Origin of the sequence: Aestuariivivens sediminicola, from assembly GCF_022662015.1 — a bacterium.
In the GTDB taxonomy this organism is placed as follows: domain Bacteria; phylum Bacteroidota; class Bacteroidia; order Flavobacteriales; family Flavobacteriaceae; genus Aestuariivivens; species Aestuariivivens sediminicola.
In genome coordinates, this window is the sequence record NZ_JAKMCM010000007.1 from 1 (window position 1) to 115,343 (window position 115,343).

The 115,343-nt window shown below is 39.0% G+C and carries 100 protein-coding genes, 5 tRNA genes and 1 rRNA gene; 54 read left to right on the plus strand and 52 right to left on the minus strand.

Annotated elements, in window-relative coordinates; all coding sequences use genetic code 11:
- The first annotated feature begins 168 nt into the window (after window positions 1–168).
- A 5S ribosomal RNA gene (gene rrf / locus MR041_RS13765) occupies window positions 169–276 on the plus strand.
- A gap of 163 nt (window positions 277–439) precedes the next feature.
- On the opposite strand, the gene MR041_RS13770 is transcribed toward rrf, so the two are convergent.
- From MR041_RS13770 to MR041_RS13810, 9 genes are all read right to left on the minus strand, one after another.
- Entirely contained in the window at window positions 440–1,657 is a 1,218-nt protein-coding gene (locus MR041_RS13770; protein ID WP_242094836.1) for an aminotransferase class V-fold PLP-dependent enzyme, read from the minus strand.
- Window positions 1,658–1,673: 16 nt separating this feature from the next.
- On the minus strand, window positions 1,674–2,156 hold the full coding sequence (locus MR041_RS13775; protein ID WP_242094837.1) for a RidA family protein: 483 nt from the start codon (window positions 2,154–2,156) through the stop codon (window positions 1,674–1,676).
- Window positions 2,157–2,216: 60 nt separating this feature from the next.
- A complete protein-coding gene (locus tag MR041_RS13780; RefSeq protein ID WP_242094838.1) occupies window positions 2,217–3,137 on the minus strand; it encodes an RraA family protein in 921 nt (306 codons plus the stop codon).
- A gap of 16 nt (window positions 3,138–3,153) precedes the next feature.
- Window positions 3,154–4,239 carry a bile acid:sodium symporter family protein gene (locus tag MR041_RS13785; protein ID WP_242094839.1) on the minus strand — a complete coding sequence of 362 codons (1,086 nt, stop codon included), beginning with the start codon at window positions 4,237–4,239 and terminating at the stop codon, window positions 3,154–3,156.
- Window positions 4,240–4,290: 51 nt separating this feature from the next.
- The gene (locus MR041_RS13790) at window positions 4,291–5,541 is read right to left on the minus strand and encodes an amidohydrolase/deacetylase family metallohydrolase (protein ID WP_242094840.1); all 1,251 of its coding nucleotides are present in this window, start codon (window positions 5,539–5,541) and stop codon (window positions 4,291–4,293) included.
- 63 nt (window positions 5,542–5,604) lie between these two features.
- Complete coding sequence (locus MR041_RS13795; RefSeq protein ID WP_242094841.1) at window positions 5,605–7,362, minus strand: PQQ-dependent sugar dehydrogenase; 1,758 nt, start codon at window positions 7,360–7,362, stop codon at window positions 5,605–5,607.
- 348 nt (window positions 7,363–7,710) lie between these two features.
- Window positions 7,711–8,643: a hypothetical protein gene (locus tag MR041_RS13800; protein WP_242094842.1), complete on the minus strand. Its 933-nt coding sequence runs from the start codon at window positions 8,641–8,643 to the stop codon at window positions 7,711–7,713.
- Window positions 8,644–9,018: 375 nt separating this feature from the next.
- Window positions 9,019–10,521 carry an FG-GAP repeat domain-containing protein gene (locus MR041_RS13805; protein WP_242094843.1) on the minus strand — a complete coding sequence of 501 codons (1,503 nt, stop codon included), beginning with the start codon at window positions 10,519–10,521 and terminating at the stop codon, window positions 9,019–9,021.
- A gap of 550 nt (window positions 10,522–11,071) precedes the next feature.
- Window positions 11,072–12,214 (minus strand): acyl-CoA dehydrogenase, encoded by a 1,143-nt coding sequence (locus MR041_RS13810; RefSeq protein WP_242094844.1) that lies wholly within the window; start codon window positions 12,212–12,214, stop codon window positions 11,072–11,074.
- A gap of 92 nt (window positions 12,215–12,306) precedes the next feature.
- On the opposite strand from MR041_RS13810, the gene MR041_RS13815 reads away from it, so the two are divergent.
- The 9 genes from MR041_RS13815 to MR041_RS13855 all read left to right on the plus strand — a co-directional run bounded on the left by MR041_RS13815 (window position 12,307) and on the right by MR041_RS13855 (window position 19,799).
- The gene (locus MR041_RS13815; protein WP_242094845.1) at window positions 12,307–13,371 is read left to right on the plus strand and encodes an anhydro-N-acetylmuramic acid kinase; all 1,065 of its coding nucleotides are present in this window, start codon (window positions 12,307–12,309) and stop codon (window positions 13,369–13,371) included.
- Between the two features lie 161 nt (window positions 13,372–13,532).
- Window positions 13,533–14,759, plus strand: a complete 1,227-nt coding sequence (locus tag MR041_RS13820; protein WP_242094846.1) for a Glu/Leu/Phe/Val dehydrogenase dimerization domain-containing protein — start codon at window positions 13,533–13,535, stop codon at window positions 14,757–14,759.
- 7 nt (window positions 14,760–14,766) lie between these two features.
- Window positions 14,767–16,158 carry a sodium:proton antiporter NhaD gene (gene nhaD, locus MR041_RS13825; RefSeq protein ID WP_242094847.1) on the plus strand — a complete coding sequence of 464 codons (1,392 nt, stop codon included), beginning with the start codon at window positions 14,767–14,769 and terminating at the stop codon, window positions 16,156–16,158.
- A 150-nt stretch (window positions 16,159–16,308) separates the two neighbouring features.
- The gene (locus tag MR041_RS13830) at window positions 16,309–17,007 is read left to right on the plus strand and encodes a MotA/TolQ/ExbB proton channel family protein (protein WP_242094848.1); all 699 of its coding nucleotides are present in this window, start codon (window positions 16,309–16,311) and stop codon (window positions 17,005–17,007) included.
- A gap of 1 nt (window position 17,008) precedes the next feature.
- On the plus strand, window positions 17,009–17,401 hold the full coding sequence (locus tag MR041_RS13835; RefSeq protein ID WP_242094849.1) for an ExbD/TolR family protein: 393 nt from the start codon (window positions 17,009–17,011) through the stop codon (window positions 17,399–17,401).
- The gene (locus MR041_RS13840; protein ID WP_242094850.1) at window positions 17,401–18,249 is read left to right on the plus strand and encodes an energy transducer TonB; all 849 of its coding nucleotides are present in this window, start codon (window positions 17,401–17,403) and stop codon (window positions 18,247–18,249) included. The genes MR041_RS13835 and MR041_RS13840 overlap by 1 nt, the downstream gene beginning before the upstream one ends.
- 6 nt (window positions 18,250–18,255) lie before the next feature.
- Window positions 18,256–19,473 carry a bifunctional folylpolyglutamate synthase/dihydrofolate synthase gene (locus tag MR041_RS13845; protein ID WP_242094851.1) on the plus strand — a complete coding sequence of 406 codons (1,218 nt, stop codon included), beginning with the start codon at window positions 18,256–18,258 and terminating at the stop codon, window positions 19,471–19,473.
- Between the two features lie 63 nt (window positions 19,474–19,536).
- Window positions 19,537–19,611 (plus strand) — tRNA-Val (locus MR041_RS13850).
- A 113-nt stretch (window positions 19,612–19,724) separates the two neighbouring features.
- Window positions 19,725–19,799: transfer RNA gene (locus MR041_RS13855), tRNA-Val, on the plus strand.
- Window positions 19,800–19,947: 148 nt separating this feature from the next.
- Here the strand turns inward: MR041_RS13855 and MR041_RS13860 are convergent.
- Window positions 19,948–20,226: a hypothetical protein gene (locus tag MR041_RS13860; RefSeq protein ID WP_242094852.1), complete on the minus strand. Its 279-nt coding sequence runs from the start codon at window positions 20,224–20,226 to the stop codon at window positions 19,948–19,950.
- Window positions 20,227–20,349: 123 nt separating this feature from the next.
- Here MR041_RS13860 and MR041_RS13865 point away from each other — a divergent pair, with 123 nt between their 5' ends.
- Both MR041_RS13865 and MR041_RS13870 read left to right on the plus strand, forming a co-directional pair.
- Window positions 20,350–20,673, plus strand: coding sequence for a helix-turn-helix domain-containing protein (locus MR041_RS13865; RefSeq protein WP_242094853.1), 324 nt, complete (start codon window positions 20,350–20,352; stop codon window positions 20,671–20,673).
- A gap of 194 nt (window positions 20,674–20,867) precedes the next feature.
- Window positions 20,868–21,638, plus strand: coding sequence for a LuxR C-terminal-related transcriptional regulator (locus MR041_RS13870; RefSeq protein WP_242094854.1), 771 nt, complete (start codon window positions 20,868–20,870; stop codon window positions 21,636–21,638).
- Between the two features lie 427 nt (window positions 21,639–22,065).
- Here the strand turns inward: MR041_RS13870 and MR041_RS13875 are convergent, their stop codons facing one another.
- Together MR041_RS13875 and gldJ are read right to left on the minus strand one after the other, a co-directional pair.
- Window positions 22,066–23,346, minus strand: a complete 1,281-nt coding sequence (locus MR041_RS13875; protein WP_242094855.1) for a UDP-N-acetylmuramoyl-tripeptide--D-alanyl-D-alanine ligase — start codon at window positions 23,344–23,346, stop codon at window positions 22,066–22,068.
- A gap of 116 nt (window positions 23,347–23,462) precedes the next feature.
- On the minus strand, window positions 23,463–25,151 hold the full coding sequence (gene gldJ, locus MR041_RS13880; RefSeq protein WP_242094856.1) for a gliding motility lipoprotein GldJ: 1,689 nt from the start codon (window positions 25,149–25,151) through the stop codon (window positions 23,463–23,465).
- A gap of 262 nt (window positions 25,152–25,413) precedes the next feature.
- Between gldJ and porU the strand changes: the two genes are divergently transcribed.
- The 5 genes from porU (at window position 25,414) to MR041_RS13905 (ending at window position 34,112) form a co-directional block, all read left to right on the plus strand.
- Window positions 25,414–29,292, plus strand: a complete 3,879-nt coding sequence (gene porU, locus MR041_RS13885) for a type IX secretion system sortase PorU (RefSeq protein ID WP_242094857.1) — start codon at window positions 25,414–25,416, stop codon at window positions 29,290–29,292.
- A gap of 96 nt (window positions 29,293–29,388) precedes the next feature.
- Window positions 29,389–30,612: a type IX secretion system outer membrane channel protein PorV gene (gene porV / locus MR041_RS13890; protein ID WP_242094858.1), complete on the plus strand. Its 1,224-nt coding sequence runs from the start codon at window positions 29,389–29,391 to the stop codon at window positions 30,610–30,612.
- Between the two features lie 87 nt (window positions 30,613–30,699).
- Complete coding sequence (gene cdd, locus MR041_RS13895) at window positions 30,700–31,182, plus strand: cytidine deaminase (protein ID WP_242094859.1); 483 nt, start codon at window positions 30,700–30,702, stop codon at window positions 31,180–31,182.
- A 275-nt stretch (window positions 31,183–31,457) separates the two neighbouring features.
- A complete protein-coding gene (pdhA, locus tag MR041_RS13900) occupies window positions 31,458–32,456 on the plus strand; it encodes a pyruvate dehydrogenase (acetyl-transferring) E1 component subunit alpha (protein ID WP_242094860.1) in 999 nt (332 codons plus the stop codon).
- Between the two features lie 3 nt (window positions 32,457–32,459).
- Entirely contained in the window at window positions 32,460–34,112 is a 1,653-nt protein-coding gene (locus MR041_RS13905; protein ID WP_242094861.1) for a pyruvate dehydrogenase complex dihydrolipoamide acetyltransferase, read from the plus strand.
- 76 nt (window positions 34,113–34,188) lie between these two features.
- On the opposite strand, the gene MR041_RS13910 is transcribed toward MR041_RS13905, so the two are convergent.
- A complete protein-coding gene (locus MR041_RS13910; protein ID WP_242094862.1) occupies window positions 34,189–34,584 on the minus strand; it encodes a DUF4242 domain-containing protein in 396 nt (131 codons plus the stop codon).
- 153 nt (window positions 34,585–34,737) lie between these two features.
- Window positions 34,738–35,844 (minus strand): nickel-binding protein, encoded by a 1,107-nt coding sequence (locus MR041_RS13915; protein ID WP_242094863.1) that lies wholly within the window; start codon window positions 35,842–35,844, stop codon window positions 34,738–34,740.
- A 146-nt stretch (window positions 35,845–35,990) separates the two neighbouring features.
- On the opposite strand from MR041_RS13915, the gene MR041_RS13920 reads away from it, so the two are divergent.
- Both MR041_RS13920 and MR041_RS13925 read left to right on the plus strand, forming a co-directional pair.
- The gene (locus MR041_RS13920; protein WP_242094864.1) at window positions 35,991–36,926 is read left to right on the plus strand and encodes a M28 family metallopeptidase; all 936 of its coding nucleotides are present in this window, start codon (window positions 35,991–35,993) and stop codon (window positions 36,924–36,926) included.
- Window positions 36,919–37,602 carry an SDR family NAD(P)-dependent oxidoreductase gene (locus MR041_RS13925; RefSeq protein ID WP_242094865.1) on the plus strand — a complete coding sequence of 228 codons (684 nt, stop codon included), beginning with the start codon at window positions 36,919–36,921 and terminating at the stop codon, window positions 37,600–37,602. Before MR041_RS13920 ends, MR041_RS13925 begins: the two co-directional genes overlap by 8 nt.
- A 53-nt stretch (window positions 37,603–37,655) precedes the next feature.
- Here MR041_RS13925 and MR041_RS13930 read toward each other — a convergent pair whose 3' ends face one another.
- Window positions 37,656–38,423 carry a DUF6090 family protein gene (locus MR041_RS13930; RefSeq protein ID WP_242094866.1) on the minus strand — a complete coding sequence of 256 codons (768 nt, stop codon included), beginning with the start codon at window positions 38,421–38,423 and terminating at the stop codon, window positions 37,656–37,658.
- Between the two features lie 330 nt (window positions 38,424–38,753).
- On the opposite strand from MR041_RS13930, the gene MR041_RS13935 reads away from it, so the two are divergent.
- The 3 genes from MR041_RS13935 (at window position 38,754) to MR041_RS13945 (ending at window position 42,001) form a co-directional block, all read left to right on the plus strand.
- Window positions 38,754–39,350: a SprT-like domain-containing protein gene (locus tag MR041_RS13935; RefSeq protein ID WP_242094867.1), complete on the plus strand. Its 597-nt coding sequence runs from the start codon at window positions 38,754–38,756 to the stop codon at window positions 39,348–39,350.
- 105 nt (window positions 39,351–39,455) lie between these two features.
- On the plus strand, window positions 39,456–40,535 hold the full coding sequence (locus MR041_RS13940; protein WP_242094868.1) for a mannose-1-phosphate guanylyltransferase: 1,080 nt from the start codon (window positions 39,456–39,458) through the stop codon (window positions 40,533–40,535).
- A 2-nt stretch (window positions 40,536–40,537) separates the two neighbouring features.
- On the plus strand, window positions 40,538–42,001 hold the full coding sequence (locus MR041_RS13945; protein WP_242094869.1) for a DUF389 domain-containing protein: 1,464 nt from the start codon (window positions 40,538–40,540) through the stop codon (window positions 41,999–42,001).
- A gap of 17 nt (window positions 42,002–42,018) precedes the next feature.
- Here MR041_RS13945 and MR041_RS13950 read toward each other — a convergent pair whose 3' ends face one another.
- Both MR041_RS13950 and MR041_RS13955 read right to left on the minus strand, forming a co-directional pair.
- Entirely contained in the window at window positions 42,019–42,786 is a 768-nt protein-coding gene (locus tag MR041_RS13950) for an ABC transporter ATP-binding protein (protein ID WP_242094870.1), read from the minus strand.
- Window positions 42,786–43,523 carry an MlaE family ABC transporter permease gene (locus MR041_RS13955; RefSeq protein ID WP_242094871.1) on the minus strand — a complete coding sequence of 246 codons (738 nt, stop codon included), beginning with the start codon at window positions 43,521–43,523 and terminating at the stop codon, window positions 42,786–42,788. The genes MR041_RS13950 and MR041_RS13955 overlap by 1 nt, the downstream gene beginning before the upstream one ends.
- Window positions 43,524–43,630: 107 nt before the next feature.
- On the opposite strand from MR041_RS13955, the gene pafA reads away from it, so the two are divergent.
- Both pafA and MR041_RS13965 read left to right on the plus strand, forming a co-directional pair.
- Window positions 43,631–45,274 (plus strand): alkaline phosphatase PafA, encoded by a 1,644-nt coding sequence (gene pafA / locus MR041_RS13960; RefSeq protein WP_242094872.1) that lies wholly within the window; start codon window positions 43,631–43,633, stop codon window positions 45,272–45,274.
- 156 nt (window positions 45,275–45,430) lie between these two features.
- Entirely contained in the window at window positions 45,431–47,890 is a 2,460-nt protein-coding gene (locus MR041_RS13965) for a T9SS type A sorting domain-containing protein (protein WP_242094873.1), read from the plus strand.
- Between the two features lie 179 nt (window positions 47,891–48,069).
- On the opposite strand, the gene MR041_RS13970 is transcribed toward MR041_RS13965, so the two are convergent.
- The 4 genes from MR041_RS13970 to gcvP all read right to left on the minus strand — a co-directional run bounded on the left by MR041_RS13970 (window position 48,070) and on the right by gcvP (window position 53,457).
- Window positions 48,070–48,912: a glycosyltransferase family 2 protein gene (locus MR041_RS13970; RefSeq protein WP_242094874.1), complete on the minus strand. Its 843-nt coding sequence runs from the start codon at window positions 48,910–48,912 to the stop codon at window positions 48,070–48,072.
- A gap of 27 nt (window positions 48,913–48,939) precedes the next feature.
- Complete coding sequence (locus MR041_RS13975; protein ID WP_242094875.1) at window positions 48,940–49,461, minus strand: class I SAM-dependent methyltransferase; 522 nt, start codon at window positions 49,459–49,461, stop codon at window positions 48,940–48,942.
- 1 nt (window position 49,462) lies between these two features.
- Window positions 49,463–50,521, minus strand: a complete 1,059-nt coding sequence (locus MR041_RS13980; RefSeq protein ID WP_242094876.1) for a 3-oxoacyl-ACP synthase III family protein — start codon at window positions 50,519–50,521, stop codon at window positions 49,463–49,465.
- A gap of 83 nt (window positions 50,522–50,604) precedes the next feature.
- Entirely contained in the window at window positions 50,605–53,457 is a 2,853-nt protein-coding gene (gene gcvP, locus MR041_RS13985) for an aminomethyl-transferring glycine dehydrogenase (protein WP_242094877.1), read from the minus strand.
- A 122-nt stretch (window positions 53,458–53,579) separates the two neighbouring features.
- Here gcvP and MR041_RS13990 point away from each other — a divergent pair, with 122 nt between their 5' ends.
- On the plus strand, window positions 53,580–54,413 hold the full coding sequence (locus MR041_RS13990) for a UbiA prenyltransferase family protein (RefSeq protein ID WP_242094878.1): 834 nt from the start codon (window positions 53,580–53,582) through the stop codon (window positions 54,411–54,413).
- Here MR041_RS13990 and MR041_RS13995 read toward each other — a convergent pair.
- The 5 genes from MR041_RS13995 to MR041_RS14015 all read right to left on the minus strand — a co-directional run bounded on the left by MR041_RS13995 (window position 54,410) and on the right by MR041_RS14015 (window position 59,201).
- Window positions 54,410–54,670, minus strand: a complete 261-nt coding sequence (locus tag MR041_RS13995; protein WP_242094879.1) for a glycine dehydrogenase — start codon at window positions 54,668–54,670, stop codon at window positions 54,410–54,412. The genes MR041_RS13990 and MR041_RS13995 overlap by 4 nt on opposite strands.
- Window positions 54,671–54,672: 2 nt before the next feature.
- Complete coding sequence (locus MR041_RS14000) at window positions 54,673–55,224, minus strand: sigma-70 family RNA polymerase sigma factor (protein ID WP_242094880.1); 552 nt, start codon at window positions 55,222–55,224, stop codon at window positions 54,673–54,675.
- A gap of 53 nt (window positions 55,225–55,277) precedes the next feature.
- A complete protein-coding gene (locus tag MR041_RS14005) occupies window positions 55,278–57,317 on the minus strand; it encodes a M3 family metallopeptidase (protein ID WP_242094881.1) in 2,040 nt (679 codons plus the stop codon).
- Between the two features lie 138 nt (window positions 57,318–57,455).
- Window positions 57,456–57,938 (minus strand): 5-(carboxyamino)imidazole ribonucleotide mutase, encoded by a 483-nt coding sequence (purE, locus tag MR041_RS14010; protein WP_242094882.1) that lies wholly within the window; start codon window positions 57,936–57,938, stop codon window positions 57,456–57,458.
- Between the two features lie 108 nt (window positions 57,939–58,046).
- Window positions 58,047–59,201, minus strand: a complete 1,155-nt coding sequence (locus MR041_RS14015) for a 5-(carboxyamino)imidazole ribonucleotide synthase (RefSeq protein WP_242094883.1) — start codon at window positions 59,199–59,201, stop codon at window positions 58,047–58,049.
- Window positions 59,202–59,338: 137 nt separating this feature from the next.
- Between MR041_RS14015 and MR041_RS14020 the strand changes: the two genes are divergently transcribed.
- Both MR041_RS14020 and obgE read left to right on the plus strand, forming a co-directional pair.
- Complete coding sequence (locus MR041_RS14020; protein ID WP_242094884.1) at window positions 59,339–60,448, plus strand: adenylate kinase; 1,110 nt, start codon at window positions 59,339–59,341, stop codon at window positions 60,446–60,448.
- 26 nt (window positions 60,449–60,474) lie between these two features.
- On the plus strand, window positions 60,475–61,473 hold the full coding sequence (obgE, locus tag MR041_RS14025; RefSeq protein WP_242094885.1) for a GTPase ObgE: 999 nt from the start codon (window positions 60,475–60,477) through the stop codon (window positions 61,471–61,473).
- Here the strand turns inward: obgE and MR041_RS14030 are convergent.
- Window positions 61,470–62,153, minus strand: coding sequence for a cell division ATP-binding protein FtsE (locus MR041_RS14030; RefSeq protein ID WP_242094886.1), 684 nt, complete (start codon window positions 62,151–62,153; stop codon window positions 61,470–61,472). The two genes, obgE and MR041_RS14030, sit on opposite strands and share 4 nt — an antisense overlap.
- 199 nt (window positions 62,154–62,352) lie before the next feature.
- On the opposite strand from MR041_RS14030, the gene MR041_RS14035 reads away from it, so the two are divergent.
- On the plus strand, window positions 62,353–65,370 hold the full coding sequence (locus MR041_RS14035) for a tetratricopeptide repeat protein (protein WP_242094887.1): 3,018 nt from the start codon (window positions 62,353–62,355) through the stop codon (window positions 65,368–65,370).
- A 78-nt stretch (window positions 65,371–65,448) separates the two neighbouring features.
- Window positions 65,449–67,185, plus strand: coding sequence for a TonB-dependent receptor (locus tag MR041_RS14040; RefSeq protein WP_242094888.1), 1,737 nt, complete (start codon window positions 65,449–65,451; stop codon window positions 67,183–67,185).
- Window positions 67,186–67,332: 147 nt separating this feature from the next.
- Here MR041_RS14040 and MR041_RS14045 read toward each other — a convergent pair whose 3' ends face one another.
- The gene (locus tag MR041_RS14045) at window positions 67,333–68,040 is read right to left on the minus strand and encodes a class I SAM-dependent methyltransferase (RefSeq protein ID WP_242094889.1); all 708 of its coding nucleotides are present in this window, start codon (window positions 68,038–68,040) and stop codon (window positions 67,333–67,335) included.
- 98 nt (window positions 68,041–68,138) lie between these two features.
- Here MR041_RS14045 and MR041_RS14050 point away from each other — a divergent pair, with 98 nt between their 5' ends.
- The gene (locus MR041_RS14050; protein WP_242094890.1) at window positions 68,139–68,630 is read left to right on the plus strand and encodes a YkgJ family cysteine cluster protein; all 492 of its coding nucleotides are present in this window, start codon (window positions 68,139–68,141) and stop codon (window positions 68,628–68,630) included.
- A 27-nt stretch (window positions 68,631–68,657) separates the two neighbouring features.
- Window positions 68,658–69,500 carry a sterol desaturase family protein gene (locus tag MR041_RS14055; protein WP_242094891.1) on the plus strand — a complete coding sequence of 281 codons (843 nt, stop codon included), beginning with the start codon at window positions 68,658–68,660 and terminating at the stop codon, window positions 69,498–69,500.
- 3 nt (window positions 69,501–69,503) lie between these two features.
- Here MR041_RS14055 and MR041_RS14060 read toward each other — a convergent pair whose 3' ends face one another.
- Window positions 69,504–70,772, minus strand: coding sequence for an exo-beta-N-acetylmuramidase NamZ family protein (locus MR041_RS14060; protein ID WP_242094892.1), 1,269 nt, complete (start codon window positions 70,770–70,772; stop codon window positions 69,504–69,506).
- 18 nt (window positions 70,773–70,790) lie between these two features.
- Here MR041_RS14060 and MR041_RS14065 point away from each other — a divergent pair, with 18 nt between their 5' ends.
- Window positions 70,791–72,026 carry an ABC transporter permease gene (locus tag MR041_RS14065; RefSeq protein ID WP_242094893.1) on the plus strand — a complete coding sequence of 412 codons (1,236 nt, stop codon included), beginning with the start codon at window positions 70,791–70,793 and terminating at the stop codon, window positions 72,024–72,026.
- 678 nt (window positions 72,027–72,704) lie between these two features.
- Here the strand turns inward: MR041_RS14065 and trpA are convergent.
- The 7 genes from trpA to MR041_RS14100 form a co-directional block, all read right to left on the minus strand.
- Window positions 72,705–73,469, minus strand: coding sequence for a tryptophan synthase subunit alpha (gene trpA / locus MR041_RS14070; protein ID WP_242094894.1), 765 nt, complete (start codon window positions 73,467–73,469; stop codon window positions 72,705–72,707).
- Between the two features lie 57 nt (window positions 73,470–73,526).
- Window positions 73,527–74,708, minus strand: coding sequence for a tryptophan synthase subunit beta (gene trpB / locus MR041_RS14075; protein WP_242094895.1), 1,182 nt, complete (start codon window positions 74,706–74,708; stop codon window positions 73,527–73,529).
- 70 nt (window positions 74,709–74,778) lie between these two features.
- On the minus strand, window positions 74,779–75,408 hold the full coding sequence (locus MR041_RS14080) for a phosphoribosylanthranilate isomerase (RefSeq protein WP_242094896.1): 630 nt from the start codon (window positions 75,406–75,408) through the stop codon (window positions 74,779–74,781).
- Window positions 75,409–75,432: 24 nt separating this feature from the next.
- Window positions 75,433–76,218: an indole-3-glycerol phosphate synthase TrpC gene (gene trpC, locus MR041_RS14085; protein ID WP_242094897.1), complete on the minus strand. Its 786-nt coding sequence runs from the start codon at window positions 76,216–76,218 to the stop codon at window positions 75,433–75,435.
- A gap of 11 nt (window positions 76,219–76,229) precedes the next feature.
- Complete coding sequence (gene trpD, locus MR041_RS14090) at window positions 76,230–77,225, minus strand: anthranilate phosphoribosyltransferase (protein WP_242094898.1); 996 nt, start codon at window positions 77,223–77,225, stop codon at window positions 76,230–76,232.
- Between the two features lie 104 nt (window positions 77,226–77,329).
- Entirely contained in the window at window positions 77,330–77,896 is a 567-nt protein-coding gene (locus tag MR041_RS14095) for an anthranilate synthase component II (RefSeq protein ID WP_242094899.1), read from the minus strand.
- Between the two features lie 2 nt (window positions 77,897–77,898).
- The gene (locus tag MR041_RS14100; RefSeq protein ID WP_242094900.1) at window positions 77,899–79,302 is read right to left on the minus strand and encodes an anthranilate synthase component I family protein; all 1,404 of its coding nucleotides are present in this window, start codon (window positions 79,300–79,302) and stop codon (window positions 77,899–77,901) included.
- Between the two features lie 534 nt (window positions 79,303–79,836).
- On the opposite strand from MR041_RS14100, the gene MR041_RS14105 reads away from it, so the two are divergent.
- The 6 genes from MR041_RS14105 to MR041_RS14130 all read left to right on the plus strand — a co-directional run bounded on the left by MR041_RS14105 (window position 79,837) and on the right by MR041_RS14130 (window position 83,238).
- On the plus strand, window positions 79,837–80,382 hold the full coding sequence (locus tag MR041_RS14105; protein WP_242094901.1) for a TlpA family protein disulfide reductase: 546 nt from the start codon (window positions 79,837–79,839) through the stop codon (window positions 80,380–80,382).
- 4 nt (window positions 80,383–80,386) lie between these two features.
- On the plus strand, window positions 80,387–81,007 hold the full coding sequence (locus MR041_RS14110) for a thioredoxin family protein (protein WP_242094902.1): 621 nt from the start codon (window positions 80,387–80,389) through the stop codon (window positions 81,005–81,007).
- A 108-nt stretch (window positions 81,008–81,115) separates the two neighbouring features.
- Window positions 81,116–81,433, plus strand: a complete 318-nt coding sequence (locus MR041_RS14115; RefSeq protein WP_242094903.1) for a rhodanese-like domain-containing protein — start codon at window positions 81,116–81,118, stop codon at window positions 81,431–81,433.
- 13 nt (window positions 81,434–81,446) lie between these two features.
- Window positions 81,447–81,833 carry a rhodanese-like domain-containing protein gene (locus MR041_RS14120; RefSeq protein ID WP_242094904.1) on the plus strand — a complete coding sequence of 129 codons (387 nt, stop codon included), beginning with the start codon at window positions 81,447–81,449 and terminating at the stop codon, window positions 81,831–81,833.
- 195 nt (window positions 81,834–82,028) lie between these two features.
- Window positions 82,029–82,802: a hypothetical protein gene (locus MR041_RS14125; protein ID WP_242094905.1), complete on the plus strand. Its 774-nt coding sequence runs from the start codon at window positions 82,029–82,031 to the stop codon at window positions 82,800–82,802.
- Between the two features lie 151 nt (window positions 82,803–82,953).
- The gene (locus MR041_RS14130) at window positions 82,954–83,238 is read left to right on the plus strand and encodes a hypothetical protein (protein WP_242094906.1); all 285 of its coding nucleotides are present in this window, start codon (window positions 82,954–82,956) and stop codon (window positions 83,236–83,238) included.
- A gap of 117 nt (window positions 83,239–83,355) precedes the next feature.
- On the opposite strand, the gene MR041_RS14135 is transcribed toward MR041_RS14130, so the two are convergent.
- Window positions 83,356–86,607, minus strand: coding sequence for a WD40/YVTN/BNR-like repeat-containing protein (locus MR041_RS14135; RefSeq protein WP_242094907.1), 3,252 nt, complete (start codon window positions 86,605–86,607; stop codon window positions 83,356–83,358).
- 39 nt (window positions 86,608–86,646) lie between these two features.
- On the minus strand, window positions 86,647–87,303 hold the full coding sequence (locus MR041_RS14140; RefSeq protein WP_242094908.1) for a hypothetical protein: 657 nt from the start codon (window positions 87,301–87,303) through the stop codon (window positions 86,647–86,649).
- Window positions 87,304–87,336: 33 nt separating this feature from the next.
- Between MR041_RS14140 and MR041_RS14145 the strand changes: the two genes are divergently transcribed.
- Window positions 87,337–88,137, plus strand: coding sequence for a class I SAM-dependent methyltransferase (locus tag MR041_RS14145; RefSeq protein WP_242094909.1), 801 nt, complete (start codon window positions 87,337–87,339; stop codon window positions 88,135–88,137).
- Window positions 88,138–88,221: 84 nt separating this feature from the next.
- Here MR041_RS14145 and msrA read toward each other — a convergent pair whose 3' ends face one another.
- The 3 genes from msrA to MR041_RS14160 all read right to left on the minus strand — a co-directional run bounded on the left by msrA (window position 88,222) and on the right by MR041_RS14160 (window position 90,877).
- A complete protein-coding gene (gene msrA / locus MR041_RS14150; RefSeq protein WP_242094910.1) occupies window positions 88,222–88,875 on the minus strand; it encodes a peptide-methionine (S)-S-oxide reductase MsrA in 654 nt (217 codons plus the stop codon).
- Window positions 88,876–88,999: 124 nt separating this feature from the next.
- On the minus strand, window positions 89,000–89,779 hold the full coding sequence (locus tag MR041_RS14155; RefSeq protein WP_242094911.1) for a zinc ribbon domain-containing protein: 780 nt from the start codon (window positions 89,777–89,779) through the stop codon (window positions 89,000–89,002).
- A gap of 3 nt (window positions 89,780–89,782) precedes the next feature.
- Window positions 89,783–90,877 carry a Nif3-like dinuclear metal center hexameric protein gene (locus MR041_RS14160; RefSeq protein WP_242094912.1) on the minus strand — a complete coding sequence of 365 codons (1,095 nt, stop codon included), beginning with the start codon at window positions 90,875–90,877 and terminating at the stop codon, window positions 89,783–89,785.
- Between the two features lie 53 nt (window positions 90,878–90,930).
- Here MR041_RS14160 and lpxK point away from each other — a divergent pair, with 53 nt between their 5' ends.
- Window positions 90,931–91,938 (plus strand): tetraacyldisaccharide 4'-kinase, encoded by a 1,008-nt coding sequence (lpxK, locus tag MR041_RS14165; RefSeq protein ID WP_242094913.1) that lies wholly within the window; start codon window positions 90,931–90,933, stop codon window positions 91,936–91,938.
- Here the strand turns inward: lpxK and MR041_RS14170 are convergent.
- From MR041_RS14170 to MR041_RS14215, 9 genes are all read right to left on the minus strand, one after another.
- Window positions 91,935–94,166: an ATP-binding protein gene (locus tag MR041_RS14170; protein ID WP_242094914.1), complete on the minus strand. Its 2,232-nt coding sequence runs from the start codon at window positions 94,164–94,166 to the stop codon at window positions 91,935–91,937. The two genes, lpxK and MR041_RS14170, sit on opposite strands and share 4 nt — an antisense overlap.
- A 329-nt stretch (window positions 94,167–94,495) precedes the next feature.
- Window positions 94,496–95,377: a lipoyl synthase gene (gene lipA, locus MR041_RS14180; protein WP_242094915.1), complete on the minus strand. Its 882-nt coding sequence runs from the start codon at window positions 95,375–95,377 to the stop codon at window positions 94,496–94,498.
- A 64-nt stretch (window positions 95,378–95,441) separates the two neighbouring features.
- Entirely contained in the window at window positions 95,442–95,990 is a 549-nt protein-coding gene (locus MR041_RS14185; protein WP_242094916.1) for an RNA polymerase sigma factor, read from the minus strand.
- Window positions 95,981–97,093, minus strand: a complete 1,113-nt coding sequence (locus MR041_RS14190; RefSeq protein ID WP_242094917.1) for a glycosyltransferase — start codon at window positions 97,091–97,093, stop codon at window positions 95,981–95,983. The genes MR041_RS14185 and MR041_RS14190 overlap by 10 nt, the downstream gene beginning before the upstream one ends.
- Before the next feature lie 6 nt (window positions 97,094–97,099).
- Entirely contained in the window at window positions 97,100–97,303 is a 204-nt protein-coding gene (locus MR041_RS14195) for a membrane or secreted protein (RefSeq protein WP_242094918.1), read from the minus strand.
- A gap of 107 nt (window positions 97,304–97,410) precedes the next feature.
- Window positions 97,411–98,220, minus strand: a complete 810-nt coding sequence (locus MR041_RS14200; RefSeq protein ID WP_242094919.1) for an anti-sigma factor — start codon at window positions 98,218–98,220, stop codon at window positions 97,411–97,413.
- 7 nt (window positions 98,221–98,227) lie between these two features.
- Window positions 98,228–98,761, minus strand: a complete 534-nt coding sequence (locus MR041_RS14205) for an RNA polymerase sigma factor (protein WP_242094920.1) — start codon at window positions 98,759–98,761, stop codon at window positions 98,228–98,230.
- A gap of 69 nt (window positions 98,762–98,830) precedes the next feature.
- The gene (gene murB / locus MR041_RS14210; RefSeq protein ID WP_242094921.1) at window positions 98,831–99,844 is read right to left on the minus strand and encodes a UDP-N-acetylmuramate dehydrogenase; all 1,014 of its coding nucleotides are present in this window, start codon (window positions 99,842–99,844) and stop codon (window positions 98,831–98,833) included.
- A complete protein-coding gene (locus MR041_RS14215) occupies window positions 99,844–101,034 on the minus strand; it encodes a pyridoxal phosphate-dependent aminotransferase (protein WP_242094922.1) in 1,191 nt (396 codons plus the stop codon). The genes murB and MR041_RS14215 overlap by 1 nt, the downstream gene beginning before the upstream one ends.
- A gap of 126 nt (window positions 101,035–101,160) precedes the next feature.
- On the opposite strand from MR041_RS14215, the gene MR041_RS14220 reads away from it, so the two are divergent.
- Window positions 101,161–102,504, plus strand: a complete 1,344-nt coding sequence (locus MR041_RS14220) for an aspartyl protease family protein (RefSeq protein WP_277926372.1) — start codon at window positions 101,161–101,163, stop codon at window positions 102,502–102,504.
- A 121-nt stretch (window positions 102,505–102,625) separates the two neighbouring features.
- Here the strand turns inward: MR041_RS14220 and MR041_RS14225 are convergent, their stop codons facing one another.
- On the minus strand, window positions 102,626–103,042 hold the full coding sequence (locus MR041_RS14225; protein ID WP_242094924.1) for a DUF1573 domain-containing protein: 417 nt from the start codon (window positions 103,040–103,042) through the stop codon (window positions 102,626–102,628).
- A 273-nt stretch (window positions 103,043–103,315) separates the two neighbouring features.
- On the opposite strand from MR041_RS14225, the gene MR041_RS14230 reads away from it, so the two are divergent.
- Window positions 103,316–105,943: a valine--tRNA ligase gene (locus MR041_RS14230; RefSeq protein WP_242094925.1), complete on the plus strand. Its 2,628-nt coding sequence runs from the start codon at window positions 103,316–103,318 to the stop codon at window positions 105,941–105,943.
- Here MR041_RS14230 and MR041_RS14235 read toward each other — a convergent pair.
- Window positions 105,940–106,335 (minus strand): DUF2721 domain-containing protein, encoded by a 396-nt coding sequence (locus tag MR041_RS14235; protein ID WP_242094926.1) that lies wholly within the window; start codon window positions 106,333–106,335, stop codon window positions 105,940–105,942. The genes MR041_RS14230 and MR041_RS14235 overlap by 4 nt on opposite strands.
- Window positions 106,336–106,423: 88 nt before the next feature.
- Between MR041_RS14235 and MR041_RS14240 the strand changes: the two genes are divergently transcribed.
- The 12 genes from MR041_RS14240 to MR041_RS14295 all read left to right on the plus strand — a co-directional run bounded on the left by MR041_RS14240 (window position 106,424) and on the right by MR041_RS14295 (window position 115,229).
- The gene (locus tag MR041_RS14240; RefSeq protein ID WP_242094927.1) at window positions 106,424–107,692 is read left to right on the plus strand and encodes a DUF2851 family protein; all 1,269 of its coding nucleotides are present in this window, start codon (window positions 106,424–106,426) and stop codon (window positions 107,690–107,692) included.
- 163 nt (window positions 107,693–107,855) lie between these two features.
- On the plus strand, window positions 107,856–108,080 hold the full coding sequence (locus MR041_RS14245) for a PspC domain-containing protein (RefSeq protein WP_242094928.1): 225 nt from the start codon (window positions 107,856–107,858) through the stop codon (window positions 108,078–108,080).
- Between the two features lie 3 nt (window positions 108,081–108,083).
- A complete protein-coding gene (locus MR041_RS14250; protein ID WP_242094929.1) occupies window positions 108,084–109,106 on the plus strand; it encodes a potassium channel family protein in 1,023 nt (340 codons plus the stop codon).
- Between the two features lie 202 nt (window positions 109,107–109,308).
- The gene (locus MR041_RS14255; protein WP_242094930.1) at window positions 109,309–111,009 is read left to right on the plus strand and encodes an alanine/glycine:cation symporter family protein; all 1,701 of its coding nucleotides are present in this window, start codon (window positions 109,309–109,311) and stop codon (window positions 111,007–111,009) included.
- A 35-nt stretch (window positions 111,010–111,044) separates the two neighbouring features.
- Window positions 111,045–111,908 carry a ComEA family DNA-binding protein gene (locus MR041_RS14260; RefSeq protein ID WP_242094931.1) on the plus strand — a complete coding sequence of 288 codons (864 nt, stop codon included), beginning with the start codon at window positions 111,045–111,047 and terminating at the stop codon, window positions 111,906–111,908.
- A gap of 1 nt (window position 111,909) precedes the next feature.
- On the plus strand, window positions 111,910–113,067 hold the full coding sequence (locus MR041_RS14265; protein ID WP_242094932.1) for an acyl-CoA dehydrogenase family protein: 1,158 nt from the start codon (window positions 111,910–111,912) through the stop codon (window positions 113,065–113,067).
- Window positions 113,068–113,194: 127 nt separating this feature from the next.
- On the plus strand, window positions 113,195–113,389 hold the full coding sequence (rpsU, locus tag MR041_RS14270) for a 30S ribosomal protein S21 (protein WP_242094933.1): 195 nt from the start codon (window positions 113,195–113,197) through the stop codon (window positions 113,387–113,389).
- A 133-nt stretch (window positions 113,390–113,522) separates the two neighbouring features.
- A complete protein-coding gene (locus MR041_RS14275; RefSeq protein WP_242094934.1) occupies window positions 113,523–114,416 on the plus strand; it encodes a tyrosine-type recombinase/integrase in 894 nt (297 codons plus the stop codon).
- A gap of 34 nt (window positions 114,417–114,450) precedes the next feature.
- Window positions 114,451–114,753 (plus strand): ribosome hibernation-promoting factor, HPF/YfiA family, encoded by a 303-nt coding sequence (gene hpf, locus MR041_RS14280; protein ID WP_242094935.1) that lies wholly within the window; start codon window positions 114,451–114,453, stop codon window positions 114,751–114,753.
- Window positions 114,754–114,853: 100 nt separating this feature from the next.
- A tRNA-Thr gene (locus tag MR041_RS14285) sits at window positions 114,854–114,930 on the plus strand.
- 24 nt (window positions 114,931–114,954) lie between these two features.
- Window positions 114,955–115,036, plus strand: a tRNA-Tyr gene (locus tag MR041_RS14290).
- Window positions 115,037–115,156: 120 nt separating this feature from the next.
- Window positions 115,157–115,229: transfer RNA gene (locus MR041_RS14295), tRNA-Gly, on the plus strand.
- Window positions 115,230–115,343 lie beyond the last annotated feature (114 nt).

The following is a 115,343-nucleotide window of genomic DNA, read 5'->3' on the forward strand; positions in this document are numbered from 1 at the left end:
CTTATTGTACGGTTGTTTTTTTATAAGGAGTAAAGTGTTCATGTATGTGGCCCCTCAGGGTCCTTTTTTCAATATGTTAAGATATTAGCGCAACAGCGCAGTTAACGGTGGGGTACTCCCAAGGAGACACTCCAATGATGAGAATCATAAGACCGCTAACTTAAGATTTAAGGTGGTTATAGCGACGGGGCTCACCTCTTACCATTCCGAACAGAGAAGTTAAGCCCGTTAGCGCCGATGGTACTGCATTAGTGGGAGAGTAGGTCGTTGCCTTTCTTGAAGGCCCTTCATTCTAAATGAAGGGCCTTTTCTTTTTTAATTACTAATCTTTTGATTAAAGTACAGGAGTCGATAACCGTCCTGGAGGCATTAAATTAATGATCCAACCCTGTTTTTCGATGGAATAAAAGGATTAAAATGGGACTTCCATTTTTCACTGCTATACATTCGAAAGCACTTCTTTAAGGCGCAATGCCACCAGTCGCTCCTGTCCGGGTTCCATCATCCAGGTCGTAATACCAATTTCACTGTCATTTCCGACGGTTTCTATGGAAGGATGCCCATCTCTTAGCTTTTTCCTTGCTTCATTCGGGGTTATCTTTACTATGTTTTGATCCCATCTCACTTTTAACGATGGCACATGATTGGCATATTTAGGAATGTGTATTTCTGTGTTAACACCTTCAACAGATAGTGCACTATCGCTAATTAATTTAATTTGAGACTCCCACATTTGCCACTCTTTTTCATGATCCTTCTGTAAATACATTTCTAAAGCCACCAGCATACCTAAAACTTCTTCCTTATTGACTTTCATACCACGACCAATAGTATGCCCTCTGGGGGGTGTATGCTGCCGTGCGGCCATAATAAGTTCTTTGTTTCCTATCAATAAGCCTGCACTTTGCGGACCTCTTAAGCCTTTACCACCGGAAAAGGCAACCAGATCAAATCCCATTTTAGTAAACTTAAAAAGATTTTCAACCGGGGGCACATCTGCTGCACAGTCTATAAAGGTGGGGATACCATATGTTTTTCCTATCTGGACAAACTCTTTGTGCTTGATTAATCCCTCATCCGTGTTGGCATGCAAAAACCATAACATCGCTGTCTTTTTAGTAATGGCTTTTTTTAATTCTGCCGCTGTCTTTACGGTAATCAATTTTACGCCCACATTTTTTAGGGCATGGGTGTATACAATGTTATGAGATTCCTGAAGAATCACCTCATTTTTTAATCCCGTAGTATCCGGTAATTGCGCCACTTTGTCCTTATCCATACCCGAAATTACGCCGGCAAGTCCAATCGTCATGGCCCCAAAAGCCCCAGAGGTTACAGTGGCATAATCGCATTCCAACAATTGTGCTATGCGCGCGCCTACTTTATCATGTAATTCATCCAGATTGACATATTCTGAAGCGCCGTAGGTTATTGCCGCGGTCACTTCCTTTGGCATTAAAGAACCGGTCATAGAGGTATAGGTTCCTGCGGCATTAATAAATGTTCGGATACCTAATTCTTTAAAGAAGTTTCGCGAGCTTATTGTTTTGAGTATCTCCGTATGAGTGCTTTGACCATGTAACCATTCGGTGCCCAGTAAGCTACCGGCTATAGGAAGCATGGAAAGGGTTTTTAAAAGTTTTCTTCGCGTTACCATAGTTTGTTTTTTATACTTAGTCAACAGCAGCGATGCAATCTATTTCTACAAGTGATTTCCCTGGTACACCACCATATGTGGCAACTGTTGTTCTAACAGGTGGATTTTTACCGAAACGGCCGCGATACACTTCGTTCATTCCTTTATAGTCCTCCAAATCATGTAAATAGACATTCACTTTTAATACCTGTTCCATAGAGGACCCATTTCGTTCAAGTTCCTTTTGAAGTTCTTTTAGAACATGATCTGTATGGGCTTTGATGTCTCCGTCGAAATGCGCTCCCTTTCCTGCAATATATAATGTGTTACCATGTCTGACGGCTCCTGAAAATAACGGAATATCCTGATCGGTCTCTGGTAGATCCAAGACTTGCTTTTTTGGTTTTGGTTCTTTAGCTATAGCTTTGTTGCTCATGCCTAATCCCAGGGCGCCAATCATAACCATTCCTATTTTCTTTAATGATGATCTTCTACTGGTTGTATTATTTAAGTGATTCATAATTAATAATTTAGTGATTAATGTATCTTGTTTATTTTGCTGTTAGTATTTAAAAATGGGTTACCACATCCTCTTTTTCAACAATTCCTCAATCTGTTCCTTTGGTACCGGTAATTCATCAATATGATCTTTAAGCCATTTTGAAAAATCCGTTTCAATCTCATCTGACCATTTATTATCGATTTGACCCGGACTGTATTTGCCCTCTTTAAGTCTTGTAATCCCAAAGAGATCGCGCAGTCTTACAACTTCTGAAGTTACTACAATTTTTTCAGCCAAATGGGCGGGAATAAAAATAACACCTTCTTTTTTGGCCAATACGACATCACCGGGTAATACGGTGGCTGCTCCAATTCGAATGGGTGTATTTAAACTTAAAAGCATGACATCAGTAAGAAACGACGGATGCCAATCTCTTACGAAAGCATTAAATCCCTCAATTTTTGAAAGCCCTTCCAGGTCACGACTGGAGGCATTAAAGACAACACCTGTTTTAGATTTGGAGTAAATGGCATTACCAAGGTTATCCCCAATAAGGGTGCCATCAACAATTTTTCCAAAACAATCCGCCACATAAACATCGCCGGTCACCAGCATATCGATGGGCCAGGAATTCGTATTGCCTACACGGCCTTCTCGAATACCTTTATTTTTAATTTGTTCGGCAACATCAGGTCGTTCGGGCATATATTGCGCCGTCAAAGCACGACCCACAATGGTGACGTCATCATGTAACGGTTTCCACCCGCCTTCAAATTGATTGTGATAGCCTTCATTTCTAAGTACACCCCAGGCTTCCTCGATCGAAACATGCTTCATCCTTTCCAAGAGGTCATCGGCAACCTTGGGCCTGCCGTCTGAAAATCGTTCACCTTCCCATAACGGTGTTAGAAATAAGGTCTCTTCTTTGGAAATGGTTTGAGACACCATCGAATTATACCCAAACAGACTTATTGAAATAATTAATATTAGTTTTTTCATAATTGTTTTGTTTAACCTATGATTTAATTTTTTTATTTGGTTTTAACCTGTCTTTTTTCAATGCGTCTTTATCTCTCCACCAGGTAGCAAGGGAGGAACCTGAAATATTCATCCATGGACCGAATACGGCCGGAGCCAGTCCTATAGTTGATACTTTGCCCATTTCAAGTGCAATTCCAGAAGCCAGTCCACCGTTTTGCATACCCACCTCTAATGCTATGGTCCTACAGTCCTGTTCACTCATTTTTAAAGCCCGGCTCGCCCAGTATCCCAAAAAGTAACCCGCAATATTGTGAATAATGGCTGCCAGTATCAGGAATAGACCAATAGTGAGTAAACTGTCTCTTCCCGCTGCGGTAATGATGGTAATTATAAAGGCAATTCCTGCCATAGAAACTATTGGCATGGCCGTATCCAACCATTTGGCTTTTCCATGAAAAAAGTGATTAAAAATCAATCCGATGATTACGGGTAGTATCACAATTTTTATTATACTGAGCATCATGGACCAGAAATCAATCGGCACAAATTGCCCGGCAAATACTTTCATCAGTAGTGGTGTCATGAGCGGCGCAGCAACTGTCGATACCGCTGTTAGGGTTATTGATAAAGCCAGGTTTGCTTTGGCAAGATAGGCCATGACATTGGAAGCTAAACCACTTGGTGAGGATCCTATTAGAACGACACCGGCGGCAATTTCCGGGGCGAACCCAAAAAGATAAGCAATGCTGAAACCCAATACAGGCATGATGGTGAACTGACAACATAGACCGGCAATAACACCTTTGGGCATTTTTACCACACCGGCAAAATCTTTAATACTCATTGCAGTTCCCATGCCAAACATGATGATCTGAAGTAATGGAACAATTAATCTTTTTAAATCAAAATCGCCGATAGATGAAAAATAATAAGGATAGTACATCGCTACGGTAACCGCCGCAAATATGAGTATGGTAAAAGAAAATCCTTTGAATTTTTTAGTATAGCGTAAGGCCAGGGCTGTTAAAAAGAAAAACAGAGTGAGCGCTATACCCGCATCTGCTCCACTACCTGATATAATCATGATAAGTGTTATGAGTAAACATGCAAAAGCACTCAAAAAAAGTAGTTTTAAAATGGGTTTCATATATTAATGTATCACAAACAAATGTTATTCATTCCATAAAGGTGACGACAGGCCATTGAGATCCCAAACAATCTGTCCTTCCCGTAAGGTCAATTCACAATGTAATTTTTCCTTGCCTGTCATTTTCAGCCCTTTAGTATCAATAAATCCGAAGTTGCCCTCAGTTAATTTCAATAAGGAAACATCGGCAACAGCACCCACCGATAAATGCCCGAGGTCGGTTCTGTTTATATATTGAGCGGGACTCCAGGTTACACTTTTTATGACTTCATTCAGAGACATATTCATATTTAGAAACTTAGACATGATATTGGTAAGGTCCTTCATGCCTCCATTCATACTGCCGGTATGCAAATCCGTACTGATGGAATTTGGCCAAAATCCCTGATTCGTAGCGGGAACAGCTTGTTTAAATGAAAAACTGCCACCACCGTGACCCACATCGAAAATGATTCCTTTTTGTTGTGCATTAAAAACATAAGGTCTTACCTTGCTGTTCTCATCAACAAGAGGTGTTCGCCCTTTGACCTGTGCATAACAATGTGTAAAAATATCACCCGGTCGGAGCTTTTCAATTAATAAGGATTCCATACTTAATTCAGGATCGCTACCGCCAAAATCGATCATTACAGGAATATCTGCCATGTTACCGGCACTTAAAGTAAGATCTGTCGGCACCCATGAAGGTCCGGAGTAGTGAGCCAACTTAATACCAACTATAATTTCTGGATGCTGTTTGGCTTTATTAGCCGTAGCTTCAGGATCCATATCGGTAACGTTTTGCTCGATTGCGCCACCTTTCATTCCTGAACCTACAATGTTTAAAAAAGCCAATACACGTGTTTTGGACCGATCTATGGTTTGTTCTTTGAAGGTTTCAAAATTTTTCCACCCGGATCCTCCTGCATCAACAATAGTAGTTACGCCGCTTCTAAATGTAAATCCATCCGGTGGCAGACTGCCAAAGCTATTACTTAAATAGGCATTGGGCTGTGTTCCAAAAAAAAGATGTCCATGAATATCCAGAAGGCCGGGAGTCACGATGAGCCCCGAGGCATCAATGGTTTTAATAGCACTGTTAGCTGATATATCGGGACTAACACGGACTATTGTGCCCTCGTGAATAGCCACGTCCATCACACTGCTGATATTGTTTTTTGGGTCAATGACGAGCCCTCCCTTTATCAAAATATCGTAATCCTGCCCGAATGCCAACACCTGTGTTAAGAGAAATAAGCAGTTTATTAATGTAATGCGTTTATGTATTCCTATCATAGTTTATTGTTAAAAAAACATTTATTTATCGTTCTCGTTATTTATGATCAATGCGCCACTGTTTTATTCTGTTGATCTTCGTCTCACTTTAGCGACGTCGTCGGTCGTTATTGCCGAGGCCTCATTTCCAAAATTAGTTCTTATATAAGTTAAAATGGTAGCAATTTCATCATCCTTCAAAAAGTTGTGTTTTGGCATAATACCATTAAAAGATACGCCATTGACCTCAATTATACCTTCCATACCTCCCAATACAATCTCTATTAATCTCGATTTGTCACCAGTTACCCAATCTGTATCCACCAATGAGGGAAATCTTCCTCCTGCACCATGACCATCATCCTGGTGACACGAACTGCAGTAACGAAAATATAAAGTATGGCCTTCCGAGAGCTTGTCATCCTTCATTAAGTTATCATGAATTTCATGGGGTGTTCTGATATGAGATGCGTTTTTACGATCCAGCATGCCCGCCAGTTCCCGTTCTCCAAATGAGGTTCTATCGCCCGTATACATAACCCGCCACACTTTGCCGTGATTAGAATCACTGATGTAAATCGAACCATCAGGGCCCGTAGCCAATCCCATTGGGCGATGTGCAGCACGATACACACTTTTTATTGGGTCTAATTGGGCAAAGCCGTCCGCAAAAACTTCCCATTCACCTGTTGCTTTGCCATTTTTAAAAGGAACAAATCCTACAAAATAGCCTGCCTGAGGATAGGGCGCTCTGTTTGTTGAACCATGAAAGGCAACAAATGCACCATTTTTGTAGCGTTCCGGCAGTTGATTACCCGTGTAGAACATGAAATCGTTGGGTGCCCAATGTCCGGGAAATCCAATAACGGGATCATCGCAGGATTCGCAGCGACCAACTCGCGTTCCGTCCCCCCCGTATTCAGGAGCGAGAACTTTCTTGTTCTGTATTTGATCATAATAGCAATAAGGCCATCCAAAATCTGAACCTTCAGTCACTCTGATGAGCTCTTCAGCTGGTAACATCGCACTTTGCCAAGGCGAATATTTGTCAGGGAACAGCCTGAATAAATCATCTCTACCGTGCACCATGGCATATAGGGTTTCATCTATTGGATTCCAATCCATACCGACAACACTTCGAATACCCGTAGCAAATTTATAACCATCTTTTTGGGTCTGATTAATTTTGTTGGCATCGAAGCGCCAGATGCCGCCGTGGTCTTCTAATTGTGGGCAGGGATCTATTCCAGGTGAGCCGGGGGTCCGTTTTTCCATCTGACACGCATTTGAAGGTGCTCCGAATGGCACGTACATATAACCTTTATTATCGAATGCAATTGGTTTGCCAATGTGTTCATGTTGCCTGTGGGGATGATCATCACGCACGATGATTTCGGGTTCGCCTGGTAAGATTTCACCATTTTTATCGAGCTTATACCTGTAAACCACTAATTCGGTACTGAAATAAAGGTAGCCATTATGAATTTTCATCGCAGTGGAATAACTGCCTCTCGACCCTGATTCCCGCTTTTTAATGTCGCCATATAATTCTGTAATATCAGCCTTGCCATCAAAGGTGGTGTCTCTTAAAATTCCGATGACTTCTCCGTTGCTTGCGTATCTTAAATTAACAAATACGGTACCATTTTTATTTACAGCAAGATGCCTAGCTTTACCCGCTATACTATCCGAAACTACAAGGGCTTCAAAATTATCCGGAATAAAAAGGCCTCCTTTATCCGAATCTCCCGGAGGTATACTATAGGTTGGAATTTTGTTACATTGAATAAAACCAATTAAAATGAAGACAGCAAATAAGAAGTGTTTTTGTCGGTTATTCATAAATCATTATGTGGCTGTCCTAATTATTAAAGGATAAGACAAATTATTCAATTTAAAATGTGTTCAAAGACTCATGTGAAAATAGTGTGACCTTATTTTCGTATTATCCTTTAACATAGCATATTCAGGAATGCAAATGAATATACTAAAAAATAAAAGTATCCTTAAACTTTTTCTACCAATGCCAGAGCTAAAGTCCTATTCGGGATGAGAAAGCCGACGAACTACATTTTTCTTTCAATTACAGGTAATTACAGTTTCATAAAAAACAGAATCCCTGACAACTAAATGAATAATATGAGATATCCTCTTTCTTTAAATAAAATGCTTAAAGAATGTTTTCGTTTATCATTCCACCATAAAGGTTTTAAGCAGCCCTTTTGAACTCGCGCTTGGGACTTCGGAAATAAAGGCGTAATTGCCCGGATCAAGATGCACTTCGAAATAATGCGTGCTACCGGCAAGGCCATTGTTTACACCACCGAGAAATGTAACACCCGATGGGGCAGGTGATATGAGCCCTTTAGGATCCATCCAATTCATCCAGGCTTCCAATTCATCTAAACTCGCGGAGTCATCTAGCTTTACCAGATTGACATCATGGCCAATAAAATGTTCGTAAACCGATTGATCGACGTAGTGGACCGATATGATGTGATGTCCTTTTGTTAAATCGCCGGTATAATTTATGCCTTCCGCACTGGATACGGTAATTTGTATATCTGCCTCTGGTGGTTTATTTCCACTATCTTCTTCTAAGACATAAATTTCTTTTACCATACCCATAGAGACATGAAACACACCAGAAGCCATTTTTACATAGCATTCCATAATATGCGGCCCCGGTTCTAATTTAACGGTTACATTTGTTTCTTTTTTAGGTGAGATCAATCCCGTACCCCCTACGAATTTAACTTCCGGAAACCACGAAGGCAGTTCTCCAAACGCAGCCATGGCGGCATCCATATCGTTCTCCATGATAGACGCCATGCCTTTATCGAATGCCGGCATGACGCGGGCTTTAATGGTATCCAATGTTTTTCCATCCGGATAGTCGTCAATCAATATAAAATGGGGCTCATCGGACTTATTACTATATTTAAAGGTATTCCATCCGGATTTTATGGTGTCTACCGTTACAAAATCCATCAGGTTAGTAACCACTTCGATATAATCCTTTTTTTCCGTTTTACTTGAAGCATAGGTCTCTTGTTCTTTTTTTTCCGATTTACAGCAAAGCAGTAAAAATGGAACTAATAAGGTTAGCATCTTAGCTTTCATAATAATGTAGTATTAGTTGATTAATGGTTTCAAAAATGTTGACAAATAGTATGTAATGTTTTAACACGGTGGTGTCAGGTAGAAACTCAAGGGGGTGTAAATCAGGTTATCAGACGCCATTTCCCTAGAAAAGAAATTCGAGGTTTGCTCCGCATGCGTTATCTAATGTATAAAAAATCTTCGTCTTATTAAAGATATAAAAAAAATAAGGCAGATCAATTTAGTTGAAATGTAGTGATGAAGACGATTAATGAAAGAAAATATTATACCACACTTTGATCTCTCAAAATACATCAGGATATCACAATCCTTAGATTTTATCGATGCCTTGGTCAATTTATGTGTTGTGAATACACTATTCGACTCGTAGTAAATCTAGTTAGTTATGGAATTATTGGTTAGAACGAGTAAGTTGGGAAAATCAGCGGCTCCTTTTGCAACCTGTTTTACATATTCACCAAAAGTGTGAAAGTATGAACCGAGAAAGATATCAAGATCTCCATCGCGGTCATAATCTCCAACATCCATGGTCAACCATTTTCCCAATGAGGCCTCCGGAGTGGCGTATGCCGTAAAATCAAGGGATCCGGAGTTTAACAAGTAGATGAAGGAATGTTCAGGGTTATCGTCATTGTGGTAAAAGGCAGATGCTGCGATATCTAAATCGCCATCATTGTCAAAATCCCTCGCTATGGCCTTACTCGCGCCATACAAGGGGTAAAAAAAGGTGTTTTCGAAATTATCTCGGCCATCATTTAAATATATTCGTATGCCATGATAATTTTTTCTAATCACGGAATAATCCCAGTTATCACCATTCGTAAGAAGAATATCCATATATCCGTCATTGTTAAAATCGACCAGTTCAAAATAACTGACACCATATACCGGAGGAAATCTTAAAACAACTTTTTCTTCAAATTTGTTCTGACCTTTATTATAAAAAATTGAAATTTGTTCTCTGGCCTGAGCCATTAAAACCATAAGATCGGGTTTGTTATCGTTATTAAAATCATTAATTTCAACCATCCTGGACCCTGGTTCGTTTTTTAAAATAGACGCTTTACCCGGATCAAAATTATCATACAACAGCAATTTACCTCTATTATGTCCAAATCCACAGATCACCACATCTTCCTTATCATCTCCATTTAAATCGCCACTTGAAAAAGAGACAGGTCGGGGAAGATCCGGTAATCTGATGTTCTGATTACTGCTTCCACGTTGAATTGAATTTAATTCACCTAAATTTTGGTCGGATGGATCAAATTTACCAATGGTTAATAGTTTTATCGCGCCATCCGCTTTAAATTCAATATCAACTGCAGGACTAATCAGTCTTCGGGTGGATTTCAATTGCATTTTATCATCGAGGACGTGTATTAAATTATTGGCCTCTCCGAGATAAAGTGTCGCGTTAAACCTATTAAATTCCAATAATGATGTCTGCGGAAACCCCTTGTTATTAATAAAAACTTTATCAACATTGAAGTGAACGAGATTAGTTATGGGTGCCTCAGAATTTATTTTGATGGGTTCTTCAGGGGCTTCTTTCTTATAATATTCAATAATTTTATTCCAGTCAGCATCAGAAATTATAGGTGCTTCGGGGTATACTCCTAATGATTTTACAATTTCCAAATCTTCTTGGGGTGTACCGGCAAAGGGATCAACACCAGGAATTTTCACCCCCATTCTGAGACCCATATTGGGAAGGACGCTATTGATCCACGTGTCTCTATCCAAAAGCCTGGGTTCGGGATATTCATGACACATTTTACAATAGAGGTTAGCGAGTTGTTCTCCTGAAAGTAAAGTATCTAAGCGCGTTTCAGTATGTATTTCATCGTATGTTCTGTACCCCGTGTCATTTTTCATTAAAGTAGGACTCAAACAGACAAGCAGGAGTAGATAGAAGATAAGATGTATTGGTTTTAAAATTGGCATTCAGACAGGTCTATTTACATAACTAAATTAGTTATTCGTAATAAAAAATCTAATTAAAAAACGATTTATTTGTATCTGCGTATTCTTGAAATTCAAAAGGAGGTTTACAACAAGCGTTCCATGCAAAATGTTTAAGAGAAAGTAAGGCGTTCTTTAATCCGTCAGATATAACTAAAATCTCTCAAATATAGGTCTCGAGATTACAATGAAAGCTATTTCAATCTCTCAAATATAGGTCTCGAGATTACAATGAAAGCTATTTCAATCTCTCAAATATAGGTCTCGAGATTACAATGAAAGCTATTTTAATCTCTCAAATATAGGTCTCGAGATTACAATGAAAGCTATTTTAATCTCTCAAATATAGGTCTCGAGATTACAATGAAACCTATTTTAATCTCTCAAATATAGGTCTCGAGATTACAATGAAACCTATTTTAATCTCTCAAATATAGGTCTCGAGATTACAATGAAACCTATTTTAATCTCTCAAAATACTTCTCGAGATTACAATCTTTTGGATTTCAGAGGTGCCCTCGTAGATCTGCGTAATTTTCGCATCACGCATAAGTCTTTCCACATGGTATTCCTTCACAAATCCATTTCCACCATGAATTTGAACGGCTTCAACAGTAGTATCCATGGCGACTTTTGAGGCATAGAGTTTGGCCACAGCACTGGATCGGTCGTAGTTATTACCAAGGTCTTTATCCTTTGCGGCCTTCATTACCAATAATCTGGCTGCTTCAATTTCAGAGTACATATCAGCCAACTTGAAGGCAATGGCCTGATGATTGCAAATTTCAGTTCCAAAAGCTTTTCGTTCCTTTGAATATTTTATGGCGAATTCATAAGCACCCTGTGCAATACCCAGGGCCTGAGCTGCAATTCCAATTCGCCCGCCGGAGAGCGTCTTCATTGCAAATCTGAATCCAGATCCATTCGGCCCAATTCTGTTTTCTTTTGGTACAATTACATCATTAAATTGAAGTGTGTGGGTGTCACTACCACGAATCCCCAACTTGTCCTCTTTTGGCCCAATATGAAATCCTTCGGTTCCGCGTTCTACTAAAAAGGCATTAATGCCATGCGACCCTTTGTCGCGATCGGTCTGAGCAATAACAATATAAATGTCGGCCCGTCCACCACTGGTAATCCAGTTTTTAGTGCCATTTAATACATAATGGTCACCTTTATCAATAGCGGTTGTCTTTTGTGATGTAGCATCGCTTCCCGCTTCGGGTTCACTTAAACAGAATGCACCAACAAATTCACCAGTAGCCAGTTTGGTGAGGTATTTTTGTTTTTGATCCTCACTACCGTAGTTCTCAAGTCCGTAACAGACCAAGGAGTTATTAACAGAAACAATAACAGAGGCTGAAGCATCAATTTTAGACAGTTCTTCCATTATGAGTACATAGGAAATAGTGTCCATACCACTTCCACCGTATTTCGGATCTACCATGATACCCATAAACCCAAGTTCCCCCATTTGTTTAACCAACTCATCAGGAAAATGCTGTTTGTCGTCCCGTTCTATGACACCGGGGAGTAATACAGTTTGAGCAAAATCGCGAGCGGCATCACGAATCAACATATGTTCTTCTGAAAGATTAAAATCCATATCCCGGTAATATTATTAAAATGATAAAAAAGATAAGCAAATATACTATTTTGATGAGATATGTTCAATAATAAATCCTAATTTTACGAAATATGTTAAAGACTAAGTACAATGTCATCGGTGTCATGTCGGGTACATCCCTTGATGGAATCGATTTGGTTTTTGTTAATTTTCATTTCGATGAGCAATGGCAGTTTCAAATCGTTTCTGCTGAGACCGTAGCCTATTCGAATAAATGGCGTGATAAATTAAAAGATTTGGTGCATTGTGATAAAGAAGCGTTAGAACTTATAGACTTAGAATATACCCAGTACTTAGCCCATATTATCCGAACATTTATTGACAGGCATAAAATTACACAACTGGATGCCATTAGTTCTCATGGGCATACGGCACTTCATCAACCGGACAAGAAATTAACCTATCAAATTGGTAATTTACCCATTATCTCAACCATATTGGGAGAGCAGGTAGTTTGCGATTTCAGGGTTCAGGATGTTGATCTGGGTGGACAAGGAGCGCCTTTAGTACCGATTGGTGACAAGCTCTTATTTTCATCATATGCATATTGTTTAAATCTTGGCGGATTTGCTAACATATCGACCGACATAAAGCACGAGCGAATTGCCTATGATATTTGTCCTGTTAATATTGTACTTAACCATTACGCCAAATTGCTCGGTCATGATTTTGACAATCAAGGAAAAATAGCATCAACCGGTGTACTGCACACAGAAATGCTGAATGCATTAAATGGGTTGTCTTTTTATAAAGCACCTTATCCTAAATCTTTGGGTTTAGAATGGGTGAGGTCAACTGTGCTTCCATTAATTGATTCCTTTAAATTAAATGTTGCCGATATCTTGAATACATTCTGTGAGCATATAGCCCTTCAGATATCCAATGAAATTAATGCGACCACAGAGGCTTCCGTTCTGTTAACAGGTGGTGGTGCTTACAATTCCTACCTTATCAGCAGAATTAAAAATTATTCAGATTGTAACATTGTTGTACCCCAAAAGCAGCTGATCGAATTTAAAGAAGCTTTAATATTTGCACTCCTTGGAGTACTGAAATTAAGAAATGAAATCAATTGCCTTAAAAGTGTTACAGGGGCATCAAGGGATCATAGTTCCGGAAGAATTTTTCAACCATAAAAATAATGGGAAGTTAAACTTAAAAACTTAAGTTTTCTATATTTGTTACAATGTAAATTCAAAAATTCATTTTAGTATGACACAACTTTAGCTGCCTTTCAATATGACTTCACAGAACTTAAAAAATTAGGCTAAAAAAACGAACTAATGTTTTACTGGAAATGAAAGAATTATTAAAGAAATACGAAAATAAGTCCCCTGAAATTGTTTTTAACTGGAAAGATGCCGAGACTGAGGCAGAGGGGTGGGTTGTTATTAACTCCTTACGAGGTGGTGCGGCCGGTGGCGGTACGAGAATGCGTGAAGGTTTGGATATGAATGAGGTATTGTCTTTGGCAAAAACAATGGAAATAAAGTTCACGGTATCAGGACCACCTATTGGTGGCGCCAAATCAGGAATTAACTTTAATCCGAAGGATCCCAGAAAAAAAGCCGTACTGGAACGGTGGTATGCGGCAGTATCCCCTTTATTGAAGAGTTATTATGGAACTGGTGGCGATCTGAATGTGGATGAGACACATGAGGTTATTCCGATTACGGAGGAAAGCGGTGTATGGCATCCACAGGAAGGGGTTTTTAATGGACATTTTAAACCTACTGAAGCTGATAAAATTAACAGAATAGGACAACTGCGTCAAGGGGTTATTAAGGTTATTGAAAACCCGCTGTACTCGCCCGACGTTACAAAAAAATATACGGTTGCAGATATGATTACCGGTTATGGCGTAGCCGAAGCCGTTAGACACTATTATACCATATATGGGGGGACAGTAAATGGAAAACGAGCTGTAATTCAGGGATTTGGCAATGTAGGAGCTGCAGCAGCCTTTTATTTGTCGCAAATGGGAGCGAAAATTGTCGGTATCATTGATATTGTCGGAGGCCTTATAAATGAGAACGGATTTTCATTTGAAGAAATAAGTAACTTGTTTCTTGCAAAAAAAGGTAATACCTTAGAGAGCGATAAATTGATGCCGTTTGAGGAAATAAATGAAAAGATCTGGTCCCTTGAAACAGAAATTTTCGCCCCCTGTGCTGCTTCGAGATTAATAACGATTCATCAGATTGATGAAATGATAGACAGTGGTCTTGAAGTGATCTCTTGTGGTGCGAATGTGCCCTTTGCGGATAAAGAAATTTTCTTCGGACCGATAATGGAACACACAGACTATAAGGTCAGTCTGATTCCGGATTTTATCTCTAATTGTGGTATGGCCAGAGTGTTCGCATACTTCATGGAACGACGTGTGCAGATGACTGATGAAGCCATTTTTAATGATACATCAAATAGAATAAAACAAGCTTTAGAAAAGGTATATAAGAAAAATAAATCTAAACAAGGACTTAGCGCAACAGCTTTTGAAATAGCGTTAAGTCAACTAATCTAACTAACATATGGAAGCAGCAATCATTTTAGTATTCGCGATGGGGTATTTAGCCATAACATTAGAGCATAGTTTAAAAATTGATAAGCTGATTCCGGCTTTGATTATGATGGCCCTTTGTTGGGCACTCATTGCATTTGGCCTGGAAAGTTTTGTACAGTGGTTCGATTCTGGCAAACATGCCTTACTCGATACCTTCGGTACGTTTAGTCGTGATGAAAAGATGCATCTCATGGAAGAGACCTTACTGCATCATTTGGGTAAGACTTCAGAAATTTTAGTGTTTCTTTTGGGAGCCATGACCATTGTTGAAATAATCGATTATTTTAATGGGTTCTCTACTATAAAGAGCTTTGTGAAAACAAAGAACAAGGTTAAGATTTTGTGGATTTTTTCAATTCTTGCATTTATTCTCTCTGCCATAATCGATAATCTTACAGCTACTATTGTTCTTGTTTCCATTTTACAAAAAATTGTAAAAGATAGAAGTGTGAGACTATGGTATGCCGGGTTAATTATTATTGCTGCAAATGCCGGAGGTGCCTGGTCCCCTATTGGTGATGTTACGACCACCATGCTATGGATAGGTAAAAAGGTAACTACAGGGCATTTAATTGGGTACCTGTTTTTACCGTCTTTTTTATGTATGGCCATACCTTCGCTTATAGCGTCGTTTTTACCTGCCTTCAAAGGCGAGCTGAATGTTGAGGAGTCAGAGGAAGAGACGCGATCAAAATTTAGCAGTACCATGCTCTATTTGGGTCTCGGTGCAATTGTCTTTGTTCCAATATTTAAAATGGTTACCCATTTGCCACCTTATGTAGGTATGATGTTGTCATTAGGTGTTGTTGCCGTATTTGCTGAAATCTATAGCAACTCCAAATTTAGTATGACGCAATTTCACGCGGAAGAAAGTGATGCCCATGCCAACCATAGTCCGGTACATTATTCATTGTCGAAAATAGAACTGCCCAGTATATTGTTCTTCCTGGGCATCTTAATGGCAGTTGCGGCGCTGGAGTCGCTTGGAATATTGTTTGACTTTGCGGGAAAACTGGAAGAAACAATGCCTATGCTGGGAACAGAATTACATCATAGTGGGGTATCTGATATTGTTGTATTGCTGCTTGGTGTTGGGTCTGCCGTTATTGATAATGTACCTTTGGTAGCTGCCAGTTTAGGAATGTTTCATGAGCCTATAGATAATGAGTTGTGGCATTTCATTGCCTATTCGGCAGGAACGGGAGGAAGCATGCTCATTATTGGATCTGCGGCAGGTGTTGTGGCCATGGGAATGGAAAAAATCAATTTTTTCTGGTATTTGAGAAAGATAGCCTGGCTGGCATTTATCGGATTCATAGTTGGGGCCGCAGCCTTTATGTATACCAGGACATTATTTTAATCAGAGTATCAATATTTTCAACAAAAAAGATTAGTTCTATAACTGATCTTTTTTTTTATAAGAAAGTATGTCGAAATAGAGTTGAAAACGTATTTTATTATACTTTAGCAAAAAAAGAAACGTTATACTGTTGCAATAAACTATTAATTTATGCTAATCACACTTATTCAGAATGCCCAAGAGGGTGAAGTTTTAATAGATGGAGAATCTGTTGAAAAATCATTATCCATAATTGAATTGATAAGTAGCGGAGGCGTTGCCGGTCAGGTTATTATCGCTATTCTATTTTTGTTACTTGTTGTGGCGACATATATTTATTTTGAGCGCTTGTTTGCAATCAAGGCAGCGTCGAAGGTCGATGCCAACTTCATGAATCAGATAAAAGATTTTGTTAGCAACGGTAAAATAGATTCGGCCCAGGTGCTCTGTGCTCAGGTTAATTCTCCTGTATCACGGCTCATTGGAAAGGGAATTACACGTATTGGTAAACCCCTTGCAGACATCAACACGGCTATTGAAAATGCCGGGCGTTTAGAGATTTATGGTCTGGAAAAAAATGTCAGTATTTTGGCAACTATTTCTGGAGCGGCGCCCATGATTGGATTTCTTGGAACGGTAATTGGTATGATATTAGCCATATTTGAATTGGCGAATTCAGGAGGTACTATAGAAATGGATGTATTGGCAGGCGGACTATATACCGCTATGACGACTACCGTTGCAGGGTTAATAGTTGGTATTATTGGTTATATAGCCTATAATCACCTGGTCGTGAAAACCGACAAGGTCGTCTATCAAATGGAAGCCAATTCACTCGAATTTTTAGATCATCTAAACGAACCGACATAAAATGAATTTTAGAGGAAGAAATAAGGTGACACCGGAATTCAATATGTCGTCTATGACGGATATTGTTTTTCTGTTGCTTATCTTTTTTATGATAGCATCAACTTTAGTGACTACCAATGCCATCGATATTCTTTTACCGAAGGCGAGCGGTAAAACCGAAAACAAGCGTTCTGTTGCGGTGAGTATAAAAAAGGATCTTACCTATTATATCGATCAGAAAAGAGTTGGAGAAAGCGTGTTGGAAAACGAATTGTTGGCTCAGCTCTCAGGTCAGGAAAAACCGACGATTGTGTTAAGGGCAGAAAAATCAGTTCCGGTGGAAAATGTTGTTAAGGTAATGGATATAGCGAACAGGAATAAATTTAAAGTCATATTGGCGGTAAAACCCAAATAATGAAATACTTCGAAACCAAACATGAAAGGAATTCCGCTAAATTAACAGCATTAATAACTGTTATTCTCGTATTGCTCTTATTTGTGGTAGGAACAACCTACATGGATCCACCGGAGGAATATGGCGTTGCAGTGAATTTTGGCAATTCTGATTTTGGACGAGGAAATATACAACCGAAACAACCCGTAAAGTCCGAGCCGAAAAACATTCCGGAACCGCCACAGCCCGAAGTAACAAAATCGGAACCTGCGCCATCCTCTGAAGCTAAAGAAGAAGTGTTAACACAGGAGAATGAGGAAGCTATAGCCATTAAAAAACAAAAGGAGGCTGAGGCCAGGGCCAGAGCAATTGCAGAAGCCAAGGCGCGGGAAGAGGCGGAGCGTATAGCGAAAGAAAAAAGGGAACAGGAAGAAAAGAGAAAAAAACTGGATGCCCTTATTGGTGGAGTGAGCCAATCTGAAGGGACGACAACCGGTAGTGAGGGGAATGATGACACCAGTGGTGATAAAGGACAATTGGATGGAGATCCCTATGCCCCAAGTTACTTTGGAGGTCAAGGCACCGGCAGTGGGGGTGTGGGCTATGGTTTAAATGGACGTGGTCGAGCCTCTTATCAAACCATGAAGCAAGACTGTAATGAATCCGGGATGGTCATCGTTAAAATCGTTGTTAATCAAAATGGAAATGTTATTGAAGCTGTCCCAGGTGTAAGGGGGACTACAAATACAGCGCAATGCCTTTTGGAACCGGCAAAAAAAATAGCGCTATCTCATAAATGGCCGGCAGATTCCAAAGCACCTTCACGACAAATAGGATTTGTAAGTGTTAACTTCAAAATAAGTCAGTAGTATAAAATGACCTACCAAAGTACTGTAGATTGGATGTTTTCGCAACTTCCAATGTATCAGAGTCAGGGACCATCCGCTCTTAAAAAAGACTTATCCAATACTTTAAAATTATCGGAACACTTAAAATTCCCGGAGCGTAAATTCAGATCGGTTCACGTGGCAGGAACTAACGGGAAGGGATCCACAAGTCATATGATCGCTTCAATGTTACAAGAAGCGGGATACAAGGTGGGATTATACACTTCGCCTCATTTAAAGGATTTTAGAGAGCGTATTAAAATTAATGGTAAATCCGTAAGCAAGCAATTTGTAATAGGTTTCATCAAACGGAATCAAACATTTTTTCAAAAGAACAAGTTGTCTTTTTTTGAGATGACCGTTGGAATGGCCTTTGATTATTTTGCAAAGCAACAAGTTGATATAGCTATTATTGAGGTTGGGTTGGGAGGTCGATTGGATTCGACCAATATCATTTTACCGGAGGTTTCGGTAATTACAAACATCGGGTTGGATCATACGCAATTTTTAGGAGATACCCTGAAAGCTATTGCTTATGAAAAGGGGGGTATTATTAAGTCTGGTACGCCGGTGGTTATTGGAGAAACTCATAATGAAACTAAGGCTGTTTTTGAAGAGTTGGCATCGAAAGCCAATTCAAAAATTGTATTTGCAGATCGATTTAAGGACAGGGAATTGGAGAGTGATTTAAAAGGATCTTACCAATCAAAAAATATTAAAACAGCAGTTCAGGCCATAGGGGAACTTAAACTAAAAGGCTTTAAAGTCACGGATGAAAATGTAACAAAAGGACTTAAGACAGTTGTTGTCAATACCGGATTAATGGGACGATGGCAGGTGTTAAGTGAGCATCCAAAGGTGATATGTGACACCGCCCATAACAGGGAGGGGCTGACCTGCATTATGGAGCAATTACCTTCTGAATTAAATGGAGCATTACATATTGTTTTTGGAGTGGTGAACGATAAAAATGTTGACAGAATTGCAGATCTATTACCAAAGTATGCGTTTTATTACTTCTGTACGCCCAATATACCTCGTGGACTGGAAGCTCAGACCTTGCAAATAAGTTTGATGGCATATGGCCTTCAAGGAGAAGTATTTAATTCAGTAAAAGAGGCCTATCAAAAAGCGTTGGATAATGCAAAACCAAATGATTGTATATTTATTGGAGGAAGCACATTTGTAGTCGCGGAAATAATTTAATTTTTTTAATAAAAAGTTTTTTACAAAACAAAAACTACTTTATATTTGCACACCTGTTACAAAGGGCGCGTAGCTCAGTTGGTTCAGAGCACTTGGTTTACACCCAAGGGGTCAGGGGTTCGAATCCCTTCGCGCCCACGAGAGCTTCCAATTTTGGAAGCTTTTTTGTTTTCTGAATTTTAAATTTTTTTTATAGTTTTAGACATTCTATCTCTGTTGAGAAGAGATTGTCATAAGAATATAAATATTCTGGAGTGTTAGCTCAGTTGGTTCAGAGCATCACCTTGACAGGGTGGGGGTCATTGGTTCGAATCCAATACACTTCACAGAGTCAATTATAAACCTTGTCCGATTTATTGGACGAGGTTTTTTTATTGTATTCTTAAGCTTAAAAGGGTAAAGGGCGTTTTATGGTAGAACTTTTAATTATGAATAATTAGATATTCTATTTAAGATTATTTGGGGTTCTTTGACTTATACCGCATTCAAATTATCTTTAAGTTTTTTCGATAGCTGTTTGTATTCTTGTGCGATTTCAATAATTGTACTGAAAATGACAAGGTTTTTCGAGATACCGCATTTCGTATTTCTTACCGATTGTGAATCTACCTGAACATCGTTATGCCTTAACCTGTTAATGACTATTGCAGTATATTCTTTGGGGAGATGATTTGTAAGTAAATCTTTTAAAACTTCTTTTTCTTTCGGTTCCTGAACATCATAAATAGTGTATAATTTATTTAAATTTGTCATAGTATGTTAAATTTTATTTAGATTTGAGAATACTCACATTACATGAGTGAATTTACATACAAACATATACAAATAATTAAATAATATCAAGAAAATGTAATCATAATTACATTTTATTCATTTATGGTTTTTGAAGATAAACTTAAACAACTCATAAAAAGCAAATACGATAGACTTGGAGACTTGGCTGAAAAGTTTGATATGAACTATTCCCAGCTTTCTCAATATGTCAATGGAAAAAAAGTGTCTATCGATTTTTTGAATAAAATAATTCAGGAATTCCCTGAAGTGGACTTAAACTGGCTGTTAAGGGATGATCATGTCATTAAGGATGGCGTAAATGAAAGGCCTTTGCAATACAAAACGGTTCTTAATAATGAACAAATAATTGATAAAATAGAAAAGTTGCTTCAAGAGTTAAAAAATCAATTGCCAAAGACCCATTAAACATCTTACTGGAGTTAATAACCCATTTGCATTTCTAATTTTATATTCTCCTTTGCTATTGGAGCAGTGTTATGGTTACCGTTAATCTGTTTAAAATTGTATTTTAAACGTCGTTTTTTTTATTCATTCGAATAATTATTATTTTTCTCATGTAAAAAATACAAGAAGAATTTCACATTTTAATGTGACCTAGCATGCAGTTAACCGAAATAAAGAATAGATACGAAAGTATTTTTCAATCGTATGGAAATCCGATATTGGATAAGCATATCAAGAAAATAATTGAGTTGGATTATTTTTTGCCGTATTCTTCCACTTTTTTCTGTATTACAAATACCCAGGATTTGGTTTTCGAATATGTGAGTAAAAACACCAAAGCTTGTTTAGGTATTGAATCTTCAGAATTGCAGTCAAGGGGAATGCGTTATTTCTGGAGTATGATTCATCCGGATGATATCGAAAAGTGGTTGAAGGCGCTTAATGATCTTATGGAATTTACGCTTAGTGAAATTCCTGTTTCTGATAGAAAGCGAATGAGTTATACCTGGAATTATCGGATGAAAAACAGTGAGGATAATTATGTTAATATCATTCAGAATACAACACCTTTAGAATTCGATGCTCAAATGAAACCTATAATCGGATTGGCACATTACACCGTATTGCATTCGAAGATAACTTTACCCATTTCGGCCTCAGCTAAAATTTTAAATTCAAAAAACGAATACGAAACAAAATATTACAATAATTATTCGCAGAAGCTGCTGTTAGATGGTATTAGCAGGAGGGAGCGAGATATTGTGAGATTGTTGGTACTCAACTTCAGTACTAAGGATATTGCTAACAAATTGAATATAAGTCCGAATACTGTTGATACGCATCGACGTAATATTCTGAAGAAGCTAAACATATCATCTACAGGCGAACTTGTCGGATTTTTAAAAACAAATTTGCATTTGATCTGATCCCATAAACAGAAAAAATACTCAAATTGAGTATTGTGAGATCAATCTAAAAGGTTGAAATTTACCTTGCTATTAATTAGTTCTAGGGAGAATTATTTTAAGTGTCTATATCTGTTTTGATTTAGGCACTTTTAATTTTATGTGGGGAAATGTTGTTTAAAAGAAGAATTATTTCCTTGACCAGAATATATTGATATGGTTCGGTTAGCATTCACATGAGTTTTTAAGGCCAATTCTTTTTTGTAATTATGTTATTATTATTGTGACAACGCACTGGAATAACCTATTAATTGTTACATATACGAAAAGACATATTAAATTAATGTTATAAGAAACTCTAGATTAAAAATGGAGGCTGGTAACAAGACTTGAATAGCAACAATAGACCCTATTCAGGAAGATCAAGATTCGCTTGCCCTTTAAGAAATTAAAACGATTCCAATTCCAGTACCCGTTCTAATGCCATTCCTCGTGAGCCCTTTATGAGTATTGTTACATCGCCTTTATTTGACCAATTATAATTTGCTTTAAAATCATCGAAAGACTTGAACTGCTTGATGGATTTTGAATCGGTTTTACAATTATAAAAGTTTTTACCAACCAAAATAGTATCATGAAAGTTGAGCGATGCCGTAAAATCAGCAATCATTTGATGTTCCTCACTGGCATAATCTCCCAGCTCAAACATGTCGCCAAGAATTGCAATTTTCTTTCCTTTTTGTTTCTTAAAACTTACCAAGGCTGCACGCATACTTGTTGGATTGGCATTATAAGCATCTAAAATAATTTTGGTTTTACCCTTAGTGACAATTTGCGAGCGGTTGTTGTTTGGGACATAATTTTCTATTCCCATTCTAATATCATGGGCATCAATTTTAAAATAATGACCTATCGCAATTGCTGCGGCGATGTTATCAAAGTTGTAGGCGCCAATAAGTTGGCTCTTTATAATAAGTGCATCATATTTAAGATGAACAAAGGGATTAGCTTCAATTAAGGTGACATTTACATTATGATCTGATGTTCCAAAACTGAAGGTGTCAGCGTGTTTGGTTTTTTCAACTTGGATAGGGTCATTCCCATTAACAAAAATGGTTTTCTTATGTGCTATTAAATAATCATATAACTCACTTTTACCTTTAATTACCCCTTCAATACCTCCGAAGCCTTCCAAATGCGCTTTTCCGAAGTTAGTGATATATCCATAATCGGGATGGGCAATTTGACACAGAAATTGAATTTCTTTTTGGTGATTTGCACCCATTTCAACAACACCTATTTGAGTGTCTTGTGTCATGGAAAGTAAGGTGAGCGGTACACCAATATGATTGTTTAGGTTACCAGTTGTAGCCGTTGTGCTATACTTTTTAGATAAAATGGCACTGATCAATTCCTTTGTTGTGGTTTTGCCATTGCTTCCTGTTAATGCAATAATCGGGATATTTAAATAGTGTCTGTGGTACGTGGCCAGATCTTGCAATGTTTTAAGCACATCCTGAACTAATATGGTCTGTTCGTTTAGGACAAAGTCAGGCTCATCGATAATAGCGTATTTCGCACCTAGTTCCAGGGCTTTTTTAGCAAATGCATTACCGTTAAAATTAGCCCCTTTCAACGCAAAGAACATGTCGTTCTTTACGATCTTTCGGGTATCTGTATTAGCGCTGTGGCAGGTTAGGAATAACTGATGCAGTTGTTTTGAATTCAAGACTCTGGAAAAATTTAAATATTCCGAAATAATTTCGGTGTAAAAGTACTTATGAAAATAAATGTAATAAAAAAGTCCTAACCGAAGCTAGGACTTTTGGAATATTTAAAATTCAATTAATTTTTAGTTTTGTTCTTTCTTTTTGTTTTAGAACCTACTCTGGACATAGCGCATCTGAAGCCAATGTAATCTGTGGCCATATCCTCAGGATAGTAACGCCTTTGTGCTGGGTCTAACCAGTATTCTCTGTCCTTCCATGACCCTCCTTTGTACACCCTGACATTGTCATTAATTAAAGAGGTCCTTGTGTTACTCCTGTCGTATTCCCTAATTAAATTTCCTAGGGAATCTCTTTCAATACGATGTTTTGGAGAATTATACATTTTTCTGGTCGCTGATTCTTCACCACCTTCATCCTCATCGTTAAAACTTTCAAAATATCTCGATGAGCGTCTGTCACCATCTCTAAAGTTTATTTCGTTACTCTTATCGAAGTTGGTTCTTAAATAGGTTTCTTCTTCATCAACTGGAACCTGCAGAATTTCACCGGGTAGGTTTCTAGCCACTAACTTTCCGGTCGATAGCGTATCATAAACAACATCTTCAGGAGTGACGACTTGAACCAAGCCTTCTTCGTCTATAGAGTTCTTGGTGTACACATTACCTCTGAAATAGTTAAAATCGTTAAACTCATCATCCACAATAGGTCTATACACATCGGCAACCCATTCTGCAACGTTTCCTGCCATATCATATAAACCATAGTCATTTGGATCATAAGATTTGACTTCATTGGTAATATCTGCACCATCATCAGACCATCCGGCAATACCGCCGTAATCTCCTTTTCCCTGTTTGAAGTTAGCTAATTGATCTCCACGGATTCTGCGTTTTCCGGCACGTGTGTACTGGCCATCCCATGGATATTTTTTTCGTCCTCTGTAAACGTTATAGCTTCTTATTTCACTTAGGCCAAGAGCTGCATATTCCCATTCGGCTTCAGTGGGGAGTCTGTATTTTAAAGGAATTATTCCTGATTCTCTTTTTGCATAGATATTAATTGGATTTCCATCGGCATCCAATTGCGCGTTTCTACTTCTTCCACCTTCCGGATTAATGACCTCCTCATTACCTCCATAGGTCAGTGTGGGAGCATTAATATAGGTATCTATATTGAAGGTTGCATCGGCAGAAACATCGGTAAGATGAGATCCTCTTTTCGTGTATCCGGCCTTTTGTAAAGCCATTTCACCTACACGGTCCGATCTCCAATTAGCAAATTCCACAGCTTGAATCCAGCTCACCCCGACCACAGGATATTCTGCATAACCCGGGTGGCGTAAATAGTTTTCGGTCATAATCTCATTAAAGCCCAAACGGTTTCTCCAAACCAGAGTATCAGGAAGTGCACCATGATATATGGCTCTGAAATTTTCATCTGTAGGAGGATATACGCGTTTTATCCAATCAAGGTATTCGAGGTACATCACATTGGTTACTTCGGTTTCATCCATGTAAAACGACTGTACGTGTTGCTGGTTGGGCGTGTTGTTCCAATCGTGCATGACATCATCTTGAACGCGACCCATGGTAAAGGTTCCTCCTTCAATAAAGACTAATCCGGGTGCAGTTTCTTGTTCTTCAAATCGCGTATTGTACTGGAAACCACCTTCGCGATCATTGATTTGCCATCCCGTTGCTCTCGATGTATTCTTGGAACTAGTAGACTTTTTACAGCTGAAGGCTGCCAAAGATAACGCTAGTATAAGCAGGGTTTTGAACGTTATTACTTTTCTCATATCCATATCTTTAAGTAAGCTAATAATATTTTTGGTGCTGCAATATAAGAATTAAACCGAAGATTGCAAGCGTTTTTTGGTATTTTGACCAAAAAAAAGTGTATTTCACCTTATTTTTTATGCATTTCATCGATGATTTTACTGTTTTCTGGCAGCGTTTTGTGTTGTATTAACGTGGGTTTTACAAATTTATTATTGTATTTTTGAAGCGGTAAGAAAAAATCATGCTTTTTAATAATAACGCATATTAAACAACGTTATTCTTGCAATGAAAGAGAAAATTTTTGTCCTCATATTTACGATTTGTGCGTTTAGCTTTGCCCAACAAAAGCAATTTACAATCCAATGGAAGGGAACACAAAAATTAGCTACAGGCGCTGCTTCTATCGAAATTCCTGCTTTTAACAAGGAGAACTTCAGTTACGATGTGGAGTCAGGTCCCTTATTTGTAGCCCAGTGGAGGGTGTCTGCTCCTGTCAACGAGTCCTCTGTTGTCGTTAACAATGTGTCTTACCAATCCATACTAAAGAGTGAGTTAAAAGATATCGAGCCCGATAAGATTGGAACGGAATTAAGGTATAGTCTGCGTAATTCGGTTGCCCGGAATAAGCGCTTTGCCTTTTTCCAATTGTCACCTATAATTAAGGATGCCAATGGAAATTTTAAAAAAGTGACGTCCTTTACTATTGATTTTAAATCTGGAATACCCTCAAACAGAGTTATCTCGAATAAATCCTCACGTACGATATCGAATTCTGTTTTGAACTCCGGAGAATGGTTCCGGTTTTATGTGGATACCACGGGAGTTTTTAAACTGACGAAAAGTTTTTTGCAGCGATTGGGTGTGAATGTTAATTCGATTGATCCTAGAACTGTAAAACTTTATGGTAATGGAGGAAGAATGATTCCCTATGCAAATGCCTCCAATTATCCCTTTGATGTCCCGGAAAATGCTATAAGGTTCGTTGGGGAAGAGGATGGCGTCTTTAATAATGAAGATTATATTTTGTTTTATGCCGAAGGCCCCAGGTTATTCGATTCTCAAAGTAATACCAATATTAATTGTTACACTGATAAGACCTATTATTATATTAATGTCAGTTCCGGTAACGGAAAACGAATTCAACCCCTAATGCAACCTTCCGGGCCTGTTTCTATGACCATTGATTCCTATGAAGACTATCAATTCCATGAAAAGGATGTCTACAATATAGCGTCTCTCGGCAGACGATGGTTCGGGGAACGCTTTGATATTGAAAATCAAAAATCCTTTGAATTCGAATTTCCGGGTTTAATTACTACCATTCCTATTCGTTTAAATGTACATGTTGCCGCGGCATCTTCAACATTAAGTGCCATGCAGATTCGTGTTAATGGAGCTTCGTTAACGACTCTAAATATGGCTGGTGCTTCAAGCACCAATCTAGCCAATGGTGCACAATACAGTGGGAACGTGAATGTGAGTAATTCTAATATTGTTGTTGACCTGGAGTTTGACAATCAGGGTAATCCAAGTGCCCTGGGGTATTTGGACTATATTTCCATAGAAGCTACACGATCTCTTAATTTCGACGGTAATCAGTTTCAGTTTAAGAACAGCAACGTTTCAACGGCATCCGGTGTCGGGGAATATAGTATTTCAAATGCCTCTCAGATTACTGAAGTCTGGGAAGTCACTGATATCTATAATATTACGAGCTTACAAAATGAGGAGTCGGTTTCTACTTTAAGTTTCACATCCACCCTGGGGACATTAAAAACCTTTGTAGCCTTAACACCACAGGATTATTTTGAACCCGAATTCGACAGTAATACATCCATACCGAATCAAAATATCAAGGGAACTATTTTCACTAATGAGCAGGGGGAATTTGAGGATATCGATTACATAATCATAGCTCGAAATGACATGTTAAGTCAGGCAGAGCGCCTGGCCAATATTAACAGAAGTAAATACGGACTCAATGTGAAAGTGCTGGGATTAACTCAAATTTACAATGAGTTCAGTTCCGGAAATCAGGATATTGGGGCAATTAGAAATCTGGTTAAGTATGTCTATGACAACGCAAGTATCCCTGAAAAGAGGTTAAAATACCTCTGTTTATTCGGTGATGGCTCTTACGACTATAAAGACCGAATTTCCAATAACACGAATGTGGTACCATCCTGGTACTCATTAAATAGTTTTAATCTAACGAGTTCTTATGTGTCTGATGATTTCTATGGTATGATGGATGATAATGAAGGCATGATGTCCAATAGCGACCGGTTGGATATTGCCGTAGGCCGTATCCTTGCCGATACACCACAGCGAGCCGAGGAAATGGTAGATAAAATAGAACTCTATTATGCCAAGGAGGCCTTTGGTAGTTGGCGAAATAATTTTATTGCCGTTTCAGACGATGTCGATGAAGACTGGGAAGGAATTTTACAGCAGACCACAAATGATTTGGGTGATATGGTCGCTGCTGAAAAACCCTATATTAATGTGGTAAAAATACATAGCGATGCTTATGAGCAAGAAGTCTCTTCAGGTGGTGAGCGTTATCCTCTGGTTACGAACGCATTAGTAAGCGGTATTGATAAAGGGGCACTGATAGTGAATTACTTTGGACATGGTGGAGAAGATGGCCTGGCAGGAGAACGGATTTTTTTAAAACCAAATATTGAGAGCTTGCAAAATTTGTGCAAACTTAATTGTTTCGTTACTGTAACCTGTGAATTCACCAAGTTTGATAATCCCTTAAGAGAAACAGCGGGCGAGTTCACTTACTGGAATAAAGAAGCCGGTGCTATTGGGCTCATTACCACAACCCGACAAGTATTTGTTATTTTTGGAACCGATTTCAACAATGTTTTAGAGCAGTATTTGTTTTCATTCAGTGATAACGATAGTTATAGCGACTATGAATATCCATCTGCTGCCGAAGCTTTGCGTTTAACTAAAAATGATCCTGCAATAGCCAGTCAGAGTCAGAGGCGCTTAGTATTTTATATTGGAGATCCCGCAATGCAACTTGCTTTTCCAAAACCTAACATCAGACTAACAGCCATTAATGATGTACCGGTAACACAGGCTAACGATACACTTAAAGCTTTAAGTTATGTAAAACTGGCCGGTGAGGTCACCGATGTCAATGGTAACTTACTCACGAATTATAACGGAACTTTGTCTACAACCATTTATGACAAATATGTTGATAGGCAAACCTTGGCAAACGATGGGACAAGGGACTCTGATGGACAATTGATAAAGCTTGACTTTACCACCCTTGGATCTGTTATTTTCAGGGGTCAGGCATCGATACAAAATGGTCAGTTCGAGTTCGATTTTGTCGTACCCAGAGATGTCGGTATTCCAGTGGGCTATGGCAAACTCAGTTTTTATGCTAAAAATGAAGCATTGACCGAAGACCAGACGGGGGCGAGTATAAATCAGGTGCTCATTGGAAGTTTAAATGAAAATGCAGCCGAAGATAATACCGGACCGTTAATTACCTTATATATGAACGATGAAAATTTTGTTTCAGGAGGAATAACTAACGAATCCCCAACATTACTCGCAAAACTGGAGGATATTAACGGCATTAATACGGCAAGCGGTATCGGACATGATATCGTTGCCATTATAGACGGTGATGAAACCAATCCTTATGTTTTGAACGATTATTATCAAACTGAGGTTGATGATTACCAGAAAGGTGTGGTGAGTTTTCCATTCAGAGATTTGGAGCCAGGTCTCCATACACTAACACTTAAAGCATGGGATGTCTATAATAACTCGTCCATTGCAGAGATTCAGTTTATAGTTTTCGATAAAGACCAGGAATTAGTCATAAACAATGTATTAAATTACCCCAATCCGTTTGTGAATTATACAGAATTTTGGTTCAATCACAATAGTTCGACCCCTTTAGACGTTTCAATACAGATATTTACCGTGTCGGGAAAATTGGTTAAGACCATAAATGGTCAAACGAATGCGGGATCAAAAATAACCAGTTCCTTATCCAGAGATTTGATCTGGGATGGTCGCGATGATTTCGGTGATAAAATAGGAAAGGGTGTTTATATTTATAAGCTTACGGTCAAATCATCTCTGTTAAACAAAAAAGTGGAAAAAATAGAAAAACTTGTCATTTTATAACTCTTATGAGGTTTGTAACCGATAATTTTTGCAGGTTAGGGGTAAAGGTGACATCAAAATAAAATATGAATTATATTTGCTAACTAAACTTATTACATGAAGAATAGATTATTAATGCTAATGGCATTGGCCATGATGTTCAAATTACAGGCTCAAACAATTATAGCTCCTTATGATAATGACTCCAGGGTTATCACGACGGGGATTCCTTTTGTACTCATAGCACCAGATGCTCGAGCCGCGGCAATGGGCGATATGGGAGTAGCAACCTCAGTGGATGCGTTTTCGCAGCAATGGAACCCTTCAAAATATGTGTTTTCGGAAACCAAGTCAGGAATAGCTGTGAGTTACACGCCATACCTGAGTAAGTTGGTTAATGATATATTTTTGGGAAATATCACCTATTTTAATCGTCTTGATGAACGGAGTGCTTTTGCCGCGAGTTTAAAGTATTTCTCGCTTGGCGATATTGAATTTGTACCTGATGAATTTGCAACGCCTTTAATTCAGCGACCAAATGAATTAACCATAGATGCCTCTTACGCCTTGAGGCTGAGTGATCAGTTTGCAATGTCGGTGGCCATGCGCTATTTAAGATCGGATTTAAGACTGCAGGGCGTTGATGGAGATATTACTGCAGCCAGTACTTTTGGTGTGGACATATCGGGATATTATCAAAGTGAGGAAGAAGCGTATAACGATTTTAATGGGCGTTGGCGATTGGGATTCGCCTTACAGAATATAGGGCCGAAATTCAAGTACGATGAAGGTGGGCAAGATAATTTTCAACCCACTAATCTGAGGTTAGGCGGTGGATTTGATTTCATTTTTGATGATTACAATAAAATAGCAGTCACAGCCGAGGTGGCGAAGTTATTAGTACCAACCCCACCTATTTTAGGTGTTGAGTTCGAGGATGTGAATGGCAATGGGACCTATGAACCCAGTGAGGATAATTTAATTGCTGAGAATGTCATTTACAAAGGTCAGTCACAAGATGTGAGTTTTTTATCGGGTATATTCCAGTCCTTTGGAGATGCTCCCGGAGGGTTTAGTGAAGAGCTTAAAGAATTTACCTGGGCCTTGGGTGCGGAATATTTGTATCAGGATTCCTTTGCGATGCGAGCAGGATTTTTTAATGAAGCCGAAGAAAAGGGTGCCAGAAAGTTTTTTGCATTAGGGGCAGGGTTTAAGTATAATGTTGTGAATATCGATTTATCTTATTTGTTTTCAGCGTCGAAAGTTCAAAGTCCTCTGGAAAACACCCTACGCTTTTCATTGACCTTCAATATTGGAGCCGATGCCTATACAGAGTATTAATATCAAGGCGTTTAGGTTAGTATACAAAAACTATTGTCCCATGAACAATAGTTTTTTTTTACCTTAGTGTTATAATTTCAGTGCATTATGAAGGAAATTAATATACCGTGTGTTGTCCATGTATATGATGATAGAGACCAGCTTACCGCTGATGTGAAGGATTTAATGGAAAGCGCTGTGAGTGCACGAGACAGTGCTTATGCCCCTTACTCAGATTTTAAAGTAGGTGCTGCCCTTTTGTTAGATAATGGTGAGGTGATAACCGGGAGTAATCAGGAAAATGCTTCTTATCCATCAGGATTGTGTGCCGAACGCACTGTTGTTTACTATGCCGGGGCGAAATATCCGGATGCCAGGTTTTTAAAGATGTGCATAACAGCCGCTTCAAGCAATAGCACCACCTTCGATCCTATCCCACCCTGTGGGGCCTGCCGACAAGCCATAGTAGAGTATGAGATCAAACAAGAAAGCCCTATTGAAATTTATTTTATGGGAGCATCGGGGAAAGTCATGAAATCACATTCCTTAGCTAATTTATTACCATTGGTTTTCGACAAATCGGTGTTATAGGACACTATCCATTTAAAACATGTGCTCAGATTCTTCAGTTCAATTTTAATTCTGAACATGCCTGAGAATTACGATCGATCATATGGACTTAAAGATAGCTGTTTCTTTTCCATTAAAGGTTTAAAATTTTTAACATCAAAAAATAGGAAATTACCAATACAGACTTGAAATGATTGATTTTTTTAATATTTTTCTAGTTTAGGCATCTTGCATTTTTCCAATAGAACACAAAATATTACTTTTGTACTTCGCATTAATAAAACTACTATAAGTCAATGCAAAAAATAACAAAAGAGGTTTACCTTAAATGGTACGAAGACATGTTGTTCTGGAGAAAGTTTGAAGACAAACTGGCTGCGGTTTATATTCAACAAAAAGTAAGAGGCTTTCTTCATTTATACAATGGTCAGGAGGCCGTGTTGGCAGGTGCTTTACATGCCATGGATTTGACTAAAGATAAAATGATTACGGCCTACCGGAACCATGTACAGCCCATTGGAATGGGTGTTGATCCCAGACGAGTCATGGCAGAATTATATGGCAAAGGAACAGGAACATCTCAGGGACTAGGGGGGTCCATGCATATCTTTTCAAAAGAACACCGCTTTTATGGTGGCCACGGTATCGTTGGAGGACAGATTCCTTTGGGTGCAGGAATAGCATTTGGAGATAAGTATCATGGTAGTGATGCGGTTACCCTATGCTGCTTTGGCGATGGGGCTGCAAGGCAAGGTTCCTTGCACGAAACCTTTAACTTGGCCATGCTGTGGAATTTACCTGTGGTGTTTGTATGTGAGAATAACGGTTATGCCATGGGAACTTCCGTCGAACGTACGGCAAACCATGAGGATATTTGGAAACTAGGTCTGGGCTATGAAATGCCTTGTGGTCCGGTGGACGGTATGAATCCGGTTAAGGCTGCAGAGGCCTTCGATGAGGCGATACAACGGGCGAGAAAAGGTGGAGGTCCGACATTCCTGGAATTAAAAACATACCGTTACAGAGGACACTCCATGAGTGACGCACAACATTACAGAACAAAAGCAGAAGTCGAAGAGTATAAAAAAATAGATCCAATCACTCAGGTTAAAAATGTTATCTTAGAGAAGAAATATGCTACCGAAGCTGATTTGAAAAAAATTGATAAACGAGTAAAGGACAAAGTTTCGGAATGTGAGAAATTTGCTGAAGAATCACCTTGGCCAGAGAAAAATGTGATGTACGATGTGGTTTACGAGCAAGAAGATTATCCATTTATTCAACATAAATTATAGACAATGGCAGTAGTAGTAAATATGCCGCGATTAAGCGATACCATGGAGGAAGGTACCGTTGCGACCTGGTTAAAAAAAGTTGGGGATAAAGTTGAAGAAGGCGATATTTTAGCAGAAATTGAAACGGATAAGGCTACCATGGAGTTTGAATCCTTTAATGAGGGCGTCCTGCTTCATATCGGGGTTCAAGAAGGGGAAACCACAAAAGTAGATGAATTACTGGCGATTATAGGAGAAGAAGGAGAGGATATATCAGGATTATTGAATGGTGAAAAGGATACAGCTTCTCAAGAGGACCAGCCGGGCGCTCAGGATGATAAAGACAAGTCTGAACAAGATACTACTGCGTCGACCGCATCTGATACAAAAACGGAATCAAAGGCCCAAGAGGCGCTGCCGGAAGGAGTAGTAGTTGTTACCATGCCACGCTTGAGTGATACCATGGAGGAAGGTACCGTAGCCACCTGGATAAAGAAAGTGGGTGATACGGTTGAGGAAGGTGATATTCTGGCTGAAATTGAAACCGATAAGGCGACCATGGAGTTTGAATCTTTTCAATCGGGTACCCTTTTAGAAATCGGTTTACAGGAAGGTGAATCAGCAAAGGTAGATGACTTATTAGCTATTATTGGTCCGGCTGGAACCGATGTTTCCGGTGTAGCGGCTAACTTTAAGGCACCTGTATCTGCTCAGAAGGATGATGCTCCTAAAGTTGAGGTTCAAGAAGAGACGCCGAAAGCGCCTCAGGTTACTCCTGCTGAACAAAGAGAGAACGCTACTAAACCCGTCGCTTCTGCTTCAAATGGACGATTATTTGCCTCACCCTTGGCAAAGCGATTGGCCGAGGAAAAGGGTATCAATTTAAGTCATGTTCAAGGATCGGGAGAGCATGGTCGAATTATAAAGCGCGATATCGAAAATTACACCCCTGTCGCTACAGGGTCGGCCATCGGTAAATTTGTCCCTGCCGGTCAGGAAGATTTTGAAGATGTTCCAAACTCACAGATGCGTAAGGCCATAGCCAAGGCATTAACCAATTCGAAATTTTCGGCACCCCATTATTATTTAGCTGTAGAATTTAATATGGACAATGCCATTGCATTCCGTGAGCAGTTTAATTCCATTCCAGACACTAAAATTTCATTTAACGATATGATTGTTAAGGCCTGTGCGTTGGCACTGAAACAACATTCACAGGTGAATTCTCAGTGGTTTCCGGATAAAATGCGTTTAAATAATCATGTACATATTGGGGTTGCTGTTGCCGTTCCTGATGGATTGGTAGTGCCCGTAGTGCGATTCGCGAATGAACAAAGCTTACCGCAGATTGGAGCCGCAGTTAAGGAGCTGGCAGGAAAAGCAAGAAATAAGAAATTGACACCTCAGGAAATGGAGGGTAGTACATTTACCGTTTCAAACCTAGGGATGTTTGGGATCGATTATTTTACATCAATAATAAATCAACCGAATTCCGCTATATTATCTGTTGGCGCCATCGTTCAAAAACCAGTGGTGAAAAACGGTCAGGTTGTTGTTGGCAACACCATGAAATTAACCCTCGCCTGTGACCACAGAACGGTTGACGGTGCCACTGGTGCTGAATTCCTTCAAACGTTAAGAGGCTATATTGAAAACCCTGTGACCATGTTAGTCTAGATAAGGAAAAGGATTAAAAATGATAAAAGCCCTCTAATTGAGGGCTTTTTTAATACCTGGTAATCAGTAATACGATTTAATCCAGATTGGCTGTCGAAGGATCGATAACTGTTTTTACTTCAGCTACAGAGTTTGCGGGAAAACCTCCTTTTGATGCATGTTCCCTAACTAGATCTTCGTTCTTGGCCCTGTAAACACAATATATTTTATCTCCAGTCACATAACTATGTAACCATTTTATGTTCTCTTCCCCCATTTTGTGTAAAACACCGCATGAGGTCTGAGAAATCGCCTCTAATTCATCTGCAGATAAATTTCCTGCTCCTGGGAGTTCTCGTTCAATGACATAAACATGGTTGTCTGCTGCCTTGAGTTCGTTTCTTAATAAATCTGGTACTGTTGCTTCCTGTGCCATAAGATTAAAATTTACGATGGCAATTGCCATAATTAATACTGATTTTAGAAGTTTCATAACGCATTGAATTTTAGTTAATAAATTGGTGGTTTTTATGATTCTAAAATTAATAACGAACCTATAAAAGGATTTCCACAAATCATTCAAATCTTTAGAAATTTGATTCATTTGTTAGATTTATCCGAATTCGATGGAATTAAGTGGACTCAACTAGAAGGTATGTTGTTGAATGTACTTGGAGGGAAGAATATTGAATCTGCGTTTAAAACATTCTGAAAAATAAGCTAAACTATTAAACCCGGTTTGAAAAGCAACTTCCGAAACGTTGCCGCGTTGTTCATGTAACATTTTTAAACTTTTATTTAAACGGTAGTCCCTAATAAAGTTATTTGGCGACTTTCCAGTTAATTTAGTCAATCTTCTATATAATTGTGATTTGCTGTAGCCCAGGGCATGGCTGAATCGGGATACATCCAATTCCGGATCACGCCAGTGCGAATCAATAAAATCCATTATCCGGTTTAAAAAATGTTGCTCGTCAAGCGATAGGGTATAAATAAGATCATTGTCGACAAATGCATTTCGGTTTTCGCTCTCATAAAGTGATTTGATCTCTTGGGTGATCACAATCTGATATTTTAAATGCTCGCACATTCGGGTAGCCAGGCTAACTGTTTCTTCGAAAATTGTGTTTTCAGCAGATACCGGAACGCCAGCATTAATAGCAATACTCAAGAGACGGTCATGATCTTCAAATTTAGGGGTGATGTATTTGAAATTTGACCTCACCTTTAGCGCACAAAAAACGGCATTCGTAACCGATTTGAAGGACGCGATGTAGACATTATTATTTTGTTTTACAATACGACCCTCAAATTTCTCGAAGGTCTTGGTGATGCTCTTATGGAATTTCTGGTTAAAGATGGAATATTGGTCGGCTTCAACACGATTTAAGTAATTATTGGTTTCAAGAACCATAATCACCCTAAAGGCAGGGTCATTAATAATGTTTAATTCAGTATTCTGTGATTTCTCAGGATCAGATATTCTTCCTAAAAAGGAATTGACAATAGTCGGGTCCACTTCAATAATTTTATTGGGAACATCGCCATGAGCCTTGCGATGCATGTCAATAATGGCCTGTTTATGGGGTGCTTCTATTAAACAAAATACTTGGTTTCTCTCCTCATCGAACCAATAGGTAAATCCCCGACAATTGAATTCATGTTCAATTTTTAAATCTTCTTGATGTATCTCGGCTAAAGTTTCTGCAGTCGTACCTTCCGGAACTTCATGCCGATCCATGTAAATTGGCATAGATTAAAAATTTTATACAAGTTAATAAATTTTAAGATATGTTGAGAATGCGTTCTTTAAAAAACAAAAGCATTAAGACGATATCATTAAAATAATGCATGTTCGACCTCAGGAATTTTTTATCTTTAAAATTTTTAACCTTCTCTATGAAAAAGCTCATATTGCTATTTTGTCTTGCACTTATTTTAGGATGTAAAAGCACAAAGACCGAAGCGCCGGAACTAACTGAAATAAAGCGGAACCTTAGCTATCTTGCATCAGATGATTTAGCCGGCAGAAAAACAGGGACCCCAGGACTGGAAAAAGCTGCTGTTTTCATTGAAGGTGAATTTAAAAGAAACGGTATAAAGCCGTATTTTAAAACGTTTAGAGATAGTTTTAAAATTAAAGATGTTATGGGATATAATGTAGTCGGTTATTTGGAAGGCACCGACAATCTCTTGAAACGAGAGTTTGTAATTCTAGGGGCGCATTACGACCACATCGGTTTGCTCAATGAAATAAATGGCGATGCTATTGCCAATGGGGCCAATGATGACGCCTCAGGTACTATAGCGGTTTTGGAATGGGCGAAATACTTTTCGAAGGCGAGAAGCAATAAGCGCAGTATTTTGTTTACTTTGTATGACGCTGAAGAAATGGGTCTTAAAGGCTCCGAACATTTAGCAAATAGGCTAAAATCAGTGAATGTGAACCTGTACACCATGATAAATATTGAAATGATCGGTGTGCCCAGATCGAAGCATGAAATTATGGCCTATATGTCCGGTTTTGAAATTTCTAATATGGCTGAAAAACTCAACACATATGCCGGGAGCGAGATTATTGGATTCTTTCCTCAGTCGAAGCAGTATCAATTGTTTATGAGATCAGACAACTATCCGTTTTATAAGACATTCAAAATTCCGGCCCATGCCATATCAACTTTCGATTTTACGAATTACAACTACTATCACCATGTTGATGACGAAGCCGATAAAATGGATTTTGATCACATGACGGACTTTATAAGTAAAATGATTCCCGCATTAGAAGGTATGATTAATGCTCCAACACAAGAAATATATTTATACAATGAGTAAAAACGTAATTATTACAGGTACCAGTCGAGGTATTGGCTTTGAGTTGGCCAAAGGATTTGCAGAGGCCGGACATAAGGTATTAGCGCTTTCAAGAAACGATCGGCCGGTAAAGGAGTTGAACTTAAGCAATATCACCAGTTTGGCATTTGATTTGAGCAGGGTCTCCGATTATGAACAGGTTGTCAATTTTCTTAAGACCGCTTGGGAACACGCGGATATTGTAATTCACAATGCGGGTTTATTGATCAATAAACCATTTACCGAATTAACCACGGAGGATTTTGAGAAGGTCTATAAGACCAATGTCTTCGGCGTGGCAAAACTTACAAAAGAGGTGTTGCCCTTTATGAATTCAGGAGGCCATGTGCTTGCCATAAGCTCTATGGGAGGCGTACAGGGCAGTGCGAAGTTTCCCGGGTTAACAGCCTATAGTTCGAGTAAGGGGGCAGTGATCACCCTTATGGAAGTATTGGCAGAAGAATTTAAAGATTCCGGAATCGATTTCAATGTTTTGGCTTTGGGAGCCGTACAGACAGAAATGTTGGAAGAGGCTTTTCCTGGCTACCAGGCACCGATCTCTGCAAAAGAAATGGCTCGGTATATCATTGACTTTGCCCTTGACGGTAATGCCTTTTATAACGGTAAGTTATTACAGGTATCGCGTTCTACGCCGTAATTAATAAACCACAATATACCACATCATGTATCGCTTTTAAATGAGCAGCTTACTTAGGTATTGAGTTCTTTTTCAATCGATTTCAGTACAGCACGACACTTCTCAATTAAAGCCAGTCTGTAGCTGTTGTTTACTTTTTGATAAAAGGCCACTGAAGAGAGAGCTCTAACAAACAATTTAAACTCAGGACTCTCTTTTTTATTCAAGAATGCATAATCGTCCTCATTAAACATGTCATGAGTCGTGAATATATCGGAAACAGTACTTCCAAATTTAATAAAATTAGTTTCCGAATCCATTTTAGAGGCAATGCCGATCATCCAGTCACTTATGGATAACAATAGCGTTTGCGTTTGATCATAGGTACTGTATAAATCAAGAATTTCTTCCTTTAATTCGGTATTCTGAATGCGCCCCAAGGTTCCTGAGCTCAACATGCTTCTATAGGTATTATCATTTGGTGAGAAGGCCTGATCCAATAAAAGATCCCATGTGGTACTCATGGTTTGAACCTCGTCCATACCATCTATACCATCATACAGATCAACGAGTACCCTCTTTAGGTCCGCCCTCAATGTAGTGTTACGAACAATGTCCGCATGGAAACTAACGGTATCCTTTACCAGATCGCGCTGTATTCTTAAGAGTAAATCGTGTCCCAATTGACGTTCCTTGCGCGCCTCATTCCAATTATTTACCCAAAGCGCAATCAAAATTCCGATAACAACGAGAACGATTTCTCCGATGGCATAGAGGACATATTTACTGAACTTGTTTTCTGAAAGCAGGCGTTTACGTATGTGTCTGAAGAATTTAATCATCGATCAGATAGTTGTTATCACTGAGTACTATTTTTTATGCATCTTTTATGCCTTGGGGTCCGGTGACTAATTTAGTAAATAAAACTGGAAAACCTTTATGAGGACAGATGTTCCGTTTGTCAAGGACAGGTTAAAGAACACGTGCTCGATAACCTTTTCAAAACATATCAAAGGAATAGTAGAATTTCATCTTTTATCTTAATGAAGTCCCAATTACGAAAGTTATGTTTTACATGATCGCGAATCACAGCTTCAAATTTTTTTGTATGATTAGCTAATAGGCTGTGAATGCGGTCTATTTAATTAAAGAATTACTGTATTTTTGCTGCCATGCAAAATAGGCTTCAGGACTATATTCCAGAATCAGCGGTGGCTCAAGTTTTGGCTCTTTTAGAGCATGACCATTTGGTCCTTAAAATAAAACAGGAGCGCAAAACGCGTCATGGCGATTATAAGCCGTTACACAATGGAATGCATCAGATTACGATCAATTCAAACCTCAATAAATATCGATTTTTAATTACCCTCATTCATGAAGTGGCACATTTCGAAGCCTTTAACACCTATGGTCGTTTTATTAAACCTCATGGAGCAGAATGGAAACGCACGTTTCAGCGTCTGATGTTGCCCTTTCTAAATCCGGATATCTTTCCAACGACACTGTTGCCGCTTTTAGCAAATCACTTTAAAAACCCAAAAGCCAGCAGCGATACTGATATGAAATTAGCATTGGCCCTAAAACAATTTGACCAACCCAATAATAAAACGTATATTTTCGATGTACCTTACGGAAGCTCTTTTAAACTCTATAATGGTAAAGTTTTTAAAAGAGGCAACAAACGTGTGAAGCGTTATGAATGCGTAGAGGTGAAAACAGGAAGGTTATATTTGTTTAACCCGAATGCGGAGGTCGAATTATTAAATTGAACGGACTATTGAATTGAGGATTAATAACGGATTATTTTTTAATCTTTATTACTCATTCCTCGAAAACCTGGAAATTCAAAAGGATGTTCTGAATAACGAAAGATTATGCAAAAGAATTATTATGCGATACTCATGGCCGGAGGCGTGGGATCAAGATTTTGGCCGGTAAGTACTCAGGAATTTCCAAAGCAATTCCACGATATGTTGGGCACGGGAGAAACCCTGATTCAGAAAACATTTCAAAGGTTAAAGCACTTCATTCCAAAGGAAAATATTTACATTCTAACCAATGAACGCTACAATGCATTGGTGCTTGAACAGTTACCTGAAGTCACCCAAAAACAAGTGGTTTTGGAGCCTGCCATGCGAAATACGGCACCTTGTATTTTATATGCCACATTGAAAATTCAAAAGGAAAATCCGGATGCTGTAATGATCGTTGCACCCAGCGATCACTGGATTGAGGACGAAATCGGTTTCTCAAATAATGTCCGGCAGGCCTTCGACTTCTGTAAAAACAATGATGCCCTCGTTACTCTGGGAATTAAGCCTACCTTCCCCAATACGGGGTATGGTTATATCGAGTTTGATAAACATGTTGAAGCTACGATCAAACAAGTACACCAATTTCGGGAAAAACCCGATTATGAAACTGCGAAGGACTTTATTGCAAAAGGTAATTTTTTATGGAATGCGGGTATCTTTATGTGGAGTGTAAAAAGTGTGGTCCGAGCCTTTAAAAACAATCAGCCTAAATTATATCAACTGTTCGAAACCGGCATAAGGTCGTATAATACACCTGCAGAAGCCGATTTTATTCAGGATAATTATCCCAAGGCTGAAAATGTATCGGTAGATTATGCCATTATGGAAAAATCGGATAATGTATTTGTAATTGCGGCAGAGTTCGATTGGAACGATCTCGGAACCTGGGGAAGTCTCTATGATAAATTGAAGAAGGATGAGGACAACAATGCTGTTGTAAATGCCAGAACTCTGGCCGATGAGGCTACCGGAAATATGATCCGCACTAAAAACAATAAAATTGTGGTAATTGATGGCATTCGGGATTATATAATTGTTGATAAAGAGGAAGTTTTGCTTATCTTTCCTAAATCAAAAGAGCAGGATATTAAAAAAACACTTCAAAAGGTAAAAGACCGATTTGGAGAACAATATGGCTAACTATGACAGAGTCCAAGTTTAACTTTTCAGAAGACGAACCTTCGAATAGCAGTAATGTTGAGCAATCCAAGGAGGCCGTAAAGCAGGATGCCAAAGGGTTATTTAAAAGTGTCAAGCGATTTTTCAGTGATCTATTGGATTTCCGGGAGGATACGGACAGGGACGCCACTATTGCGGCCATTAAAGGTGATATTTCATTTAAGGGAGCAACGGCCTGGATACTGGTCTGTTCCATATTTGTAGCCTCCATTGGCCTAAATGCCAATGCAACAGCAGTGGTTATCGGAGCCATGTTAATATCACCGCTCATGGGCCCCATTTTGGGTGTGGGATTGTCCATTGCCATCAATGACATAGATACACTGAAGCGGTCGCTTATTAACCTGGCCATTATGATTAGCCTGAGTTTAATAACCGCTTTTTTGTTTTTTTGGTTATTTCCACTCAGTGAGGATACCTCAGAACTTTTAGGCAGGGTACGTCCCGATATTCGTGATGTGCTTATCGCTTTTTTTGGTGGTTTGGCACTTATTATTGCCCGCACGAAAAAAGGAACGATTGCCTCAGTAATTTTTGGGGTGGCTATAGCAACAGCATTAATGCCACCGCTGTGTACCGCGGGTTATGGATTAGCAAAAGGTAACCTGGTTTACTTCGGAGGGGCTATGTATTTGTTCACCATAAATACGATTTTCATTGCCTTGGCGACCTTTGTTGTTTTAAAACTGCTGAGGTTTCCAATGTTGAAATATGTCAATTCAAAAAAGCGGCTATTTATATCAAGAATGGCCACCTTGCTGGCGGTTGTCGTTATGGTACCAGCGGTATGGACATTCTTAAATGTGCTGAGTGAAAGCAATTTTAATAGAGATGCCCGAGCCTTTGTAAGCAATGAATTGAGCACTTTGCCTCACGCCGATTACCTAAAAAACAATGCGACGTACCGTTATAATGGGGAGGCCGGGTCCATGATTGAATTGAATACCTTTGGTCTTGACGAAATACCCGAATCAACGATCGCTTTATTGGAAAATCGTATGAAAGATTACCGGGCATTGGCGAACAGTCGTTTATTGATCAATCAGAATAGATCCAGAAATATAGACAACCTGCGCTACATGGAAGAACTGAGAACGCGAGATTCCTTGGACCTGCTATCGCAATCCGAGAAAATAAATTTTTTGGAAAACAAGGTGAGACAGTTGTCCAAGCTGGAAAAAAATTATATTGCTTTTGAAGAATTGGTGAAGGAGGTTAAAATTAACTACGAAACCATTGAACAGTTTTCCTACGCTAACGTGATCAATTCCAATTTCTCAAAAATGGATACCATTTCAGTTTTCTCCGTAAAGTGGATCGATTCCCTGGCCAAGGAAGAACTGCGGCAGAAAGACCATGAAAAACTGGAAAAATGGCTGAAGCAAAAGTTAAAATTAGATACCTTAATTGTAAGACGGGAAAATTAAATGAACCAATACGGCGGTTATTGATTTTCCTCCAGATACATGCGCCGCACTTTTTTAAACAAATTCGAGGAGTAAACAAAGTCGGTAACGGCCTCGTTATCCGTTTTAAAAATGGTATCTTTAGATCCTTCCCATTCTTTGTGTCCATTCTTTAAAAACACGATCTTTTCACCGATCTCCATGACGGAGTTCATATCGTGGGAGTTGATAACGGTGGTGATTTGATATTCATCGGTGATTTCCTGAATGAGATTGTCTATGACTATTGCTGTTTTAGGATCCAGGCCCGAGTTCGGTTCGTCACAAAATAAATACTGCGGATTATTGACAATGGCCCTTGCAATGGCCACCCGTTTTTGCATACCTCCGGAGGCCTCACTTGGCATTTTATGATGGGCATCGGCTAAATTGACCCGTTTCAAAACAAAATCCGCACGATCTTCCATTTCACTTTTGCTCATTTTGGTAAACATCTGAAGCGGAAACATCACATTTTGCGCAATGGTCATCGAATCAAATAAGGCACTGCCTTGAAAAACCATCCCGATTTTGGACCGTAAGTCACGTTTTTGGTCTTCACTTAACTGTGAAAATATTTTTCCATCATAGGAAATAGAACCGGATTCATAGGTGAAAAGCCCTAACAGGCATTTTATAAAAACGGTTTTACCCGATCCGCTTTGTCCAATAATCAGGTTGGTATGACCCTTTTCAAAAGTCGTTGTAATGCCCTTTAAAATATGAGCATCGCCGAACGATTTATGCAAATCTTTAACTTCTATCATTAGCCTAACATTACATCGGTTGAAATATAATTTAAAAGTATGATCACCACACTGGTCCAAACAAAGGAGGTCGTACTGGCTTTTCCCACTTCAAGTGCGCCACCTTTCATATAATAGCCATGATAAGCCGGTATAGTGGCCAGTACAAATGCAAAAGTAAAGGTCTTAATAAAGGAATAGATCACATGGAAGCTGTCGAAATCCGTTTGAAGTCCAAGAATGTAATCCGGTACTGAGGAGTAGCCTCCGTAGATACAGGCCGCCATGCCACCCAAAATTCCCAGAAACATACCAATGGCAATTGCAAAAGGATAAAACAACAGCGCAATGACTTTCGGGAACACCAGATAGTTAATCGAGTTAATACCCATAACCTCTAAGGCATCTATTTGTTCCGTAACACGCATGGTGCCAATACTGGATGTGATAAATGACCCCACTTTACCGGCCATGATAATCGAAGTAAAAGTAGGTGCAAATTCCAATACCACCGATTGTCTTGTGGCAAAACCCACCAAATATTTCGGGATTAAGGGATTGCTGATATTTAAGGCCGTTTGAATGGTGATAACACCACCAACAAAAAAGGAAATGAAAGCAATAATTCCGAGAGAGGAGATAACTAAATCGTTAATATCTTTAAAGATCAGTGTTCGCATAACAGACCATTTGGTCGGTTTACGAAACATTTCAGCAATCATTAAAAAATAGGTCCCAATATTATGCAGGTATGTCATAAAAAAAAATGTTAGCGCTAAAGTAAAAAAACTTGGAGGTAATTACACCTAATTTTTCAATTATGATGATTAAAAATGGTATTTTTGGCCATTCAATATGACTTACTATGTTAAAATATACGGCGATACCAATTCTGTGTTTAACGCTCTTCTGGTCTTGTAACCAAAACCCAAAAGTGTCATCAAATGAAACGAATCCTAAGTTAGTGGTGGGCATTGTTGTGGACCAGATGCGGTATGATTATTTAACCCGATTTTATAATAAATATGGTGAAGGTGGATTTAAACGCATGATGCGTGAAGGGTATAATTGCAAGAATAATCACTTTAATTACATTCCTACTAAAACCGGACCGGGACATGCTTCTATCTATACCGGGACAACGCCAAAATATCATGGTATCATTGGAAATGATTGGTATGATAAAATTCTTAAGGAAACCGTGTATTGCGTAGGAGATACTTCCATACGATCTGTTGGGACCAATGCCTCTTCTGGGCAGATGTCGCCCCACCGCTTAAAGACTACGACATTTGCGGATGAAAACAGGTTGTTTACTCAAGGAAAGGGCAAGACCATAGGCATTTCCTTGAAGGACAGAGGGGCTGTATTACCTGCCGGGCATACGGCCAATGCAGCTTACTGGTTTCACGGTGGAGAGGAAGGTATTTGGATAAGCAGTACCCATTATATGGATGAATTACCGAACTGGGTAAAACTATTTAATGCAGAACATAGCGTAACGAAGTATTTAACCGAATGGAACACCTTTCACGACATTAGCACCTATACAGAAAGTGGGTTAGATTTGAATGCGTATGAAAGAGGCTTTAACGGAAAGGATTCTGCCACTTTTCCCTATCCTTTGGATAAGCTCAAAGATGCTAACGGTGGTTTCGATATCCTGAAGACAACGGCTTACGGCAACAATTTGGTAACGGATTTTGCATTGGCAGCATTGACTGGTGAGGACCTGGGGCAAGATGCTGTTACCGATATTCTCGCAGTTAGTTATTCCAGTACGGATTATGTGGGGCATAACTTTGGCGTTAATTCAAAGGAGATAGAGGATACCTATATTCGTCTAGACAAGGATTTAGAGCGTCTTTTAAAAGGTTTAGATGATTATGTTGGTAAAAATAATTATACCTTATTTTTAACGGCTGATCACGCGGCAGTCAATGTTCCTGCCTACTTACAATCCGTTAAAATACCTGCTGGGTATTTAAATCATGCGCAAACCAGGAGGAGATTCGAATCTTTCATGGAACAAACTTTTAATTCTGCCGAGTTAATTGAAAATATTAGCAATGATCAAATTTTTTTGAACAGAAGATTAGTTCATACCATGGGACTTAAATTAGAGGAGGTTCAGGAAAGGATAGTCAATGAATTAATCAACTATCCTCATGTTTATCAGGTCTATTCTGCAACGACCATGAGTACTTCCGAATTTACAATAGGCATTGAAGCACTTTTACAAAAGGGGTTTAATCAAAAACGGTCAGGCGACATATTGATTGTTCCTGATCCGGCCTTTATATCCTATCCTAAAACAGGGTCAACACATGGCAGCGGATTTAATTATGACACCCACGTACCGCTCTTATTTTTTGGAAAGGGCATCATGCAGGGATCGACGCATATAAAAACAGAAATAACCGATATTGCACCAACGATGTCCGCTCTTTTAGGGATTAGTTTTCCAAATGCTGCTATCGGTCAACCCCTGGATTTCGTGTTAGAATAGTCCATACAAATAATGGGCTTGGAGGGCATTTCCGACTCATATGGAACCGCCTGTAACTGCTTATCGAATTTATCTGCATTTAAAATCTTAAATAGCTGATAATTCTCTTTTTATTCGTATTTTTTTGTATCCTATTAATTTATTAATCAATTAGTTATGAAAGAAAAAGTACACGTTTTACCCTCAAATCTTCTGTATAGCGAATCCAAAAAATTGCTATTTGTTCTCCTCTTTTCCCTGCTGAGCATTTTGGCCTTGCAGGCCCAAAACTCGAATGCCAGTGATACGGGTCACGATAACGCCAATGAAAATGCGACTGTAGAAGGTGGTACCGTGAGTACGGTTGATGGATTGGATTATGTTGAAGCTTGCTTTGGAGATGATGAACCAGATGTTTTTAATTTTCATGTTGAAGGGGCTTCAGGGCGGCTAAAGCAATGGGTCATCACCGACGATTGGGATAATATACTGTATCTACCTGAGACGCCTACGTTCGACTTCAATAATGAGGAGGAGGAAAGGACCTTAAGAGTGTATCATATATCCTATAATGGTATGAAACCACTAGTGCATCCTTTCTGGCACAAGCATATCAAAAACTTATCAGATTTAAGGGGTAAATTTGACATTTCAGACAATTATATAGAGGTAAAATTGATTCAGCAACCTGAAGGTGGAACGATTTCTTTAGCCGATGGGTCAACAGAAATTGAAATATGTGCCGGTGATGGCCATTCAGATCTGTTCGCTGTCAATGTGACCGGTGCCAATGGAGGAGCGGGCGTCAATATGATTTGGGTCGTTACGGAAACGAATTATGATATTGTCATGACGTCTATGGATAATAGTTTTGATTTTGAAGACGATGGCGACGGCACGTACTGGATATGGCATTTAAGTTATGCCGAGAACGTTAGTCTCGATGGGCTTACCAATGCTCTGGAGTTAATGGGATGTTTTGATTTATCGAATCCCATAGAAGTTGTAAGAAATGGGGTAAATGCCGGAAGTATAGCCATTGCCAATGGTGGTGGTACGGAAATAGAGATTTGTGCGGGAGATGGCATCAGTGATGCCTTCGATGTTGAAGTAACAGGTGATCTTTTGGGCGATAACATGGCATGGGTCATAACAGACAACGCCGCTGATCCCGAAATATTGGCCTTACCTGATGGCCCACCATTCGATTTGGAAGGTGCGGGTGACGGCACATGCCTGATCTGGCATATTGCCTTTGAAGATGGATTGGTAGGCGCAGAAGTAGGTAATAATGTGTCTGCATTGATGGGCTGTTATGTGTTATCGAATCCCATAACTGTTATAAGGAATGGGGTTAATGCCGGAAGTATAGCCATTGCCAATGATGGTGGTACGGAAATAGAGATTTGTGCAGGAGATGGCGTCAGTGATGCCTTCGATGTTGAGGTCACCGGCAATCTTTTGGGTGATAACATAGCTTGGGTCATAACAGACAATGCCGCTGATCCCGAAATATTGGCCTTACCTGATGGCCCACCATTCGATTTGGAAGGTGCGGGTGACGGCACATGCCTGATCTGGCATATTGCCTTTGAAGATGGATTGACAGGTGCAGAAGTCGGTAATAATGTGTCAGCATTGATGGGCTGTTATGTATTATCGAATGCCATAACCGTCATAAGAAATGGGGTTAATGCCGGAAGTATAGCCATTGCCAATGATGGTGGTACGGAAATAGAGATTTGTGCAGGAGATGGCGTCAGTGATGCCTTCGATGTTGAAGTAACAGGTGATCTGTTGGGTGATAACATGGCATGGGTCATAACGGACAACGCCGATGATCCCGAAATATTAGCCTTGCCTGAAGGCCCACCATTCGATTTGGAAGAGGCAGGAGATGGGGTGTGTTTAATTTGGCATATCGCTTTCGAAGATGGGTTGACAGGTGCCGAAGTCGGCAACAATGTCTCCGCATTATCCGGATGCCTTAGCCTGTCCAATGCAATTCAGGTCACCCGAATTGGGGTTCATGGAGGGACTATTACAGGTGGTGAAGATAACAACTTTAGCTTTACAGTAGGAGATGAAACAGCCGATACCATAGCGGATGGTGCCATAACCCTGGAAGGTCAAATAGGAACCAATTCGGCTTGGGTATTAACCAATGAGGATGCTACCGTAATCCTGGCTTTGCCTGCGAATTATACAGATTTGGATTTCGATGGTTCGGAAGCCGGTGTCAATAAACTATGGCACCTGAGTTATGCGGATGGTTTGGAGGGCCTTAACGCTCCGGATGAAGGCGATCATTTGGTGTCCGGCCTAGCAGGATGCTTCAGCCTCTCAAATGCCATTACCATAACCCTGGAAGCTGCAGCGTCTGGTAAAATAGCCCTATATCCAAACCCGACGAAGGGATTGGTTAGTATCAATCTAAACAATTTTGGTGGTGAAAACCTGAATATAAGCCTGTACAATTTAAGAAGTGCAAGATTGTATAACCAGAATGTTTCTTTTAGCGGTTTATCGAAAATACAGGAGGTGAATGTGGATGATTTAGACAGTGGCCTTTACTTTGTAAAAGTGACCAACCTCGAGACCGGGGCGACTGCTGTCAAAGGATTAGTAATTGACTAACTCACTATATGTAAATTGAGATTGGGGTATTTAAAAAACAGAGGTTGAAGGTAATGAAGTAGCAGCCTGTCGATCAGTCAGGTGGTCGCATTGTATGCATCTTAAAACGGTTGCGTATGTCGACTTAGCTTAATATAACAGCATTACCTCACGAAAAGGCTCATGTTTTTTGTGTACCCCTATCTTTTTAGAATTCCTTTCCATCGGAGTTGTCTGATAAACCGGCCTTGCTCTTTTGTCACCAGGTAGTCCTGTTGTTCTCTTTTTGCTCTGAAATAGCCGGTCATATAGTCCCGAAACAATTGGAGCCCCTTTTTCTTATAAGCTAATTTCAATGCGGATAGGAATGTTAGGAAGAAGCCATAGCGCATTTTATATAAGGCTTCTCCCTGCAAATATTTTGAAGCTTTGGTGTAGCGCATTCCGGTTGGTTTTAAATGTTTCACTTTTAAGGAGGCATCCGTTAAAATGTCCCAACCGTAAAATTTTGCAAGTAACTCGTCCACGGTGTCCCAGCCCATAGACGGCATTAATTTACCGATTTCCATAAAACAGGCTTTGCGGTAGGCTTTTAAGGCCCCTCGGATGTGATCCTTTCGGGTGAGGTCCTCCAATACCCATTGTCCGTTTCTCTCGATGTAACAAAATCCGGAGACCATACCCACTGTAGGATTCGCTATAAAATGACGTGACAGTTGCTCCAGGTAGTTATTCGGAAATATCAAGTCGGCATCGAACTTACAGATCACATCGAAATCTTCATCTAAGCTGTGATAACCCTTATAAAAGGCATTGATAATTTTAGAACCCGGTAAATGGGCATTGGAGGATGCCACATTGATAAGCGTGATCCACGAATGTTTTTCCCCATAGGCTTCTACAATATCCTGAGTTTGATCTGTTGAATTATCATTGACAACAACCACTGCCTCCGGTAAGAGTGTTTGATTAACCAGGGAATCCAAAGTTAAACCGATATAGCTGGCTTCATTATGAGCGGGTATGACAATGTAGAAATTCAAGAATTAACAGTTTAACTTGTATGGTTATTAAGCGCGTTCGGCATATACCAGGTAATATCTTGGAGTGAACCATCTTAAAATTGGACGAATGCCCATTTTTTTTGTGGGATGCGCCCATTTTTTTCGTTCCAGGATCTTCCATCCCGATTTTTCCAGTAACCAATCGAATTGCCAGTCCTCGAATTCATGGTAATGCCTGTCCCATAAATCTGTTTTACTTCTGTAGGCTGAGGAAAACCATAGTCGCAATGGAACGCTCGCCACGAGCTTATTGGCCTTTATAGATCTTAAAACAGTAAATGGAGAAATGAGATGCTCAAAAATTTCAAAGGCGGTCACTACATCTGCATCAGATTGGCTTATGGTTGAGGTATCTAAATCTAAGTCTTCACCTTTGGTGTTTTCGACCTTATATCCATTGGCAATCATAAGGTCTGAAAACGGATTCTCAACACCCAGATCTAAAATCTTTTCTGATTTAGAAACGTATTTTTCTAAAAATTGAAATGTAATTTTGAAGCGCTTATTTGGATACGTATGCTCGTACATATCAGCATTTGTAAACAATTGCATTAATATGCATTCCTGCGCCCACGCTTGCAAATATGACCACATCGCCTTTGGCCAGACTGTGGTTTTCAAGTTCATTGTTTTTCACCATATCGAAAAGCGTGGGTACCGTTGCCACAGAACTATTACCTAACTTCTGAATACTCATGGGCATAACATATTCCGGGATTTCTGCTTTGTACAGTCTGTAAAATCGCTTTAAGATGGCTTCGTCCATTTTTTCATTGGCCTGATGGATGAATATTTTCTTAACTGCTTGAATTGGTACACCGCTGTTGTCAAGACAGGTCTTCATGGCCTTGGGCACGTTGCTAAGGGCGAATTCATATATTTTTCGACCATCCATTTTGATGTACCTCGTATCCCGACATAACTCCTGGTTGTTAGAATTCCCAAAAAATAAATAGTAGGCCTCATCATAGGTAAAACTGGCCGACTCATGTGCTAAAATACCACCTTCGTCAGAGGTCGCTTCAATGATCGTAGCACCTGCTCCGTCAGAGAATATCATAGAATCCCTATCGTGCTTATCTATAACCCTGGAGAGGGTTTCGGTTCCGATAACCAAACAGCGTTTTGCCATTCCGGCCTGGATAAATGCTTTGGCCTGTATGACGCCCTCAACCCAACCCGGACAACCAAATAGAATGTCGTAGGCCACGCATTTCGGATTTTTAATGCGTAAACTGTGTTTTACCCTCGAAGCTAAGGAGGGTAAGATGTCACTTTGAATGGTGTTGTATTTTACATCGCCGAAATTATGTGCTACGATGATATAATCTAATGTTTCACGATCAATTTTCGCATCTTCAATAGCTTTTTCCGCTGCAAAGAAGCCAAGGTCGGAAGCATTTAAGTGTGGTTTGGTATAGCGTCTTTCAGAAATACCGGTTATCGACATAAATTTCTCTACGATAACTTCATTTGGATCATTAATGCTGGATCCGTCGGTGTTCAGAAATTCATGCTCATGGAAATTTTCATTTTTTTCAATATCGTCCGGTATGTAGCTTCCTGTTCCGGTTATTTTAATATTCATAAATTTAAACTTAATACGCGAATATACTTTGTTTAATTTTTATATCAATTTTATACTGGATGACTTTACGATGTTCAGCGACTTTATTCGGCTTCTATAAAGTCTTCAACAGGTGTGCAGGTGCAGATTAAATTCCGGTCTCCATAAGCATCATCGACACGCCTTACACTTGGCCAGAATTTATTCTCCTTTACATAATCCAATGGGAACGCAGCCTTTTCTCTGGAATAAGGAAACAGCCATTCATCTGAAGTCACCATGTCCAGGGTATGTGGCGCATTTTTTAACACATTGTTGGTGTCCGTCTCCGAAAGCGCATCAATTTCTTTTTTAATTGAAATCAGCGCATCACAAAACCTGTCGATTTCAGCTTTGCTTTCACTTTCTGTAGGTTCAATCATTAAGGTGCCCGCTACCGGAAAAGATACGGTTGGCGCATGAAATCCGTAGTCCATCAGACGTTTGGCAATATCTGAAACTTCAATACCTTTCGCTTTAAAAGGACGACAATCTACAATCATTTCGTGCGCGGCCCTACCACGTTCGCCGGAATACAGGGTGTCAAAACTGCCTTCCAGGCGTTTTTTCATGTAATTGGCATTTAAAATGGCAACCTTTGTGGCCTGTGTTAAACCTTCGGCACCGAGCATTTTAATATACCCATAAGAAATCAAACAGGCCAATGCCGAACCGTATGGTGCAGCCGATATGGCCGTAATTGCCTTATCTCCTCCAACTTTTTTCACAGGATTACCGGGCAGAAACGGCACCAGTTGTTCAGCAACACATATGGGCCCCACTCCCGGACCACCGCCACCATGCGGAATGGCAAATGTCTTGTGGAGGTTTAAATGGCAAACATCCGCTCCAATATGCCCGGGATTGGTTAAACCTACCTGAGCATTCATATTGGCGCCATCCATGTATACCTGACCGCCATTATCATGGATTATTTTGGTGATTTCTTTTATGGCAGATTCATAAACCCCATGGGTTGACGGATACGTCACCATGAGTGCCGCTAAATGGTCTTTATGCAATTCGGCTTTGTCCCGTAAATCCTCGATATCAATATTTCCTTCTTCAGTCGATTTTGTCACCACTACCTTCATACCTGCCATTACAGCACTGGCAGGATTGGTTCCATGTGCCGAGGAGGGAATTAAACAGATATTGCGGTTAAAGTCACCCCGTGATTCATGGTATGCTCTAATAACCATCAAACCGGCGAACTCACCCTGGGCTCCGGAATTCGGTTGCAGGGATGTTGCTGCAAATCCGGTGATTTCAGTAAGCTGATCTTCCAATGCATTTAAAACAGCTGTATAGCCTTTTGCCTGGTTAAGCGGGGCGAAAGGATGAATATTACCCCATTTAAACCAACTTAAGGGGAGCATTTCCGAAGCTGCATTGAGCTTCATGGTGCAGGATCCCAAAGAAATCATTGAATGGTTCAGGGACAAATCCTTACGCTCCAAGGTTTTGATATAGCGCATTAATTCGGTTTCGGAATGGTAACTGTTAAAAACCGGATCTGTTAAGAAAGAAGAGACCCTTTTAACTGAGCTATCGATATTAGACGCCTGGTTAACCGAATCAATTATTATGGTCGCTTTATTGGCAGCTTCTGCAAAAACAGAAATCAGGTAGTTGATATCCCGAATTGAAGTGGTTTCATTAATGGAAATGGTCACGGTGTTACTATCCGGATAATGAAGATTGACCTTTTTTGCTTTTGCTACCTTTTTTATGGCTTTTGCATTCGTTTTTAGCTGAAGAGTATCAAAATAAGAGGTGTTCACCTGTTGGTAGCCCAAAGTCTCCAATATCTGCGCCAGTTTACTGGCCTTGTTGTGAATTTTACCGGCAATAAACTGCAAACCTTTTGGTCCGTGGTAAACTGCGTACATTCCCGCCATAACAGCCAATAAAACCTGTGCCGTACAAATATTCGATGTCGCTTTATCCCGTTTTATATGCTGTTCCCGTGTTTGCAGGGCCATCCGCAAAGCGCGGTTTCCATTGGCATCTTTGGTGACTCCAATAATACGTCCCGGAATATCGCGTTTATATATTTCTTTTGTTGCAAAATAAGCCGCATGTGGTCCACCATAACCCATGGGTATACCAAACCGCTGTGTTGTCCCAATAACTACATCCGCACCAAATTTACCCGGTGCTTCAAGTTTCACCAAACTTAAGATATCAGCTGCAACAGCCACTTTGATGTTCGCCTGGTTGGCATTTTGTATAAACGAACCGATATTGGGGATCTGTCCATTTTTACCGGGATATTGCAGCAGCGCACCAAAAAAGGCATCGGAAAAATTGAAGTTGTCTTCATTCCCGATTACTAATTCTATGCCAATAGGTGTTGCTCTGGTCTGTAATAAAGATAGCGTCTGAGGCAATACCGACTCGGAAACAAAAAATTTATTTACACCGGCTTTCTTTTGAGCGCGGTCGCGAACCGAAAATAACAGGCTCATGGCCTCCGCGGCTGCTGTACTCTCATCAAGTAAGGAGGCATTCGCTATTTCCATTCCTGTCAATTCAATAATCATAGTCTGGAAGTTCAACAAGGCTTCCAGTCGGCCCTGGGCAATTTCGGCCTGATATGGCGTGTATGCCGTATACCATCCGGGATTTTCTAAAATGTTGCGCTGAATGACGGCCGGTAATACTGTGGGATGATAACCCAGGCCAATGTAGGTTTTTCTGGCTTTATTTTCCTTAGAAAGATCATGTATATGCAATAGATATTCATGTTCGGTCATGGGATCATCCAAACGCAATTCCCTTTTTAATCGAATATCATCCGGTATGGTTTCAAGTATAAGTTCATCCAAAGAATTCAAGCCTAAATAGTCTAACATCTCAGCCTGATCCTTTTCATTCGGACCTATATGACGCAGGGCAAAAGCATTAGTATTCATTAAAAAGGTGATTTTGTTATACAGTTGGCAAAAATACGTAATAATTCAGGTTTTTTATTGCTGATTAAATAAAGTTTTTAACCAATTAAAACCGTTATTAACACATTGGTTATTTTTGTTTTATGAAGTTATTGAAATCGCTTTTGGATTTTTATATTAACAGTAGTTTACATGTTGCTTTATCGGTTATTTCATTGACTTATATGACGGGACTGAATTACAACGTCCATGTCGGTTTTAACTTCCTGATGTTTGTTTTTTTCGCAACCATAACCGGATATAATTTTGTTAAGTTTTATGGTCTGGCAAAATTTCATCACAGAAGTCTTGCCAATTGGCTAAAGTCCATTCAGGGGTTTTCATTTTTGTGTTTCATTTTAATGTTTTTTTACGCCACTAAATTGCGCAATCTCACGCTTTATTTTACCGGAGTACTGGCCCTAATCACCTTTTTGTATGCCATTCCTGTTGTGCCCAAACGTTTTATCTATGACATACGGCCTAATTTAAGAAGTGTAGCCGGTCTAAAAATTTATATCATTGCACTGGTTTGGACGGCCGTTACGGTGATCCTGCCTTTAATTCAGCTTAATATTAACTTGGATGCCGATGTATTTGTCTACGGATGTCAACGATTTTTGTTCGTTGTTGTATTAATGTTGCCGTTTGAAATCAGGGATTTACGATATGACAGTTTAAAGCTGTCCACACTGCCTCAAAGTATAGGGGTGAAGGGCACAAAGATTTTAGGGGGTATTCTTCTAGCGGTATTTTTTCTTTTGGAGTTCTTGAACAGGGCACTATTTTCCTATGAAACTCTTGTGGTCTTCGTCATATCTGTAATGACCTTAGCCTGTTTAATTTTTGCCAAAGTCAATCAGGGGAAATATTACAGTGCATTCTGGGTAGAAGGACTGCCCATTTTTTGGCTGGTCATGCTCCTTTTCAGGCCTTAATGCAGCTGTTCTTTCAGTGCCTTTTCAAAATTATCTTTTAGTTTTTCCTTGTCAGACTTATCCAGGAATTCAATATTCGATTTTGCTATGGTCTTTGTAAGTTTTGTGTTGTTTTTCGTGTATTCACGGCAGGCCCTACAGTACAATAAGTGCAGGTTCAGTTTTATCTTTTCTAACAAGGTCGCATTCTTATACTGTGTTTTATCACAGACATGATTTGCCTCTTCGCACGGAATGAATATTTTAAACTTACCCATAATTAAAACCAATTTTCTTTTAAACATCCAGACATGGCAGTACGTGCTCTGTGAATAATCACCCATAGGTTAGACGGGGTTATATTGAGTTCATTACAAATCACCTCGGTTTCATAACCCTGTATGGTTTTCATTTTGAAAACCTCGGCTTGCTTTGGAGGCAGTTTGCTCAAACATTCAAATATGGCATCACCGAGTTCCGAATTCTGCAATTTATCCTCAGCATTTTTATCGAATGGATCCGCCACACGTTCTTCCAACCAATCCCCCTCATGTTCTGAATCCTGATAATTCATTCTCACCTCTGCCTTGCCCTTGTTTGAGTTAATTTTGCGATAGTAATCAATAATTTTACGTTTTAAAATTGAAATTAGCCAAGTGCGTTCACTTGCTTCGCCCTTAAAATTAGACATGGATTTCAATGCAGCCAAAAATGTGTCCTGAACCAGATCCTGGGCCATATCATTATCACTCACCCTTGAAATAGTGTAATTGTATAAGTAATCCGCATATAAATCGATCCACTTATCAGGGTTGAGTTTGTTTTTGGACATTTCTTATTCTGCCTTTTTTTTGAATATCAAAAATAGAATAAAAAAACGAATAATTACTTTTCAATTAAGCCTGCTCTCCTGAGCAGTGCATCCGGTTTTGGTTCCTGACCTCTAAATCTCTTGTAAAGCAGCATTGGCTTTTCTGTTCCTCCTTTGGACAGGATATAATCCTTGAACTTAGTAGCTACGATTGGATTGAAAATGCCTTTTTCTTTAAAATATTCAAAGGCATCTGCATCGAGAACCTCTGCCCATTTATAACTGTAATAACCTGAAGAATAACCGCCCTGAAAGATATGAGAAAACGATGTGCTCATGCAAGTAGATTCGGTTCTTGGATATAAGTCTGTAGCGCTGAACACCATATCCTCATGTGCTTTCACATTGTTGATCTGTGATGGATCTTTTGCATGCCAACTCATATCCAGGAGTCCAAATCGCAACTGACGCAAGGTTTGCATGCCCTGATGAAAGGTCGCTGATTCCTTTATTTTATCCACCAAATCCATGGGGATATTCTCTTGCGTCTCGTAATGCTTTGCAAATAATTCCAATGCCTCTTTTTCATAACACCAATTCTCCATTATCTGACTGGGTAACTCGACAAAATCCCAATAGACACTTGTTCCGGATAAACTCGGATAGGTGGTGTTGGCCAGCATGCCGTGCAAGGCATGTCCGAATTCATGAAATAATGTGGTTACTTCATTAAAAGTTAAGAGTGAAGGTTTGGTGCGCGTGGGTTTGGTAAAGTTACATACAATAGAGATGTGCGGCCGGCTATTCTCGCCATTTTTAATGTACTGAGGTTTATAGGAGGTCATCCAGGCGCCGTTGCGTTTTCCGGGTCTAGGAAAAAAATCCGCATACAAAATGGATATGAAGTCGCCCTTGGAGTTGCTGACGCGATAGGTGAGTACATCCTCGTGGTAGGTGTCAATGTTATCAATGCGCTCAAATTCCAGATCGAATAATTTATTGGTAATTGCAAAGGCGCCGTCGATAACGTTTTCCAATTTGAAATACGGTTTCAGCTGCTCATCATCGATACTAAATAATTTTTGTTTGAGCTTTTCAGAATAATAAGCACCATCCCATTTTTCGAGCCGGTCGATACCGTCTAACTGCTTTGCAAAGTTCTCTAAGTTTTTAAATTCCCTTTCCGCAGCTGGCTTTGCCTTTAACAACAGATCATTTATAAAGCTGCTGACCTTTTCCGGGCTTTCTGCCATGCGCTCTTCCAATACGAAATGCGCATGTGTTTGGTATCCTAAAAGAGCGGCGCGCTCATGTCTCAATTTTGCAATATCGAGAAGGATGTGTTGATTGTCGAGCGCGTTGCCGTGAAAGCCCTTACTCCCTGCCGCCAGGGTTAATTCCTTTCGCAATTGTCTGTTATCGGCATAGGTCACAAAAGGAATATAACTTGGATAGTGCAAAGTAAAGAGCCAACCATCCTTGTGTTTTGATTCTGCCAGTTGTTTTGCAGCTTCTTTAGCACCATCAGGCAATCCCGACACCTCATCTTCTTGAGTCAAATGCATTTCAAAGTTATTGGTTTCAGCTAAAACATTTTCACCAAATTTCAGCTTTAACTGACTTAATTTTTTATCTATTTCCCTGAGCTTCGATTTTTTATCTTCAGGGAGGTTAGCGCCATTTCTCGCAAAGCTCTTGTACTTTTTTTCAAGTAAGGTCTGTTGCTCGGTATTCAGGTTTAAATCGGATTTGCAGTCATAAACGGCTTTAATTCTTTTAAAAAGGGCCTCGTTTAGGGTAATATCGTTACTGAATTCTGCTAATAAGGGAGAAACCTTCTGGGCAATCTTTTGAATGCTATCGTTAGTTTCGGCGGAATTCAAATTAAAAAACAAACTTGATATCCGATCCAATTGTTCACCTGAAAATTCCAGAGCTTCGATGGTATTTTCAAATGTTGGGGACTCTGTAGTGTCAACAATAGTATCAATCTCCATTTTAGCACTCGCTATGGCTGCTTTAAAGGCAGGCATGAAATGCGTATCCTTTATTTTTGAAAATGGGGCGGTGTTGTAAGGCGTTTTGAATTTTTGATTTAGGATATTACGCGCCATAAGTTAAATATGTTAAATTTTTTCTTTACTATGCGTGCATAATAAAGTTTTTATATATTTGCGTCCGTAATTAAAGAGTGACTAACTCAAATTCATTATTGTTAATAATTAGAAACCTCGGGGAAACCTGAGGTTTTTTTATTTTAAGTCTTTTGATGATTTCTGAACTTTAATTTTAAGACCTTCTTTGTAGGCGATGATTTTATCGCGCACGCAACTGTCGTGCGCCCCAATAATCTGGGCTGCAAGTATACCGGCATTTTTAGCACCGTTCAATGCCACCGTTGCCACAGGAACACCTCCGGGCATCTGTAAGATAGACAGTACCGAGTCCCAGCCGTCAATGGAGTTACTGCTTTTAACGGGAACGCCAATAACAGGAAGCGGTGATAAAGAAGCTATCATTCCCGGTAAATGGGCTGCGCCACCCGCACCTGCTATAATAACGGCAAACCCCCTGGTATGGGCATGTTTACCGTAATCGAATAATTTTTCCGGGGTACGGTGTGCTGAAACAATATCCACTTCCACTTCGATATCAAATCCTTTCAAGATGTCTACAGCATCTTGCATAACGGGCAGATCGCTTATACTCCCCATTATAATACCTACTTTACTCATAATATAGTTTAGCGGTCGAGCGTAGTCCAGACCTGAATTAAAATTAAATCTACTTGTTACCCCCTATATTCACTACGCCTATCTGCCCATTGGCAGTTTGAGGGCGCTTTATTCACTTATTACTTCAATCGATTTTTTAACCTCCTCTGCTATCTGTCTCGCCCTGTTAACGTCTTCATCGACAATCGTAACATGTCCCATTTTTCTGAAGGGGCGTGTTTGTCTTTTGCCATATACATGAGGGGTCACACCATCCATTTGCATGATGTTTTCAATGTTTTTATAAACCACATTACCTGTGTAACCTTCGGCACCTACCAAATTCACCATAACGCCGCTCACTTTGCTATCGGTTCTCCCAAGCGGTAAATCCAATATGGCTCTCAAATGTTGTTCAAATTGCGATGTGTAACTCGCTTCTATGGTTTGATGTCCTGAATTATGAGGTCTGGGAGCTACTTCATTGATTAAAATCTCATCGTTTTCAGTTTGAAACATTTCCACAGCCAGCAGACCGACATGCTTGAACGCTTCCGATGTTCTTAGGGCCACCGCTATGGCCTTTTGTGCGACGCTATCAGAAATTCGTGCCGGGCAAATCACGTATTCAACCTGATTTGCTTCCGGGTGAAACTCCATTTCTACAACCGGATAACTCTTCGATTCGCCTTTAGCATTTCTGGCTACAATAACCGCCAATTCATTTTTAAAAGGAATCAAAGTTTCAGCGATGCATTCAACGTTAGGTAATCCTTGCAGGTCGTCTAAGTGTTTTACAATTTTAACCCCCTGGCCATCATATCCAAATCGTGCCGATTTCCATACAAAAGGCAGGGACAAACCGCCATGATTTATGGCCTCTTTAATTTCGGAGGTGTATGCAAAACGTGTAAACGAGGCAGTCGGTAATTGATTATCGACATAAAATAATTTCTGTTTCGCTTTATTCTGAATGATTCGCAAGGTTTTCGAAGAGGGGTATACCTTAACGCCTTCTTTTTCCAGATCCTCCAGGGCATCCACATTTACATTTTCTATTTCAAAGGTCAATACATCAACGCGTTTCCCGAAATTATAAACGGCATCGTAGTTCATTAGATCCCCTATGTGAAACTCATTACATGCGATATGACAGGGAGCGTCCTCACTGGCCTCTAAAACACAGGTGTAGATATCAAATTTTCGGGTACAGTAGAGTAGCATTTTACCCAATTGACCACCACCTAAAATACCGAGTTTGAAATCTGACGAGAAGTAATTCATTATATGTGTTTAGTCCAATAACTTAATTACGATTAGGCAAAAATACATTTTAATATGAAATTACTTTGTAAATCCCTATTCAAAAATCGCAAATCTTAAATCATTTACTATCTTTGCTTTTTTAAGCAGATAAGACCTTGATAAAGCTTCACGACAAATACTTTAAACCATTTATTTCGGCGCAACAGATTGATCAGGCATTAGGTCAAATGGCCTCTGAAATTGCCCGTGATGTAGGTGATGAAATCCCTGTATTTGTAGGGATTTTGAATGGGTCGTTTATGGTAGTGAGCGATTTTGTGAAAAAGTATCCCAAGCAATGCGAGGTCACATTTATTAAATTGGCCTCTTATGAGGGCGTAAAGTCCACAGAAGATATTGAACGTTTAATAGGGTTGACCCAGGATCTGACGGGGCGAACAGTGATTATCCTGGAAGATATTATCGATTCCGGCAACACCCTGGCTGAGGTACACCGAATTTTTAAGAACGAAAAGGTAAAGACGCTAAAAATAGCCACTCTTTTTTACAAACCGGAAGCCTATAAAAAAGATTTTAAACTCCATTATATAGGTATTGAGATACCCAATAAATTCATTGTTGGTTTCGGATTGGACTACGATGGTTTGGGAAGACATTTACCTGAAGTATATCAAATTAAGGAAACACAGCATATGACGAACCTAGTGCTTTTTGGTCCTCCGGGTGCAGGAAAAGGAACCCAGGCTGAATTTTTAAAAGAAAAATATAATCTTGTACACATTTCTACCGGTGATGTGTTCAGATATAATATTAAGAATGAAACGGCTTTGGGTATGCTGGCAAAATCCTATATGGATAAAGGCGCCTTAGTGCCGGATCAGGTCACCATCGATATGCTTAATGCGGAAGTTGAAAAGAATGCGGATGCCAATGGATTTATTTTCGACGGTTTTCCTCGAACCAATGCTCAGGCAAAAGCTTTAGATGAATTGATGGACAGTAAAGATTCCCAGATCAATGCCATGATAGCCCTGGAAGTGGATGACGAGATTTTAGTCGAGCGCTTATTGAAACGGGGAAAAACCAGTGGAAGACCGGATGATGCCGATGCGTCCATTATAAGGAATAGAATCACAGAATACTACAATAAAACGGCTATTTTAAAGGACTACTACACCGCACAGGATAAATATTATGGTGTAGATGGCGTGGGTAGCATCGAAGACATTACGGGTCGATTGAGTGCGATCATTGATGCACTGTAGCTTGAACCGGATTGATCTGAAACCTAATGACAGAGGGTAATTTTGTAGATTATGTAAAAATGTACGTTGCTTCCGGAAATGGAGGCAAGGGTTCTGCACATTTACACCGCGAAAAATATATTGCAAAAGGGGGTCCGGATGGTGGTGATGGTGGTCGTGGCGGGCACGTTATTATCAGAGGTAATGCCAACCTGTGGACATTATTCCATTTAAAGTTTAAAAAACATGTACGTGCGGGACACGGTGGTCATGGTGGAAGCAGCAGAAGCACCGGGGCCGATGGAGAGGACGCCTATATCGATGTGCCATTAGGAACGGTTGTGCGCGACTCCGAAACCAATGCCGTTATTTTTGAAATTACCGAACATGGTGATGAGAAAATCATTGCCACCGGCGGTAAAGGGGGGCTGGGGAATTGGCATTTTAAGTCAGCCACGAACCAGACGCCGCGATATGCCCAACCCGGTTTACCCCTCGAAGAAAAATATATCACCTTAGAACTAAAAGTGCTCGCCGATGTTGGTCTTGTAGGATTTCCGAATGCCGGGAAATCCACCCTGTTGTCGGTATTGACCTCAGCAAAGCCAAAAATCGCAGATTACGAGTTTACAACGCTTAAGCCCAATCTGGGTATTGTGGCCTATCGTGATTTTCAGAGCTTTGTAATGGCCGATATTCCGGGAATCATTGAGGGCGCCGCAGAAGGTAAAGGCCTGGGGTATTATTTCCTGAGACATATTGAACGCAATTCGGTGTTGTTGTTTTTAATACCTGCCGATGCCAGTGATATTAAAAATCAATATGATATTTTACTCGATGAGTTGCGACGTTACAATCCGGAACTTTTAGATAAGGAACGCATCATTGCCATTTCAAAATCCGATATGTTAGATGATGAGTTAAAGGCCGAATTAAAAGCGGAACTGGATCATGAACTTCCTATTCCTTATTTGTTTATATCATCAGTAGCGCAACAAGGGCTTCAGGAATTAAAAGATATGCTCTGGAAGATATTGAATTCCTAGGCTTTTCTTTGCACCACCTCATAAACTTCATTCTCGTCACACTTCAAGGTCTTACTCGGATATTTCAGAAGCAGCGCATAATCGTGCGTGGCCATAAGAATGGTATTCCCATTTTTGTTAATATCCTGAAGGACTTCCATAACTTCTACACTTGTCTGTGGGTCTAAATTGCCTGTGGGTTCATCGGCTAAAATAAGCTCTGGATTATTCAATAAAGCTCTGGCTATAGCAATACGTTGCTGTTCGCCACCGGATAACTCATGTGGGAATTTAAAGCCTTTGGTTTTCATATCCACCTTAGTCAATACCTCCTCAACACGAGTCTGCATTTCAGAGCTGTCCTTCCAACCCGTGGCTTTGAGTACGAACACTAAATTGTCGTTAACCGTTCTGTCGGTTAACAATTTAAAGTCCTGGAATATAACCCCCAATTTCCGTCTTAAAAATGGGATGTCTTTTTCTTTTAGGGTCTTCAAATCGTAATCCACAATATGTCCCTCACCTTCTTTTAAAGGTAAATCACCATAGAGGGTTTTCATAAAACTACTTTTTCCAGTTCCGGTCTTCCCGATCAGATAAACAAAGTCACCTCTATTAATCTCAACGTTAACATTAGATAAAACCAGGCTTTCACCTTGATATATTGACGCGTTTTTTAATTGGAGAATAGGGTCGGGCATCGTTTTGGACAAGTTAAAATTTAAAGGGTTAAAGTTAAACGTTTTCAGGTAAATAATACGACAAGTGTTCCTTTTAAATTGTATCCCCAATTACAATGACATCGTATTTAATAAAACCGTTTATAATTATAGCACGATTGTTGCGTTATAAGATTTAGATTAAATTATCTTTGATTCTTGAATTTAAACCCAATCGTTAATGACTTTTAAAAACGTTTCACTGCTTGTGTTGGTCTTATGCCTTACTGTTCCGGTTTTTGCTCAACAATCTGCAGCCTACACCAACAATCTGGTGGATTACCAGAAAGCACTTTCCCTTTATAACAACCAACAGTATTTGGCGGCCCAATCCATGTTTAGGACGGTGGGCAAGTCTGCTGATGAGGACATTCTAAAGTCGGACTGTGCGTATTACATTGCCAATTGCGCCGTTCGTTTGAATCAGCAGAATGCCGATGGACTGGTTGAAGATTTTGTAGCTGATTATCCAACCAGTACGAAACGCAATACCGCTTATGTTGATGTGGGAGATTATTATTTCGAGAATTCTAAGTATGCCTATGCCAAGAAATGGTATGACAAGGTAGACGAGGAGGCACTCAGCCGAACGGAAAAGGAAAAATTTAATTTCAATAACGGTTATGCGTCCTTCTCAACCAAGCGCTACAAAGATGCCAGAACCTATTTAAGTCGGGTTGAGAATTCACAAAAGTACGGTTCCCAGGCGAAATATTATATTGGTTTTATGGCCTATGAAAATGATGACTATGAACAGGCAAACACGTATTTTGACCAAGTCAGCGACCAGGAACGCTACCAGGAAAAACTGTCCTATTATCAGGCAGATTTGAACTTTAAACTCGGAAAATTTGAAGAGGCCATTCAACTGGCCACGGAACGGTTGGATAAAGGCGATGAGAGTGAAGTTTCAGAATTGTCTAAAATTATTGGCGAAAGCCATTTCAATTTAAAACAATATGAGGAGGCTATACCTTTTCTCAAGGCATACAAGGGTAAACGGGGCAAATGGAACAACACGGATTTTTATCAGTTGGGCTACGCCTATTACAAGCAAGAGGATTATGAGCATGCGGTATCGGAATTCAATAAGATTATAGGAGGAAACGATTACATTGCCCAAAATGCCTATTATCATTTAGGAGAGAGTTATATCAATCTGGATAAAAAACAGGAAGCATTGAATGCCTTTAAAAATGCTTCTGAAATGAATTTCGATCTAAAGATTCAGGAAGATGCATGGTTGAACTATGCCAAATTAAGCTATGACATTGGTAATCCTTATCAACCGGCACCACAGGTACTGTCGTCTTATTTAGATAAATACCCCAATACAAACTATAAGGATGAAATTGAAACGCTTTTAATAGATTCCTATATCACCTCAAAGAACTACAGGGAAGCTTTAAATTTACTTGAGGGTAAACGCAGCTTCGAACATAAGGTCGCCTATCAGAAAGTGGCATTTTACAGGGGTTTAGAACTCTATAATGAAGGACGCTATTTGGAATCTGCACAATTATTTGATGCTTCATTAAAAGAACCACGAGATCCAGTTTATACGGCGAGAGCCACATTTTGGAAAGCTGAAACCGATTTTAATTTAACCAATTACGATGCGGCTTTGATCGGATTCAAGCAGTTTCAGCAGTCAGGACAAATGGCATTGCCGGAAATGAACAATATAGATTACAACATCGGCTATACCTATTTTAAACAAAAGAACTATACTCAGGCCACCGAATATTTCAAGACGTTTATTGCGAACCATAAGGAGGATAAAGTCCGCCTTAATGATGCCTACCTGAGATTAGGGGATGGTTATTTTGTATCCAGTGATTACGGTAATGCCATAACGGCCTATGAACAAGCCATTGCACTGAATGAGATTGATTCTGACTATCCATTTTTTCAAAAAGCATTGAGTGCCGGTTATCTTGGCCAATCTTCAAAAAAAATTAATGAATTGGAATCCTTCATTACGAGGTATCCGGATTCGAAACTTCGGGATGATGCCATGTATGAACTTGGTAATTCTTATGTCAAGGAGGGCCGGACAGAACGCGCTAATACCCTATATGACCGCTTAAACAGTGAATACCCTATGAGCTCATTCGTCCCTAAAACATTGTTACGTCAGGGCTTGGTGTTTTATAATGCCGGACAAAATGAACAAGCCTTGGTTAAATTCAGAAAAGTGGCTGACGACTTTCCAAATACGCCGGAGGCCCAACAAGCCGTATCTACAGCAAGGTTGATTTATATAGACATTGGTCAGGTGAATGATTATGCCGCCTGGGTGAAGACCCTGGATTATGTTGAAGTTACCAATGCCGATCTGGACCATGCAACCTATGAGGCAGCGGAGAAACAGTACCTCGATAACAATACAAACAGAGCTATAAAGCAGTTTAACGGTTATTTGAACGAGTTTCCCAATGGGTTGCACGCCTTACAATCACATTTTTATTTGGCACAGCTGTATTTTAAAGAGAACCTCAAGGATAATGCTGCCCCACATTATCAATATGTGTTAGAGTCCACTCAAAATGAATTTACTGAAGAGGCCTTAACGCGATTATCACAGTATCACCTGGAAAATAAAAACTGGAAAGCTGCTGTGCCCCTATTGCTGCGATTAGAGCAGGAAGCCAACTTTCCTCAGAATGTGGTTTTCTCACAATCTAATTTGATGAAGGCTTATTATCAACAGGAAAATTACAATTCGGCTGTTGCCTATGCCGAAAAGGTACTGGGCAATTCAAAATTGGATAATAAAATAAGGAGTGACGCCTATATCATCATTGCAAGGTCTGCTGTGAAGACGGGAGATGAGGTAAAAGCAAAATCGGCGTATACCAGGGTAGAGGAGGTCGCCACAGGTGAAATGGCAGCCGAGGCACTCTACTATAATGCCTACTTCAAACATAAGGAGGCTTTGTTTGATGCCTCGAACAAATCGGTTCAAAAATTAGCGAAGGACTATTCCGGATACAAATATTTCAGTGCTAAAGGTTTAGTGCTTATGGCCAAAAACTTCTATGCTTTAAATGATGCCTTTCAAGCCACGTACATCCTGGAAAGTGTTATTGCGAATTTTAAAGAATTCAGTGATGTCATAGAGGAGGCTCAAATGGAATTAAACAGGATCAAAGAGGAGGAATCCAAAACCAATGCCTCTATTCTGACCGAAGAGTGATGCTGCACCCAAATGGAGTTTTCAGTGATACTATATAATCGAATAACAAGTTTTAATCATCAATCATAATTAATACCTATGCGTAAGCACTTAACATATATCGTCCTATTAGCCCTGGTTTTCGGTATAAACGAATCAATGGCGCAAAGAAAGCAAAATGACACCTTGAATACCGGTGTTATCGATGTAGTGAAACCCTACACCCCATCCATATCGGATGCGTTTAAAGTCAAGGAAACCCCGGCATTGGAAGATGCCGTAACCGAGACCAAAAAGTCCATTGAATACAATATTTTTTCGATTCCGGTGGCATCAACCTTTACCCCTGCCAAGGGACAAGCTGCCGTTGTTGAAAAAGCAAAGCCAGCCAAGCTGTATGATAATTATGCCACCTTAGGGGCCGGCACCTACACGACATTTTTAGGTGAATTGTATTTGAATCACGCCATAAGCAGAACGGAAAGTGTAGGGGGGTATTTAAGTCATCACTCGTCTCAGGGTGGTATAGAGGGTGTCCGGTTTGAAGATGATTTTTCCGATTCAAAAATTAACGTCAATTATGCCTCCCAATTGCGAGATATGGCCTGGAACGTTGAAGGTGGATTCCAACGTCTCACGTATAACTGGTATGGGGTAGAAGACGCTTTCATAGATGCTGCACAGGCGACTGATATTCAAGTTGATCATTCTTTCTACAGTGCCTTTTTTGGAGGGGATATCTCTTTTGAAGACACCTATATCAATTCAGGAAGTTTCTTTTTCAGGCGGTTCGGAGATAATCGTGGGTCGGGAGAGAATCGATTTAAATTCAACACGACCATAGATATTCCGATAAATGGGGAGGAGCTATCCACCGATTTGATCTTTGATTATTTAGGTGGCACATTCGATAGAAGCTACGATCTTGAGCAAGAGCTCAATTATGGCAATTTTCAAATTGGTGTTGCCTCACAGTATGAAATGAAACAAGACGACCTTACAGTTAATTTTGGAGCCGCTTTGTTTTATTTAAATGAAAGGGAAAGTGGTGATAGCAAATTTTACATCTATCCAAAAGTAACAGCCACATACCGTCTCGTCAACGAGATTCTGATTGCATATGGTGGAATTGAAGGGGGACTTATACAACATTCCTATTACGATTTTGCTACCGAAAATCCCTTTGTTTCCCCCACTTTATTTATCGTTCCGACAGATCAGCAATATAATGCCTACCTGGGTTTAAAGGGGAAGTTGTCCAGTAATATGAGCTACAATCTTAGTGGCCATTACTGGGCTGACAGGAATAAAGCTTTATACAGGCATAATACAACCTTTTTGGATTTTACGGATGCTGAGGACTATCAATACGGCAATTCTTTTGGGATCGTTTATGATGATGTGGATACCTTTAGTGTTTCAGGAGAATTAAATGTCGATGTTAACAGGAATTTCACCCTTGGACTAAAGGCTGAGTATTTCAGTTACGGGACAAACAATGAAACCGAGGCCTGGAATTTACCGGATGTTAAGGGGTCCTTGTTTCTGGATTATCGCATTAATGAGCATTGGTTTGCAGGGGCTAATCTGTTTTATTCCGGGGAACGAAAAGCCTTGTTGAGTAGCTTAGATCCCATTGAGGGCTATAATGACATGGTTGTTGTCTTAGACAGTTATTTTGATGCCAATGTGCATTTAGGCTACAACATTAATGATAAAATCGCGGTATTTGCCAAGGCCAATAATTTATCGAATACAGCCTACCAGCGTTGGCTGTTTTACCCGGTGCAGAGCATTCAGTTTCTGACGGGTGCCACTTTTAAATTCGACTTTTAAGGTTAAAGATTAAGGTTAGAACTCAATCCCAGGATCAGCTTAAATACTGCTGTTGCCTGCCTGAAGAAGATCAGGACGTCATGGTTATACCCCGCCATGCCTTTGATATGGCATGAACTGCCTGTCGGTCTGAAGGGATACAGCCAATTAAAATAGCCGGGCCAGATAATCGAAATGCGTTCCTTCTAAGATGAATTCACAGGTTAGGCCCACATTGGTGCAGGCTGCTTTTAAGGTATCGAAATCGAGGTACAACCAGTTTATGGGGAGTTCGTACTCACCTTTATAGGACAGATAATAATCGAGCTCACCGTAATAGGTCCTCTGTGTTTTCAACACTTCAAAATAGCTACCGGACGCACAGTCATCCTCATACATGTACCTGATGTCTGAGGAGTCTATTAAAATTTGCCCCTTTGCATTCAATAGGGTCTTTAAATGCTGCAAATACCTTTCGAGACGGTCCATTTTTTGAAAGATCCCCGTTCCATTCATAAGCAGTAATATCGTATCAAACCTCTCTTTTTCGTTTAGAATATCCTTTTTTTCGGCATGAACAACACCTCGACGTTTTGCCACTTCTATGGCACCGGGAGAGATATCGATAGCTTTTACATTCAGACCTTTGTCCTGTAACCATAGGCTATGACTTCCTGCACCGCAGCCCACATCTAAAACTTTTCCATGGGCCAATTCCAATGCCTTCTGTTCAAGCAAAGGCATGGTCTTGAAATCCCGAAACAAATAGGGAAGTGGCAATATATCATCGTCAGAAATAGTTGTGGACGTAATGATATCCTCTACATAATTACCGTTTTGGTAATCTACTAACGCTTTTCCAAAGAGATCTTTCAAAATTGTAGTATTAGTTCATATTGATGACCGTTGAAACATTTTTTAAGTTTTAATGGAACGTCCTGTATCGAATCGCTGATATTGAGTAATTTTACATTATGCAGGACCATATTCTTAATCTTCCGAAGTTAGCCAAAGATAAGCATAACGAGAACAAAAAATTCTTCAGAAGGCTCAAAATGAAACCACCCAGGAACCTGGATTATATGATGCAGGAACTGCATGATGCCGAATTCAACAAAACGTCTTGCCTGGAGTGCGCCAATTGTTGTAAAACCACTGGCCCCTTATTTACGGATAAAGATATAGAACGGATCGCAAAATTTTTAAAGTTAAAACCATTTCAATTTATTGAACACTATTTGAAGGTCGATGAGGACAAGGATTATGTTTTGCAATCGGTGCCCTGTAGTTTTTTAGGCGCAGATAACTATTGTTCCATATACGATGTCAGACCAAAAGCATGCCGTGAATTCCCGCATACCGATCGAAAAAAATTTCATCAGATTTCGAATCTAACACTAAAAAATGTCGCCATTTGTCCTGCAGCCTTCAATATTGTTGAGGCCATGAAGAAAGCAATAAAATAGTTATATTTACCCGAGCTCTGGAATTTTATGGAAGCTATAATACAGTATTTCGAAACCATACCTTCACACCATCGCGTGATTCTAATTATTAGTGGCCTCGCCTTTTTTTGGGTGATAGAAGGTATGATCCCTTTATTTAGATTCAAGTATCATAAGTGGCGTCATGCGGTGCCTAACCTGTTTTTTAACCTAACCTTAATTTTGGTTAATTTACCCCTGGCGTTTATGTTGTTACAAACAGCAGATTGGGTCGAGACCAATGATTTTGGACTTATTAATTGGTTACCTGACATGCCGCTTTGGTTGTATATCCTGATGGGCTTGGTGTTCATGGAATTATTCGGAGCCTATTTACCACATTATATCGAGCACAAGGTCAAGCCACTTTGGATGGTGCATTTGGTGCATCATACCGATCACAAGGTCGATACGACTACGGCCAACAGGCATCACCCGATAGAAAGTGTCATCCGGTTTTTTTTCACCTTGTTCGGCGTCTTTATTGTTGGAACTCCAATAGGTTTGGTGATGCTTTATCAATCCTTATCGGTAGTGGCTACTCAGTTTACGCATGCAAACATCAGATTGCCGAAGAGATTCGATACGCTATTAAGCTATGTACTGGTGTCTCCGGACATGCATAAGGTACACCATCATTACCGATTACCGTACACCGATTCCAATTATGGTAATATTTTTTCAATTTGGGATCGCCTGTTTGGCACCTATATGAAACTGGATACCCGAGATATTGTTTATGGCGTTGATGTATTTCCGGATGAAAAACAAAATAGTCAAATATGGCAATTACTTCTTCAGCCCTTTCAGAAGTACCAGAAACCAACGCAACAGCCTGAAACGCATAAGTGACGCCTAAGGGTAGATAAGATATTTCGCCCGTTGCTTTTTAAAATCTTCAATGCCTTCTTTCCAGGTCGCCCTGATAGCTGTTTCAGACCACCCACGCTCAATCTGTTTCTGTAGCTCAGCTGTTCCGGCATGTCGTGTAAAATTGGCCCTGTTGAACACCTTCGAAGTATCACTGGCATTCTGATAGGCCTTTATAAGCCATTTTACCGTCATCTCACCGTATAGTTTTTCTTCTCTTAGGTCTTCACCATAACACTTTATCTCTTTGTGTTTGGGGTTCTTAGCGCCGAAATTTTCTATGGGGGTATAGGTAAATGAAAAAACCGCCTGATCTAAAAAGGGTGCACCGTAGCATTGAAACTGGTGCTCTGTGCCGCGTCCGGCGTTGATATTTGTGCCTTCAAAAAGCCCCAAACTGGGGTATAGTTTTATGGCTTGATCATTGGGTAGATTAGGCGACGGCCTCACGGGTAAACTGTATGGTGTTTGATGTGTGTAATTCTTGACGGGAACAACGGTTATATCACAGGATATGCCATTTTCCAACCAGTTTTCACCATTAATCATATGTGCATATTCGCCGATGGTCATGCCGTGTACCAGGGGAATAGGGTGCATACCCACGAAGCTTTTGTTTTCTATATCAAGTGAAGGGCCATCAATATAGTGTCCATTGGGATTGGGTCTGTCCAGGATCAATACCGGAATGTCGGCTTGAGCACAGGCTTCCATAACGTAATGCAATGTCGAAATATAGGTATAAAAACGTACGCCGACATCTTGTATGTCAAAAATAACAATATCCAATCCCTCCAACTGCTCCGGTTTTGGTTTTCTATTTTTACCATACAGGGATACGATGGGTAAATTGGTTCTGGCATCGACGCCGTCTTTCACAGCCTCCCCTGCATCAGCAGTCCCCCGAAAACCATGTTCCGGTGCAAATACTTTTTTAATATTCAGGTTCAAGGTCAATAGTGAATCGACGATATGGGTATACGGTTCCAAATCTGAGCGCTCAGGGTCTTTGTTTGTCGAAGATCCTATGGATTTGAAAATAACAGAGGTTTGATTGGCTACAATTCCAATGCGTTTATTCACTAACATCGGTAAATAATCCTTGGTTCGGTTCGCTCCGACAACAAGGGTACTGTCGGGCGTATCCGCATGGGCCATTTGGTTTTCCTCTTTTTTATTCTTCATTTTAGAACCGCAGGAAATCGTTATCACAATCGCGATCATTATCGGGAATAAAACTGTATTTTTGAGCATATTTTAAGTTGTAGTCATTTGAATTACGAGTATTTTATAGCCAGGCGTATCATTGCCGGTAAAGTGTATAAAAGTAGTATATCGGCACCAATAATAAAAATTGGTATCGCAGCTATTGCCATTGGTATCGTAGTGATGATGATTGCTATAGCTACGGGAATTGGACTGCAACAAAAAATAAGGGATAAAGTAGTGGCCTTTAACGGACATATTACCATAGCCAATTACGATAGCAACAATTCTCAGGAAAGTGTCGTTGCAATTTCCAGAGATCAGGAATTTTACCCCGAATTTAAGGCCGTAGAGGGTATTACCCATATTCAGGCCGTGGCCACTAAATTAGGCGTGATAAGAACAGAAGACGATTTTGAAGGGGCGATTTTAAAGGGTGTTGGTGCCGATTATGATTGGCGTTTTTTCAGGGACTTTTTGGTAGCAGGAAAATTACCCGATTATTCAGACAAACGAAATGAAGAGGTCCTGATTTCACAATATTTGGCAAATCGTTTAAAGTTTAAACCGGGAGACCGCTTTCAAATGGTATTTGCCAAAACCGATTTAAATAAACCGCCAAGTATCATAACCTATCATATTGTGGGATTATATAACTCCGGATTCCAGGATTTTGATGCCACTTATATCATTGGAGATATCCGGCATATACAGCGTCTCAATAGGTGGGAGGAGCATCAGGTTGGTAATTTTGAGGTGTTCATTGATGATTATAGGGAACTGGAACAAAAGGGAATAGAAATTTACAGGGAGACACCCTCGAACCTGAACACCCAGACTGTAGCGGATAAGTACTATTCAATTTTCGAATGGATTAAGATTTTTGATGCCAACATCTACGGTATTATAGGAATTATGATTCTTATTGCCGGGATCAATATGATTACGGCGCTTTTGGTTTTAATATTGGAGCGTACACAAATGATAGGTATTTTAAAGGCCTTGGGCAGCAGTAATTGGAGTATTAGAAAACTATTTCTGTACAACGCCTCCTATTTGATCGTATTGGGTCTGCTATGGGGAAATCTATTTGGTCTGGGATTGCTTTTTTTGCAAAAGTATTTTAAGCTGTTTCCTCTGGATCCCAATGTCTACTATGTTACCGAAGCCCCCGTATATATAAATTTGGGTTATATTTTGGCGCTCAACATGGGTACCATGATCATGTGTTTGGTCATGCTCTTAATTCCAACCTATGTCATTACAAAAATTTCACCGGTTAAGGTTATAAGATTTGAGTAAATCGGTATACCTGGAGGAGGATCGGTGGCGTTAAGGAATGGGAGGTGGATTACGCCATAGGCGTGAGACGGAGGGTTATGACTAATTAACATGGAATTATTTTTTAGAACTACTTGTGGATTCCTGCCTTCGCAGGAATGACAGATCGTTGTCAAATATAATCTAAGTAATACCAAATGACTTCGATTGGGGATTCGGGGCAGTTTATATTGCCGAATAATTGCATTACTGCATACTTCTTAAGCAATTGCAAATTCGAATTTCTTTTGTCATTCCTGCGAAGGCAGGAATCCATTATAGATAGATTTTTAATTCTAAGTAATGTTCTTATTCCCATTGCCGCAAAAAGAACCTAACCTGCCTACCTGGCGGATGGCAGGCAGGAGGAGTATAATGCAGATATGAATTTTCTTGTCATTCCTGCGAAGGCAGGAATCCATACAGAGGTATTTTTCTGATAGGTGGATAGTTTTTACAAACTCCGCTTTCTGAATTCACCTAACCGCAGCCGAACCCTCTTGAAACACCAGTGTTTATACGGCTTAAAAAACATGCGGAAGAAATAGGAATCTTATGCTTATGTTTTATCCGTTTTATGCTGATGATTTAGGCATTTTATGCGCATGGAATTTCGGGCATAGGGGCGGCCTTTTTTTGTAGTGCCCTTTTGACAATATTTTAATTGAGAATGCCATGAATAAAACTGGAAATGGTACCTGTTCCATTCTGATCCAGATGTTTTACAAAAGCACTCCCGATAATGGCTCCTTTGGTATACTGTGTGGCTTGTGAAAAAGTCTTGTTATTGCTAATACCAAACCCGACAATTTGCGGATTTTTTAGCTCCAGTGCAGCAATGCGTTTGAAGTAACGGTTCTGTGCCTCACCAAAGCCGGACTTTGCCCCGGTAGTACTTGCACTACTCACCATATAAATGAATCCTCTCGAAATGGAATCAATAAACGAAATGCGTTCATCACTGGTTTGTGGCGTAATTAAAAAAACATTGATCAATCCGAACTTTTCAAAAGTAGCCTGGTACTTTTCATGATACACATCAACCGGCAGATCCGGGATGATCAGTCCATCGATACCTATGTCCTGGCATGTTTTACAGAAAGCCTCTACACCATACTGCAAAATGGGATTAAAATACCCCATGATGAGCAGGGGAATGGAGACCGATGTCCTGATGTCTTTTAACTGATTGAACAAGACTTGCGTGGTCATGCCATTTTTTAAGGCTCGGGTTGAACTGTCCTGAATGGTGGGCCCATCGGCTAGTGGGTCACTAAACGGCAGACCGATTTCAATCATATCCACACCACTATTTTCCAAATCTTTAATTATGGAAACAGTATCATTAAGATGTGGGAACCCCGCTGTAAAGTATATGGATAAAAGCTTTTTGTTCTCCTTTAGTTTTTCGTTTATTCTATTCATGGTTATTAGGTCATTCCTTCATTATGATTGCGTTCGCGGTCTGTGGCCTGCAGCCGCCTATATGTTGAAATAGTCTATATAGTTTTGTAAATCCTTATCACCGCGACCAGATAGACTTACAACCACAATATCATCGGGTAAAAAATGTTTTTTCTCAAAAATGGCCAGGGCATGGGAGGTTTCTATGGCAGGGATAATACCCTCAAGTTTACTTAATTCCAGACCGGCGTTCATGGCCTCATCGTCCGTAACAGACATGAATTCTGCGCGACCGGTTTTACATAAATGGGCGTGCATAGGGCCAACACCCGGATAATCCAATCCTGCTGAAATCGAGTAGGGCTCTGTTATCTGCCCGTCATCGGTTTGCATAAGCATGGTTTTACAGCCATGAATAATACCTTCTTTTCCCAATACCGAAGTTGCAGCACTTTCACCGGAGTCTATGCCCAGGCCGGCAGCTTCAACTGCAATGATCTTAACATCCTCATTATCCAGGAAATGATAATAGGTGCCTGCGGCATTGCTTCCGCCTCCAATACATGCCACCACATAATCCGGGTTTTCCCTGTCCTCCTCTGCTTTCAACTGCCATTTTATTTCCTCGGAAATAATGGCCTGAAAACGCGTTACCATATCAGGGTAGGGATGCGGTCCTATGGCAGAACCTATGATATAATGCGTGTTAACCGGGTTGTTAATCCAATCGCGTATGGCTTCATTGGTTGCATCTTTTAGTGTTTTACTGCCCGAGGTTGCGGGGATAACCGTAGCACCTAACATCTTCATACGGGCCACATTGGGCGCTTGTCTCGCAATGTCTATTTCACCCATATACACGATGCATTCCATCCCCATCAGCGCACACACCGTTGCGGTGGCAACACCGTGCTGTCCGGCTCCTGTTTCTGCAATTATACGCGTTTTACCCAAACGTTTCGCCATGAGAATCTGACCAATAGTATTGTTTATCTTATGGGCTCCCGTATGATTTAGATCCTCCCGCTTCAGATAAATTTTGGTATGGTATTTTTCCGAAAGGCGTTTTGCAAAATAAAGTGGTGATGGGCGTCCCACATAATCTTTTAGCAACTTATTAAATGCGTTTTGGAACTCGGGTTCGGCCATCACTTTTAAATAGTTTTGCCGTAATTCTTCAACATTGGGATACAGCATTTCGGGAATATAGGCACCGCCAAATTCTCCGTAATACCCTTTTTCATCTACATTGTAATTCATAACGTTTTTATTCTTGTCTTTTCCTGGGACCAATCCGTGTGATACAAGATCAGGCGATTAATTAGAAGCGTCAGATCTGACTTCGCTTTATGTTAAAGGCCTTTAATAATGCCACACTCTTCAATCCAGGTTCAATTTCAAATTTACTATTCACATCAATGGCCTTGCAGTACCTTGATGCTTTACTCGCTTTAAATTTATTTAGTTTTTCCATTTCATCTAATCCGATACCACCACTCAGAAAAAAGGGCTTTGTCGAGGGGTAACTGTTTAATACATTCCAATTAAAAGTATAGCCGTTCCCTCCGGGTAAGGCGCCTTTGGTATCGAATAAAAAATAGTGGCATACCGGTTCATAAGGGTCCAGGACTTCAAAATTAAAACGATCTTTAATGGAAAAGACCTTAATGATTTCAATTTCTGTATGCATTCGACTTAAATTCATGCAATACTCCGGTGTCTCGTTACCGTGTAACTGAACGGCCTGCAAATTATAGGTAGCTATCTTATTTATGACATCCTCTAATTCCGCATCAACAAATACCCCCACTTTTTTAATGCTTTCTGGAAGTTCCGGAAGGTCTCCTGAAAAATAACGCGCCGATTTTTTATAAAATATAAAACCGAGGTAGTCGGGTTCCAACGCGGCAACCTGCTTCATGTTGTCCTCATATTTCATACCACATATCTTCAGTTTCATAGTTTAGCCATTTTCGACATGATATTAATTGTCTAATTTGTTTATAAAGGCCTTTGCATTGGTGCCGGGATCCTCAGTTTTCATAAAATTTTCTCCTATTAAAAAGCCTTGGTAGCCATGGGTCCTCAAGGTTTTAATGGCGTCTACATTGCTAATGCCACTCTCAGACACTTTTATGAATTCATCCGGAATCAATGCGCTTAAGGTTTTACTGGTCTCTAAACTCACATCAAAGGTCTTAAGGTTTCTATTGTTTACCCCTAGCATGTCTAAACTTGGCATTATGGATTTATGCAGTTCTTCTTCATTGTGAACTTCCAGAAGCACTTCCAGGTTCAGGCTTTTGGAAAATTCTGAAAGTGCTTTTATGTCGTCCCTGGTTAAAATGGCAGCGATCAGCAGAATAACGTCCGCTCCAAAAGCTTTGGCCTCAAGGATCTGGTATTCATCAATTATAAATTCCTTGCGCAATAAGGGTAATCGGCAACTTGCCCTTGATGTTAAAAGATCGTCTAAAGAACCGCCGAAATATTTACCGTCAGTTAAAATTGACATACCACAAACCCCGGCATTTTCGTAGCCAATGGCAACATCAAAAACATTTAAACTACTATTGATTACCGATTTTGAAGGCGATCGGCGTTTATGCTCCGCAATAATTCCAGAGCTGCTTTGGCGTAATTTGTCTCCTAAGGAAATTGTTTCTCTCTGAAACAATACCGATTGCTCCAATTGCTTTTTAGGAATCAACGTTTTTCTTAATTCCACCTCTTTAATTTTATCCCGTGTTATGCTGTCAAGTATGTTCAACCTTTCTAAGTTTAATGTTTACTCAATTCAATCAGTTTATCCAAACTTGTTTTGGCCTGACCTGATCGCAAGGCCTCTAAGGCCAACTCAAATCCCTCCCTGTGAGAGATTTGCCTGGTGGTGGCTATAGCCAATCCTGCGTTAGCACATACGACATGGTTTTGCGCTTCGGTGCCTTTCCCGTTAATAACATTCATGAAAATTGTCGCAGCATCTTCAATCGTACGCCCTCCAAAAATAGCTTCCTGTTGTATTTCTGCAATTTCCAGGTCACTCGGACTGAACATACTTTCAGAATGGTTTGAAATTATTTTGGCCTTTCCGGTCAGGGATATTTCATCATAGCCATCCAATGCGTGTACTATGCTATAATTTTTATCAGTTTGCTGATATAAATAGCCGTAAAGACGTTGTAATTCCAAATCGAAGACACCGACCATCTGGTTTTTCGGGAACGACGGATTTACCATAGGACCCAACATATTAAAAAATGTTTTAACGCCCAGTTCCCGGCGTATGGGAGCTACATTTTTCATGGCCGGATGGAACAGAGGGGCATGCAGAACGCAAATACCGGCCTGATCTATACAGCGCTGTAAAAATGATTCTTCGTTTGAAAACTTTATACCCAAAAATTCCATCACATTGGATGATCCGCAGGCCGATGACACACCATAATTTCCATGCTTCGCCACTTTAATACCTGCTCCTGCAGCCACAAAGGAGGCTAATGTTGAAATATTGAAGGTGTCTTTGCCATCTCCACCGGTACCGCATAAGTCAATGGCATTGAAATCCTTTAGATCGATGGCAATGCAGAGTTCTAAAAGCGCATCTCTAAAGCCTTGTAATTCTTCAAGGGTAATACTTCGCATCATATAGACCGTTAAAAAGGAGGCAATCTGACTTTGATTATAAGCACCATTTGAAATATTTACCAGTGCCCTCTTGGCCTCTTCTGCCGATATGCTTTCGTGATTTATAAGTCTGTTTAATAGTTGTTTCATGCCTATGCCTAACCCCGTACTGAGGATGGGTAATTAATTTTTATAGATTATTATTTTTTTTTCTTCATATGAATTCAGGAAGGCACAAAGCCACTACAAATTGCTTAAGGGTTCAACCAATTTTCTAGGATTTTTTTACCGTCGGGAGTCAATACGGATTCCGGATGGTATTGAACGCCTTTTACATCGTAATGTCTGTGCCTTAAGGACATTACTTGTCCATTTTCGTCATAGGAGGTCGCTTCGAGTTCGTCCGGTAAGTTTGGATTTACCACCCAGGAGTGATAGCGCCCCACATCAATGCTTTTGTTGAGACCGCGAAACAAAATTTCGTCATCAACACATATGGTCACCTTGGTTGCAACACCGTGATACACTTCGTCTAAATTTATAAGCGATCCTCCAAATACTTCACCGATAGCCTGCTGGCCGAGGCAAACGCCTAAAATACCCTTGGTAGGTGCATAGGCCTTAATGATGTCTTTTAATAAGCCCGCTTCATCCGGAATACCGGGTCCGGGAGATAACACAATTTTATCGAAAGGCGCCACATCATCAAGCGTGAGCTTGTCGTTTCTGAATACGGTGACATCACAGTTTAAATCTTCTAAATAATGTACAAGATTGTATGTGAAACTGTCGTAATTATCTATAACTAATACCTTTGTCATCTTTAAATATCCTCTGCTTGTTTAATGGCCTTGGTCAGTGCCCCTAATTTGTTATACACTTCTTGTAATTCATTATCCGGGTTTGATTTGGAGACCAAACCCGCTCCTGCCTGCCAATGTAATTTATGATTCTTACTCAAAAAGGTGCGAATCATGATGGCATGGTTAAAATTACCGTTAAAATCCATAAACCCTATGGCACCGCCATAAAAGGAGCGACTGGTTTTTTCGTATTGTTCGATGAGTTGCATGGCGCGGTGCTTAGGCGCACCGCTTAACGTTCCGGCAGGGAAGGTGTCTGCAACAATCTGCATGGTTGGGGTATGCTCATGTTTTTGTCCGGTAACCTTACTTACCAGATGAATGACGTGGGAGAAAAACTGAACTTCCCTGTAGGTGTCGACCGTGACATTGCTGCCATGTCTGCTCAAATCATTCCTGGCCAGATCGACCAACATGACATGTTCGGCATTTTCTTTATCGTCTACGGTTAACTGTTTGGCCAGTTCCGCATCTTTGGAGTCATTGCCCGTTCTTCTGAAGGTCCCTGCTATAGGGTGGATTTCCGCCTTTCCGTCACTGACAATAAGTTGGGCCTCGGGCGAACTGCCAAATATTTTAAAATTACCATAATCGAAGTAGAATAGATAGGGAGAGGGATTTATACTTCTCAATGTTCTGTAGACATTGAATTCATCACCCTTAAATTTCTGGCTAAAACTTTTCGACAGAACCAATTGAAACACATCGCCACGGGCACAATGTTTTTTGGCTAACTCAACGTGATGTTTGAATTCATCATCTGTAAGGTTTGAATCGATATCACCTTCAGACATGAAGGTATAAGTGGCAAAATTCTTGACTTTTATGAGATGATCAATTTCATCTATATTGTTGTCCGTTTCATAACAATGTGCGAAAATATAGGCCTCGTTTTTAAAATGGTTAATGGCTATGATATTTTTATAAACCGCGTAATACACATCCGGTATCTGAATTGAATCCGGTTTATTGGAAATAGCTATATCTTCAAAATAGCGTACCGCGTCGTAGGCCAGGTATCCAAAAATACCGTTGTTAATGAACTTGAACTGTTCTTCAGAACCGGTTTTAAAACGTTTTGTGAACTGATGAATTTCTTCGGTGACATTGGTCTCCGGGTTAATCGGGACACTGCTGTGGTTGCCATCAGGAAAGGTCTGGGATATAATGTCATTCTCAACTTTTATCGAGGCAATGGGATTGAAACATATATAGGAAAAACTATTATCACTGGCATGATAATCGCTGCTTTCCAACAAAATGCTGTTGGGAAATTTATCGCGAATTTTAAGATAGATACTTACAGGGGTAATGGTATCTGCCAGTATTTTTTTGTAATGTGTGTATAAACTATAGGTTTTCATTATGCACCATTTATTTAAGGTATATCAGTTGCAATTAGATGTTTTCAAGAACGAATTTGGAAAAATAAAAAGGCTTGTCGTGAATGACAAGCCTTTGTTATATTTTACATTTTTAAATATACGAGGGTTACTTCACGAACGTTAGTTTCGAAAGCACCACCACCAGATAGTATTTAAAATTGTCATCAATTCTTGAATAATTATGGTTCAAATATAGAAATGAAATCATAATTACACAATAATTAGTTGTGTTTTTTTAGTGCACGAAAAAACAACTATTGTCCTATGACGGTTTAAGGATTTATTCCATTTACTGCCATATCCGCACCCCAGTGATCCTATTTTTCTTAACAATACTGTTTATTTCCGGGATTCGGTATAATTTCAGGCCGACATAGAGTGTTGCTGTTAGCAGTACGATTGGAAACCGATGTCATTAAAAATCGACTTTTTTAAACTTTTGTTAAAATAAATGAAAGTTATAGAGGTTTATTTAATTTTATAAACATACTGTAAAATTGCAATGCAAAAGATATGAGGAGTTCTGTTTTTTTAGCCTTTTTGTTAGTTCTCAGTGCTTGTAATACTGGAAAGCATAAAGAAACGGCCTCTGATGCTACAATTGCCGTACAACAGGAGGCATCAAGCGAAGTGAACGACGTCGATTTGGAAATTTACGATTATGATGGGTTTGAAGCCTTCCTGAATAAGAAGGATAACAAGGTGCATGTTGTTAATTTCTGGGCCACCTGGTGTGCTCCATGTGTAAAGGAGTTACCCTACTTTGAGCAGTTAAATGCATCCTATGCGGATGAAAATGTTGAAGTCCTTCTGGTAAGTCTGGATTTCCCGCATTTGTATGAATCCAAATTGAAACCCTTTATCCTTAAAAACAAGCTCGCAAGTAAGGTTATCGTTTTGGATGATCCCGACATGAACCGATGGATACCCAAGGTAGATAGTTTATGGTCGGGTTCTATACCGGCCACCGTGATCTATAATAAGCATGAAAGGAAGTTTTTCGAACAGTCCTTTACCTATAGTGAATTAGAAAACGAATTAAAATCATTTTTAAATTAGAATTATGAAACACATGAAGAACATTTCAATAGTACTGATCATGATGCTCCTGTTGAGTGCTTTTACGGTGCCTACGAAAGGCGCTAACGATGGCTATAAAATAGGGGATGTTGTCAGCGATTTTAAATTAAAGAACATAGATGGTAATATGGTATCCCTTGCAGATTATAAGGAAGCCAAGGGTTTTATTATCACCTTTACCTGTAATACCTGTCCTTATGCTGTAATGTATGAAGATCGCCTCATTGCTTTAGACAAGACCTATGCTCCCAAAGGCTATCCCGTAATTGCTATTATGCCAAATAACACCAGTCTAAGTCCGGGGGATAGTTTTGAGGCTATGAACGAAAGGGCGAAAACGAAGGGCTTTACGTTTCCCTATTTAATTGATAAGGAGCAAACTGTGTATTCGAAATTTGGAGCCAAAAGAACACCTCATATGTTCGTGCTTCAAAAAACGGACAAAGGGAATGTGGTGAAATATATAGGGGCCATTGATGACAATTATAAAGATGCCTCGGCAGTTAACACAAAGTATGTGGAGAATGCAGTAAACGCTTTACTGAATGGTAAAGAAGTGGAGCAAAAGGAAACCAAGGCTATAGGATGCACCATTAAGGCCTAATTTAAATAAAGCATGACGAAAAAAATCCGAGTATCATAAACTCGGATTTTTTTTGTTTATTTTTAATTAATAAATAGTAGTTTTGTATTTCAATCCAACTAAAAATCTATGGAAGATTTAACTCATGAAGAATGGTCTGAACAATTGGCTAAGGATAAAAAGGCCGTTATTATAGATGTTCGTACTGATGAAGAAGTAGCCGACGGGATTATACCGAATGCTATTCACATTGACATTTACAGGGGGCAAGACTTTATAGACGCGCTTGAGGAATTAGATAAGAGTAAAAATTATTACGTGTATTGCAGATCGGGGAATAGAAGTGGTCAGGCTTGTCGCATTATGGAAGAACTGGGATTTAAGCATGCTTATAACCTTGAAGGTGGTATTTTGGAGTGGCAAGGGGATATCGTAGACATCGATTAAAAACACCTAATACATGAGATACTTCGCTTTTTTATTTGCCTTATTTGTTTTTGTTGCCTGCAACAACACCTCTGAATCCCAAACCAAAATTGTGACTGCGGAAGAAGTACAGTCTTTAATGCATAAGGATGGGGTGCAGTTGATAGATGTGAGAACACCGGAAGAATATAAGGACGGTTTTATAACGAATGCCATAAATATCGATTATTTTTCGCCCTCTTTTTCAGAAGATATTAAAGTTTTGGATAAGGAAAAACCAGTCATTGTTTACTGCAGGAGTGGCAATAGAAGTGCTAAAAGCTCTAAAATACTCGAGGAAGCCGGATTTAAAGAAATTTATGATCTGGAAGGTGGATTTACGAATTGGAAAGACCTGGGTCTGGCTTTCGAAACAGAATAGTTCAAAGCCCTCCGATGGAGGGCTTTTTTTATACAATCTATTTTACTATATTTAAATTCTCCAAATTTTGATCTTTTATCTTAAATGATGAATTTATAGGCGTCATTTATTAGAGTGTCATTCTCCCAATTAGCAGTTAATACATCGGTATGGTACAATAGTGTACTCTATCTAACTAATCAAAACCTTTTTATTATGATTAAAAAATCAATTTCTCAATTGTTGGTGGTCCTTCTTATTATTGGTGCCAGTTTCACTTCGATCGCCCAGGACGATTCGAACAATTATGTCATGTTTGAAAGCATGATGATGACACCGGATTACACAAAGCTTAAAGTACTCGGGGATAATATGCGTGCTCATAACGCAAAATACCACAAGGATGGTCCCTACAAGGCTGCAGTTTATAACATATCTACAGGACCCAATTCTGGCAGTATGGTATGGATGATGGGCCCTACAACCTATACGCATTTGGATGGGCGTCCTTCCGATGGTGGACACGATGAGGATTGGAGAGATAATGTGATGCCTTACATCAAGAAAATCCATACCTCTGAATATTGGAGGATGGACGGTAAACTCTCAAATACGGCGATGTTGGATGGCGATAATTCCAAGTATCCCTTAATTATGGTGAGATATGGCGAAATAGAGGATAACCAGGGATATAACCTTAATGCGTTTTATGAAATGGTGAGTCAAACGATTAAAGCTATGGAAGGTGAAAACCCTTGGGGTTTGTACTATAACGAATTCAGACAAGGGAATTTAGGGAGGCATGTGGCCTCAGTAAGTTTTTTAAAGAACTGGGCTGAAATGGATGATGATTCCATTAATTTTAGAGAAACATTCGAAGAGACTATTGGTAAGGGTAAATGGCAGGGCTTTATTGATATGGCCGACAACCTGTTCTCAAATACCTGGGATGAAATGTGGTCGTACAATGCTTATATGAGTGGGCAATAAGCCTTAAAAATGTTAATCCTGTAAATTAACTTTTTATCGATACTTTGGTGTGAGGTATTTGTTTTTGTCTTGTTTTTGAGTTGTTTAGCTTAAATATTTTCGCAGTCATTCAGTTATGCGTACCTTTATAAAAACTTAAAAATCTACAGTCATGAATATGATGAATGGTTGGGTAATTTTATCCATTGTAGCCTTACTTTTTCTGAGCATGTATATTTATGCGAATATTTTCGTTTTTTTACAAAGGATCAGGGAAAAGAAGAAAAAAAAGGAAGAACTTCATAAACTGGAACTGATTAAACAGGAAAAAGAGAAAAAAGCTCAAATTAGAGAGGAAAAGTTTCAGAAGATCAGGGATAGGAGTGAAGAAATTAAACGGGAATTGAAACGTTTGGAGCTCCTTAAGGCTGAGAAAATGAAGGCACAGAAGGCCTAATAGTATTATACACGTCAAAAATTGGAAAAGCACCTAAGATCTCTATCTTAGGTGCTTTTTTTTATTTGAGAAACAGACCAGACCTAATCCTTTATCTCGGGTCTGTTGGCTCTTTTATTAATCCATAATTATCGGGGCTCCGGCTTCCAGCAATTGTTTTTCCAGATTTGGAATAGCGCTGGTGAACTGCTCTATTTTTGGTTTTATCCTGGAGTACAATGTTTTGGCTATGTTAAAACTTTCCAGCTGCATTTTGGTTGGACCATAGGTTCCACGCACTAAGGAAGATTGTGCTACTGAGAGTCTCCCCGCAATAGAGAGAACATCCTTTTCACCGATTTCTTTTTTTGAAGCACTACCCTCTAAAATGGTTTTTATGTCTAACATGGATTGATTCAAATCAAACATCTGTTGTTCCAGGCTGCCCGGTGCCTTTTCTATGTATTGCATTGCTCTCTCCAATGTTTTTAACCGGGTTGAAGCTTTTTGAAACCGATTTTTTGTGTGTTCCAGAGCTACGAGGAATGTTTCCAATTCGTCTATGAAATTATTGATTTCCATGTCCGAGATCGGGTTTTTCAGAGTATTTTCCCTTATGCGTTCCACTTCAAACGTTTGTGCAGCGCCCAATGCTGTTGTATGACCTCCGATAACAGAATACAAAGCCACCTTATAGGTTCCCGGGCTAACATGAACCTGCTTAAAATCCGAAGTTTTGGAGTTGTCATAGAAATACGGTGCCAAAGGTTTTTTCAGGTTCCAGGCCACGCGGTTTATACCTTGTTTATAAGGCCTTTCGATTCTGGTAACAACACGGTCTTCCAAGTCACTTATGACCAGGGTTACTGAAGGTTTTTCCTGAGTTTTTTCAGCATCAAGAGCTTCCCAGCCCGGAAAAGGGATATCCTTATTCTCTTTTTTAAGCGCTTTTTCCTTTTTTTGCCGTACTGCTTTCTTTGAATTGAATTTTTCAGGTATATAAAAGGTAAAAACAGCCCCATAATCAGGGTTTTTTGCAGTAAAATAGTTGGCACCCTGGCTTGATGTGCCTCCCCTTATGGGTTCATATTGCAGCGCTTTTCTCGGTTTAAACAATTGAGCCTTATCCAGCTGGTTTGGTTTAATGGATCTCAGGGGAGTATAATCGTCCAGAATATAAAAGCCTCTGCCAAAAGTAGCAGCTACCAGGTCATTCTCCCTTTTTTGAATAGCTAAATCCCGTATGGGTATTGTGGGAATGCCACTTGAAAATTTATGCCATGAATTTCCTTGATCCAGAGAAACATAAATGCCGTACTCTGTTCCGAGGAACAAGAGGTTAGGATTGACGTGGTCCTGGACCATTCTCCAAACTAAACTTTGATCGGGAATACCCCTGGTCATTGAGCGCCATGATTTCCCACCGTCAACACTTTTTAAAAAATAGGGTTTATAATCTCCAAACTTATGATTGTCCAAAGCGACATACACCTTGTTAACATCATGTAAATCCGTTTTAATATCGTTGACAAAAGCAGTGGCGGGTACACCGGGGAGACTGCCAACTAAAATCCTGTTCCAGGACTGGCCACCATTCGTTGTAAATTGAATGATACCATCGTCAGTCCCTGCAAAAATGAGGTTTTCATCAATTGGCGATTCAGATAATGAGGTTATGGTATTGTAAGTGGACATGGCATACACATCCCAGGCCTCATCCCAACTTTGCACCTTGCCCATTATAGGAAGACTCAAGCGTTCTTCATTTTTGGTAAGATCTTCAGAAACAGGTGTCCAACTGTCCCCTCTGTCGTCAGACCGCCATACACGTTGCGAACCAAAATATAGGCGTTTGGGATTGTGATGGCTCACTAGAATCGGGGAATCCCAATTAAAGCGCTCATAGGGTTCATCTACACCGGCCTGGGGTTTTATATAAACATACTCACCGGTTTTGCGTTCAATTCTTCTGATATTACCCTGTTGGGATTGGGCATATAAAATGTCCGGATTACCGGGCTCGGTAGCAGGTTGATGACCGTCACCACCGAGGACCACATACCAGTCTGAATTGGATATGCCACTTGACTTGAATGTTCGCGAAGGTCCACCCTGGGAATTGTTGTCCTGGGTGCCACCGTAAATCGTATAGAAGGGTTCCGCATCGTCTACTGCAAGTTTATAGAATTGCGTAATGGGCAAATTGTTGACAAACTTCCAGGTTTGGGAATCGTCAAACGATTCATAAATGCCACCGTCGGTTCCAATTAAAAGGTAATTGGGATCATTGGGTTTAAAGGTCAGGGAATGGTTGTCCGAATGTTTGTCGACCTCTTTCATTGTGTAGAAGGTCTTACCCCCATCTTCAGAAACCAGTACCCTCACATTCATTAAGTAAATCTTGTCAAAAACATGCGGCGATGCTACTAATTCCTGATAGTAATGCGGACCAGTACCACCCGAAACGGTATCGGACATTTTAGTCCAACTGGCGCCCTGGTCATCCGATCTGTAAATAGCACCCTTTTTTCTTTCCAATTCTATGGCAGCGTAAAGAATATCAGGATCTATTGGTGAAATGGCCAGTCCTATTTTTCCCATGTTGACCTTTGGTAAGCCCTGTGTTAACTTACTCCAGGTTTCGCCTCCATCTGTACTTTTATAGAGTGCAGTACCCTCACCACTACCGATGTAGGCTGCCACATTTCTGTGACGTTGCCAAGTGGCAGCATATAAAATCTTTTCATTCCTCGGATCGATGACAATATCGGTAACACCGGTCCATGGATTGCTTTTTAAGGTCAGTTTCCACGTTTTACCACCATCAACAGACTTAAAAAGTCCCCGCTCGCCGCCGGAACTCCATAGAGGCCCCTGTGATGCCACCCAAATCTCCTGGGAATTCTTCGGGTTTACGATGATTTTAGAAATGTGTTCCGATTTTGTTAAACCGCTTTGCTTCCAGTTTTTACCACCATCATGGCTCACATAAATACCATGACCAATACCCACATGACGACCACCGACATTTTCACCCGTTCCTAACCATATGGTATTGGAATTGTTCGGATCTATGGTTAAACACCCTGTTGAGTAAAAGGGCTGGTTTTCGGTAAGGCAGGACCATGTTGTGCCAGCATTAACGGTTTTCCAGACACCACCTGAACCTACGGCGACATACCAGATATTTTGGTTATTGGGATCAATGGCAATATCAGCTATTCTACCCGACATAAACGCCGGGCCAATGCTTCTGAATTTCAATCCACTCAACACCTTTTCGATTTCAGTGGTGTCATTGTCTTTTTCCTGGGCCGAGAGACCTGAACTAAAGAAGAGTGAAACGCAAATTAAAATTGCGTATAACGAAGTAATCTTTGACCTTATCATTATCAGAACGTTTTTTATGGCAATTTAACCATTAACCCCTTATTTGGCCATTGCTTTTAAAGTAATTTTAACATCTGTAAAGGTTAAATTCCAATTGCCTTCGGCATTTTTATGTTCCAGGGCTATTTTTATGCCGTTAAAATCCTTATAGTTCTCGAATGTATTCATTAAAGAGGGTTCATCCTGATTCCCTTTTCTGAATATCCATTCCTCAATGATGTAGTCGTCATTAAAGAAAATATCATAGCCATCTCCTGGGGTGTAACCTCCTTCATTGGAATAGCTCAGGGTGATTTTACCCAGAAGTTTTTGACTAATCGGGGCTTTTGCTTTTACGGGATCCGAAATACTCAGACCTTTATCCCAGACCAGCTGAAACGGAATAAGTAACCAAAATTTGTCATTGATAAAGGCCCGGTCTATAGGAATAACCGTAGAATCCAGTTGCCTACGGTTGTAAGTAATGGTCAATGTGTCTTTTGTGTAGGTAATGGCATCTGTGCCAGGATCCCATAGCCAACTTCGTCTGTCGTTAAATGTAAACGCAATTTCCGAAACATTTTTCCACTGTTCGAAACCATGCGCATTCGCAATTTTTTCAGCCACAGAAAGTTCGATCGCTTTATCTTTTGGTTTTAGTTCTTTACAGGATATGAAAAGCAAAAACAGTGCTAGGGAGTAAAGGAAGTTTTGCATACTTTTAGATTTTTGTAAAGATAGCGCTTCAATATGAATACAAATGACAAATATTTCAATATTAACAGGGTAACCTGGAATAAAAAGGCTAAGGAACATGCAAAAGGGACATTTTACAATTTGGAAGCCTTTAAGAACGGTCGAAGTTCTTTAAATGCTTACGAACTTGAAGCATTAGGAGATGTAAAAGGTAAGTCCCTGCTGCATTTGCAGTGTCATTTTGGTCAGGATACCCTCAGCTGGAGCAGAATGGGTGCCCGTTGTACAGGTGTCGACATAAGTGATGTTGGAATAGAAATGGCCAGACAATTAAATGATGATCTGGAATTGGATGCTCAATTTGTATGTTGTAATGTCTTGGATACCAAGGCATCCATCAGGGAGGTCTTTGATATTGTATATACCAGTTATGGGGTTATCGGATGGTTGCCCGACCTGAAACCATGGGGGGTCATAATTGCCGATAAACTCAAGAAGGGGGGAACGTTTTTTATGGCGGAATTTCATCCCATTATTTGGATGTTCGATTATCTTAATGATGAACCGAAAATAGCTTATGGTTATATGCAGGATGAGGTCATTTATGAGGAATATAAAGGCACCTACGGCAATGAAAAATCCCAAATGTTAAGTAAGGAGTATGCCTGGAATCACGGCCTGGGGGAGGTCATAACGGCCTTAACCGAAGCGGGCCTGCACATAGAGTATGTAAACGAGTTCTATGAAAGCCCTTATGACATACTGCCAAATATGGTGCGGACAAAAACGAAGATGTATGCTTTGGAAGATCGGCTTTATCCTTTGATTTTTACAGTGAAAGCAACAAAATTATAGCCCTTCAAATCTAGGAGCTGGCAGTCAAGAACTCAAATTTCTGCAATTCGCTTAGGACAGGAAGAAAAACGATGCCTATGGTGTTTATTTCAGGACCTCAGGCATTTTATTTTTAAATCGCTTCAGTCTGGGAATGGATACATTTCTTATATAGCTGTTATTCGGGTGAAGACGTTCGTAATTCTGATGGTAATCTTCAGCCCGCCAAAACTTTTGAAACGGAAGGACCTCAGCCGCAATTTCAGCATTGAGTTTTTTGGCTAAAGCCGCCTTCTTTTGTAAAATAACCGCTTTCTGTTGTTCATTTTGGTAAAAAATAATGGAGCGGTATTGTGATCCAAAATCAGGATATTGTCCGTTGAACTGGGTGGGATCCTGAGAGGCAAAATACACATCGACTAGGGTTGCAAAACTAACTACCTGAGGATCATAAATGACCTCAACGGATTCAGCATGCCCCGTTTTACCCGTATTGCTGGACTCATATGTGGGGTTTTTGGTGTGACCGCCGGAATACCCGCTTATGGCCTCGTCCACACCCCTGACACTTTCGTAAATGGCCTCGACACACCAAAAACAACCACTGGCAAAATAGGCGCGTGCCATCCCGTTTTTCAAGGGGACTTCAACGGGTGTTATTTCCGCATGGTCAGTGGCTTCCTTAGGTGTGTTATCCTGCGCATTATTCTTGCAGTTAAACATTAATAATAGGACAAGAAGTAGTATTGGACGCATCATAAACTTTTTTTCCTTAGACGTAAAATAGACTTAAAACTTAACTCAAAAATTAAATTTAGTAATAAATAAAAAAGCCTTCAAATAAATTGAAGGCTAAATGCTTTATGTTCTGATACGATCGCGCTTAAAGTTTATCAAAAAGCTTTTCCATTTTCGCCTTCTGTTCTTCAGCTAATGCTGCATCTACTAAAATACGTCCGCTGTGTTCATCCGTAATTACTTTTTTGCGAGACGCAATTTCCACCTGAATCTGTGGCGGAATAGTAAAAAAAGACCCTCCTGAAGCACCCCTTTCAATAGGTACCACGGCTAAACCATTTTTAACACTTTTTCTTATTCTGGTGTATGCAGAAACCAATCGCCCTTCGATCTGCTGCTTATATTCTTCAGATTTTTGCATTAGCGCCTGTTCTTCCTTTTCAGTTTCAGCCAATATGGCATCCAGTTCGCCCTTTTTGTGCTTTAAATGCGTTTCACGCTCTTTTAAACGCTCCTTGGTGTCAGCAATAACTTCTTTTTTCTGTTCTATTTGGGCCTTGAACTCCCTGATATGCTTTTCCGCCAATTCTATTTCCAGCTCCTGAAATTCAACCTCCTTTGTCAAAGAATTGTACTCTCTGTTGTTTCTGACATTTTTTTGCTGCTCAGTGTATTTTTTGATCAGTGCCTTCGCTTCTTCTATCAGATTTTTTTTGGAAGCAATATCGTTATCAATCAACTCCAAACTTGAAACCAATTTTTCAAGCCTGATATTTAACCCGGCTACTTCATCTTCAAGATCACGAACTTCTAAGGGTAATTCTCCTCGAACATTTCTTATTTCATCTATACGAGAATCGATTAATTGTAAATCGTATAAAGCTCTTAATCGCTCTTCTACGGTTGCTTCTTTCTTTTTAACCATGTTTTAAAAATACTTAATGGGATTGGTATTTGTGTTCGATAAAATGACTGCAAAATTAGTAATTTTTTTTGTAAGATGTGCTACTAAAAGATTTTTTGTGAATTGCTCGCTTTCATAGTGGCCAACATCAACCAACAGGATCTTATTTTCGGCTGTGAAAAAGTCATGATACTTTAAATCGGCAGTTACAAAGGCGTCGACCCCGGCCTTTTTAGCCGCTTGAATGGCAAAACTTCCGGACCCCCCCAGGACTGCTACTTTTTGAATGGATTTGCCCAGTAGGGCAGTATGCCTTATCCCATCGGCTTTCATGGTTTGTTTTAAATAGCTTAAAAATTCAGTTTCGCTCAAAGGAGATTCAAGGCTTCCTATCATGCCCATTCCGATCTGCTGATTCACATTATCTAGGGTAAAAATCTCATATGCCACCTCCTCGTAACTATGTGTGTTGAAAAGCGTCTTCAAGATGTTAGACTCTAAATGTTTTGGGAAAACCACTGTAATTTTAGTTTCGCTTTCTGTATGAAGGCTTCCTCTAATTCCTTTTGTGGGGTTAGACTGTTCATTGCCCATATAGGTGCCGTAACCTTCAACGTTAAAGCTGCAGTCTTTATAATTACCGATATGTCCTGCACCTGCCTCAAATAAAGCGGTTCGCAATGCATCCGCCTCCTCAACAGGGACATAGGTCGTTAATTTTTTTATGGTACCCGATTGAGGTATTAAAACATGCCTGTAAATGAGATTAAGTTTGTTGCATATCATAGCGTTAACACCCTGAAACGCATTGTCCAAGGCGGTATGCATACAATAAATAGCTATATCGTGTTGAATTGCTTTCATGACCACCCGCTCTACATAGGTAGTCCCATTGAGTTTTTTTAAGCCCTTAAAAATAATGGGATGAAAGCTAACGACTAAATTGCACTGCGCATCAATTGCTTCCTCAATAACAGATTCTGTCGTATCCAATGTGACAAGTATACCGGTGAGTTCGGTTGTTTTCTGTCCAACCAATAGTCCCACATTATCAAAATCTTCAGCGTAATGAAGAGGGGCGAGGGTTTCTAAATGGTTGAGGACATCCTGAATAATCATATTATTTCTATTTATTGATTATTAAACAAATATAAAATATTTACTTTGTGAATATGAAATTAATACGGGTCCTTGCATTTCCTTTAACGCCGTTGTACTATATCGTCACCAGTTTAAGAAACCGATTGTATGACTGGGGGATAAAAAAATCTGTAGATTTTAATTTTCCCGTCATTTGTGTTGGTAATTTGAGTGTTGGCGGCACGGGTAAAACACCGATGATAGAGTATTTAATAAGGTTGTTAAAAGATGATTTTGAAATAGCAACCCTGAGCCGGGGCTATAAACGTAAATCTAAGGGATTCTTAATGGCCCATGGGCAGGTGAAAGTAGAGGACCTCGGCGATGAACCTTACCAGTTTTATACCAAGTTTAAGGAGACCATAACGGTTGCCGTTGATAGTGATCGCGTAAATGGAATTAAAAAATTAAAGGCGCTCAGGCCACAGGTTCATACCGTACTTCTAGACGATGCGTTCCAGCATAGGCGCGTCAGGGCCGGTTTAAATATACTGCTTACATCGTTTGATAATTTATATGTGAATGATTATGTCCTCCCTGCCGGAAATTTGAGAGAAGGGGCAAAGGGGGCTGGCAGGGCCGATATTATTGTGATCACAAAATGTCCTCAACATTTGAGCCATGAGAAAAAAGAAAGTGTCTTGAAAGCGATTGATCCAAAGGGAAATCAACAAGTGTTTTTCAGTTTTATCAAGTACGCAAATGAAGTGCATTCATCAAAAAAAGCACTTACATTAGATGATTTAAAAAACCTTACGCTTGTTACAGGTATTGCCAATGCAAGTCCTCTGGTTGAATTTTTAAGAGGAAGGGGTCTTGAATTTGAACATTTGAGCTTTAAAGACCATTATGAGTTTTCCCTGAAGGATGTCAAAAGATTTGAATCCCTGACCACTATTCTTACGACAGAAAAAGATTTTATGAGACTACGAAAGTATGATGCGTTGAAGGATAAGTTATATTTTATACCCATTGAACTGGGGATAGACCAGCATACTGATTTTGATAGGGCGGTACGACGTTTTGTGAGTAGCTCCTAGGCGGATTTTGTCTTCTTTTTGTTTAAGGCATTGAACAGTTTCTTTTCGAATTCTTCCTGTTTAAATGGTTTTGGAATAATATCAGTAAATCCGGCTTCTTCAAATTCATGCATTTTATCTTCAATGGTAACCGCGGTCAACGCAAAAATGGTTAATTCCTTATCAAATGTCCGTACTATTTTGGTGGCTTCAATTCCACTGATACCCGGCATATGAATGTCCATTAACACGATATCGTAATTATTGGTTTTAATTTTATCCACAGCATCCTCACCATTATCAACAATATCGCACTTGAGATTCATTTTGGTCAGGATTTTTTTGGTAATCATCTGGTTGATTTTATTGTCCTCAACCACTAATATCTTAACCTTGGTTAGATCGATCTCATTTGTTTCTTCCGAGAAGTAAGATTTTTTATGCTCATTGATCTGACCCTGATCCGTATATTCCAAAGGAATTTCAAAATAAAACGTAGTTCCTTTTCCTAACTCACTTTTGAGATACACTTTCCCTTTAAGGATGTCGATTAATCCCTTAACAATGGACAGACCTAAGCCGGTACCTCCATACTTCCTATTAATTTGAATGGATCCCTGAGAGAAACTTTCAAACATATTGTCTTGTTTCTCTTTACTTATTCCTATACCATTATCCTCGACCTCAAATCTAAGGGTATAGGTGTTGTTTTCCTGATTAATCTTATAAACCCTGATCCAAATGTCGCCATCTTTTGTAAACTTAATCGAATTACCGATCAGGTTAATTAAGATTTGAGAGATTTTTAATTGGTCTGCCACAAAACTTTCAGGAATATCTTTAGAATAGTCGAAATGTATTTGAATATTGTTATCCAGGGCCGAATTATTAAGGGCCATAACAATATTATTTATTTTGTTTTTCAGGTTAAACGGTTCTGGTTCAACATTTACCTTGTTGGCCTCAATTTTATTTAATTGTAAAATATCATTAATAAAGGTCAGCAAATAGTCTCCCGAAAATTTCAAAGATTTTAAATGTTGTATTTGTTCCGGTTTGGGGTCTTCATCCAGCAACATATTACTTAAACCGGTTACCGCATATAAAGGTGTTCTTAACTCGTGCGTCACCGTCGATAAGAAATTGGCTTTTGTCTTGGAAGCCAATTCGGCTTTTTCTTTTGCAATAATAAGTTCACTATTTTTTTTGTGAAGCATATTATTGGTTTTCAACCTGATATTGTTGTTTTTATACAACGAGAGGGTCAGTAAAGATAAAATGGTAATAAGAGCAACACTGAGAATGGATATCAGGGTGCCTAAATCGTTCTTACTGTTGGCTTCATCTAACTCCTCCTTTTGTTTTTTTGTTTTTTCGAGCTCTTCACTCATTAAGAATTGCACTTTTTTTTCAGGTGAAAGATTTTCGTGCTTTAATGCGCTGAGTGAATCCGATAATTTTAAATGCAGGTTAAGGTAATTGTAGGAGTTTTTATAATCGTTGAATTTATGATGTATGTTGCTTAAAACTAAATAGCAATCATTTAAAATGTTAACATAATTGTGTCTTTTGGCAATGGTTAAGCCTTCATTTGCCAATGTCGAGGCCCTTTCAATATTTTCGAGCTCCAGGTAAACTTTACTCAAATTGACCAAACCATTACTCTGATTGCGGTACAGATTTAGCTTTTTCGATAAATTAATGGATTGATCCAGATGAATCCTGGCCTTGTCATAATCTTTTAATTCGATATAGGTGATCCCTTCACAAATTAAAACCTCGGCTAACTTTTCGTCTAGATCCTCCTCTTCAAATTTAGATTTTGCTGCTCTGTACTGGTCTAGTGCAAGTCTGTAATCCCCCTTTTTAAAATAGATATCACCAAAGGTTTTATAAGAACTACCAATATTATAATTATCATTAATTAACCGTTGCACATCCACGGCCTTAATCATTGATTTAATGGCCTCATCTTCTTCTTCAACAATTAATTGTAGTTTACCTTTGGCAGCATAAATTAATCCAATACGCTCTTTATTGTCTACTTTGGTCGCCAGTTTTAAGGCTTTATCGAGTTCCTTTTGGGCTTCCGGGTAATCAAAATTTTCAATATCTTTTGAGGATTCAAGTAGGTGGAAATCAATTCGATTTTGTATGATTTCAGGATCCTCATCAATGGAGTTTTGTGCGAAACAGAATAGGCCTATGCACAAAAAAATTACGGTTATGTAGTGTTTTATATGGGGCATTATAAATCAATCTTACGGACAAATATAACTATTTTATCGATAAAACACACTTTTTTTCCGATAAATTGCATATTTAATCAATAATTCGTTGTGAATAGGCCGTTTCATTATCATGCTGACCTATTATTTTTACCAAATGACCTATAACAGTGGTCATTAGCGAATCTCAAATACACGACTGCAGTCATTCTTTAAAAGTTGGCTTAAGGTTCTTCAATCCGTCCTATCAATTATGGCAACAACTTCTCTCAATGGATGATGATGAGGTAATCTGAATAACCGTCTTCCAATCCTGTCAAAACCATTGATACAACCTTAAGGATTATTTCTTAGTCAATATGTTTTTGGGCGTGATATGAAGACCGCACGAGAGCGCTGCTCTCCACATGTCTGAAACCAAGTTCCAATCCTATTGCTCGATACTCCTCAAACTGTTCGGGAGTTATAAATTCCTTTACCGGTAAATGCATCTTACTGGGCTGCAGGTATTGCCCTATGGTCACCACATCCACATGGTTTGCTTTTAAATCGTGAAGTGTGTCGATAACCTCTTCGCGTGTTTCACCCAGTCCGAGCATAATTCCCGATTTTGTTCTGCGTTGTCCCTGTTGCTTCAAATAATTTAAAACGCCGAGGCTTCTGTCGTATTTCGCCTGTATACGTACCTCACGCGTTAAACGACGCACGGTTTCAATATTATGAGATATTACTTCCGGTGCTACATCAATAATTCTATCAATATGTTGTTCGATTCCTTGAAAATCCGGTATTAGTGTTTCTAATGTAGTCTCTGGGTTCATCCTGCGAACAGCCTTTACTGTTTCTGCCCACATAATACTGCCCATATCTTTAAGATCATCTCTGTCTACACTCGTCAGTACGGCGTGTTTAATTTTCATTATTTTTATAGATCGCGCTACCTTTTCGGGTTCATCCCAATCTACACTTTCCGGTCTCCCGGTCTTAACACCGCAAAATCCACAGGAACGGGTACAAATATTTCCTAAAATCATAAATGTAGCAGTACCTTCACCCCAACATTCTCCCATATTTGGGCAACTACCTGATGTGCAAATGGTATTGAGCTGATATTTGTCGACTAAACCTCTTAACTCGGTATATTTTTTCCCCGTAGGTAATTTTACCCGTAACCATTTTGGTTTGGGATTCCTTTCTGTACTTAATGTATTTGAAACTGTTTCAGTACTCATGCTTATTTAATAAGGCCACAAAGATACAAAGTATAGATTTAAAAAAGGAAATTATAGCTTTATGCTAGGCTGTTTTTTTTATAATATCGGCAAGAAGTTTTTTTGCCCTTAATAACTTCACCTTTACATTGTTAATAGGTTCTCCAAGGGCATTGGATATTTCTTTATAGCTTAACTCTTGGAAATATCTTAAATGGATAACCTTTTGATAGTGAGGCTTCAATTTTTTAATATCCATGAGTAATTTAGCCAAATGTTGCTCTGTGATAATAATATCCTCTGGAGAGGGGGATTCATCCAGGATTTTATAGGCATTCTCATCATTTCGGGACGTGACTTTGGAAATCGATTTTTCTTTCTTTCTAATTAAGTCAATATGAATATTCTTGGATATGGCAATAAGCCAGGTTTTGAATTTATAGGACTCGTCGAATGTCTCAATTCTGTCGAAGGCCCTGGAAAATGTTTGAATGGTTATATCCTCTGCATCATTTTCATTCTGAATGCGTTTCAATTGAAAACCATAGACATCGTCCCAAAATGTATCCAACAAGAAATTAAATGCCTTTTGGTCGTTCTTTTTTGCACGTTTGATGGCTTCTTCTATTTCCAATGAATGGGTTTTGAAATAAGATTAGTTATAAATATAAATAATTGGATGCTAATTAGGAAAATTTCTAAAAAGGGTAGCAGAACAATCAGGTCTTTACTATTGAGTTTTTTTGCAGCTAACGCAAAAACAATATATTGGATGGATAGTCGGATTAAGACAAGCGCAAGAACGATTTGCCACTTGTGCGATACGATAAGCAGCAGGGTTGCCAAAAGCCAAAATTGCACTTGGAAAGCATAAATTAGTGCTAATAGAATTTTATGTTTGAATCTGTAATATGAGGCTGTGGTTATGTGACGCCGCTTCTGATTTAACCATTCTTTAAAATTGGTTTTGGGCGGTGAAGCAGTAAAGCTATTTTTACTAAAACAGATGGCCGTATTACCGGGTGTGGCAACCTGATTGATGAATAAGTCGTCATCTCCGGATTTTACACGCATATGATTGATAAACCCATTAGCATCAAAAAACAATTCTTTTTTGTAGGCCATATTCCTTCCAACACCCATATATGGCATGCGATGAAGGGCAAATGAAAAGTATCGAACCGCTGTTGTTAAGGTTTCGAAGCGTATGAGCTTATTCAATAATGAGCGCTTTACTTTGGTATGTCCGCCAAATCCGAGTACTATTGATTTTTGACCGTTGAAATGGCTAAGCATTTCTCGAATCCAATGTTTTGAAACGGGTTTGCAATCGGCATCACTAAATAGAAGCAGGTTATGCTTAGCCGCTTTGATACCGAGCGTCAGTGCGTACTTCTTGTTGCCCCAAAAGGTCTCTACAGCCTTGACGTCTACAATTTTGATATTGGCATGCTGTTCTGCAAATGTTTTCATCACTTCTAAGGTGTCATCATTGGATGAATCGTTAATTAGAACGATTTCAAAAACAGGATGGTTTTGATGAATGATGTCAGGAAGGAACCGTTTTAAATTTTCTGCTTCATTTTTCGCACAAATAATTACGGAAACAGGTGCTTCACAGGCAGTAAGCTGAGCAGGTTTTTTAAAAATAAACTTACCGTAAACAAAAACATAAAGAATAACTTGACTAAACACTACCCCTAGAAAGAGGTAGAACAGGATATCAAGAATTTGCATAAGGTCCTAGGAATGTTGCGGTTCGTTACATTCACTAAATTGTTCGGGAGTTCTTCCGCAAAAACCACAGGTTTCGCCATCCTTATTTAGCATTGGATTTTGGCTGGCACATGTTCCAGAAAACTGACCGTCTTTTTTTGCCCATATTTTGATTGCAATCCCGGCGATACCCAATCCTAATAAAAGAAGTGTTATGAATAGAAGTTCCATGTAAAAAATAATTTGTGCAAATATAGGTGTTTAAAATATGTTTAGAAAAAGGAAAAGCCCTGAACGGTATATTTCAGGGCTTTTCTAAAAATGTAAAGTTTCTTTTTCTATTGTAAGCTAATATGAGCTACAGAGTTATCTAATGTTGCTATTGTGTTGCCACCCTTGGGTTCAACCGTAATGTTCAGGGCCAGTGCGTTTTCAGTATATGGAATTGCACGCAGTTGCCGGTCTTCTTCAGTTAAGATCCCCAGGCTTACCATTTTACCTTGTAACTCTGCCCATATTTGATAGCATTGTTCTTCTGGTAGTTCTGGCAGTGAAACCACATCAATCATGGACGTTTTTTTTCTTGGATTGATGTATGCAACGGTTTTTAATTCTTTTGCCCGACTATTCCCTTGAATAATATATTTGTATGTTTCGGGATCATTAAGTTTAATAAATTGCTGCATTACGGCATCCAATTTTCTGTTGTTCTTTTCAATGTCACTTCTTAAATCGAAAATTTCATCAACAACAACCTGATTTTCATCATTCAATCGCTTATTGTAATCACTGAGTTTTTGATTTTGAGTGTAGAACATAAAAGTCGATCCTGCAAATATGATTGATGCAACACAGGCTGCTACCCCAATTTTATACCATGATTTGTATTTTTGGAATGTGCTCAAATTGATGACCGGTTTGTCATCGAGTTCTTCAAATACCGAATTCAAAATTTCTTTTGGTGCTTCTACGGCATTGCTCTTTGCAACAACCTCTAGATTAAATTGTAATGTGTTATAGGCATTCTGTACTTCTGGGTATTTTGAGATAAAGGCCTCAACCTGAAGAGTTTCACTGGCATTAGTTGTGCCAATTAGGTATTTTTCTAATAGCCCAGAATCTAAAAAAGTAGTTATTTTCTCATCCATGACTTATTTAATTTGGATCGTAAATTTTTTTCAATTCACGTAATCCGATTTTTAATCTTGATTTTATCGTACCCAGTGGAATATTTAATTCATCACTGGCCTCTTGTTGCGTCATGCCCTCAAAAAAGAGTGCATTAATTACAATTTGATACTTTTCGTCTAAAGTTTTCAAATGTTTCTTAATATCCAATACATCTTGGTTGAGTGCGTTGGATGTGATTTTATATACGGAAGATAACTCGATTTGGACTTCCTTGTCCTTTTTATTTTTAAGGGATCTGACCTTATCTATAGCTGTATTATAGGCAATTCGATAAAGCCAGGTAAATAATTTTGCCTTGGAAGCATCATACTTTTTTGAAAATCGCCATATTTTTACAAAGCTTTCTTGAAGCACATCCTGGGCAATTTCATCATCTGATATTATTTTTTTTATTACCCCATAGAGGGCATCAGCATAATTCTCGTACAATAAATTTAGAGCGCGTTTATCACCCTTTTTCAATAATTCGACTATTTCCTTTTCTAATGTTGAAATCAATATCAGTCTGTTTTAAGAATTGAATTTTTCGTGTATCTTGACTCAAATGTAGAAATTTCTTTCCACAACTTATAGAATATTTACTTCCGCCTCTAGTGAAATACCATAAAGTCTTTTTATGGTCTTTTGGATTAACTTTGAAAGTCTGAATAGATCTTCGCCTTTTGCCCCTCCATAATTTACCAGGACCAATGCTTGATTTTTGTGTACACCATAACTACCGAAGTGTTTACCCTTAAATCCAGCTTGCTCTATGAGCCATCCCGCAGGAATTTTAACTTGGTCATCGGAAAGAGGGTAATGAGGCATGTCTTTAAACGCTCTTAACAAGCGTTCACAATGGGTTTTCGTTATCACCGGATTTTTAAAAAAACTACCGCTGTTACCGATATCCCTGGGATCAGGTAATTTACTCTTACGAATAGCAATAACTGCATTTGAAACTGCCGAAATAGAAGGTTCTTTGATGTCCATTTTATCTAAACGTGAGGCAATCGCTCCGTAATCGGTGTGAAGTTCATGATGTTTTTTACTTAATCTGAACGTGACACTCGTAATGATGTATTTGCCTTTGGCGTGGGTTTTAAAGATGGAGCTTCTGTAGCCAAAATTACAATCGTCTCTATCAAACGATTTGAGTGTATTCGTTTCTATGGACAGGGCATCACAGGAAACAAAGACATCTTTGAGTTCTACACCATAAGCCCCAATGTTTTGAATAGGTGCTGCACCCACCTTACCGGGTATTAAAGAGAGATTTTCCACACCGCCAAACCCCCGTTCAAGGCACCATAAGACGAAATCATGCCAATTTTCACCAGCATTAGCACATACCAGTACATGATTATCACCTTCAGATATTGTTTTGATTCCTTTAAGATTGATATGAATAATCAGTGCATCTTGATCTTTGGTAAGTAATAAATTACTCCCTCCTCCCAAAATGAGCTTGTTAGGGTATTCCTTTAAGTTTAAAATGTCTTTTAAATCATTAACGCTGGATGCTGAAACAAAATGTTTTGCTTTAACATCAATTCCAAAAGTGTTATACGGTTTAAGCGATATGTTTTGATGAATCTGCACTAATATTTATAAGTTTTTAAAGCCTCCTTTAAGATATTTACAGCCTTTTTTAAACTTTTTTTATTAAGTACGTACGCTATGCGGATTTGGTTTAATCCCACATTTGGTGATGAATAGAATCCTGCTGCCGGAGCGACCATAACAGTTTCCCCATTTAAATCAAAATGTTCTAACAACCATTGCGCAAAATGGTCGGCATTCTTGACAGGAAGTTCTGCAACACAATAAAAGGCCCCTTTAGGCTTGGCAACTTTTACACCTTTGATGCTTTCTAATTCCTGAATCAATGTATTGCGACGATCGACATACTCTTCAATCACTTCATCAAAATAACTTTGAGGTGTGTCCAACGCCGCTTCACTTGCAATTTGCGCAAATGTAGGCGGGCTTAAACGAGCTTGGGCAAATTTTAATGCCGTTTGAATGACCTTCTTATTTCTTGAAACGAGGCATCCTACACGAGCCCCGCACATACTGTAGCGCTTGGATACCGAATCAATCATGATAGCGTGCTCATGTAATGCTTCTTCCTGCATTATCGAGTGATGTACGTGACCATCATAGACAAATTCACGATAAACCTCATCGGCCAATAGAAATAAATCGTGTTTTATAACGAGGGCTGCTAACTTTTCAAGTTCTTCTTTAGAGTAAAGATAACCTGTCGGGTTTCCAGGATTACAGATAAGTATGGCCTTGGTTTTTGGAGTTATTAACTTTTCAAATTCCTCAATCGGTGGAAGTGCAAAATTAGTTTCGATTTTTGAAATAACAGGCACGATCTTTACGCCTGATGCCGTTGAAAACCCATTGTAATTGGCATAAAATGGTTCCGGTATGATAATTTCATCATCAGCGTCCATAATTGAGCCGAAAGCAAATAACAAAGCTTCACTTCCTCCCGTAGTTACAAGGATATCGTCAGGACTTACAGAAATAGCCTTCCCTTTGTAATAATTAGCCAATTTCATTCGGTACGCCTCAGAACCCTCTGAACGTGAATAAGCCAGTATTTCAAGCGAATGCCTTTTAACTGCTTCCAAAGCAACTTGAGGTGTTTTAATGTCAGGTTGTCCAATGTTCAAATGATATATCGTTTTCCCCTTTTTAATTGCTTTTTCTGCATATGGTACAAGCTTCCTTATAGGAGATTCAGGCATTGCAAGACCTTTCGATGATATTTTTGGCATGCTTATAATTCTATTTAAAATGCAAATTTGGGAAAATTATCTTAAAGTTTTTTTAAAAAAAGGGGTTAAATGACCGGGCTATTTTAAAGATTCGTAAATTCATTGAGTAATTACTGTCTAATTTCTATGCTAAGAGCCTTCGGTATCATTTTCGTTTTCTTTTTTCTAAGCCATTCGGTTTTTTCTCAGGGTAGGTTTACGGTACAAAATGGACAGAAATCAGATAAGATTAAATTCAAATTTATTAATAATCTAATCGTATTTCCCGTTAAAATAAATGGTGTGGAACTATCCTTTTTATTGGATACGGGGGTAAGTAAACCCATTATATTTAATATTTTAAATGTTTCGGACTCTTTAAGAATCAAGAATACCGAGAGTATATATTTGAGGGGATTAGGAGAAGGGGAATCTGTCGAGGCATTAAAATCATCAAATAATGTTTTTCAAATTGGTGATGCTATAAATTTAAATCAGGATCTCTATGCGGTTTATGATTCCAATTTAAACTTCGCCCCGCGATTGGGAATACCCATTCACGGCATCATAGGATTTGATTTACTGAAGGACCTGGTTGTAGAGATTAATTATGCTCATAAATACATAAGACTCACCGAACCCCCTCAGTTCAAATATAAGGCATGTAAAAAATGTGATCGATTGAATTTGGAGTTCTATAATAATAAACCCTATCTCAATGCTACAGTTACTATTGATCAAAAGGAAATACCTGTGAAATTATTGATCGATTCAGGGGGAAGTGATGCATTATGGTTATTTGAGGATGAATCTTTAGGCATAAGATCAGGTGAAAAATTTTTCAACGATTTTCTTGGACACGGTCTAAGCGGAAGTGTTTATGGGAAGCGATCCCGAGTTGATGCCTTTACTCTCAAGGGGTATACCTTGAAAAATGTAAACGTTGCCTTTCCGGATTCCTCATCCATTTCATATGCCCGACGAATTAAGGATAGAAATGGCAGTATTTCAGGCAATATTTTGAAACGGTTTAACGTCATAATTGATTATCGGAGAGCAATAGTCACCTTTAAAAAGAATGGTTATTTTAAGTCTAAATTCACCTATAATAAAAGTGGTATAGAGTTGGCTCATGATGGATTGAGATTGGTAAGGGAAAGGGATGCAAGTATAAACCCGGTAAATGGCTTGGAGCGAAATGAAAACACTAATGGAACACGAATAGTGTTGGATACACGATATAAATTGTCTTTAAAACCGGCATTTAGTATTGTTGAATTAAGAGCCGGATCTCCCGCAGAAAAGGCCGGACTCAAAATAGGCGACCAATTATTAGTAATTAATGGGAAACAGGCGTATCAATTGTCCTTACAGGATATCATGGAAATGTTTTATGCTGATGCCGGAAAACGGATCAGAATGAGAATTGACAGGGATGGTGTGATCATGAACCTTTCTTTTATCCTGGAAAATGTTTTCGATAAGAAATGAGATTAAAGTTCGAATTTAAGAATCAGACCACAAAAACGTCTTTGTAATTAGTATATGAAATGATAAAAAAATCCCGGATAGCTAACTATCCGGGATTGCTGTTCTATTCAGATGTTTATACTTATTGCTGTACTATACTTTTATCTTTTTTTTCCAAAACACTCTCTTTATTCGGATCTACCACGAGTCCTTTGATCTTTAAGGCTACAGTAGGCGTTTCGGCGTTAGAGATAACGGTAATTGTTTTCCTGATCGGGTTAACTCTGTTGGTGTCATATTTCACTTCAATTTCACCTGTCTGGCCCGGTAAAATAGGGTCTTTCGGCTTTTTGGGAATTGTGCACCCACAGCTCGATTTTACCTGAGAAATAATTAAAGGTTCATCACCGGTATTCGTAAATTCGAAAACGCGAACGCCATCAGATCCTTTTTCAATAGTGCCATAATCAATAGTATCAGTTTTAAATTCAATTTTAGCCTGAGCATGCAATGATAAGCTCAGAAAACCAATACAAATGAGTGTAATTAATTGTTTCATTTTATTTATTTTTTCGTTAATTAATTCAAATTTTTAATTGCTCATTAAAAGCTTTTATTTTCAATCAATCTGAGTCAAACATACTTACTTTTTCTTCAAACAACAAAATTATTAGATGTATTGCACAAGTATTAACATATTTTACGCACTTAACAGTACATCCGAACTAAACTGAATAATAGAGGAACGATTAAATATTTTAATTATTCCGATTTCACAGCTTAAGAAATATAAGTACTTTTGCACATCAATCGTCAAAAATTATTCCAAAGTATGCAGATCCCATCAAAATATGATGCAAAGGAAGTTGAAAAAAAATGGTATGACTACTGGTTAAAACAGGGTTATTTTCATTCCGTACCTGATGAAAGAGAGCCATATACCATAGTCATTCCACCGCCAAATGTAACGGGTGTCTTGCATATGGGGCATATGTTGAATAACACCTTACAGGATGTGTTAATACGTCGAGCACGTTTGAAGGGGTACAATGCCTGTTGGGTGCCAGGCACCGATCATGCATCTATCGCAACTGAGGCAAAGGTGGTTGAAAAGCTAAAAAGCGAGGGTATTGATAAGGCGAATATTTCAAGGGAAGATTTTTTAGACCATGCCTGGGAATGGACTCATAGGCACGGCGGTATTATACTAGAGCAATTAAAAAAATTAGGTTGTTCTTGCGATTGGGAACGTACCAAGTTTACGATGGATGAAGATTTATCCGAGTCTGTTATCGATGTGTTTATTTACTTGTTCAATAAAGGACTTATCTACCGTGGTTATAGGATGGTTAATTGGGATCCAAAGGCGCAGACCACACTTTCGGATGAAGAGGTTAATTATGTGGAAAGGTCGGATAAGCTTTACTACGTAAAATATCAAATTGAAGGAGAAGGCCAGTTCGTAACTGTGGCTACTACGAGACCGGAAACCATATTGGGTGATACTGCTATTTGTGTTAATCCAGCTGATACACGATTTAAACATCTTAAAGGAAGGAAGGCGGTCGTACCGATTTGTAATCGCGTTGTACCCATAATTCAAGACGACTATGTTGATATGGAGTTTGGTACAGGGTGTTTAAAAATTACTCCTGCTCATGATACGAACGATAAAGAAATAGGGGATAAACATAATTTAGAGGTAATCGATATTTTAAACGATGATGCCACACTAAACCATCATGGTCTGCAATTTGAAGGGATGGACAGGGAATTAGCTCGAGAACATGTGGCAAAAGAGTTAGATGCTCTGGGACTTTTGGTGAAATCAGAAGATTATATTCACAAAGTTGGCACCAGTGAACGGACCAATGCCGTAATTGAGCCAAAAATATCGGCTCAGTGGTTTTTAAAGATGGAAGATCTTGCTAAACCGGCCTTGGATAATGTAGTGGATGATACCATTGAATTCCATCCAAAAAAATTTAAAAACGCCTATAAAAACTGGATGACCAATATTCGGGATTGGAACATATCGCGACAATTATATTGGGGACATCAAATTCCTGCTTATTATTACGGTGAAGGAGTGAACGATTTTGTTGTGGCAAAATCTATTGAAGAGGCTCTAATTCGTGCCAAAGAGGTGACGGGAAATAATGATTTATCGCAATCCGATTTAGTCCAGGAAACGGATGTGGTTGATACCTGGTTTTCATCGTGGTTATGGCCGATCAGCGTATTTGATGGTATTCGAAATCCAGATAATGATGAAATTAAATACTATTATCCGACAAATGATCTGGTAACGGCACCGGAAATAATGTTTTTTTGGGTAGCTCGTATGATCATTGCAGGTTATGAATTCAGAGGTGAATTACCATTTAAAAATGTATACTATACGGGAATAGTCAGGGATAAACAAGGGCGAAAAATGAGTAAGTCATTAGGTAACTCTCCCGACCCTATTGCACTCATGGATCAATATGGAGCGGATGGCGTTCGTGTTGGAATGTTAATGTGTTCTCCTGCCGGAAACGATTTGCCTTTTGATGAGTCCTTATGTCAACAAGGAAAAGCCTTTTCCAATAAAATCTGGAATGCATTCAGATTAATTAACGGATGGGAAATACAGGATACTGCGCAACCGGAGTATGCTAAAAATGGGATAATGTGGTTTGAAAATAAATTTCAGGAAACATTGTCGGTCATTGAAGATCATTTTACTAAATACAGACTGAGTGATGCTTTAATGGAAACTTATAAATTAATTTGGAATGACTTCTGTTCCTGGTTGCTTGAAATAGTAAAGCCCGCTTATGGTCAGCCCATCGATCGAACATCGTATAATGCCATTATCAGGATTTTGGAAAATAACCTAAGAATTTTGCATCCTTTTATGCCCTTCCTTACAGAAGAAATATGGCAATGTATAACCCCGCGTTCATCGAAGGAAGCGTTAATCATCTCCAGGTGGCCGGAAAGTGATACTGTGGATCATCATGTTATTCAAGTTTTCGATTCTGTCATGGAAATTATTTCAGGGATTCGTACAATTCGGAAACAAAGAAATATCGCCTTTAAAGAGAAGATTTCACTTTCTGTAATTAACAATGAAAATTTAGGGGACTTTTATGATTCTGTGATTATAAAACTTTGTAACCTTGATGCGATTAATTATGTTTCGGAAGCTTTAGAGGGCGCTTTAAGTTTTAGAGTAAAGACTAATGAGTATTTCATTCCTATCTCAGATGCGGTCGATTTAGAAGAGGAAATTAAAAAGCTTAAAGAGGAACTTCACTATACGGAAGGTTTCCTAAAATCGGTTCAAAAAAAATTAGCCAATGAACGATTTGTGAATAATGCCCCTGAGAAAGTTATTGCACTAGAAAGGAAAAAAGAAGCGGATGCCCTTGCGAAGATAGAGACCCTTAAAGCGAGTTTGGAAAGCTTGCATTAGGAGTTTTCGATATCACTGATATGATGTTCTAGTGCTTTTACAGAAATTTGAATTTCAATGATCAAAAGAACCAGGGAAAATATCAATAAAATTAAAGCTACACCGAAAATCCAAACAGCAATAGTGTGTTGCTTTATATAAATTAAGAACATCGTTAAAACACAAAGTAGTAAACTGGTTATCCCAAATATTTGCATGGATCGGGTTAAGTATAACCTCCTTTTAATATTTTCTATTTGTGCTATTATAATGGAATCTTTCTGTTGAATGTATTTATCATGCAGACTTCTAATTACCGAAGCATAAGCCAAAAATCTATTCGTATAGGCTAACATTATTAATGATATTGCTGAGAAGAGCAAGGCCGGCGTAGTTAAGGTCAATTGTTCCATGCATAAAGTTTGTTCAAATTTATGGATATTACTTCAAATAGGAGATTTTGAACTTGTTCTTTTTAAATGCGGGCTTTAACTTTCCATAATGAAAGAGGATCTTCTACATTATGTTTGGAAATATAAAAAAATCAATTTCACCAAGTTAAGAACCGTTACAGGAGAACCGATCAAGGTGAAATCTGTCGGCCAGCATAATCATGACTCCGGGCCTGATTTTTTTAATGCTATGATAGAAATAGGAGACCAGCTTTGGGCGGGTAATGTGGAAATGCATGTGAAGTCTTCCGATTGGTATTTACATAATCATGAGCTTAACAAAAACTATGATAATGTTATTTTACATGTTGTCTGGGAACACGACACCGAAATTTTAAGGGATAACAATAGTGCTATAGCCACACTGGAACTTAAACATTATATCTCGGATAGTGTTTTAAGGAATTACAAAAAGTTAATTATGAATCAGGTACTGTGGATTAACTGTGAAGGCGATTTTTCTGAAATCGAGTCATTTGTAATTTACAATTGGTTGGATCGCCTTTATTTTGAGCGATTGGAATGCAAATCAAAAACCATTACTTCAATGCTTCAGGCCTCGAAATACGATTGGGAAGAGGTTTTGTTTAAGATGCTAACTAAAAATTTTGGTTTAAAGGTAAATAGCGAAGCATTTTTAAGTTTAGCGAATGCCACTCCCTTTTCTATTGTACGGAAGGTACAATCCAATCGCCAAATGTTGGAAGCTTTATTTTTTGGACAAGCCGGGCTGCTTCAACAACCTGTTGAAAACAGATACTATGAAAATTTACGTGTTGATTATACTTTTCTCAGCCAAAAATATAATTTGGACAATTCAAATATAGAAGCTGTACAATTTTTTCGATTACGGCCTGCAAATTTTCCAACCATTAGGTTGTCGCAATTGTCAAGTTTATACTTTCAAAATCAGAATTTATTTTCACAGATAATAGAGCGGGATACCTTGGATTCCTTTTACCAACTATTTAAAGTCTCAACATCATCCTTTTGGGAAAACCATTACACGTTCTCCAGGGAATCTAAACCCTTAAAAAAAAGTATTTCTAAATCATTTATAAATTCACTGCTTATAAATACGATCATACCTCTAAAGTTTTGTTTTACACGGCATAGAGGAGAGACAGCATCTATTGATGATTTAGCATTGATTTCAGAAATAAAACCTGAAAACAATACTATTATTGATAAATTTAATAGGTTACGGCCGCTAACGAATTCAGCATTGCATTCCCAGGCTTTAATTCAGTTAAAGTCCGAATATTGTGATAAAAACAAATGTTTACATTGCGCAATTGGTAGCACCCTTTTGAATTGATTAGCAAAAATCCTCAAATGTCAATTTCAATTATTACTGTTAAAAAAAACACCTTTCACCATATCGAATAATATTCTTATGAACAAATAATTCAATTTTAAATAGAGAGTAAGTTCTTGCTCCAGAAACTTTTAAACTAAAGAAGTAAGTATTAAATTGCGGCATGAATATTTATAAACCATTACTCTTTTTTCAAAAACATGGATATTATGTCTGTCAGCGCATAGCAGATCGCCTGGGTATCCGGGCTAAAGTGGTTCGAACTTCTTTCATGTATCTCACTTTTGTTACTTTAGGATTTGGTTTTGCCTTATATTTATTTTTAGCATTTTGGATGCGAATTAAAGATTTAATTTATACCAAGCGTTCATCAGTATTCGACTTATAGTTTATGACAAATCCCTTAATACGTTTTTTCAGAACCAAAATTTATACAGCTATATTTTTGCTTATAATTATCATGTTAATTGGAGTTTTTGGTTACGTCATGATCTCCGGTTATTCCTGGGTGGATGCTTTTTACATGACAGTAATAACAATGACTACGGTTGGATTTGGTGAAGTCATTCCATTAGATGAAGAGGCAAAAATATTTACGATTTTTTTAATCTTAGCAAGTGTAGTTATAGTAGGTTATGCCTTGTCTGTTATCACAGAGTATATTTTAAGTAAGAATAATATTGAAGAACTAAAACAAAAAAAGATGCAGAAAGAAATAGATGGATTCAGGAACCATGTTGTAGTTTGCGGTTATGGACGTAACGGAAAGCAAGCTGTAAAAAAACTAATGGCTCATAAAAGAGAATTCGTGGTTATCGAAAGAAACAGGGATCTGGAGGAACGATTACAGATGGATAATGTTCCCTATATCATCGGGAATGCTAATGAAGATGAGGTGTTAATCCGAGCTGGAATCGATAGGGCTTCAAATTTTATTTCGGCACTTCCCAATGATGCGGATAATTTATTCGTCGTGCTTTCGACCAGACAGATTAATAGAAACATAAATATTATAAGTCGTGCCTCAAATGAATCTTCTTACGACAAACTTAAGTTTGCAGGTGCCAATAATGTTATTTTACCGGATAACATAGGTGGTAGTCATATGGCCTCTTTAGTTGTGGTTCCGGGCTTAATGGAGTTTATAGATAATCTTTCCATAGTAGGTAAAAATAATATCAATATTGAGGAAGTTGCAGTAGAGAAGTTATACTCCGGTAAATCGTCAAAAACGATTAAGGATTTAGATTTAAGAAGAAAAACCGGATGCACTGTAATTGGGTATAAAGATGAAAATGGAGAATATATCGTGAATCCTGAAGCGGAGTTGGAATTGGCAATAAACTCAAAAATTATTGTATTGGGCCGACCAGAGCAGATCGAAGCCTTAAATTCTACCTATAATATAGACTAGTAGTACATTTAGATTGAGATCTCCCAACTCTTTTTTCATAGCAACATGACGTGGTTATTTTAGAGGACCAAATTTTTGTGATTCACGAGTTTGTCTATCTGAATTTCAAAAATATGAACTTGTATTACCGTTTTTTCACCCCTCTGATTCGTTTAAATGAATAATTTTTAGCATCTTGCCACTTTTTAAATTGAATTATTTTATGAAGAAATATCTATTTTCAACGTTAGCCTTTATACTCCCATTCATAACCAATGCTCAGGAAACAATAGAGAAAGGAATAGATCAACAAATAGATGAAGCATTTAAACCTGTTTCGGACTTCTTCTCGAATGTGATCTTTTTTAAGATCGATAATACCCCTTTTGTATTAATCTTATTGGTATTTAGTGCGGCTCTGTTCACCGTGTATTTTAAGTTTCCTAATATCAGGCATTTTTGGACAGCGATAAATGTAGTAAGAGGGAAATATGAAGATATTGAAAAGCATGGTGCACAAATCCTGTATGGGGAAGATGGCATTGCCCAGGGTGTTGATCTCAATAAGGTGGATGATATTGAAGAGCATATTGAGAATATAGAAAGTATTCACAGTGATTTGGAGATCGACGGAGATATTAAGGAAACCATACGAGATGAAAGTTCACACGGGGAGGTCTCTCACTTTCAGGCATTGGCAACAGCAGTTTCCGGTACTGTAGGAAATGGTAATATAGCAGGGGTAGCGTTGGCCATTGCTCTTGGTGGCCCGGGAGCGACTTTTTGGATGGTTATTTGTGGTCTTCTCGGCATGTCAACAAAATTTGTTGAATGTACCTTGGGTGTACATTATAGAGATGTTGGGAAAGATGGTACAGTATATGGCGGTCCCATGTATTATTTAACAAAAGGGTTAAAAGAAAAGGGATTTAAGACATTAGGTAAGATTGCCGCTGTATTATTTGCGATTTTTTGTATTGGTGGATCATTTGGAGGAGGCAATGCCGCTCAATCCAATCAGGCTACCATTGTAGTAAAAGAACTTCTTGGTCTGGAAAGTACAATGGCAGGTACCGTAATTGGTTTAATTATAGCTTTAGTGGTCGGAATTATTATCATTGGAGGTATTAAGAGGATTGCATCTGTTACCGAAAAAATAGTACCTTTTATGGCGGTATTATATATCCTTTGCTGTCTATACATCATTTTTGGTAACTTTAGTTTAATAGATGATGCCATCGGACTAATTGTAACAGAAGCTTTTAATCCAACAGCGATTGGTGTTGGTGGGTTTATCGGAGTCCTTTTGGTAGGTTTTAAAAGAGCTGCTTTTTCCAATGAGGCCGGAGCCGGATCAGCTTCTATAGCGCACTCTGCAGTAAAAACGAAATATTCTGCATCCGAAGGATTAGTGGCTTTATTGGAGCCTTTTATAGATACTGTCGTTATATGTACCATGACTGCTTTAGTAATCATTATTTTCAATTTTGGAGGATTCTTCCAATACGGTGGCGATGGTCAGGGTGCAGTACTTATTGAAGGAATTCCTTATGAAGGCGCGGGTATAACAGCCAAAGCATTTGCCGAATATATCCCGTTTTCCGATGTCTTCTTAACAGTGGCAGTGTTCTTATTTGCAATTTCAACTATGATTTCCTGGAGTTATTATGGATTACAGTCTTGGAAATTCCTTTTTGGAAGAGGTAAACGTGCAGATTTGACTTATAAAATTTTATTTCTAACTTTTGTGGTCATCGGAGCTGCAGCGAGTATGAAATCTATTTGGGACTTCTCTGACGCCATGATATTTGCGATGGTATTCCCTAACATGGTTGGTTTGTACTTGTTAATGCCGGTAGTTAAAAAACAATTGAAGCGTTACGTTGACGCTATAAAAATGAAACAGGATGCCATAAGCGGGTAACCATCAGAATGATTAATTTAAAATCCCATTTCATTTTGACAAAACAGGAACGAAATGGGATTTTTTTATTGGCATTTATTATAATAGCGATTCAGTTCGGATATTACTTTCTCGATTTTTCTTCTGACCCCATACCTTTTAATAAACGAGATTACGAACTATATTCTCGTGAAATAGATTCACTAAAACAAATTGAAATTGAACTGCGTAAAAAGAAACTATATCCATTCAATCCAAATTACATAGATGATTTTAAGGGATGTTTCCTTGGAATGAGCAATGAAGAAATAGATCGATTATTGGCGTTTAGGAAAGAAGATCAATGGATTTCATCCGTTGAACAGTTTCAGCAGGTCACAAAAATATCAGATTCTTTATTAGGCACCTTGGCACCATATTTTAAATTTCCAGATTGGATAACAAATCAAAAGGGATCCACTATAAATACAAATAGCAACCCGTACCTAATAAAAAAAGAAGAAAAAATTGACTTGAATAAGGCAACAGCCGAACAATTACAAAGCATAAAAGGTATTGGTAAGGTGCTCTCTGAAAGAATAATTAAATACAGAAATAGATTTCCTGACGGATTTATGGATTTAGTGGAGTTAAATGATGTTTATGGGCTATCTTCTGAAGTTATTGAAAGTATAAGGCGAAAATTTACAGTTACGCCTTCTCAGTCAATTGAAAAAGTCGATTTAAATAAGGCTACGCTGACCCAACTCGTTAAAATCCGGCATATCAGTTACGATTTGGCCTTTTCCATTCTAGAAGAACGTACTTTAAGAGATGGATTTAATACTTTGGACGAGTTAATAAAAGTTAGAGGCTTTCCGATTAATAAATTAGAGATAATTAAATTATATTTGTCGCTCGAAAATATTAAAGCCGAGTAGTATGTACTTCACCGAAGAGCATAAACTTTTTAGAAAAAGTCTACAGGATTTTTTAAAAAAGGAAGTTGTTCCGCATATTGAAACCTGGGAGAAAACCGGAACCATAGACCGATTTATATGGAAAAAATTTGGTGATATGGGATATTTTGGAATTAACTACCCAGTGAAATACGGTGGTTTAAATTTGGATTTGTTCTACACTGTTATCCTTCTTGAAGAACTTCAGAAAATAAATTCGGGTGGCTTTGCAGCAGCGATTTGGGCCCATGCCTATTTGGCAATGACACATCTCAATGCCGAGGGAAGTGAAAACGTAAAACAAGATTATTTAAGAGCGAGTATTACTGGAGATAAAATTGGATGCTTATGCGTAACTGAACCGTTTGGTGGCAGTGATGTGGCAGGAATGCGAACCACTGCGATAAAAGATGGGGATTATTTTGTCATTAATGGCTCTAAGACTTTCATCACCAACGGTTACTACAGTGATTATTTGATTGTGGCTGCTAAAACCAGTCCAGAATTAGGTAATAAAGGGATGAGTATCTTTGTGGTTGACCGGGATGCTGAAGGTGTTTCAGCAACAAAATTAGATAAATTAGGATGGCGTGCCTCTGATACAGGGGAGATAGCATTTGATAATGTTAAGGTTCCGATGGCTAATTTGTTGGGAGAAAAGGGTAAAGGATTTGGGTATATCGTTCAGCACTTTGCATTGGAGCGATTGGTTATGGGGATTAATGCGCATGCTCGTGCTGAATATGCCATGGACTATGCATTAAAGTTTATGTCGGAGCGACAGGCATTTGGTAAAACGATAGACCAATTCCAGGCTTTACGGCATAAAGCTGTTGACTTGATTGCAGATATAGAATTGTGTAAAACCTATAATTACAAGGTGGCCGAACGATTGAATCATGGTGAATATGTTGTAAAAGAAGCCACCATATCAAAATTGAAATCGACCAAAATGGCCGATGAGGTTATTTATGAGTGCTTACAGTTTTTAGGAGGTTATGGTTATATGGAGGAATATCCATTAGCAAGATTATTAAGGGATAGCAGATTAGGGCCGATTGGAGGAGGAACATCTGAGATATTAAGAGAGATCCTTGCCAAAATATGTATTGATAAGAAGGAGTATAAACCGGCAACTTGAATTTTATCAGCCCTATAGTCTAACCCCATTGTAGAAATAAAATAATTATCAAGATTTTAATTTGTCATTGTGATTAATTAATTATATTTGCACCCACAAATTCTAAAAGAAAGGAGGTTAAAGCATTATGTTAATAATACCTATTAAGGAAGGAGAAAATATAGATCGCGCGTTAAAACGTTTCAAGCGAAAATTTGACAGGACAGGTGTTAAGCGTCAATTGCAACAGCGAAAGCAATTTACAAAACCTTCAGTAGAACGTAGAGCACAGATTCAAAAAGCACAACATATTCAAAGGCTAAGAGATGCCGAGGAAATTTAAGATGCTGAATTGAAAAATATAATCCCGCCATAGTGCGGGATTTTTTTTTTGCTAATGTTTACGCCATTTAATTAATTAGTTTTTAACAGTTGTTTTTTCTAATTTTAAACGTCAAACAAAGAACTTACACCCATTGAATGCTTTAAAGGCTTTTACTGATTATTTGATTCTAGAAAAGAATTATTCTGCTTTAACTGTAAAAGCATATACAAGTGATTTAGCTGGTTTTTCAGAATTTTTGAGAGATGAATATAATTCCGAAGAAGTTTGTAATACGAATTATTCAGAAATAAGGAGTTGGATAGTTTACTTGGTTGAACAACATATTTCTAACAGGAGTATTAACAGAAAAATTTCTTCCCTAAATTCTTATTTTAAATTTCTCCTAAAAGTAGGAGCGATTGAATCGAATCCTTTATCGAAGCACAGAGCATTGAAAACCAATAAAAAGGTTCAGGTACCATTCTCAAAAATGGAAATAGATAAGGTTTTGGATGAGTTTGTTTTTGATGAAAGCTTTGAGGGCATAAGAGATAAATTGATTATAGAGTTATTTTACTCCACTGGTATCAGAAGAATTGAACTTGTTAATCTCAGATTGAATAATATAAACTTACAAAGCAAAACTTTAAAGGTTATTGGAAAAAGAAATAAAGAGCGTATTCTACCGTTATTAGATTGTACCTTAGAAACTATAAACAGGTATTTGGAATGCCGAAATAATATGGAAGATAAAATGGACAAAGAGCATTTATTTTTGACCAGAAAAGGGGTTAAAATTAATGAAACACTTGTTTACAGAATAATAAATAATTATTTTAGTAAGGCATCTTCAAAAGTAAAAAAGAGTCCTCACATATTGCGCCACTCTTTTGCAACCCATTTATTAAACCAAGGTGCAGATTTAAATGCTGTTAAAGAACTTCTTGGACATTCAAGTTTAGCTGCTACTCAAGTGTACACACATAATAGTATTTCAGAGTTAAAAAAAGTACATGTTAAAGCACATCCAAGAAGTAAAAAATAGCAATAAAGCAGTGTCTAACCTAAAAAGTATAACTATGAAAGTAAACACCCAGTCGGTAAATTTTAATGCAGACAAAAAGTTGTTGGCGTTTATCCAGAAACGAATGGATAAGTTGGAATTGTTTTATGACAAAGTGATACAATCTGACGTCTATTTAAAGGTTGAAAATACAAGTGATAAAGAGAATAAGATATTTGAAGCCCGAGTGAGTGTTCCAGGGGATAGTTTGGTGGTTAAAAAACAATGTAAATCGTTTGAAGAAGGCGCTGATATGGCCGTATCATCACTGGAGCGGCAGCTCATAAAGAGAAAAGAAAAACTGAGAGCACATTCATAACAAAATTTTCGAAAAAATGTTTTGAATAAGAAAATAAATATATACATTTGCAGTCCGTTAGAAATGACGGGCTTTTTTTATGATTAAAAAGTAATGAAAAGCCTCCATAGCTCAGCTGGCTAGAGCAGCTGATTTGTAATCAGCAGGTCGTGGGTTCGAGTCCCTCTGGAGGCTCCATAAGTTCTTATAACATAATAGTTTGGGGAGATACTCAAGCGGCCAACGAGGACAGACTGTAAATCTGTTGACTATGTCTTCGCAGGTTCGAATCCTGCTCTCCCCACATGAAAATTTCGACTTAGATTTTTGTATAAGTTAAATGCGATAAATTTGAGGCTGGAAATTTAAATTTCGGGGATACCCGAGAGGGATTCATTTACAAAATGTGAAATCCTAAAAATTTGCGGGAGTAGCTCAGTTGGTAGAGCGTCAGCCTTCCAAGCTGAATGTCGCCGGTTCGAACCCGGTCTCCCGCTCGAAGCGTTTATTTTAAAAGCAAGGCGTTGTTGTTATTCTTGTTTTAAATAAATGACGGACTGTGATACGAAGGATATGCTTTGGGAAGTTGTGGTAAACCCGGTCCCTGGCTC

What these genes read in the sequence shown, in the direction of transcription:
- MR041_RS13810 (WP_242094844.1), bottom strand. Translation starts at nt 12,214, where the DNA reads ATGGATTTTAATCTTTCAGAAGAACATATGTTGATTCGTGATGCCGCT.
- lipA (WP_242094915.1), bottom strand. Translation starts at nt 95,377, where the DNA reads ATGAGTACTGAAACAGTTTCAAATACATTAAGTACAGAAAGGAATCCC.
- MR041_RS14130 (WP_242094906.1), top strand. Translation starts at nt 82,954, where the DNA reads ATGAATATGATGAATGGTTGGGTAATTTTATCCATTGTAGCCTTACTT.
- MR041_RS14100 (WP_242094900.1), bottom strand. Translation starts at nt 79,302, where the DNA reads ATGAAAACCTATAGTTTATACACACATTACAAAAAAATACTGGCAGAT.
- MR041_RS13820 (WP_242094846.1), top strand. Translation starts at nt 13,533, where the DNA reads ATGAAAGAATTATTAAAGAAATACGAAAATAAGTCCCCTGAAATTGTT.
- lpxK (WP_242094913.1), top strand. Translation starts at nt 90,931, where the DNA reads ATGAAATTAATACGGGTCCTTGCATTTCCTTTAACGCCGTTGTACTAT.
- MR041_RS13845 (WP_242094851.1), top strand. Translation starts at nt 18,256, where the DNA reads ATGACCTACCAAAGTACTGTAGATTGGATGTTTTCGCAACTTCCAATG.
- MR041_RS14095 (WP_242094899.1), bottom strand. Translation starts at nt 77,896, where the DNA reads ATGACAAAGGTATTAGTTATAGATAATTACGACAGTTTCACATACAAT.
- MR041_RS13925 (WP_242094865.1), top strand. Translation starts at nt 36,919, where the DNA reads ATGAGTAAAAACGTAATTATTACAGGTACCAGTCGAGGTATTGGCTTT.
- MR041_RS13910 (WP_242094862.1), bottom strand. Translation starts at nt 34,584, where the DNA reads ATGAAACTTCTAAAATCAGTATTAATTATGGCAATTGCCATCGTAAAT.
- purE (WP_242094882.1), bottom strand. Translation starts at nt 57,938, where the DNA reads ATGAGTAAAGTAGGTATTATAATGGGGAGTATAAGCGATCTGCCCGTT.
- MR041_RS14000 (WP_242094880.1), bottom strand. Translation starts at nt 55,224, where the DNA reads ATGTCCAAAAACAAACTCAACCCTGATAAGTGGATCGATTTATATGCG.
- MR041_RS14215 (WP_242094922.1), bottom strand. Translation starts at nt 101,034, where the DNA reads ATGCCAAAAATATCATCGAAAGGTCTTGCAATGCCTGAATCTCCTATA.
- MR041_RS14125 (WP_242094905.1), top strand. Translation starts at nt 82,029, where the DNA reads ATGATTAAAAAATCAATTTCTCAATTGTTGGTGGTCCTTCTTATTATT.
- MR041_RS13800 (WP_242094842.1), bottom strand. Translation starts at nt 8,643, where the DNA reads ATGAAAGCTAAGATGCTAACCTTATTAGTTCCATTTTTACTGCTTTGC.
- MR041_RS13870 (WP_242094854.1), top strand. Translation starts at nt 20,868, where the DNA reads ATGCAGTTAACCGAAATAAAGAATAGATACGAAAGTATTTTTCAATCG.
- MR041_RS14055 (WP_242094891.1), top strand. Translation starts at nt 68,658, where the DNA reads ATGGAAGCTATAATACAGTATTTCGAAACCATACCTTCACACCATCGC.
- porV (WP_242094858.1), top strand. Translation starts at nt 29,389, where the DNA reads ATGAAGAATAGATTATTAATGCTAATGGCATTGGCCATGATGTTCAAA.
- msrA (WP_242094910.1), bottom strand. Translation starts at nt 88,875, where the DNA reads ATGATGCGTCCAATACTACTTCTTGTCCTATTATTAATGTTTAACTGC.
- MR041_RS13835 (WP_242094849.1), top strand. Translation starts at nt 17,009, where the DNA reads ATGAATTTTAGAGGAAGAAATAAGGTGACACCGGAATTCAATATGTCG.
- trpD (WP_242094898.1), bottom strand. Translation starts at nt 77,225, where the DNA reads ATGAAACAACTATTAAACAGACTTATAAATCACGAAAGCATATCGGCA.
- MR041_RS14135 (WP_242094907.1), bottom strand. Translation starts at nt 86,607, where the DNA reads ATGATAAGGTCAAAGATTACTTCGTTATACGCAATTTTAATTTGCGTT.
- MR041_RS14170 (WP_242094914.1), bottom strand. Translation starts at nt 94,166, where the DNA reads ATGCCCCATATAAAACACTACATAACCGTAATTTTTTTGTGCATAGGC.
- MR041_RS14190 (WP_242094917.1), bottom strand. Translation starts at nt 97,093, where the DNA reads ATGCAAATTCTTGATATCCTGTTCTACCTCTTTCTAGGGGTAGTGTTT.
- MR041_RS14005 (WP_242094881.1), bottom strand. Translation starts at nt 57,317, where the DNA reads ATGGCGCGTAATATCCTAAATCAAAAATTCAAAACGCCTTACAACACC.
- MR041_RS14040 (WP_242094888.1), top strand. Translation starts at nt 65,449, where the DNA reads ATGCGTAAGCACTTAACATATATCGTCCTATTAGCCCTGGTTTTCGGT.
- MR041_RS14145 (WP_242094909.1), top strand. Translation starts at nt 87,337, where the DNA reads ATGAATACAAATGACAAATATTTCAATATTAACAGGGTAACCTGGAAT.
- MR041_RS14160 (WP_242094912.1), bottom strand. Translation starts at nt 90,877, where the DNA reads ATGATTATTCAGGATGTCCTCAACCATTTAGAAACCCTCGCCCCTCTT.
- MR041_RS13935 (WP_242094867.1), top strand. Translation starts at nt 38,754, where the DNA reads ATGCAAAATAGGCTTCAGGACTATATTCCAGAATCAGCGGTGGCTCAA.
- MR041_RS14240 (WP_242094927.1), top strand. Translation starts at nt 106,424, where the DNA reads ATGAAAGAGGATCTTCTACATTATGTTTGGAAATATAAAAAAATCAAT.
- MR041_RS14235 (WP_242094926.1), bottom strand. Translation starts at nt 106,335, where the DNA reads ATGGAACAATTGACCTTAACTACGCCGGCCTTGCTCTTCTCAGCAATA.
- MR041_RS14105 (WP_242094901.1), top strand. Translation starts at nt 79,837, where the DNA reads ATGAGGAGTTCTGTTTTTTTAGCCTTTTTGTTAGTTCTCAGTGCTTGT.
- MR041_RS13990 (WP_242094878.1), top strand. Translation starts at nt 53,580, where the DNA reads ATGAAGTTATTGAAATCGCTTTTGGATTTTTATATTAACAGTAGTTTA.
- MR041_RS13940 (WP_242094868.1), top strand. Translation starts at nt 39,456, where the DNA reads ATGCAAAAGAATTATTATGCGATACTCATGGCCGGAGGCGTGGGATCA.
- MR041_RS13865 (WP_242094853.1), top strand. Translation starts at nt 20,350, where the DNA reads ATGGTTTTTGAAGATAAACTTAAACAACTCATAAAAAGCAAATACGAT.
- MR041_RS14250 (WP_242094929.1), top strand. Translation starts at nt 108,084, where the DNA reads ATGACAAATCCCTTAATACGTTTTTTCAGAACCAAAATTTATACAGCT.
- hpf (WP_242094935.1), top strand. Translation starts at nt 114,451, where the DNA reads ATGAAAGTAAACACCCAGTCGGTAAATTTTAATGCAGACAAAAAGTTG.
- nhaD (WP_242094847.1), top strand. Translation starts at nt 14,767, where the DNA reads ATGGAAGCAGCAATCATTTTAGTATTCGCGATGGGGTATTTAGCCATA.
- MR041_RS13795 (WP_242094841.1), bottom strand. Translation starts at nt 7,362, where the DNA reads ATGAATAACCGACAAAAACACTTCTTATTTGCTGTCTTCATTTTAATT.
- MR041_RS14060 (WP_242094892.1), bottom strand. Translation starts at nt 70,772, where the DNA reads ATGCTCAAAAATACAGTTTTATTCCCGATAATGATCGCGATTGTGATA.
- gcvP (WP_242094877.1), bottom strand. Translation starts at nt 53,457, where the DNA reads ATGAATACTAATGCTTTTGCCCTGCGTCATATAGGTCCGAATGAAAAG.
- MR041_RS14050 (WP_242094890.1), top strand. Translation starts at nt 68,139, where the DNA reads ATGCAGGACCATATTCTTAATCTTCCGAAGTTAGCCAAAGATAAGCAT.
- MR041_RS14155 (WP_242094911.1), bottom strand. Translation starts at nt 89,779, where the DNA reads ATGGTTAAAAAGAAAGAAGCAACCGTAGAAGAGCGATTAAGAGCTTTA.
- MR041_RS13950 (WP_242094870.1), bottom strand. Translation starts at nt 42,786, where the DNA reads ATGATAGAAGTTAAAGATTTGCATAAATCGTTCGGCGATGCTCATATT.
- MR041_RS13955 (WP_242094871.1), bottom strand. Translation starts at nt 43,523, where the DNA reads ATGACATACCTGCATAATATTGGGACCTATTTTTTAATGATTGCTGAA.
- cdd (WP_242094859.1), top strand. Translation starts at nt 30,700, where the DNA reads ATGAAGGAAATTAATATACCGTGTGTTGTCCATGTATATGATGATAGA.
- MR041_RS13995 (WP_242094879.1), bottom strand. Translation starts at nt 54,670, where the DNA reads ATGGGTAAGTTTAAAATATTCATTCCGTGCGAAGAGGCAAATCATGTC.
- MR041_RS13815 (WP_242094845.1), top strand. Translation starts at nt 12,307, where the DNA reads ATGTTAAAGACTAAGTACAATGTCATCGGTGTCATGTCGGGTACATCC.
- MR041_RS14265 (WP_242094932.1), top strand. Translation starts at nt 111,910, where the DNA reads ATGTACTTCACCGAAGAGCATAAACTTTTTAGAAAAAGTCTACAGGAT.
- MR041_RS14195 (WP_242094918.1), bottom strand. Translation starts at nt 97,303, where the DNA reads ATGGAACTTCTATTCATAACACTTCTTTTATTAGGATTGGGTATCGCC.
- MR041_RS13770 (WP_242094836.1), bottom strand. Translation starts at nt 1,657, where the DNA reads ATGGTAACGCGAAGAAAACTTTTAAAAACCCTTTCCATGCTTCCTATA.
- MR041_RS13780 (WP_242094838.1), bottom strand. Translation starts at nt 3,137, where the DNA reads ATGAAAAAACTAATATTAATTATTTCAATAAGTCTGTTTGGGTATAAT.
- MR041_RS13975 (WP_242094875.1), bottom strand. Translation starts at nt 49,461, where the DNA reads ATGTACGAGCATACGTATCCAAATAAGCGCTTCAAAATTACATTTCAA.
- MR041_RS14255 (WP_242094930.1), top strand. Translation starts at nt 109,309, where the DNA reads ATGAAGAAATATCTATTTTCAACGTTAGCCTTTATACTCCCATTCATA.
- MR041_RS13840 (WP_242094850.1), top strand. Translation starts at nt 17,401, where the DNA reads ATGAAATACTTCGAAACCAAACATGAAAGGAATTCCGCTAAATTAACA.
- MR041_RS14230 (WP_242094925.1), top strand. Translation starts at nt 103,316, where the DNA reads ATGCAGATCCCATCAAAATATGATGCAAAGGAAGTTGAAAAAAAATGG.
- gldJ (WP_242094856.1), bottom strand. Translation starts at nt 25,151, where the DNA reads ATGGATATGAGAAAAGTAATAACGTTCAAAACCCTGCTTATACTAGCG.
- MR041_RS13905 (WP_242094861.1), top strand. Translation starts at nt 32,460, where the DNA reads ATGGCAGTAGTAGTAAATATGCCGCGATTAAGCGATACCATGGAGGAA.
- porU (WP_242094857.1), top strand. Translation starts at nt 25,414, where the DNA reads ATGAAAGAGAAAATTTTTGTCCTCATATTTACGATTTGTGCGTTTAGC.
- MR041_RS14225 (WP_242094924.1), bottom strand. Translation starts at nt 103,042, where the DNA reads ATGAAACAATTAATTACACTCATTTGTATTGGTTTTCTGAGCTTATCA.
- MR041_RS14035 (WP_242094887.1), top strand. Translation starts at nt 62,353, where the DNA reads ATGACTTTTAAAAACGTTTCACTGCTTGTGTTGGTCTTATGCCTTACT.
- MR041_RS13830 (WP_242094848.1), top strand. Translation starts at nt 16,309, where the DNA reads ATGCTAATCACACTTATTCAGAATGCCCAAGAGGGTGAAGTTTTAATA.
- obgE (WP_242094885.1), top strand. Translation starts at nt 60,475, where the DNA reads ATGACAGAGGGTAATTTTGTAGATTATGTAAAAATGTACGTTGCTTCC.
- MR041_RS14245 (WP_242094928.1), top strand. Translation starts at nt 107,856, where the DNA reads ATGAATATTTATAAACCATTACTCTTTTTTCAAAAACATGGATATTAT.
- MR041_RS13965 (WP_242094873.1), top strand. Translation starts at nt 45,431, where the DNA reads ATGAAAGAAAAAGTACACGTTTTACCCTCAAATCTTCTGTATAGCGAA.
- pdhA (WP_242094860.1), top strand. Translation starts at nt 31,458, where the DNA reads ATGCAAAAAATAACAAAAGAGGTTTACCTTAAATGGTACGAAGACATG.
- MR041_RS14015 (WP_242094883.1), bottom strand. Translation starts at nt 59,201, where the DNA reads ATGAATTACTTCTCGTCAGATTTCAAACTCGGTATTTTAGGTGGTGGT.
- MR041_RS14200 (WP_242094919.1), bottom strand. Translation starts at nt 98,220, where the DNA reads ATGGATGAGAAAATAACTACTTTTTTAGATTCTGGGCTATTAGAAAAA.
- MR041_RS13775 (WP_242094837.1), bottom strand. Translation starts at nt 2,156, where the DNA reads ATGAATCACTTAAATAATACAACCAGTAGAAGATCATCATTAAAGAAA.
- MR041_RS13790 (WP_242094840.1), bottom strand. Translation starts at nt 5,541, where the DNA reads ATGATAGGAATACATAAACGCATTACATTAATAAACTGCTTATTTCTC.
- MR041_RS14220 (WP_277926372.1), top strand. Translation starts at nt 101,161, where the DNA reads ATGCTAAGAGCCTTCGGTATCATTTTCGTTTTCTTTTTTCTAAGCCAT.
- MR041_RS13920 (WP_242094864.1), top strand. Translation starts at nt 35,991, where the DNA reads ATGAAAAAGCTCATATTGCTATTTTGTCTTGCACTTATTTTAGGATGT.
- trpA (WP_242094894.1), bottom strand. Translation starts at nt 73,469, where the DNA reads ATGAATAGAATAAACGAAAAACTAAAGGAGAACAAAAAGCTTTTATCC.
- rpsU (WP_242094933.1), top strand. Translation starts at nt 113,195, where the DNA reads ATGTTAATAATACCTATTAAGGAAGGAGAAAATATAGATCGCGCGTTA.
- MR041_RS14115 (WP_242094903.1), top strand. Translation starts at nt 81,116, where the DNA reads ATGGAAGATTTAACTCATGAAGAATGGTCTGAACAATTGGCTAAGGAT.
- MR041_RS13915 (WP_242094863.1), bottom strand. Translation starts at nt 35,844, where the DNA reads ATGCCAATTTACATGGATCGGCATGAAGTTCCGGAAGGTACGACTGCA.
- MR041_RS13945 (WP_242094869.1), top strand. Translation starts at nt 40,538, where the DNA reads ATGACAGAGTCCAAGTTTAACTTTTCAGAAGACGAACCTTCGAATAGC.
- MR041_RS13980 (WP_242094876.1), bottom strand. Translation starts at nt 50,521, where the DNA reads ATGAATATTAAAATAACCGGAACAGGAAGCTACATACCGGACGATATT.
- MR041_RS14120 (WP_242094904.1), top strand. Translation starts at nt 81,447, where the DNA reads ATGAGATACTTCGCTTTTTTATTTGCCTTATTTGTTTTTGTTGCCTGC.
- MR041_RS14080 (WP_242094896.1), bottom strand. Translation starts at nt 75,408, where the DNA reads ATGAAACTGAAGATATGTGGTATGAAATATGAGGACAACATGAAGCAG.
- MR041_RS14110 (WP_242094902.1), top strand. Translation starts at nt 80,387, where the DNA reads ATGAAACACATGAAGAACATTTCAATAGTACTGATCATGATGCTCCTG.
- MR041_RS14140 (WP_242094908.1), bottom strand. Translation starts at nt 87,303, where the DNA reads ATGCAAAACTTCCTTTACTCCCTAGCACTGTTTTTGCTTTTCATATCC.
- pafA (WP_242094872.1), top strand. Translation starts at nt 43,631, where the DNA reads ATGTTAAAATATACGGCGATACCAATTCTGTGTTTAACGCTCTTCTGG.
- trpB (WP_242094895.1), bottom strand. Translation starts at nt 74,708, where the DNA reads ATGAATTACAATGTAGATGAAAAAGGGTATTACGGAGAATTTGGCGGT.
- MR041_RS14030 (WP_242094886.1), bottom strand. Translation starts at nt 62,153, where the DNA reads ATGCCCGACCCTATTCTCCAATTAAAAAACGCGTCAATATATCAAGGT.
- MR041_RS13805 (WP_242094843.1), bottom strand. Translation starts at nt 10,521, where the DNA reads ATGAAAAATGACACGGGGTACAGAACATACGATGAAATACATACTGAA.
- MR041_RS13930 (WP_242094866.1), bottom strand. Translation starts at nt 38,423, where the DNA reads ATGATTAAATTCTTCAGACACATACGTAAACGCCTGCTTTCAGAAAAC.
- MR041_RS13860 (WP_242094852.1), bottom strand. Translation starts at nt 20,226, where the DNA reads ATGACAAATTTAAATAAATTATACACTATTTATGATGTTCAGGAACCG.